Origin of the sequence: Curtobacterium sp. VKM Ac-1395 (assembly GCF_015350975.1) — a bacterium.
Lineage (GTDB): Bacteria > Actinomycetota > Actinomycetes > Actinomycetales > Microbacteriaceae > Curtobacterium.
Map to the genome: position 1 here is coordinate 168,494 of NZ_JADKRX010000003.1, position 113,028 is coordinate 281,521.

The 113,028-nt window shown below is 71.9% G+C and carries 104 protein-coding genes and 1 other RNA gene (2 of these 105 only partly in view); 43 read left to right on the forward strand and 62 right to left on the reverse strand.

Going from position 1 to position 113,028, the window contains the following annotated elements:
* The 3 genes from ITJ68_RS09355 to ITJ68_RS09365 form a co-directional block, all read left to right on the forward strand.
* Positions 1-133 carry the 3' end of an MFS transporter gene (locus tag ITJ68_RS09355; protein WP_194661013.1) on the forward strand. Its footprint begins 1,073 nt before the window's first position, so the window shows 133 of its 1,206 coding nt (coding positions 1,074-1,206); the start codon falls outside the window, past its left edge; it ends in the stop codon at positions 131-133.
* Positions 134-444: 311 nt separating this feature from the next.
* A complete protein-coding gene (locus ITJ68_RS09360; RefSeq protein WP_194661014.1) occupies positions 445-930 on the forward strand; it encodes a GNAT family N-acetyltransferase in 486 nt (161 codons plus the stop codon).
* Positions 931-962: 32 nt separating this feature from the next.
* The gene (locus ITJ68_RS09365; protein ID WP_194661015.1) at positions 963-1,562 is read left to right on the forward strand and encodes a nucleotidyltransferase domain-containing protein; all 600 of its coding nucleotides are present in this window, start codon (positions 963-965) and stop codon (positions 1,560-1,562) included.
* A gap of 114 nt (positions 1,563-1,676) precedes the next feature.
* Here ITJ68_RS09365 and ITJ68_RS09370 read toward each other — a convergent pair whose 3' ends face one another.
* The 17 genes from ITJ68_RS09370 to ITJ68_RS09450 all read right to left on the reverse strand — a co-directional run bounded on the left by ITJ68_RS09370 (position 1,677) and on the right by ITJ68_RS09450 (position 16,163).
* Entirely contained in the window at positions 1,677-2,852 is a 1,176-nt protein-coding gene (locus tag ITJ68_RS09370) for a flagellar hook protein FlgE (RefSeq protein WP_194661016.1), read from the reverse strand.
* 52 nt (positions 2,853-2,904) lie between these two features.
* On the reverse strand, positions 2,905-3,339 hold the full coding sequence (locus ITJ68_RS09375) for a flagellar hook assembly protein FlgD (protein WP_194661017.1): 435 nt from the start codon (positions 3,337-3,339) through the stop codon (positions 2,905-2,907).
* A 25-nt stretch (positions 3,340-3,364) separates the two neighbouring features.
* Positions 3,365-4,969, reverse strand: a complete 1,605-nt coding sequence (locus ITJ68_RS09380; RefSeq protein WP_194661018.1) for a flagellar hook-length control protein FliK — start codon at positions 4,967-4,969, stop codon at positions 3,365-3,367.
* Positions 4,966-5,709: a C40 family peptidase gene (locus ITJ68_RS09385; protein WP_194661019.1), complete on the reverse strand. Its 744-nt coding sequence runs from the start codon at positions 5,707-5,709 to the stop codon at positions 4,966-4,968. The genes ITJ68_RS09380 and ITJ68_RS09385 overlap by 4 nt, the downstream gene beginning before the upstream one ends.
* The gene (locus ITJ68_RS09390) at positions 5,706-6,137 is read right to left on the reverse strand and encodes a flagellar FliJ family protein (protein ID WP_194661020.1); all 432 of its coding nucleotides are present in this window, start codon (positions 6,135-6,137) and stop codon (positions 5,706-5,708) included. Before ITJ68_RS09390 ends, ITJ68_RS09385 begins: the two co-directional genes overlap by 4 nt.
* A complete protein-coding gene (locus ITJ68_RS09395) occupies positions 6,134-7,465 on the reverse strand; it encodes a FliI/YscN family ATPase (protein ID WP_194661021.1) in 1,332 nt (443 codons plus the stop codon). The genes ITJ68_RS09390 and ITJ68_RS09395 overlap by 4 nt, the downstream gene beginning before the upstream one ends.
* Positions 7,462-8,097, reverse strand: a complete 636-nt coding sequence (locus ITJ68_RS09400) for a hypothetical protein (RefSeq protein WP_194661022.1) — start codon at positions 8,095-8,097, stop codon at positions 7,462-7,464. Before ITJ68_RS09400 ends, ITJ68_RS09395 begins: the two co-directional genes overlap by 4 nt.
* On the reverse strand, positions 8,090-9,124 hold the full coding sequence (gene fliG, locus ITJ68_RS09405; protein WP_194661023.1) for a flagellar motor switch protein FliG: 1,035 nt from the start codon (positions 9,122-9,124) through the stop codon (positions 8,090-8,092). The genes ITJ68_RS09400 and fliG overlap by 8 nt, the downstream gene beginning before the upstream one ends.
* Entirely contained in the window at positions 9,121-10,800 is a 1,680-nt protein-coding gene (gene fliF / locus ITJ68_RS09410) for a flagellar basal-body MS-ring/collar protein FliF (protein ID WP_194661024.1), read from the reverse strand. Before fliF ends, fliG begins: the two co-directional genes overlap by 4 nt.
* Positions 10,800-11,141 carry a flagellar hook-basal body complex protein FliE gene (gene fliE / locus ITJ68_RS09415; protein ID WP_111073323.1) on the reverse strand — a complete coding sequence of 114 codons (342 nt, stop codon included), beginning with the start codon at positions 11,139-11,141 and terminating at the stop codon, positions 10,800-10,802. The genes fliF and fliE overlap by 1 nt, the downstream gene beginning before the upstream one ends.
* The gene (locus ITJ68_RS09420; protein WP_194625857.1) at positions 11,141-11,536 is read right to left on the reverse strand and encodes a flagellar basal body rod protein FlgC; all 396 of its coding nucleotides are present in this window, start codon (positions 11,534-11,536) and stop codon (positions 11,141-11,143) included. The genes fliE and ITJ68_RS09420 overlap by 1 nt, the downstream gene beginning before the upstream one ends.
* Positions 11,533-11,877 carry a flagellar basal body protein gene (locus ITJ68_RS09425; RefSeq protein WP_194661025.1) on the reverse strand — a complete coding sequence of 115 codons (345 nt, stop codon included), beginning with the start codon at positions 11,875-11,877 and terminating at the stop codon, positions 11,533-11,535. Before ITJ68_RS09425 ends, ITJ68_RS09420 begins: the two co-directional genes overlap by 4 nt.
* 160 nt (positions 11,878-12,037) lie before the next feature.
* On the reverse strand, positions 12,038-12,388 hold the full coding sequence (locus ITJ68_RS19355; protein ID WP_267238465.1) for a hypothetical protein: 351 nt from the start codon (positions 12,386-12,388) through the stop codon (positions 12,038-12,040).
* Positions 12,378-12,812 (reverse strand): flagellar export chaperone FliS, encoded by a 435-nt coding sequence (gene fliS / locus ITJ68_RS09435; protein WP_194625859.1) that lies wholly within the window; start codon positions 12,810-12,812, stop codon positions 12,378-12,380. Before fliS ends, ITJ68_RS19355 begins: the two co-directional genes overlap by 11 nt.
* Positions 12,813-12,825: 13 nt before the next feature.
* On the reverse strand, positions 12,826-14,229 hold the full coding sequence (gene fliD / locus ITJ68_RS09440) for a flagellar filament capping protein FliD (protein WP_194661026.1): 1,404 nt from the start codon (positions 14,227-14,229) through the stop codon (positions 12,826-12,828).
* A 124-nt stretch (positions 14,230-14,353) separates the two neighbouring features.
* Positions 14,354-15,214 (reverse strand): flagellin, encoded by an 861-nt coding sequence (locus ITJ68_RS09445; RefSeq protein ID WP_194661027.1) that lies wholly within the window; start codon positions 15,212-15,214, stop codon positions 14,354-14,356.
* A 130-nt stretch (positions 15,215-15,344) separates the two neighbouring features.
* Entirely contained in the window at positions 15,345-16,163 is an 819-nt protein-coding gene (locus ITJ68_RS09450; RefSeq protein ID WP_194661028.1) for a sigma-70 family RNA polymerase sigma factor, read from the reverse strand.
* Between the two features lie 395 nt (positions 16,164-16,558).
* Between ITJ68_RS09450 and ITJ68_RS09455 the strand changes: the two genes are divergently transcribed.
* The 5 genes from ITJ68_RS09455 (at position 16,559) to ITJ68_RS09475 (ending at position 21,100) form a co-directional block, all read left to right on the forward strand.
* A complete protein-coding gene (locus ITJ68_RS09455) occupies positions 16,559-17,044 on the forward strand; it encodes a flagellar protein FlgN (RefSeq protein ID WP_194661029.1) in 486 nt (161 codons plus the stop codon).
* A gap of 2 nt (positions 17,045-17,046) precedes the next feature.
* A complete protein-coding gene (flgK, locus tag ITJ68_RS09460) occupies positions 17,047-18,468 on the forward strand; it encodes a flagellar hook-associated protein FlgK (protein ID WP_194661030.1) in 1,422 nt (473 codons plus the stop codon).
* On the forward strand, positions 18,465-19,352 hold the full coding sequence (gene flgL / locus ITJ68_RS09465) for a flagellar hook-associated protein FlgL (protein ID WP_267238466.1): 888 nt from the start codon (positions 18,465-18,467) through the stop codon (positions 19,350-19,352). Before flgK ends, flgL begins: the two co-directional genes overlap by 4 nt.
* Positions 19,349-19,777: a flagellar assembly protein FliW gene (gene fliW, locus ITJ68_RS09470; protein ID WP_194661032.1), complete on the forward strand. Its 429-nt coding sequence runs from the start codon at positions 19,349-19,351 to the stop codon at positions 19,775-19,777. Before flgL ends, fliW begins: the two co-directional genes overlap by 4 nt.
* A 366-nt stretch (positions 19,778-20,143) precedes the next feature.
* Positions 20,144-21,100, forward strand: coding sequence for a hypothetical protein (locus ITJ68_RS09475; RefSeq protein ID WP_194661033.1), 957 nt, complete (start codon positions 20,144-20,146; stop codon positions 21,098-21,100).
* A gap of 31 nt (positions 21,101-21,131) precedes the next feature.
* On the opposite strand, the gene ITJ68_RS09480 is transcribed toward ITJ68_RS09475, so the two are convergent.
* The gene (locus tag ITJ68_RS09480) at positions 21,132-21,764 is read right to left on the reverse strand and encodes a hypothetical protein (RefSeq protein ID WP_194661034.1); all 633 of its coding nucleotides are present in this window, start codon (positions 21,762-21,764) and stop codon (positions 21,132-21,134) included.
* Positions 21,765-21,802: 38 nt separating this feature from the next.
* On the opposite strand from ITJ68_RS09480, the gene ITJ68_RS09485 reads away from it, so the two are divergent.
* On the forward strand, positions 21,803-22,687 hold the full coding sequence (locus tag ITJ68_RS09485) for a hypothetical protein (protein ID WP_194661035.1): 885 nt from the start codon (positions 21,803-21,805) through the stop codon (positions 22,685-22,687).
* A 125-nt stretch (positions 22,688-22,812) separates the two neighbouring features.
* Here ITJ68_RS09485 and ITJ68_RS09490 read toward each other — a convergent pair whose 3' ends face one another.
* Positions 22,813-23,205, reverse strand: coding sequence for a ChaB family protein (locus tag ITJ68_RS09490; RefSeq protein WP_194661036.1), 393 nt, complete (start codon positions 23,203-23,205; stop codon positions 22,813-22,815).
* A gap of 76 nt (positions 23,206-23,281) precedes the next feature.
* On the opposite strand from ITJ68_RS09490, the gene ITJ68_RS09495 reads away from it, so the two are divergent.
* A complete protein-coding gene (locus ITJ68_RS09495; protein ID WP_194661037.1) occupies positions 23,282-24,253 on the forward strand; it encodes an aldo/keto reductase in 972 nt (323 codons plus the stop codon).
* A gap of 289 nt (positions 24,254-24,542) precedes the next feature.
* Here the strand turns inward: ITJ68_RS09495 and ITJ68_RS09500 are convergent, their stop codons facing one another.
* Both ITJ68_RS09500 and zapE read right to left on the reverse strand, forming a co-directional pair.
* On the reverse strand, positions 24,543-25,817 hold the full coding sequence (locus ITJ68_RS09500; protein WP_194661038.1) for an ammonium transporter: 1,275 nt from the start codon (positions 25,815-25,817) through the stop codon (positions 24,543-24,545).
* 309 nt (positions 25,818-26,126) lie between these two features.
* Entirely contained in the window at positions 26,127-27,137 is a 1,011-nt protein-coding gene (gene zapE, locus ITJ68_RS09505; RefSeq protein ID WP_267238467.1) for a cell division protein ZapE, read from the reverse strand.
* A 130-nt stretch (positions 27,138-27,267) separates the two neighbouring features.
* Here zapE and ITJ68_RS09510 point away from each other — a divergent pair, with 130 nt between their 5' ends.
* Together ITJ68_RS09510 and ITJ68_RS09515 are read left to right on the forward strand one after the other, a co-directional pair.
* On the forward strand, positions 27,268-28,182 hold the full coding sequence (locus ITJ68_RS09510) for a sulfurtransferase (RefSeq protein ID WP_194661039.1): 915 nt from the start codon (positions 27,268-27,270) through the stop codon (positions 28,180-28,182).
* The gene (locus ITJ68_RS09515) at positions 28,179-28,628 is read left to right on the forward strand and encodes a SufE family protein (RefSeq protein ID WP_194661040.1); all 450 of its coding nucleotides are present in this window, start codon (positions 28,179-28,181) and stop codon (positions 28,626-28,628) included. Before ITJ68_RS09510 ends, ITJ68_RS09515 begins: the two co-directional genes overlap by 4 nt.
* Positions 28,629-28,706: 78 nt before the next feature.
* On the opposite strand, the gene ITJ68_RS09520 is transcribed toward ITJ68_RS09515, so the two are convergent.
* On the reverse strand, positions 28,707-29,930 hold the full coding sequence (locus ITJ68_RS09520) for an alpha/beta hydrolase family protein (protein ID WP_194661041.1): 1,224 nt from the start codon (positions 29,928-29,930) through the stop codon (positions 28,707-28,709).
* Between the two features lie 23 nt (positions 29,931-29,953).
* Between ITJ68_RS09520 and ITJ68_RS09525 the strand changes: the two genes are divergently transcribed.
* From ITJ68_RS09525 to ITJ68_RS09545, 5 genes are all read left to right on the forward strand, one after another.
* A complete protein-coding gene (locus tag ITJ68_RS09525) occupies positions 29,954-30,550 on the forward strand; it encodes a DUF3000 domain-containing protein (protein ID WP_194661042.1) in 597 nt (198 codons plus the stop codon).
* A 268-nt stretch (positions 30,551-30,818) separates the two neighbouring features.
* A complete protein-coding gene (locus ITJ68_RS09530) occupies positions 30,819-32,000 on the forward strand; it encodes an HRDC domain-containing protein (RefSeq protein WP_194661405.1) in 1,182 nt (393 codons plus the stop codon).
* Between the two features lie 132 nt (positions 32,001-32,132).
* Positions 32,133-33,344, forward strand: coding sequence for a thiolase family protein (locus tag ITJ68_RS09535; protein ID WP_194661043.1), 1,212 nt, complete (start codon positions 32,133-32,135; stop codon positions 33,342-33,344).
* Between the two features lie 2 nt (positions 33,345-33,346).
* On the forward strand, positions 33,347-35,485 hold the full coding sequence (locus ITJ68_RS09540; protein WP_194661044.1) for a 3-hydroxyacyl-CoA dehydrogenase NAD-binding domain-containing protein: 2,139 nt from the start codon (positions 33,347-33,349) through the stop codon (positions 35,483-35,485).
* Between the two features lie 111 nt (positions 35,486-35,596).
* Complete coding sequence (locus tag ITJ68_RS09545; RefSeq protein ID WP_194661045.1) at positions 35,597-35,962, forward strand: hypothetical protein; 366 nt, start codon at positions 35,597-35,599, stop codon at positions 35,960-35,962.
* A gap of 76 nt (positions 35,963-36,038) precedes the next feature.
* Here the strand turns inward: ITJ68_RS09545 and dxs are convergent, their stop codons facing one another.
* The 5 genes from dxs to dut all read right to left on the reverse strand — a co-directional run bounded on the left by dxs (position 36,039) and on the right by dut (position 43,159).
* Positions 36,039-37,973: a 1-deoxy-D-xylulose-5-phosphate synthase gene (gene dxs, locus ITJ68_RS09550; protein ID WP_194661046.1), complete on the reverse strand. Its 1,935-nt coding sequence runs from the start codon at positions 37,971-37,973 to the stop codon at positions 36,039-36,041.
* 132 nt (positions 37,974-38,105) lie between these two features.
* Complete coding sequence (locus ITJ68_RS09555) at positions 38,106-40,943, reverse strand: aconitate hydratase (RefSeq protein WP_194661047.1); 2,838 nt, start codon at positions 40,941-40,943, stop codon at positions 38,106-38,108.
* Positions 40,944-41,063: 120 nt separating this feature from the next.
* Entirely contained in the window at positions 41,064-41,894 is an 831-nt protein-coding gene (locus ITJ68_RS09560; RefSeq protein ID WP_323743269.1) for a DUF3159 domain-containing protein, read from the reverse strand.
* A gap of 15 nt (positions 41,895-41,909) precedes the next feature.
* Positions 41,910-42,632 (reverse strand): DUF3710 domain-containing protein, encoded by a 723-nt coding sequence (locus ITJ68_RS09565; protein ID WP_194661048.1) that lies wholly within the window; start codon positions 42,630-42,632, stop codon positions 41,910-41,912.
* Positions 42,629-43,159, reverse strand: coding sequence for a dUTP diphosphatase (dut, locus tag ITJ68_RS09570; RefSeq protein ID WP_194661049.1), 531 nt, complete (start codon positions 43,157-43,159; stop codon positions 42,629-42,631). Before dut ends, ITJ68_RS09565 begins: the two co-directional genes overlap by 4 nt.
* 65 nt (positions 43,160-43,224) lie before the next feature.
* Here dut and ITJ68_RS09575 point away from each other — a divergent pair, with 65 nt between their 5' ends.
* Positions 43,225-43,656 (forward strand): DUF3093 domain-containing protein, encoded by a 432-nt coding sequence (locus tag ITJ68_RS09575; protein ID WP_194661050.1) that lies wholly within the window; start codon positions 43,225-43,227, stop codon positions 43,654-43,656.
* 107 nt (positions 43,657-43,763) lie between these two features.
* Here ITJ68_RS09575 and ITJ68_RS09580 read toward each other — a convergent pair whose 3' ends face one another.
* Positions 43,764-44,063 carry a DUF4193 domain-containing protein gene (locus ITJ68_RS09580; protein ID WP_031263038.1) on the reverse strand — a complete coding sequence of 100 codons (300 nt, stop codon included), beginning with the start codon at positions 44,061-44,063 and terminating at the stop codon, positions 43,764-43,766.
* A 298-nt stretch (positions 44,064-44,361) separates the two neighbouring features.
* Here ITJ68_RS09580 and sepH point away from each other — a divergent pair, with 298 nt between their 5' ends.
* A complete protein-coding gene (gene sepH / locus ITJ68_RS09585) occupies positions 44,362-45,375 on the forward strand; it encodes a septation protein SepH (protein ID WP_194661051.1) in 1,014 nt (337 codons plus the stop codon).
* Between the two features lie 97 nt (positions 45,376-45,472).
* On the opposite strand, the gene ITJ68_RS09590 is transcribed toward sepH, so the two are convergent.
* Complete coding sequence (locus ITJ68_RS09590; protein ID WP_323743270.1) at positions 45,473-46,624, reverse strand: nucleotide pyrophosphatase/phosphodiesterase family protein; 1,152 nt, start codon at positions 46,622-46,624, stop codon at positions 45,473-45,475.
* A 25-nt stretch (positions 46,625-46,649) separates the two neighbouring features.
* On the opposite strand from ITJ68_RS09590, the gene ITJ68_RS09595 reads away from it, so the two are divergent.
* Complete coding sequence (locus ITJ68_RS09595) at positions 46,650-49,136, forward strand: DNA gyrase/topoisomerase IV subunit A (protein WP_194661053.1); 2,487 nt, start codon at positions 46,650-46,652, stop codon at positions 49,134-49,136.
* 69 nt (positions 49,137-49,205) lie between these two features.
* On the opposite strand, the gene ITJ68_RS09600 is transcribed toward ITJ68_RS09595, so the two are convergent.
* On the reverse strand, positions 49,206-51,332 hold the full coding sequence (locus ITJ68_RS09600) for a DNA gyrase/topoisomerase IV subunit B (protein ID WP_194661054.1): 2,127 nt from the start codon (positions 51,330-51,332) through the stop codon (positions 49,206-49,208).
* 167 nt (positions 51,333-51,499) lie between these two features.
* On the opposite strand from ITJ68_RS09600, the gene ITJ68_RS09605 reads away from it, so the two are divergent.
* Positions 51,500-51,724, forward strand: a complete 225-nt coding sequence (locus ITJ68_RS09605) for a hypothetical protein (protein ID WP_194661055.1) — start codon at positions 51,500-51,502, stop codon at positions 51,722-51,724.
* A gap of 167 nt (positions 51,725-51,891) precedes the next feature.
* On the opposite strand, the gene ITJ68_RS09610 is transcribed toward ITJ68_RS09605, so the two are convergent.
* From ITJ68_RS09610 to ITJ68_RS09630, 5 genes are all read right to left on the reverse strand, one after another.
* Positions 51,892-52,665, reverse strand: a complete 774-nt coding sequence (locus ITJ68_RS09610; protein ID WP_194661056.1) for a type 1 glutamine amidotransferase — start codon at positions 52,663-52,665, stop codon at positions 51,892-51,894.
* Entirely contained in the window at positions 52,662-53,921 is a 1,260-nt protein-coding gene (locus tag ITJ68_RS09615; RefSeq protein WP_194661057.1) for a MurT ligase domain-containing protein, read from the reverse strand. Before ITJ68_RS09615 ends, ITJ68_RS09610 begins: the two co-directional genes overlap by 4 nt.
* Before the next feature lie 8 nt (positions 53,922-53,929).
* Positions 53,930-55,213: an RNA polymerase sigma factor gene (locus ITJ68_RS09620; protein ID WP_194661058.1), complete on the reverse strand. Its 1,284-nt coding sequence runs from the start codon at positions 55,211-55,213 to the stop codon at positions 53,930-53,932.
* 258 nt (positions 55,214-55,471) lie between these two features.
* A complete protein-coding gene (locus ITJ68_RS09625) occupies positions 55,472-56,791 on the reverse strand; it encodes an MFS transporter (RefSeq protein WP_194661059.1) in 1,320 nt (439 codons plus the stop codon).
* Positions 56,792-56,882: 91 nt separating this feature from the next.
* Positions 56,883-57,797 (reverse strand): proteasome assembly chaperone family protein, encoded by a 915-nt coding sequence (locus tag ITJ68_RS09630; protein ID WP_374116143.1) that lies wholly within the window; start codon positions 57,795-57,797, stop codon positions 56,883-56,885.
* Positions 57,798-57,881: 84 nt separating this feature from the next.
* On the opposite strand from ITJ68_RS09630, the gene ITJ68_RS09635 reads away from it, so the two are divergent.
* The 3 genes from ITJ68_RS09635 to sucB all read left to right on the forward strand — a co-directional run bounded on the left by ITJ68_RS09635 (position 57,882) and on the right by sucB (position 62,479).
* Positions 57,882-59,360, forward strand: coding sequence for a leucyl aminopeptidase (locus ITJ68_RS09635; protein WP_194661060.1), 1,479 nt, complete (start codon positions 57,882-57,884; stop codon positions 59,358-59,360).
* Between the two features lie 154 nt (positions 59,361-59,514).
* Positions 59,515-60,888 carry a dihydrolipoyl dehydrogenase gene (gene lpdA, locus ITJ68_RS09640; protein ID WP_194661061.1) on the forward strand — a complete coding sequence of 458 codons (1,374 nt, stop codon included), beginning with the start codon at positions 59,515-59,517 and terminating at the stop codon, positions 60,886-60,888.
* 61 nt (positions 60,889-60,949) lie between these two features.
* Entirely contained in the window at positions 60,950-62,479 is a 1,530-nt protein-coding gene (sucB, locus tag ITJ68_RS09645; RefSeq protein WP_194661062.1) for a 2-oxoglutarate dehydrogenase, E2 component, dihydrolipoamide succinyltransferase, read from the forward strand.
* A gap of 129 nt (positions 62,480-62,608) precedes the next feature.
* On the opposite strand, the gene ITJ68_RS09650 is transcribed toward sucB, so the two are convergent.
* The gene (locus ITJ68_RS09650; RefSeq protein WP_194661063.1) at positions 62,609-63,388 is read right to left on the reverse strand and encodes a hypothetical protein; all 780 of its coding nucleotides are present in this window, start codon (positions 63,386-63,388) and stop codon (positions 62,609-62,611) included.
* A gap of 127 nt (positions 63,389-63,515) precedes the next feature.
* On the opposite strand from ITJ68_RS09650, the gene ITJ68_RS09655 reads away from it, so the two are divergent.
* Entirely contained in the window at positions 63,516-64,235 is a 720-nt protein-coding gene (locus tag ITJ68_RS09655; protein ID WP_194661064.1) for a DUF4191 family protein, read from the forward strand.
* Positions 64,236-64,487: 252 nt separating this feature from the next.
* On the opposite strand, the gene ITJ68_RS09660 is transcribed toward ITJ68_RS09655, so the two are convergent.
* Positions 64,488-64,925: an RDD family protein gene (locus ITJ68_RS09660; RefSeq protein ID WP_194661065.1), complete on the reverse strand. Its 438-nt coding sequence runs from the start codon at positions 64,923-64,925 to the stop codon at positions 64,488-64,490.
* A gap of 142 nt (positions 64,926-65,067) precedes the next feature.
* Here ITJ68_RS09660 and glnA (ITJ68_RS09665) point away from each other — a divergent pair, with 142 nt between their 5' ends.
* The gene (gene glnA, locus ITJ68_RS09665; RefSeq protein WP_071275783.1) at positions 65,068-66,492 is read left to right on the forward strand and encodes a type I glutamate--ammonia ligase; all 1,425 of its coding nucleotides are present in this window, start codon (positions 65,068-65,070) and stop codon (positions 66,490-66,492) included.
* Between the two features lie 392 nt (positions 66,493-66,884).
* Here glnA (ITJ68_RS09665) and ITJ68_RS09670 read toward each other — a convergent pair whose 3' ends face one another.
* The 5 genes from ITJ68_RS09670 to glnA (ITJ68_RS09690) all read right to left on the reverse strand — a co-directional run bounded on the left by ITJ68_RS09670 (position 66,885) and on the right by glnA (ITJ68_RS09690) (position 76,337).
* Positions 66,885-68,306 (reverse strand): UDP-glucose dehydrogenase family protein, encoded by a 1,422-nt coding sequence (locus ITJ68_RS09670; RefSeq protein WP_194661066.1) that lies wholly within the window; start codon positions 68,304-68,306, stop codon positions 66,885-66,887.
* Complete coding sequence (locus ITJ68_RS09675; protein ID WP_194661067.1) at positions 68,303-69,868, reverse strand: glycoside hydrolase family 26 protein; 1,566 nt, start codon at positions 69,866-69,868, stop codon at positions 68,303-68,305. The genes ITJ68_RS09670 and ITJ68_RS09675 overlap by 4 nt, the downstream gene beginning before the upstream one ends.
* Entirely contained in the window at positions 69,861-71,501 is a 1,641-nt protein-coding gene (locus ITJ68_RS09680; protein ID WP_194661068.1) for a glycosyltransferase family 2 protein, read from the reverse strand. The genes ITJ68_RS09675 and ITJ68_RS09680 overlap by 8 nt, the downstream gene beginning before the upstream one ends.
* A gap of 512 nt (positions 71,502-72,013) precedes the next feature.
* On the reverse strand, positions 72,014-74,983 hold the full coding sequence (locus ITJ68_RS09685) for a bifunctional [glutamine synthetase] adenylyltransferase/[glutamine synthetase]-adenylyl-L-tyrosine phosphorylase (RefSeq protein ID WP_194661069.1): 2,970 nt from the start codon (positions 74,981-74,983) through the stop codon (positions 72,014-72,016).
* 16 nt (positions 74,984-74,999) lie between these two features.
* Positions 75,000-76,337, reverse strand: coding sequence for a type I glutamate--ammonia ligase (gene glnA / locus ITJ68_RS09690; protein WP_194625902.1), 1,338 nt, complete (start codon positions 76,335-76,337; stop codon positions 75,000-75,002).
* Between the two features lie 58 nt (positions 76,338-76,395).
* On the opposite strand from glnA (ITJ68_RS09690), the gene ITJ68_RS09695 reads away from it, so the two are divergent.
* Positions 76,396-78,156, forward strand: a complete 1,761-nt coding sequence (locus ITJ68_RS09695) for an NAD+ synthase (protein ID WP_194661070.1) — start codon at positions 76,396-76,398, stop codon at positions 78,154-78,156.
* An 86-nt stretch (positions 78,157-78,242) separates the two neighbouring features.
* Here the strand turns inward: ITJ68_RS09695 and ITJ68_RS09700 are convergent, their stop codons facing one another.
* Complete coding sequence (locus ITJ68_RS09700; RefSeq protein ID WP_194661071.1) at positions 78,243-78,419, reverse strand: SPOR domain-containing protein; 177 nt, start codon at positions 78,417-78,419, stop codon at positions 78,243-78,245.
* 64 nt (positions 78,420-78,483) lie between these two features.
* On the opposite strand from ITJ68_RS09700, the gene map reads away from it, so the two are divergent.
* The 3 genes from map to rnpB all read left to right on the forward strand — a co-directional run bounded on the left by map (position 78,484) and on the right by rnpB (position 80,700).
* On the forward strand, positions 78,484-79,347 hold the full coding sequence (gene map / locus ITJ68_RS09705) for a type I methionyl aminopeptidase (protein ID WP_194661072.1): 864 nt from the start codon (positions 78,484-78,486) through the stop codon (positions 79,345-79,347).
* A gap of 25 nt (positions 79,348-79,372) precedes the next feature.
* Positions 79,373-80,122 carry a polyphosphate--glucose phosphotransferase gene (gene ppgK, locus ITJ68_RS09710; protein WP_194661073.1) on the forward strand — a complete coding sequence of 250 codons (750 nt, stop codon included), beginning with the start codon at positions 79,373-79,375 and terminating at the stop codon, positions 80,120-80,122.
* Between the two features lie 221 nt (positions 80,123-80,343).
* Positions 80,344-80,700: RNase P RNA component class A (gene rnpB / locus ITJ68_RS09715), an RNA gene on the forward strand.
* 167 nt (positions 80,701-80,867) lie between these two features.
* On the opposite strand, the gene ITJ68_RS09720 is transcribed toward rnpB, so the two are convergent.
* The 10 genes from ITJ68_RS09720 to ITJ68_RS09765 form a co-directional block, all read right to left on the reverse strand.
* A complete protein-coding gene (locus tag ITJ68_RS09720) occupies positions 80,868-81,599 on the reverse strand; it encodes a zinc ribbon domain-containing protein (protein ID WP_194661074.1) in 732 nt (243 codons plus the stop codon).
* A 2-nt stretch (positions 81,600-81,601) separates the two neighbouring features.
* Complete coding sequence (locus ITJ68_RS09725; RefSeq protein WP_194661075.1) at positions 81,602-82,450, reverse strand: Nif3-like dinuclear metal center hexameric protein; 849 nt, start codon at positions 82,448-82,450, stop codon at positions 81,602-81,604.
* Between the two features lie 65 nt (positions 82,451-82,515).
* Positions 82,516-83,610 (reverse strand): hypothetical protein, encoded by a 1,095-nt coding sequence (locus ITJ68_RS09730; RefSeq protein ID WP_194661076.1) that lies wholly within the window; start codon positions 83,608-83,610, stop codon positions 82,516-82,518.
* A gap of 151 nt (positions 83,611-83,761) precedes the next feature.
* A complete protein-coding gene (locus ITJ68_RS09735) occupies positions 83,762-84,307 on the reverse strand; it encodes an RBBP9/YdeN family alpha/beta hydrolase (RefSeq protein WP_194661077.1) in 546 nt (181 codons plus the stop codon).
* A 34-nt stretch (positions 84,308-84,341) separates the two neighbouring features.
* A complete protein-coding gene (locus ITJ68_RS09740) occupies positions 84,342-85,301 on the reverse strand; it encodes a helix-turn-helix transcriptional regulator (protein WP_194661078.1) in 960 nt (319 codons plus the stop codon).
* 79 nt (positions 85,302-85,380) lie between these two features.
* Positions 85,381-85,782 (reverse strand): ATP-binding protein, encoded by a 402-nt coding sequence (locus tag ITJ68_RS09745; RefSeq protein ID WP_194661079.1) that lies wholly within the window; start codon positions 85,780-85,782, stop codon positions 85,381-85,383.
* An 11-nt stretch (positions 85,783-85,793) separates the two neighbouring features.
* Positions 85,794-86,132 (reverse strand): STAS domain-containing protein, encoded by a 339-nt coding sequence (locus ITJ68_RS09750; RefSeq protein ID WP_071275811.1) that lies wholly within the window; start codon positions 86,130-86,132, stop codon positions 85,794-85,796.
* Between the two features lie 66 nt (positions 86,133-86,198).
* Positions 86,199-87,401: a multidrug effflux MFS transporter gene (locus tag ITJ68_RS09755; RefSeq protein WP_194661080.1), complete on the reverse strand. Its 1,203-nt coding sequence runs from the start codon at positions 87,399-87,401 to the stop codon at positions 86,199-86,201.
* 443 nt (positions 87,402-87,844) lie between these two features.
* Positions 87,845-90,502: a phosphoenolpyruvate carboxylase gene (locus ITJ68_RS09760; RefSeq protein ID WP_194661081.1), complete on the reverse strand. Its 2,658-nt coding sequence runs from the start codon at positions 90,500-90,502 to the stop codon at positions 87,845-87,847.
* A 175-nt stretch (positions 90,503-90,677) separates the two neighbouring features.
* Positions 90,678-91,352, reverse strand: coding sequence for a heme oxygenase (biliverdin-producing) (locus ITJ68_RS09765; protein WP_194661082.1), 675 nt, complete (start codon positions 91,350-91,352; stop codon positions 90,678-90,680).
* Positions 91,353-91,437: 85 nt separating this feature from the next.
* Between ITJ68_RS09765 and ITJ68_RS09770 the strand changes: the two genes are divergently transcribed.
* From ITJ68_RS09770 to ITJ68_RS09785, 4 genes are all read left to right on the forward strand, one after another.
* Positions 91,438-92,277, forward strand: coding sequence for a siderophore-interacting protein (locus ITJ68_RS09770; RefSeq protein WP_194661083.1), 840 nt, complete (start codon positions 91,438-91,440; stop codon positions 92,275-92,277).
* Between the two features lie 80 nt (positions 92,278-92,357).
* Complete coding sequence (locus ITJ68_RS09775) at positions 92,358-92,918, forward strand: GIY-YIG nuclease family protein (protein WP_194661084.1); 561 nt, start codon at positions 92,358-92,360, stop codon at positions 92,916-92,918.
* Positions 92,919-93,046: 128 nt separating this feature from the next.
* Complete coding sequence (locus ITJ68_RS09780) at positions 93,047-93,271, forward strand: heavy-metal-associated domain-containing protein (RefSeq protein ID WP_194661085.1); 225 nt, start codon at positions 93,047-93,049, stop codon at positions 93,269-93,271.
* Positions 93,268-95,556 carry a heavy metal translocating P-type ATPase gene (locus ITJ68_RS09785; protein ID WP_323743271.1) on the forward strand — a complete coding sequence of 763 codons (2,289 nt, stop codon included), beginning with the start codon at positions 93,268-93,270 and terminating at the stop codon, positions 95,554-95,556. The genes ITJ68_RS09780 and ITJ68_RS09785 overlap by 4 nt, the downstream gene beginning before the upstream one ends.
* On the opposite strand, the gene ITJ68_RS09790 is transcribed toward ITJ68_RS09785, so the two are convergent.
* The 3 genes from ITJ68_RS09790 to ITJ68_RS09800 all read right to left on the reverse strand — a co-directional run bounded on the left by ITJ68_RS09790 (position 95,544) and on the right by ITJ68_RS09800 (position 97,830).
* Positions 95,544-96,539, reverse strand: coding sequence for a hypothetical protein (locus ITJ68_RS09790; protein ID WP_194661086.1), 996 nt, complete (start codon positions 96,537-96,539; stop codon positions 95,544-95,546). The genes ITJ68_RS09785 and ITJ68_RS09790 overlap by 13 nt on opposite strands.
* A gap of 95 nt (positions 96,540-96,634) precedes the next feature.
* Positions 96,635-97,300, reverse strand: coding sequence for an RES family NAD+ phosphorylase (locus ITJ68_RS09795; RefSeq protein ID WP_194661087.1), 666 nt, complete (start codon positions 97,298-97,300; stop codon positions 96,635-96,637).
* A complete protein-coding gene (locus ITJ68_RS09800; RefSeq protein ID WP_194661088.1) occupies positions 97,297-97,830 on the reverse strand; it encodes a hypothetical protein in 534 nt (177 codons plus the stop codon). The genes ITJ68_RS09795 and ITJ68_RS09800 overlap by 4 nt, the downstream gene beginning before the upstream one ends.
* Positions 97,831-97,943: 113 nt before the next feature.
* Between ITJ68_RS09800 and ITJ68_RS09805 the strand changes: the two genes are divergently transcribed.
* Positions 97,944-98,234: a metal-sensitive transcriptional regulator gene (locus ITJ68_RS09805; RefSeq protein ID WP_071275827.1), complete on the forward strand. Its 291-nt coding sequence runs from the start codon at positions 97,944-97,946 to the stop codon at positions 98,232-98,234.
* A gap of 58 nt (positions 98,235-98,292) precedes the next feature.
* Here ITJ68_RS09805 and ITJ68_RS19540 read toward each other — a convergent pair whose 3' ends face one another.
* Positions 98,293-99,786: a reverse transcriptase family protein gene (locus tag ITJ68_RS19540; protein WP_194661089.1), complete on the reverse strand. Its 1,494-nt coding sequence runs from the start codon at positions 99,784-99,786 to the stop codon at positions 98,293-98,295.
* A gap of 136 nt (positions 99,787-99,922) precedes the next feature.
* On the opposite strand from ITJ68_RS19540, the gene ITJ68_RS09815 reads away from it, so the two are divergent.
* Positions 99,923-100,426: a heme-degrading domain-containing protein gene (locus ITJ68_RS09815; protein ID WP_194661090.1), complete on the forward strand. Its 504-nt coding sequence runs from the start codon at positions 99,923-99,925 to the stop codon at positions 100,424-100,426.
* Positions 100,427-100,459: 33 nt separating this feature from the next.
* Positions 100,460-100,867, forward strand: a complete 408-nt coding sequence (locus ITJ68_RS09820; protein WP_194661091.1) for a RidA family protein — start codon at positions 100,460-100,462, stop codon at positions 100,865-100,867.
* Positions 100,868-100,950: 83 nt separating this feature from the next.
* Here ITJ68_RS09820 and ITJ68_RS09825 read toward each other — a convergent pair whose 3' ends face one another.
* Entirely contained in the window at positions 100,951-101,910 is a 960-nt protein-coding gene (locus ITJ68_RS09825) for an SDR family NAD(P)-dependent oxidoreductase (protein WP_194661092.1), read from the reverse strand.
* Positions 101,911-101,969: 59 nt separating this feature from the next.
* Between ITJ68_RS09825 and ITJ68_RS09830 the strand changes: the two genes are divergently transcribed.
* Positions 101,970-102,257 carry a hypothetical protein gene (locus ITJ68_RS09830; RefSeq protein WP_194661093.1) on the forward strand — a complete coding sequence of 96 codons (288 nt, stop codon included), beginning with the start codon at positions 101,970-101,972 and terminating at the stop codon, positions 102,255-102,257.
* Between the two features lie 62 nt (positions 102,258-102,319).
* On the opposite strand, the gene ITJ68_RS09835 is transcribed toward ITJ68_RS09830, so the two are convergent.
* A complete protein-coding gene (locus tag ITJ68_RS09835) occupies positions 102,320-102,652 on the reverse strand; it encodes a DUF3140 domain-containing protein (protein WP_194661094.1) in 333 nt (110 codons plus the stop codon).
* A gap of 127 nt (positions 102,653-102,779) precedes the next feature.
* On the opposite strand from ITJ68_RS09835, the gene ITJ68_RS09840 reads away from it, so the two are divergent.
* Positions 102,780-104,000, forward strand: coding sequence for an alcohol dehydrogenase catalytic domain-containing protein (locus ITJ68_RS09840; protein ID WP_194661095.1), 1,221 nt, complete (start codon positions 102,780-102,782; stop codon positions 103,998-104,000).
* Between the two features lies 1 nt (position 104,001).
* The gene (locus ITJ68_RS09845; RefSeq protein WP_194661096.1) at positions 104,002-104,901 is read left to right on the forward strand and encodes an SDR family oxidoreductase; all 900 of its coding nucleotides are present in this window, start codon (positions 104,002-104,004) and stop codon (positions 104,899-104,901) included.
* 7 nt (positions 104,902-104,908) lie between these two features.
* Here ITJ68_RS09845 and ITJ68_RS09850 read toward each other — a convergent pair whose 3' ends face one another.
* Both ITJ68_RS09850 and ITJ68_RS19360 read right to left on the reverse strand, forming a co-directional pair.
* Positions 104,909-105,133, reverse strand: coding sequence for a hypothetical protein (locus ITJ68_RS09850; protein ID WP_139200669.1), 225 nt, complete (start codon positions 105,131-105,133; stop codon positions 104,909-104,911).
* A gap of 2 nt (positions 105,134-105,135) precedes the next feature.
* Entirely contained in the window at positions 105,136-106,425 is a 1,290-nt protein-coding gene (locus ITJ68_RS19360; RefSeq protein WP_194661097.1) for an MFS transporter, read from the reverse strand.
* A 23-nt stretch (positions 106,426-106,448) separates the two neighbouring features.
* Here ITJ68_RS19360 and ITJ68_RS09860 point away from each other — a divergent pair, with 23 nt between their 5' ends.
* On the forward strand, positions 106,449-107,018 hold the full coding sequence (locus tag ITJ68_RS09860) for a TetR/AcrR family transcriptional regulator (protein ID WP_194661098.1): 570 nt from the start codon (positions 106,449-106,451) through the stop codon (positions 107,016-107,018).
* A gap of 37 nt (positions 107,019-107,055) precedes the next feature.
* On the opposite strand, the gene ITJ68_RS09865 is transcribed toward ITJ68_RS09860, so the two are convergent.
* Positions 107,056-107,916: an NAD-dependent epimerase/dehydratase family protein gene (locus tag ITJ68_RS09865; protein WP_194661099.1), complete on the reverse strand. Its 861-nt coding sequence runs from the start codon at positions 107,914-107,916 to the stop codon at positions 107,056-107,058.
* A gap of 159 nt (positions 107,917-108,075) precedes the next feature.
* Here ITJ68_RS09865 and ITJ68_RS09870 point away from each other — a divergent pair, with 159 nt between their 5' ends.
* Together ITJ68_RS09870 and ITJ68_RS09875 are read left to right on the forward strand one after the other, a co-directional pair.
* Positions 108,076-111,525 carry an SdrD B-like domain-containing protein gene (locus tag ITJ68_RS09870; protein ID WP_194661100.1) on the forward strand — a complete coding sequence of 1,150 codons (3,450 nt, stop codon included), beginning with the start codon at positions 108,076-108,078 and terminating at the stop codon, positions 111,523-111,525.
* Positions 111,526-111,807: 282 nt separating this feature from the next.
* On the forward strand, positions 111,808-113,028 hold the 5' portion of the coding sequence (locus ITJ68_RS09875) for a long-chain-fatty-acid--CoA ligase (protein ID WP_194661101.1). The gene runs 378 nt beyond the window's last position; 1,221 of the gene's 1,599 nt are visible here — the first part of the coding sequence; it begins with the start codon at positions 111,808-111,810; its stop codon lies off the right edge, out of view.

Below are 113,028 nucleotides of genomic sequence, written 5' to 3' on the forward strand. Positions count from 1 at the left end.
CGGCATCCTCGGCGCCGGTGTCCTGGCTGCCGGCGGAGGCCTCGCGCCCATGGGGGTCATGGTGGTGCTCGGCCTGGCAGCGCTCGCGCTCACCGTCGTCGGTCGCCGCACCGCGTTCCGCCCGGCGTCCTGACCGCGCCGGCCCCGCCCCGCCGTGTTCGGCGAGCACGTCGTGGGATGTCAGCGACGTCCTGGTCACCCTGTCCGACTCGGACTCCGAGACGTGGTGCGTGGACTGCTGGCGTGGGTGGGGGCGAGGGCTGCCGAGCGCGGAGCGGCCTCCGTGCGGCTCGACTGTGCGACGGACAACCCCGACCTGCGGCGCTTCCACGAACAGCAGGGGTTCCGGCACGTCCGTGACGTGACGGTGACCTCGCTCGATGGCGGGCGGCAGCTCGCTTCCAGCCTGTACGAACGCGAGCTGGGCCTGGGACCCTGGGGAGCATGACACTCCTCGGTGACCGCGTCGCGCTCGAGCCGATCTCACCAGCGCTGGCGCACCGCATCATCGCGCGTGACGAGCGTCCCGACGACGCCTGGCATCCCGACTACCCGTTCGCCGACGAACTGGACCCCCTCCGGTCTCTCGCTGCTGAGACCGCTGTGGAGCAGGACTTCACCATGTACCTGGTGCGGCGTCGCTCAGATGGCCTCGCCGTCGGTGGCTTCGGGTTCTTCGGTCCGCCGGACGCCACCGGGACCGTCGAGTTCGGGTACGGCCTGGTCCCCGCAGCCCGAGGAGCGGGACTCGCGAGCGACGCCGTGCACCTGGGTCTCCAGCACGCCACCGAGTGTGGTGCGCGGATCGCACTGGCTGACACGGACCTGGGGAACGTCGCCTCCCAACGTGTCCTGGAGAAGAACGGACTCACCGAGATCCAGCGCAACCAGACCCACGTGTTCTACCGTCGCGCACTCACTGCCGCGTAGGCGATCACCGGGCAGGTCCGTATCGTGACGGCATGCGCCGACGCCATGACCCGTCCGTGGACCGGTGGGCGCCGCTGTCCGTGGCGCACGTGCGAGAGGTCATCGCCGGGAGCCCCGCATGGCTCTCCGGCGGGTTCGGCATCGACGTCGTCCTCGGGTACACGTCACGCGCGCACGGCGACATCGACGTCAGCATCGTCGATGCGGACTTCCCCGCCTTCGCCGCGACGCTCCCCCGGTGGATGCAGCTCTTCGCAGCGCAGTCCGGGCACCTCGCACCGATCGACAACGCCGTCGACACGGAGCCGCTGGACAACATCTGGTGTCGTGACGAGCGATCCGGGCTCTGGTGCCTCCAGGTCAACCGAGAGACCGGCAACAGCGACACCTGGCTCTACCGCCGCGACCCCACGGTCCAACGCACGTGGTCCGCGGCCGTCCTCGACGTCGAGGGGTTGCGGGTCGTGGCACCCGAGGTGCAACTGCTCTGGAAGTCGGCGGACCCGTCCGCGAAGGACGAGTCGGACCGAGCAGCGGTGACGCCGTTGCTGGACGACGAGGCGCGTCAGTGGCTCCACGAAGCGATCGCGCGGGCGCACCCCGCATCAGCATGGGCGGACGTGTTCCGGTGAGGGCGTGGCGGCCAGCCGGCCGCCCCGATCCGGAACCCATGACGGACGGGAGGCCCGGTGCCAGCTGGCACCGGGCCTCCCGTCCGTCATGTCGTCGCGGTCATGACCCGACGACTACCGCTTGAGGTTCGTCAGCTCCTGCAGCACCTCGTCGGAGGTGGTGATGATGCGGGCGTTCGCCTGGAAGCCGCGCTGCGCGACGATCAGGTTCGTGAACTCCTGCGACAGGTCCACGTTCGACATCTCGAGCGTGCCCGACGCGAGCGAGCCGATGCCCGCGGAGCCCGGGGTGCCGACGTTCGCCTGGCCCGAGTTGGCGGTGGTGCGGTAGCCGGACGCACCGGTCTTCTCGAGGCCGGCGGGGTTCGCGAAGGTCGCGAGGGCGATGCGGCCGATGGCGAGCGACGAGCCGTTGGAGAAGCTGCCGACGACGGTGCCGTCCTTCGAGATCGAGTAGCCCTGCAGCGACCCGGCCTCGTGGCCGTTCTGCGACGAGATCGACGCAGTGTTGAGCGTGGCGAAGCCGGAGAGCTGCGTCATGTCGACGGTGATGCCGCCGACCGCGATGGTGCCGCCGGAGGCGATGGTGCCGTCGGCCTTGAAGGTCATGTCGGCGGTCTTCGAGGTGCCCTGGCCGTTGCTGGCCGTGACGGTCCAGCCCGTGGTGGTGCGCTGGTACGCGAGGGACATCGTGTGCTTGGTGCCGTACTGGTCGTACACGGTGGCGTCGCGGTTCAGCGTCTGGCCGACGGCGGTGTCGGACGGCAGGTTGCCCGTGACCGTCGCCGAGCTGGTGGCCGTGGCGGGGGCCGCCGCGTCGATCGGCAGGGTGATGTCGGTGAGCGCGCCGCCGTCGTTGACGACCCCGTTGGTGGCCGGGTAGCCCTGGACGATCTTGCCGTCCGAGCTGACCAGACGGCCGTTGGCGTCGAAGTCGAACGCGCCGGCGCGGCTGTAGACGGTGTCGTTGCCGAGGCGGGTGACGAAGAACCCGTCGCCGGAGATCATCAGGTCGGTCGCCTTGCCGGTGGCCTGCGCCGAGCCCTGCGCGAAGTTGGTGGAGACGCCGGCGACCTGCACGCCGAGGCCGATCTGGGCGGGGTTCGTGCCGCCGATCCCGGTCTGCGGTCCCCCGGCGCCCTGGGTCATCTGCGACAGGGTGTCCTGGAAGACGGTCGACGAGGCCTTGAAGCCGACGGTGTTCACGTTGGCGATGTTGTTGCCCGTGACGTCGAGCATCTCCTGGTGCGAGCGGAGGCCGGAGATCCCGGAGTAGAGCGAGCGGAGCATGGTGTGTGCCTTTCAGGGCGAGGAAGAAGAGTGGAGAGCAGGGGGAGGTGGATCAGGAGGCGGTCTTGATACCGGAGATCACGTCGAGATCGACCTCCTTCCCGTTCACGGTCACGGTCGGGACGCTCTTGGCGTACGAGACCGCTGATGCGGTCCCGGTGATCGAGGCCCCTGACACGGCGTCCGTGTAGCTGACCTGCTTGCCCACGAGGTTCGCCGCGGCGATCCGCATCTGCAACGAGAAGTTCTCGTTCCCCGTGGTGGTCTGGTTGGTGACCTGTTCCATCATCGCGAGCTGCGTCTGCTGGCTGATCATCTGGTTGGTGTCCATCGGCGACGACGGGTCCTGGTTCCGCAGCTGCGTGACGAGCAGCTTCATGAACACCTCGGAGTCCATCGTCTGGGACGTCTTCGAGCCGCTGTTCGCAGCGAGTGCGGCGGCCTGCGCGGCCTGGTCCACACTCCCGGTGATCCCGTCGATCGGCATGGTGTCTGTTCCTTGTCGTCAGGCCTCAGGCGAGGACGTCGAGTCCCGCGGTGCGGACGGTGGTGGGTGTGGGACGCAGGGTGCGTGCGGTGGTGGGGCGAGCCTCCCGGTCGTCGTCGGCTCCGGTCCCACCGGCTGCCGGACGTCCGTCGCGACCGGCGGAGTCGCCGGCCGGTCGGTCCGGGTGGTTCTGCGACGACAGGTCGAGCGTCGTCGCGACCCCGCTGCCGGCGGCGTCGCGGCGCAGGTCCGGCAAGACCTGGCGGACCGCGTCGCGCCCGGCGTCCGAGGCGGCGAACAGCTCGACGTGCATCCCGTGCGCGCCGACGGCTGCCCGGACCGTGACCGGGCCGAGCGAGTCCGGGACCAGGTGGACGGTGACGACGTGCTCACCCGTGCCGGCCTGCGCGAGCGTGAACAGCGGTCGGGCGAGCTGCTGAGCGAGCGGTGCGGGCGCGGGGGCGGTCGTCGCGGCCGGTGCCGTGGCCGTCGCCGGAGCGGCGGGTGCGGTCGTCGGGAGCGCGAAGGCCACCTCCGGCGCGCGGCCGGTCGGTCCAGCCGGGAGGCCCTGGTCGGCCTGCGGGCGCTGGCCCACCTCGGCACGGTGACCGGGCTCGGTCGTCGTGGTCGCGACGATCGCGACGGCGGCGGCTGCGGCGGCTGGCGTGGTGGCGGTGACCGGGGTGGCGGGCACGGCGGGCGGCGTCGGGGCAGCCTGCACGAGCGGCGCGGCAGCAGCAGTCGGTGTGGCGGCGTCCGGGGCCGGGGCGGTCGGCGCGGCTGCGGCGCCCGTGGTGCCGGTCGGCGACGGTGCTGCCGCGCCCGACGGGTCGGTCGGCCCCGCCGCGGAGGTCGCACCGGTCGTCGTGGTGCTCGCAGCCGAGGCGCTCGTCGCCGTCGTGCTCGCAGCCGTCGTGCTCGACGCCGGGTCCGCCGTCGTCGTGCTCGCCGCCGGGTCCGTCGTGGTCGGGCTCGTCGTGGTCGGGCTCGTCGTGCTCGGGCTCGTCGTGCTCGGGCTCGTCGCGGCCGCGCCAGTCGTCGTCGTGCCCGCGGTGGTCGTGCCCGCGGTCGTCGTGCTCGTCGTCGTCGGTGCCGCGAGGGTCGCGGCGGCCACGAGCACGGCCGAGGACACCGGCGCGGAGGTGCCTGCGGCCGAGGTAGTCGTACCAGCCGCATCGGCCGTCGTGCTGCCCGCCGCGCCGGTCACTGCGGCGGACGAGGCCCGTGCCGCGCGGCCGAAGTCGACCCCGGCGACCCGAGCCATCTCGCTCAGCGCGAGTCTCGGGGCCGTTGCGGCCGCGCCCGCCGCGCCGGACGCAGCATCCGCGACCGAGTCTCGCGCTCCCGGACCGGACTCGGCCCCCGCGTCGCGAGGACCGTCCACCTGGGCGAGACTCGGCTCCGTGGCCGGCGCGGTCGCGGCGTCAGCCGTCGCAGCGGCGTCAGCGGGAGCGTCACGGCGCTCGTCGTGCCCGGCGTCGGTCCGGGGGCGGTCGCGGCGTGCGCCGTGGTCGCTGCCGACGGCGCGCATGGCGGCGTCGAAGCCGGTGCTCGTGCCGGCTGCGGCAGGGGTGCTCGATCCGCTCCGGGCGGGGGTCGCCGGCGCGCTCGGTGCGATGGTCATGCTCATGCGGCGGCCTTCCCGGTCTGCAGCAGCGACATCAGCGCGGCGGTCTGCAGGTCGGTGCCACCGGCTGCCGGCGTGGCGGAGACGGCCTGGGCTGCCTTCGTCGCGGCGGCCTCCTGCGCGGACGGCACGATGCGACGGATGGTCGCGATGTCGCTGTCCTTGTACCAGTTGTCGACGATGCGGACGTCCTTGCCGGGGTGCGGTGCGTGCAGCACCTTGCCGTCGCCGACGTAGATGACGACGTGGCCCTTGCCCTTGGGGATGATGAGGTCTCCTGGCTGCGCGTTCGCGAGCGACCCGACCTCGGTGCCCATCTTCGCCTGGTCCGGGACGACCCGGGGCATCGTCACGCCGAGGTCCTTGAAGACGGTCTGCACGAGTCCGGAGCAGTCCATGCCGGCGGTCGTGGTGCCGCCGAACACGTACGGCACACCGAGGTACTTCTTCGCGTCGGCGACGACGTCGTCCCCGGTGGCACCGCTGCCCGTCGCGACGGTCCCGGCGCCGGCGTCCACGGAGGTCGCCGGGGCAGCGGGAGCCACCGCGGCAGCAGCCGCCGCCCCGGTCGTCGTCCCGGTGCCCGTCGAGCCGTTCGCGCCGGCGAGGGCCGAGGCGAACGCGGTCGACGAGTCCGCCGTCGACCCGGGGGCCGCCGACGTCCGGGTGGCGCCCCCGTTCTGCAGGGTGTCGATCTGGGAGCGGATCTCGGAGATCCGGCTCAGCACGGCGTCGAGGCTCATCGAGCACCACCTTCCACGCGGCCACGTGCCGCGATCTCGTCGAGCACGGTCTGTTCCGTGCGGAGTTCCTCGGCCGCCACGCGGGTGCCGTGCTGCTCCTCGAGCTTCTCCAGCCCGAGTGCCGACCGGCGTGCGGTGTTGTAGTCGTCCTGCGCCCGGTCGGCGTCGACGCGGCGGTTCTGCACCACGGCGTCGAGCTCCTGGAGCATCCCGCGGGTCGCGGCCCGGGCAGCGGCCACGGCGCTCAGGGTCGCGGCGTCCTGGATCGGCATCACGACGCCGGTGTCCTCGAGCGTGCGACGGGCGGCGATGCGGGCGTCGGCGGCCTCGCGGACGCGGTCGTTCGCGGCCGCCAGGGACGCTGCGGCACGGTCCTGTTCGGCGTGCCGGAGGCGCAGGAGCCCGGCCAACGGGAAGCGGCGGTTCACCGGACGCCCCCGAGCTGCCGGACCAAGCCGCCGAGGCGCTGCCAGGAGTCGGCGGACGTGACACGCTCGTCCATCCCCTGGCGCAGGAACGCGTCGATCGCGTCCTGGTGGTCCACGGCGGCGTCGACGAGCGGGTTCGACCCGCGCTGGTACGCGCCGACGTCGAGCAGGTCCTGCGCCGCCTTCCGTGCGGCCATCACCTTCCGGAGCGCCGTCGCCGCGGACCGCTCCTCGGGGGACGTGACCTTCGACGCCACGCGGGAGATCGACCCGAGGGCGTCGACGGACGGGAAGTGCCCGGTCACGGCGAGCTTGCGGTCGAGCACGACGTGCCCGTCGAGGATGCTGCGGGCGGAGTCGGCGATCGGCTCGTTGTGGTCGTCGCCGTCCACGAGCACCGTGTACAGGCCCGTGATGCTCCCGACGCGGTCGGTGCCGGCGCGCTCGAGCAGCCCGGCGAGGACGGAGAACGTCGACGGCGGGTAGCCCCGCGTGGCCGGCGGCTCCCCCACGGACAGGCCGATCTCCCGCTGCGCCATCGCGACGCGGGTGAGCGAGTCCATCATCAGCACGACGTCCTGCCCGGCGTCGCGGAACGACTCCGCGATCCGGGTCGCGACGAACGCGGCACGCAGGCGCATCAGCGCCGGCTCGTCCGAGGTGGACACGACGACGATCGAGCGGGCGAGGCCCTCGGCGCCGAGGTCGTCCTCGAGGAACTCGCGCACCTCGCGGCCACGCTCCCCGACCAGGGCGATCACGTTGACGGCGGCGTCGCTCCCCCGCGCGATCATCGACAGCAGCGAGGACTTGCCGACGCCGGACCCGGCGAACAGGCCCATGCGCTGCCCGCGGCCGACGGTCGTCAGGGTGTCGAGCACGCGGACGCCGAGCTGCATCGGGGTGTCGATGCGGGTGCGGGCCATGGCGTTCGGGGTGGCGTGGTCGAGCTCGACCCAGTCGTCGGCGTCGAGCGGCCCGCGGTCGTCGATCGGACGACCGAGCCCGTCGAGCACGCGGCCGAAGAGCCCGCGACCGGTCGGCACCAGCACCGGACGACCCGTGGGCCGTGCCGGGGTGCCGGCGGTGATCCCGGTCAGGCGCCCGAGCGGCATGCAGCGGACCCCGGTCACGTCGGTGGCGACGACCTCGACGGCGGTCTGCGGTCCGTCCTCGTGGCCGACGAGCACGACCTCGCCGATGCGGGCGTCGAGGCCGGCGACCGTCAGGCCGAGGCCGACCGCGCTCGTGACGACGCCGACCCGCTGCGGTGCGGCGAGGGCGACGGCCGCGTCGAGCGCGCGGGGACGGAGGAGCGTCGCGGTCACGCGGACACCCCCAGCGCGTCCTTCGCGCGGTCGAGCGCGACACCGATGCGGGCGTCGAGCACGCCGTCGGGCAGGTCGACGACGGCGTCGCCGTCGGCGAGCATGACGTCGGCGCGCACGGCGACCGGCAGGTCGAGGGCGGCGACCGCGGCAGCGTCGGCCGGGCTGAGCCGGACGGCGATCGCGACGGTGTGGTCGACCAGGGCGAGGGCGCGGCGGACGGTGGCCTCCGCGCCGGAGTCGGCCCGAGCCTCCAGGCCGGCACTGGCCGTGTCCGGAGCCGGACGGGAGGCGCGGATCGCGTACCCGACTGCGGCATCGGCGAGCTCCATGGCCGCGTCGACGACCGACTGCTCGGCGGACTCCAGGACCGGCACGGTGCGCGCGAGGAGCGCGTCGGTGGCGGCGACCAGCGCCGCGACCCGGCGGGCCGTCTCGGCCTCCAGGGCGGCGGACCGGGCGGCGTGCTCGGCGTCGAGCCGGGCACGGAGCGCCTCGGTCTCTGCGTGCGCGACACGGAGCCCGGCGGCGTACCCGGCGGCGTGGCCACGGACCTCGGCGCTGGCGACCCGGTTCGCGAACCCGGCGTCGGCGACGACGGGGAACGCCAGGCGTTCGAAGGTGTCAGTCAACGAGCTCGTCCTCCTCGGCGCGGTGCACCGTGATGACGCCCTGCGCCTCGAGCTCGCGCACGGAGCGGACGACCTCGGCACGCGCTTCCTCGACCTGCGAGACGCGGACCGGCCCCATCGACTGCAGTTCGTCGTCGAGCAGCTGGCGGTTGCGCTCGGACACGTTCGCGCGGATGGTCTCGGTGACCGGGCCCGCCGCGCCCTTCATGGCGGTCGCGAGGATCTTCGAGTCGATGCCGCGCAGGACCTGCTGGATGTCGCGGGACTCGAGCTTGACGATGTCCTCGAACGTGAGCATGCGGGAGCGGATGTCCTCGGCGAGCTCGGGGTCGCGGGCCTCGAGGCCGTCGAGCACGGCCTTCTCGGTCGCGACGTCGGAGCGGTTGATGATGTCGACGAGCGGCTGGATGCCCCCGACGACCTCGACGCTCTCGCGCGGCGACACGACGGCCCCGGCACGCTGGCGGAGCACGCCGGCGACGATCCCGACGGACTCGGGGGTGGCGGAGCCCATGGTGGCGAACGCCTGCGCGACGTCGGTGCGGGCGCGGTCGTCGACCCCGGCGAGCACGGCGCTGGCCTGCGCGGGCTTGAGGTGGGCGAGCACGAGCGCGATCGTCTGCGGCAGCTCGCCCTCGAGCAGGGACACGACCTGCCCGGGCTCGGCGTCGTCGAGGAAGTCGAACGACTGGCCGGCCAGGTTCGACGCGAGCCGGTCCATCACGCCGGCGGCGCGCTCGGAGCCGAACGAGGCCTCGAGCAGGCCCATCGCGGCGTCCTTGCCACCGCGGCGCTGGCGACGACCGCTCTGGGTCATCCGGTGGAACTCGCTGAGGGTCTGGTCGACGACGGTGTCCTCGACGCGGCGCATCCGGACGATCTCGGCGGAGATCTCCTCGGCCTCGAGCTCGGAGAACTGCTTCATCACCTCGGCGGCGCGGTCGGTCTCCATCTGCATGAGGATCAGCGCGACCTTCTGCGCGCCGCTCAGGGAGCGGTCGCCGGCCTTGACGGCGGGGCCGTTCACACCGGGCTCCGGTCGTCCAGCAGCCCGCGGAGCAGGTCGGCGGTGCGCTTCGGGTCACGCTCGGCCAGGGCGGAGATGTCCTGGCGGCGGCGCTCGGCCGTGACCTCGTCGGTCGTGAGGATCTCGGTCGGGGCGTCGTCGTGCGGCAGCGTCGGCAGGGCGACCGTGGCCGGGTCGCTCCCCGCCAGCAGCCCGGCGCGGGCGTCGGCGGCGTCGACGGCCATCGGCAGTTCGAACGCGGTGCCGAAGGCGTCGAGCTCGCCGACGTCGACGGTCTCGCGCTCCTGTCGGCGGCCGCGGCGGACCAGCACGATCATCAGCGTGATGAGGGCGAGGGCGATGCCGACCACGATGCCGGCGGTGCGGATAGCGGACCAGAGGGCCTCCTGCTGGTCCGACTCCTGCTGGGCCTTGAGCGCCTTGGCGGCGTCGTCGGCGGCACTGGTGTCGAAGTCCATCATCGCGACCTTGACCTGGTCACCGCGGGCGGTGTCGGTGCCGGCGGCGGCGGACACCAGGTCGTTGATGCTCTGCAGGTTCGCGCTCTGCACCGACGGGGCCTTGCTGTTCAGGGCGACCGAGACCGTCTGGCGGTCCACGGCACCGGCCGGGATCTGCGTCGTCTCGGTGGTGTGGTCGACGGCGTTGTTCTTCGTCGCCGACTCGTTCTTGTAGCCGTCGTCACCGGTCGAGGACCCGCTGGCGGCCGTGCCGTTGGGCACCGCGATGTTGTCCGGACCGAGGACGCCCGTCGCGCCCTTGCCACCGGCACCGGTGCCGGCGCCGTACTGCTCGGTGGTGGACGACTCGTTCAGCGCGACCGGGCCGGTCGTCGGCGTCGTGTACGACTCCGACGTGCGGGTGCCCGTGTTCTGGTTCATGGTCGCGGAGACGACCACGCTGGCGTTCCCGACGCCGAGGGTGGTGTCGAGCAGGTCCTGGATCTTCTTGCTCGTCGCGGCGTCGTAGTCGGCGGCCTGGTCGCTGCCGGAGCCGGTCGCGCCGGTGCCGACCGCGGAGAGGGTCTGGCCCTTCTGGTCGACGACGGAGACGTCCGTGGTCTGCATGCCCTCGACGGCGGCGCTGGTCAGGTGCACGATCGCCTGGACCTGGTCGGTGGAGAGCTCGGTGCCGTTCTTCGTGGCGATGAACACCGACGCGGTCGGGTCCTTCTCCTCGGACACGAACACCGACTTCTTCGGGATCGCGAGCTGCACGGTGGCGGTCTGCACGCCGTCCATCGCGGAGATCGTCTTGGCGAGCTCGCCCTCGATCGCGCGCTTGTACGTGACGTCCTGCTGGAACTCGGAGCTGGTCACGCCCATCGTGTCGAGCAGCGAGTAGCCGCCCTCGTTCGACGACGGCAGCCCGTTCGACGCGGCCTTGAGCCGCTCCGTGTAGACCTTCGACTGCGGGACGAGGATCGTCGCGCCGCCGTCGGTGAGCTGGAACGGGACGCCGTCGGTGGTGAGCTGGTCGGTGACCGAGCTCGCGTCCGCCGCGGCCAGGCCGGTGAACAGCGGCGCGTAGGACGGCTTGCCGAGCCACGATGCCAGCGCGAAGCCACCGAGCACGAGCGCGGCGACACCGATGATCGCGATGGTGCGCTGGGCGGCGGTGAAGCCCTTGACGTAGCCGCCGAGGCGACCGAACAGGTTCTGCAGTGCAGCGGGCATCAGGCCTGCATCCTCATGATCTCGTTGAAGGCGTCGACGCCCTTGTTGCGGACCGCGGCGACGAGCTCGAGCGTGACCTGTGCGCGGGTGGACGCGATGGTGGCGTCGTGGATGTCGTCGAGGTTGCCGGTGACCGCCTTGAGCGCGAGCGTCTTGGAGTCGCTCTGCAGCTGCTGCAGGCCGTCGACCGCGTTGCCGAGGGACGCGGCGAAGCCGCTGCCGCCGGTGCCCTCGGTGCCGGAGGTGGCCGAGGTGCCGATGTCGCTGCTCGTCCCGGAGACCGAGGTGAGCGCGTTCGTCATGGCGTTCGTGGTGACGCCGTTCACGCCGTCGATGGGCATCAGTTCTTCCCGATCTGCAGTGCCGCCTCGTAGGCGGTCTTGGCACGGTCGACCACGGCGGCGTTCGCCTGGTAGCCGCGCTGAGCCATGATGAGGTCCGCCATCTGCGTGCCGAGGTCGATGTCCGGCATGCGGACGTACCCCTCGGCGTTCGCGAGCGGGTTGTCCGGGTCGTACGTGACACGGCCGGCGGCGCTGCCGAACGCGGCGCCCTTGACGTAGGCGCCGGACACCCCGTTGCCCTCCTGCACCTCGACGTAGCGGGCCTGGAAGGCGGTGTCGTCCATGGACTTGACCGTGTTGACGTTCGCGATGTTGTCGGAGATCGCGTCGAGCCACTTGCGGTGCACGGTGAGGCCGGTGCTCGCGATCCCGATCGCGTCGAACGTGGTCACGAGTTCGTCCGCATCGCCGCACGGACGCTGGTGAGCTCGGAGTTCATCGCCTGCGTGGCGAACTGGTACCGGAGCACGGTGTCGATGTTCGACAGCGTCTCCTCGTCCAGGTTGACGTTGTTGCCGTTCGTGTTCGTCGGCTCGAGGCTCCGCGCGATGGTCGGCGTCGTCGAGCCCTTGCCGTCGACGATGGACTTCGCGAGCGCGTCCTCGAACTGCACCTTCTCGGCGTGGTAGTTCGTGGTGTTGATGTTCGCGATGTTGTTCGCGATCACGCGCTGGCGCATCGACAGACCGTCGAGCGCGCTCTGCAGCGCTGCCGACGTGACGGAATCGAACACAGGGGTCCCCCTCGGACGCGGCGCCGTCACCGGTGGTGACGTCGCCGTGCGGTGGTGGCCGATCCCTGGCCGGTTGTCGAGCGATCCGTGCTCGTGTGGCGCTATCGGAACCCGTCGTGAGGGTCGTTAGCGCTCGCCCCGAACGGGGGCCGGGTGCGGCTCAGGCCGAGGCGTCGAGGTACACCGAGCGCTGCGGCGCACGGGTCGCGTCGACCTGGCGGAGCGCACCGAGGTGCTCCAGCGCCTGCCGGCGGTCCCGGTCGAGGGTCGCCATCCGGTCCCGCTGCGCGGCGAGCAGCCGGGAGGCTCGACCCGCCAGTCCGCGCGGCATCGGACCCAGCCCGGTCGGCTCGCGCCACGGGGCCGGGTCGTCGTCGACCGTCGCCTGTTCCAGGGACGTGAGGACGGCCTCCCAGGCGGTGACGCGGTCGGCGTCGGTGCCGGGCCCGGCGTCGGATCCGGTGGTGGGGTCGGCGTCGGCTCCGGCGATGGGGTCGGCCTCAGGCGACACCGAGTGCTCCGCCTGCGTGCGCGCCGACGACGGTCGGGGCGGCCGGCATCGCGGCGGCCGCGTCGTGCCAGGCCTGACGCAGGGGCTCGAGGATGCGGACGCAGTCGCGCGTGGCCTGCACGTCGCGGTGCACGTTCGCGGTGATGAGCGAGGTCGAGGCGTAGTTGTAGATCGCGAGCAGGCCCTCGCCGCCGTCCCACGCGTCGATGCGCAGGGTCGAGGACAGCTCCCCGACGATGGCCTGGGCGTGCAGGAGCTGGTCGCGGGCGGCGTCCCAGTCGGACCCGACCTGGGCGGCCTCGGCGCGGTGCAGGTCGAGCAGCAGGCGGTCGTAGAGCATCGTGACGAGCTGCGCGGGCGTCGCGGAGAGCACCGACTCGTTCGTGTACTGGGCTCTGCGGCGCTGCGTCTGGTTCGTGTACATGGGGGTCTCCTGCTCAGCTCGACGAGGTCGAGGCGAGGTGGCTGGCGATGAAGCTCGACTGCGACTGGAGCTTGCTGAGGCTGGTCTCGAGCGCCGCGTACTGCGTCTGCAGCGTCGACTTCCGCGCCGCGAGGCGGTCGGTCCAGCGGTCGATCTGGTCGTTGAGGTCCTTGACCACGGCCTGCTGGCCGGTGATCGCGGTGGTGATGGAGCCGGTGTACTTGTCCGACGCCGACGTCGCAGCGGCACCGACGGCGGTGGCCATCCCGGACAGGATCGCCTGGGTGCCCTGCGGGTCCGCGGCGAGGGCCTTCTGGAAGACGTCCGCGTCGAAGGTGAAGTCACCGGACCGGGTGATCGAGATGCCGATCGACGACGGGGACTTGCCGTTCACCGGGGCCGACATCGTGCTCGTCAGGCGCTGCACGGCGTCGCGGCTGCTGGCGTCGCCGAGGAGCACACCCGCCGTCGTCGTCGTCGCACCGGTGGACGGGCTCGTGGTGCTGGTGACCTTGGTGTTCGAGGCGTAGTAGGACGCAACCGCGTTGATGGCGTCGACCAGGCCGGACGCGACCGACTGGGCCTTGGTCGTGTCCTGCGCGACCGAGACGGTGACGGGGTCGGTGGTGGCCTGGGAGACGGTGACGTCCACGCCGGGCACGAGGTCGCGGAAGGTGTTCGACGCGCTCGTGACGGTCTGCGCGGCAGCGGTGCCGGCCCACAGCGTGACCGACGCGTCGCTCGCCTGCTTGACGACCGCGGCACCAGCCTCCGTGAGCACGTTCGTCGCCGTGCCCGCGGCGACCTCGTCGGCCGTTCCGCGGTGGATCGTGAAGGCGCCTGCTGAACCGGAGGCGGTCGAGCTGAGCTGCAGCCGCCAGAGCCGAGTGCCGTCGGCAGCGGTCCCTGCCTGCACCTTGGTGGCGGTCACCCCGGCACCGGACTTGGTGATCGCGGCGGCGACGTCGTCGAGCGAGCCGGACTTCGGCGTGACGGTCGTGGTCGTGCCGTCGGCCTTCGTGATGGTCAGCGGCTGTGCGTCGACGGACCACGTCGACATCGCCGCGGTGACGCCGACCTGGGCGGACGCGGTCGACCCGACCGAGAAGCTGATGGACCCGGGCGCGGCGGTGGCGCTCGTGGCGACCGTGACCCCGGGGGCCGAACTGGTGGCGGAGAAGACGTCGAGGGACGCGGGCTTGGCGGCGTCGGTTGCCTTCGTCGCGAGGGTCTGCACCAGGGAGTTGATGGTCTGCAGGGACGAGACGAACGCGGTGGTCGCGGTGACCTTGTTCTTGAGGAGCGTCTGCGGGACCGTCTCGATGGACATCAGCGAGTTGATGAGGCTCGTGGTGTCCAGGCCGGAGACGAGTCCGTCGATGGCGAAGCTGCCGCTCGACACGGAGGACGTTGACATGGGTGCTCCTGTTCAACGGGGCAGATCGGGGCACGCGCCGACGACGGCACGCAGGGGTGCGCCGCCCCCCGGGAGGCCTGAACTGTCCCGGAGGGCGGCGCGGGTCACGCGTCGCGCGTGGTGGCTAGCGGAGCAGCGACAGGACGCCCTGCGTGCTCTGGTTCGCCTGCGCGAGCATCGACGTGCCGGCCTGGCTGAGGATGTTGTCGCGCGTGTACTTGACCATCTCCTCCGCCATGTCGACGTCGGTGATGCGGGACTTCGCAGCGGTCAGGTTCTCCTTGGCCACGTTCGTCACGTTGATGGCGTGGTCGAAGCGGTTCTGGACGGCACCGATGTTGCTGCGAGCGGTCGAGACCGACTTGATCTGCGCGTCGATCGCGGTGATCGCCAGCTGCGAGTTCGCGTTCGTGTCGAACGCGAGCTTGCCGCCGGTCCCCGTGGTGAGCGCGTCGGCCACCGTCTTCACGTTCGCGCCGGAGAGGTCGACGTCGATCTTGCTGGCGTCGTCGCCGTTCGCCCCGACCTGGAACGTCAGCTTGCCGTCCTTGCCCGCACCGGCAGACCCGTCGAGCAGGTTGATGCCGTTGAAGTTGGTCGAGGCCGAGATGCGGGTGAGCTCCTTCTGGAGCTCGCCGACCTCGGTCGTGATGGCGGTGCGCGAGTCGGCGTTGTTGGAGTCGTTGCCGGCCTGCACGGCGAGGTCACGCATGCGCTGGAGGATGGAGTGGGTCTCGGTGAGGCCACCTTCAGCGGTCTGCACGACGGAGATGCCGTCCTGCGCGTTGCGGGCGGCGACCGTGAGGCCACCGACCTGGGACTTCAGCCCCTCGGAGATCGACAGACCGGCCGCGTCGTCGGCAGCACGGTTGATGCGGAGACCCGTCGAGAGCTTCTCGAGGGACTTCGACAGGTCGTTCTGCGTCGAGTTCAGGTTCCGGTACGTGTTGAGTGCCGAGAGGTTGGTGTTGATGGACATACCCATGGTGATTTCCTCCGTGAAGTGTGGGTCTTCGCCGGCCCGTCCGTGGGCTGGCATCGTTGCCTGTCGGCCGGGCGGCCGGAGGCGTTAGGAGAACCGGAGCGTTTTTTCCGCGCCGACCGTCCTCCTGGTCTCAGCTCGCGGCCACCTGATGCGTCGCGGTCGCGTGCTGGACGGCTCGGGCGACGCCGGCCGTGGCGTTCGCGGCCACGCGGGCCAGGTAGGCGCTGCGGCGCGCGGCGGTGGTGCGCGACGCGGGTTCGGGGGCCGGCTGGCCGTCGCCGTAGTGCGTGGCGAGGCCGTCGCGGAGCAGGCGCATCGCCTCGGAGCGCTGCTGCGAGACCGCCGAGTGGGTGATGCCGAGCTCGGCGGCGACGTCGGTCACCGAGCGGTCGCCGAAGTAGACGGCCTCGACGACGAAGCGCATGCGCTCCGGCAGGGCCTCGACGGCGGCGCGGAGGTAGCGGTCACGCTCGGTGTCGACGAGCTCGTCGCCGGGAAGCGGCAGGTCGGCGGCGACGGTGTCGTGCACGGTCTCGTCGATCGGGCTCGTCGTGCGGCCGGCGTCGCTCATCGCGTCCACGGCGGTCTGACGGTCCACGCCCATCGCGTCGGCGATCTCCTGCACCGAGACGCTGCGGCCGAGACGAGCGGACAGGGCTTCCTGCGTGGCGAGGACCTCGCGGATGCGCTTGCGGGTGCCGCGGCTCGCCCAGTCGGCGGAGCGCATGTCGTCCGCGAGCGCACCGGTGATGCGCGTCCGGGCGTAGGCGCCGAACGGGACGCCGAGGGTGGGGTCGAACGCGTCGGCGGCCGCGACGAGCGCGAGCGAACCGACGGCGGCGAGGTCGTCGCGGTCGAGGTGGGTGGCACGGGCGCGGACGTCCGCGACGATGTAGCCCACCAGCGGCAGGTGTTCGACGATCATCGCGTTGCGTTCGGTGCGGTCCATTGGTCTTCCCCTGGTCGACTCGTGCTGACTGACCCCGTCCGTGGGCACGACGAACACCGGCCGCGTGGTGGCCGGTCGGTACGCCGAGGTCCCGCTCGGTTCCCTCCGAGCGGTGCACCTGCGCCGTTCCCGACGCCGTCCGGGTGTCCCCCGGTGGTGCGCTTCTGAAGGTATCGGCTGGCAATCGCCTGGACACCCCTGTGAACGGCCCCAATGCGGGGGGACGAGGGGTGTCAAAGGGTCCGCATTCGGGGGGACACGGGCAGGAGAACGGTCGTTCCTGTCCCCTGTTCTGAGGGTGGCGGCGGGCCGCGTCGGGTGTCGTGCTTACGCGCTTGCCGGACTGGCCGATAGTCCACCGTGTCCGACTGGACGACCGACAACGGGAGGAGCTGATGAGCGTGAACGACCTGTCTGCCGTGCTCTGGCGCGAACGAGAGCTGCTCGAGATGCTCACCTTCAAGCTCGAGGAGGAGCAGCTGCTGCTCGCCGCCGGCCGCTCCCGCTGGGTCTCGCACGCCAGCCGTGAGGTCGAGCAGGTGCTCGCACGCCTCCGCACCACCGGCCTCGAGCGCAGTGCCCAGAGCGCCGCCGTCGCCGAGGAGTGGGGCGTCGACCCCGACGCTCCCCTGCGCGAGGTCGTCGCCGCTGCCCCGGCCGGACCGTGGGGCGAGATCCTCGCGTCGCACCTGCAGGCGATGCTCGAACTGACGACGCAGATCGGCGCCCTCCGCGACGAGAACGACCGCTTCCTCCGCACCGCCGGACAGTCGACCGAGGAGACCCTCGCCGGGTCCGTCGGCGACACCGCGACCTACGACGCCTCCGGTGTCTCGGGTCGACCGGGCAGCGAAGCACGCCTCTTCGACGGGAGCCTGTAGCCATGGTGAGCACCTTCGGGTCCCTCGCGACCGCGTACTCCGGCCTGAGCGCCGCCCGCGCCGGCATCGACGTCACCGGGCAGAACATCGCCAACGTGAACACCACGGGCTACACGCGGCAGCGCGTCACGCAGACGTCGGTCCCCACGGCGCAGACGGGCTTCATGCGCGGCACCGCTGCCCTCGCCGGCCAGGGCGTGTCCATCGACGGGATCGCGCGGCTCGGCTCGATGACCCTCGACGCGGGCGTGCGTGCGGCGGCGGGTTCATCCGCGTACGCCACCACCCGGGCCACCGCCCTCGACCAGCTCGAGACGGGGCTACACGAGCCCGGCACCGACGGACTGTCCGCGAAGCTCGACGCGTTCTGGTCGTCGTGGAGCGACCTCGCGTCGCACACCGAGGACCCCGGCGCCGGGACCGCACTCCTCGGCGCGGCCGGCACCGTCGTCGCCGCGCTCGCCAGTGGCTCGAAGGCCGTCGACGCCCAGTGGACGAGCGTCCGCGGGACGGTCGTCGGTCAGGTCCAGCAGCTCAACGACGCGGCGAAGCAGATCGCCGACCTGAACGGTCGGATCCGCACCACCCTGGCGGGCGGCGGCAGCGCCAACGAGCTGCTCGACCAGCGCGACCAGCTCACCGAGCAGGTCGCATCGCTCGCGGGCGGCACCACCCGGACCAACGCCGACGGCACGGTCGACGTGCTCATCGGCGGGAACCCGCTCGTGCAGGGCAGCGACGCCCGGTCGATCGCCCTGGGCGGCGGCACCCGACTCGGCGACGGCGCCCCGCTCACCCTGACCTGGACCTCCGGTTCCGGCTCGGCCGTCGGGCTCGGCGGCGGTTCCATCGCCGGCAACCTCTCCCTGCTCGCCCCGGCGAACCAGGGCGGGACGGGCGGCGCACTCGCGCAGGCCTCCGCCGCCTACGACGCCACCGCCACCGCCATCGCCACGCAGGTGAACGCCGTGCACCGCACCGGCACGACCGCAGGCGGCGCCACCGGGACCGACTTCTTCGCCCTCGCTGCCGGTGTCCCCGCTGCGCAGGGCCTGACGGTCCTGCCCACCGACGCGAGTGGACTCGCGACGCGGAACGCCGCCGGCGACCACGACGGCTCCGTCGCGGACGCCGTCGGGCAGCTCGGCGCTGCCCTGGACGCTCCCGACCGCACCTGGTCCGCGTTCGTGGCGGGCGTGGGCACGGCCTCCCGGTCGGCGACGTCCGAGTCCACGCTCTCCGGCCTCGCGCTCACCAGCGCCAGGACCCAGCAGCAGTCCAGCGCGGGCGTCGACCTCGACGAGGAGAACGTGAACCTGCTGAGCTACCAGCACGCGTACCAGGGCGCGGCGCGCGTCCTGACCGCCGTCGACGAGATGCTCGACACCCTCATCAACCGCGTCGGCCTCGTCGGGAGGGGATGACCGTGATCGCCCGTGTGACCACCCAGATGTCCATGGCGGCAGCGACCAACCGGCTGCAGGCCGGAGCCGCGAAGCTCGCGCAGCTGACCGAGCAGGCCACCACGCTGAAGAACATCGGCAAGCCCTCCGACGACCCCGTCGGCACCGCGTCCGCGATGCAGGTGCGCAAGGAGCAGGCCGCGAACGCGCAGTTCACCCGCAACGCGGACGACGCCGCAGGCTGGCTCGCCACGACCGACAGCGCCCTCGGGGACGTGTACTCCGTGCTCGCGAAGGCCCGGGACCTGACGGTCCAAGCCGCCAACACCGGCAGCATGAGCGACACCGACCGGGACGCCGTCGTGACGCAGCTCCGCGCCCTGTCCGCCGACCTCGCCGCGTCCGCCAACACGAAGTACGGCTCGCGTTCCGTGTTCGCCGGTTCGACCACCGCGGCGACCGCGTTCGACCCGGCCACCGGGTGGGCGTCGTCCACCGCGACCGTCGACCGTCGCATCGGGGACGGCGCCTCGGTCCGCGTCGACACCTCGGGGCAGGCCGTGTTCGGCACCGGCAGCACGTCGGTGTTCGCCGCGATCGACTCCATCGTGACCGACCTGCAGAACGGCGTGAACGTGAACCCCCGGCTGAACGAGCTCGACGCACACCTGACGACCGTCCGCGGTGTGCAGGCCGACGTCGGCGTGCGGCACGCGTCCGCGCTCACCGCGCAGTCCTCGTTGAAGTCCTCCTCGGTGGACCTCGAGGCACGCCGGTCGTCGGTCGAGGACAAGGACCTCGCGAAGGCCGTCCTCGACCTCCAGCTCCAGCAGACCAACTACCAGGCAGCACTCGCCGTCACCGCGAAGGTGCTGCAGCCGACCCTGATGGACTACCTCCGATGAACATCGCCCTCACCTTCACCGTCGCGCCGTTCGGCCTCGAGCCGCTCTCCGCCTTCGTGCTCTCCCCCATCGAGCACACCGACGGCCTGTTCGCGCTGGTCGGCTCGGGCACCACGGACACCGGGGTCGAGGACCCGCGGCTGTTCCTGCTCGACGCCGCGGTGCACCTGCCGTCCTACGCGCCGGAGCTGTCGGACGTGCAGGCCGCCTCGATCGGGCTGGACTCGGCCGCGGACGCGATGCTGCTCGTCGTGGCGAACGCCGGGTCCGGTTCCGGCGATTCGGGTTCGGGTTCTGGTTCTGGTTCGGGCATGACCGTGAACCTGCTCGCGCCCGTGGTGGTCAACGCCCGCACCGGTGTCGGCGCCCAGTTCATCCTCGACGGACAGGACCTGCCGCTCCGCGCCGAGCTCGTCCGCGGGTAGCGCGGGGCGGGCGCGCGCTCCTCTCTGCCTGCCGCTCGGCTGCCGCCGCTCGGCCGCCTCCGCCGCCGCCTCGACTCAAAACGACACCATCGCTGTCGTACGACCTCGACGTTGTCGCACGGCGCACGCGCGGCGGGTTCTCGAGTGAGCCAGCGACAAGCTCGCTGTCGTACGACATCGACGGTGTCGCATGCCCCCCCTCGACACACGTTCCCCGGCGAGCCCGCGACAAGATCGCTGTCGTACGACATCGACGTTGTCGCCCGTTCCGCCGCGCGGCTCCACCACAGCCTGGAGGCTCGGCTCGCCATCCACAGATGAGCCACGGCGGCCTCGTGGCTGCTCTGGAAACGCGATTGTGGGGCCATGCACGAACGAGTCCTGGCCGTCCCACTCATCCGGACAGCCGACCACGAGAGCGCCGAGCGGCGGGCCCTGCAACGTCGTGCCCGTCGCGGGGAACTGCACGTCGTGCGGCCTGGCGTGTTCGTCCAGGTCGAGGCGTTGGAGCAACTCCTCCCGGAGGAGCACCACGTCCTCCTGGCCCGAGCGTCCGCGCCGTCAGTACGTCCTCCGCGCAGCTACTCGCACGCGACTGCCGCAGCGATCCACGGGATGCCGTTCGTCGAACCGCCCCCGAGTCGCCTGCACGTCCGGGACCCCCGACGGGCGAGTCCGGACTCGACGACGCTCCTGTTCGTACACCCGGACGTCACGGTGCAGCAGACGAGCCGATGGAGCGGACTGGAACCGACGTCGGCGACCACCTTCTGCGGCGCATCGGTCACCTCGCTCGTGCGGACGCTCGTCGATGTCGCTGCCACAGCGCCAGCCGTCGCCTCGGTGCCGATGATCGACGCAGCACTCGGCCGCAGGTTGGTCCTGCCGGAGATGCTCGTCGACGAGTTGTCCGCGGTCGATCCGAAGGAGCATGCCCGCGCCGGCCGAGCGCTGGCGATGGGGTCGCCGCTGTCCGACTCACCAGCGGAGTCGATCGGACGCGTGCGCTTCCGCCAGCTGGGAGCACCCGACCCGGTCCAGCAGCACGAGTTCGCGCGTCCCGGCGAACGGCGGACCAGGGTCGACTTCTGGTTCCCGGACCAGCGCGTCGTGGTCGAGATCGACGGTCGAGCCAAGTACGAGGACCCGGCGATGCTCGGCGGGTCGACGACCGCCGACGCCCACTGGCAGGAGAAACGGCGCGAGGACTTCCTCCGGTCGTTCCCGGAGGTCAGGGCCGTCGTCCGCTTCAGCTGGTCGGACCTGATGGACCTCGAGACCATCCGGGCCGCGCTCGTCCGCGTTGGCATCCCGTGCCGATGACCGACACGAGCGCCGGGGAGCAGAGAGCCCCTCAGATCGCCCTGTCCACCGGGTGGTGTGCCCGTTGCCGGTCGACCACGTGCTCCGACGTGTCCGGACGTCCGCCCGCGCCGACACCGATGACCTCGCCGACACCAACCCGGGCCCCGTGCACCCGTCCCGTGCCCTTGATCACGCCACCCCGATCGTCCGGGTCCGGCGCTGCGTGGTCGCCACCGCCCTCGAGCACCACGTCCCGGACTGCCACTGCCCCGAGCAGCTGCGCTCCCGCCCCGAACGACGCCGGCCCTTCGACGAACGCACCACCGTGGAGGCGTGCTTCGTCGGCGACCTCGACGGCGGAGCCCCGACGAGCGACGATGGTCACGCCACCCGGCCCGAGGACGACTCCGGCCCCGATCGACACTCGCCCGCCGTCGGCGATCACGCTGACCGGCCCCGGGCCGAGCACCGTCCCGGCTGCGATCGTGATCGCCCCTGCACCACGCGCTGACAAAGTGACACCCGGGTACAGCACGACGCCGTCGCCGAGTTCGACCGCACCGGCCACCAGCGTAGACCCCGGGTCCAACACCGCCACCCGAGGAGCAAGTGCCGCAACCTCGGCGACGGTGCGGTACCCGGCCGCTCGCCGGACGCTGTCGAGCGCGTGTTCTGGAGCCATCCAGCGAGCCTTCCACATGCTCGGCGTAGCGTTGCGGCATGGCCCCGAAGCAGAACAACCGGTCGGACCAGCGGGACCAGGCGATCATCCCCCTGCCCTCCGCGCCGATCGACCAGACCACCCCCAAGCCCGACGTCCCCACCACCACCACGGGCTGGGCCAAGATGCTCGACCGTGTGATCGACGTCCAGCGCCCTGTCGTGATCGCACACGTCAACGCTGTGCGGCGTCGGCACCCGAACGCGTCGCCCGCCGAGATCATCCAGATCCTCGAGCGGCAGTACCTCGCCGCAGTGACGACAGGCGGCGCTGCCGTGGGTGCGAGTGCGGTGGTGCCCGGCATCGGCATGGTGGCGAGCTTCGGCCTCAGCGGCGCCGAGACGATCGGCTTCCTCGAGACCACGGCACTGTTCGCGCAGTCCGTGACCGAGGTGCACGGCATCGCCCTCGACGACCCGGAACGCTCGCGCACCCTGGTCATGGCGATGATCCTCGGCGCGCCGGGCACACAGCTCATCAAGCAGCTCGCGGGCCAGGCGGCCGGCGGTCAGGTCCGGACGGCGTTCTGGGGCGAGATGGTCGCGTCGTCGCTGCCCAAGCAGGCGGTCAGCGGGATCGGCAAGCAGATCCGCGACTCGTTCATCAAGCGCTTCGTGGCCCGTCAGGGCACGTCGATGCTCGGGCGTGCACTGCCCTTCGGCATCGGAGCGGCGGTGGGCGGGATCGGCAACCACGCGCTCGGGCGCAAGGTGATCCAGGCCTCGCGCGAGGGCTTCGGGCTCCCGCCGACGCAGTTCCCGATGATCCTCGACCAGAAGGCCCCGAAGCAGCTCGGCCGCGGACTGCCCTGGCGCCGCAAGGGCAAGCAGGACGACGCCGAGGACACCGGCGACCAGCAGCGGCGGTCCGACACCGCGCTCTGACCGCACGATGGACCGGACGGGAGGCCCGTGGCGACACCGCCACGCGCCTCCCGTCCGAAGTCAGGCCGGCAAGGCCGGCAAGGCCGGCAAGGTCGTCAGACCGCGACGGCACAGCGGGAGCCCCCTCAACGCCGCGCCTTCGCGGTCGCCCGCGCGTTGGCCTTCTTGATCGCCTCGACCAGCTCGTCCTTCTTCATCGAGGACCGTCCGCTGATCTCCAGCCGCTTCGCGACGTCCATCAGGTGCGCCTTCGACGCGTTGGCGTCCACACCATCCTCGGTCGTGCCGGAACCGCGCGTGCCCGCGGCACCGGAGTCCGACGGCCCAGCGGACTCCTTCTCCTCCCAGTGGTCACCGACCTTCTCGTACTCGTGTTTGACGGCGGCGAAGGCGGTGCGATGTGCACGCTCCCCCTCGCCGTACGTCTCGTTCGCCGAGTCGAGCGTCTTCGCGTAGATCTCCTGCGCGTGCTCCGGCGACCGCTGCAGGGTGCTCGGGATCTCGTCCTTCGCTGGCATGTGTCCTCCTCGGGTCTCCATCACCGGTACTCGCAGGGCCTGGCAGCCCTCGGAGAGCAGCGGGTAGACCAGACCCATGGACTACACACACCTCGGACGGACAGGGTTGTCGGTGTCACGAGCAGTGCTCGGCACCATGAACTTCGGACCGGAGACCAGCGAGGACGACTCGCACGCGATCATGGACCGGGCCCACGAGCTCGGCGTGAACTTCTTCGACACCGCCAACGGCTACGGCGGCTCGGTGGGCAAGGGTGCCACCGAGGAGATCATCGGCCGCTGGTTCGCCAAGGGCGGTGGCCGTCGCGAGAAGACCGTGCTGGCCACGAAGGTCTACGGCGAGATGATCGAGTGGCCGAACGGCGGCAAGCTCTCGGCGTACAACATCCGGCAGTCGCTCGACGCCAGCCTCCGTCGTCTGCAGACCGACCACATCGACCTCTTCCAGATGCACCACGTCGACCGGGACACCCCGTGGGACGAGATCTGGCAGGCCATGGAGCTCGCCGTCGCCCAGGGCAAGGTGCTCTACGTCGGTTCCTCGAACTTCGCCGGCTGGCACATCGCCCAGGCACAGGAGGCCGCGAAGCACCGCAACTTCCTGGGCCTCGTCAGCGAGCAGTCGATCTACAACCTCGTCGTCCGCGACGTCGAGCGCGAGGTCCTGCCCGCCGCCCGTCACTACGGTCTCGGCCTGATCCCGTGGTCCCCGCTGCAGGGTGGCCTGCTCGGCGGCATCATCGAGAAGACCGAGCAGGGCTCGCGTCGCCTCAGCGGCCGCAGCGCCGAGTACGTCGAGGGCCACCGCGACCAGCTGACGGCGTACGAGGCCTTCGCGAAGGAGCTCGGCCACACCCCGGGCGAACTCGCGCTGGCCTGGCTCCTGCACCAGCCGGGCGTCACCGCGCCGATCACGGGCCCGCGCACGATGGAGCAGTGGGAGTCGGCCGTCCGCGCGACGGACATCCGCCTCGACGACGCCGCGCTCTCGCGCCTCGACGAGCTGTTCCCCGGCCACAAGACGTCGCCGGAGGACTTCGCCTGGTGACCTGACCAACCAGCCTGGAGGCCCGGTGCGCGTCCGACGCGCACCGGGCCTCCGCCATGTGGCCACCCACGCTCGGTGCGCGCAGCGCCGACCGCGCACCGTGCGCCTCCGCTCAGCCCGTGCCCGATTCCCAACCCCGTGCGACCTCGTGTCCCGGCACGGAGTGGCCAACCTCGCACCACGCGCGAACACCCACGCGCCAGACACCCGCGCCGACCCCGCGCCTGCGCCCCACACACGCCGACGGCCCCCACGCCAGAGCGCAGGGGCCGTCGAACGGGATCCAGACCTACCGGACGTTGACCGGCGTGCGGTCCTCCTCGTCGTAGAGGACGTAGCCCTCTTCGCCGTGGACCGCGGTGTCGATGCCGGCGACCTCGTCCTCGGTCTTCACACGGAAGCCGATCGTCTTCTCGATGACGAAGCCGATGATGAAGGCCAGGACGAACGAGTACGCCCCGACGGCGCCGGCAGCGGCGGCCTGCTTGCCGAGCTGCTCGAACGAGCCGGAGTAGATCAGCCCGGTGTCGTTGGCGAAGAAGCCGAGGAACAGCGTGCCGAAGATGCCGCCGACCAGGTGCACGCCGACCACGTCGAGCGAGTCATCGAAGCCGAGGCGGTACTTCCAGTCGATCGCGAAGCAGCAGACGATGCCGGCGAGGAAGCCGAGGACGATGCCCCAGCCCGGGGTGAGCGCAGCACAGGCCGGGGTGATCGCGACGAGCCCGGTGACGGCACCCGAGGCGGCACCGACGGACGTGGCCTTGCCGTCCTTGAGCTTCTCGATGAGCAGCCAGCCGAGGATCGCGGCGGCGGGGGCGGCGAGCGTGTTCACCCAGGCGATGGAGGCGATGCCGTCAGCAGCGCCCTCGGAGCCGGCGTTGAAGCCGAACCAGCCGAACCACAGGATCGCGGCACCGAGGAGGACGAAGGGCGGGTTGTGCGGCTTGTGCGCACCCTTGGCGAACCCGACACGCTTGCCGAGGACGATCGCCAGGGCGAGACCCGCGGCACCGGCGTTGATGTGCACCGCGGTGCCACCGGCGAAGTCGATGACGCCCCACGTGGCAGCCCACCCGGAGGTCAGGTTGAACACCCACGAGGCGACCGGGAAGTAGACGACCGTGACCCAGACGCCGGCGAAGATCATCCACGCGCCGAACTTGGCACGGTCGGCGATCGCACCGGAGATGAGCGCGACCGTGATGATCGCGAACGTGGCCTGGAAGCCGACGAAGGCCATGGAGGGGTAGGCGGCGTCGATCTTCGAGGCCGTGGCCTCCTCGAACGCCTGGCCGAGGCCGAGCTGGTTCCAGTCGATGCTGAAGAACCCGACCACACCGGAGATCGCCGTGTGGTCCCCGGTGTTGGCGAACGCGATCGCGTAGCCGTAGAGCACCCAGAGGACGCTCACGAGCGCGATCGCTCCGAAGGACATCATCATCATGCTGATGACGGACTTGGCCTTCACCAGTCCGCCGTAGAAGAACGCCAGGCCTGGTGTCATGAACAACACCAGCGCCGCCATCACCAACACGAACGTCGTGTTGCCCTGATCAAGCATGTCTCACCTCTCGGTTGCAGTGCGGTTTCCACGTCGGCGGTGCTTGCTGTGCAACGGGGACCGACCGTGTCCGCCTCGGGTAGGACAGAGTCTGGCGAGGTGGTGTTTCGCAGGGGAACGCAGCGTGTTTCGCGGGTGTAACGCGATGCGCCGCCGTGTAAACGTCGTGTTACCGGCAGGCAGGAAAGCGCACGGGACCGGCAGGGAACGCACCGGGCAGCACGGGCACCGGACGGGCCAGCACGGGCACCGGACCGGCCTGGAGGCTCCCCCGGACCCCGCCCCGTGGCCGCACGGCGCGCAGGTGGCTCAGTCCAGGGCGCGGGTCAGCGCGACGACGCGGCTCGCGGCACGCAGGTACTTCTTGCGGTACCCGCCGTCGAGCATCGACTCGGGGTACACCGCATCGAGCGGCGTCCCCGACGCGACGATCCGCACCTGGGCGTCGTACAGCCGGTCGACGAGCGCCACCCAGCGCAGCGCGTCGGTCTGGTCGCGGAACTCGGCCACGTCGGTCAGCCCGACGGCGTCGAGCCCGTCCACGAGCGCGACGTACTTCGAGGGGTGCACCGATGCCAGGTGGGCCACGACGGACCGGAAGTCGTCCTGTGTGACCTGGGCGGAGCCTCCCGGCAGCTCGGCGGCGACGTCGGACACGACGCGAGCCGACTCGTCCACGGCCCGTCGACGGAAGTCGAGACCGTCGATGCGCATGGTGTCGAACCGGTCGGACATCGCCTGGATCTCGCGGAGGAAGTCCTGCGCGGCGAAGCGGCCCTCGCCGAGGGCTCCTGGGGGCGTGTTCGACGTGGCGGCGAAGCGGGTGCCGGAGTCGCTGAGCTCCCGGATCAGCCGGGTCATCACCATGGTGTCGCCCGGGTCGTCGAGCTCGAACTCGTCGATGCACACGAGCGACGTGCCGCGGAGCAGGTCCACCGTGCCCTGGAAGCCGAGCGCACCGACGAGCGCGGTGTACTCGATGAACGTGCCGAAGGTCTTGCGGCCGGGCTCCGCGTGGTACGCCGCGGCGAGCAGGTGGGTCTTGCCGACACCGAACCCGCCGTCGAGGTAGACCCCGGACGTCGTCGGCGTCTCCGGCGACGACGAGCGCCGGCGCCCGAACAGCCCGCGCTTCGCCGGCTCCGGGCGGGTCGCGACGAACGCGGCGACGGCGTCGCGGACGTCGGCCTGCGACGGGTAGTCCGCGTCCGGACGGTAGGAGTCGAACGACGCGTCCGTGAACTGGGGCGGGGGCACCAGCGCCGCGGCCATCTGCTGCGGCGACACCTGCGGGTCACGGTCGACGAGGTGCTGGGGCAATGGGTGCCTTCCGGGAAGGGTGTCGTGCGCGGTCACGTTGCACCGGGGTGACAGTACGTCCGCGTACCGTTGCTCCCGACGCCGAGCACCGATCCTAGTCCGGCGCCACCACGCTCAAGGAGGCCCCCCGATGACCGCACCGGTCGACCCGTCCGACACGTTCCGCGACTACGCCCACCCCGAGCGGCTGGTCTCGACCGCGTGGCTGCAGGACCAGCTCGACGCCGGAGCCGTCGGCACCGCGGACCTCGTGGTGGTGGAGTCCGACGAGGACGTCCTGCTCTACGAGACCGGCCACGTGCCCGGTGCCGTGAAGATCGACTGGCACACGGACCTCAACGACCCGGTGCAGCGCGACTACATCGACGGCGAGGCCTTCGCCCGGCTCGTCGGCGGCAAGGGGATCGGCCGCGACACCACCGTCGTCATCTACGGCGACAAGAACAACTGGTGGGCCGCCTACGCCCTCTGGGTCTTCACGCTCTTCGGCCACCAGGACGTCCGCCTGCTCGACGGCGGCCGCGCGAAGTGGATCGCCGAGGACCGTCCCGTCACGACCGACCGCTCCACCGTGACCCCGGCCGAGTACCCGGTCGTCGAGCGCGACGACGCCCCGGTTCGCGCCTTCAAGGAGGACGTCCTCGCCCACCTCGGCGAGCCCCTCATCGACGTCCGCAGCGCTCCGGAGTACAGCGGGCAGCGCACCACCGCGCCGGACTACCCGGAAGAAGGGGCGCTGCGCGGCGGCCACATCCCCACCGCCGTGAACATCCCCTGGGCCACCGCGGCGGCGCCGGACGGCACGTTCAGGTCCCGCGCCGAGCTCGACGCCGTGTACCGCGAGGGTGCCGGCATCGGTGACGCCGACCAGGTCATCGCCTACTGCCGCATCGGGGAACGCTCGAGCCACACGTGGTTCGTCCTGCAGCACCTGCTCGGCTACGAGAACGTCCGCAACTACGACGGCTCCTGGACTGAGTGGGGCAGCGCCGTCCGCGTCCCGATCGTGCAGGGCACCGAGCCGGGAGCGCTGCCGACCCGATGAGCGACACCACCGAGCTCCCCGCCGTCCTCGCCGAGACCCGCGACGACTTCCTCGCGCTGACCCAGGCCGACCGGCTGCAGCTGCTCCTCGAGTTCTCGAACGAGCTGCCCGCGCTGCCGGAGCGCCTGCAGGGCCACGAGGACGAACTCGAACGCGTCGAGGAGTGCCAGTCCCCCGTGTTCATCCTCGTCACGGTCGGCGAGGACGGCGACGCCCCCGACGTCGTCCGCATGCACGCCACCGCTCCGCGCGAGTCCCCGACCACGCGCGGCTTCGCGTCCATCCTGGCGCAGGGCCTGTCCGGCCTGACCGTCGAGCAGGTGCTCGCCGTGCCGGCGGACTACCCGCTCACCATCGGGCTGTCCGAAGCGGTCAGCCCCCTGCGCATCCGCGGCATGGTCGGCATGCTCGGGCGCGTCCAGCGGCAGGTGCGCGCGCTGGCCTGAGCGCGCTGGCGACCCGGTGACGGACGGGAGGCCCGTGGCGGCGTCGCCACGGGCCTCCCGTCCGTCGTCCGGTCGTGTCTACCGCGCGCTGGCCGCGCCGTCCCGCTGGACCACCTCGGTCAGCCACGCGAGGATGCGGGCGTCGAACCAGTCGGCGTCGTGGTTCCAGAGTTTGGTGTGCCGGGCCTCGTGCGCGACCTCGAGCCGGACCAGGTCCGGACGGGCCGCGGCCAGCGCGTACGACGCGGAGGACGGCACGAAGCCGTCGTCGTCGCTGTGCAGCAGCAGGATCGGCACCGTCAGCTCGTCGGCGCGGGCGACCATGTCGAGCTCGCGGAGGTCGACGGGCTGCGCGAGCCCGGCCAGGCGGTGCAGCACCGGCGTGCGGAGCACCCGCTGAGCCACCTTCCTGACCACCCGCGGCAGGCGCATCGCCCGGCTCTGGGACTTCAGCACCGCGTGCCAGTCGACCACGGCCGACTCGAGCACGACGCCGTCGACCAGGTGCGCCAGCGGCGACCGCACGAGGGTCTGCAGGACGACCGCGCCGCCCATCGACCAGCCCATCAGCACCACGCTCGTCGCGCCGTGGGCGGCGACCCAGCGGAGGGCGGAGTCGACGTCCTCCCACTCGGTGGAGCCGAGGCCGTAGCGGCCGTCCACGCTCTTCGGGGCGACGCCGTCGTTCCGCCACGAGGCGAGGAGCACCGAGTAGCCGGCGGCGCGGAAGACCGGCACGGCGCGGATGGTCTCGGCGCGGGTGACGCCACGGCCGTGCACCAGGACAGCCCAGGGCGCGGCGGGGTCGTCGGCGCGGACGACCCACGCGGGCGCGGGACCGTTCGGCGTCGGGACGTCGACGTCCTCGACCGGGACGTCGAGCTCGCCCGGGGTGAGGTAGAACCAGCCGCCCCACCGGCCGCGGCGGGCATCGGTGGGGTCGCCGGCGTCGATCGCGATGATGCGGCGCGTGACCGTGCCGGGTGTGGTGGCGAGGACGTCGCCGACGCGCATGTGGCCGGTGCCGCCGCCGAACCACAGGCTGTAGCGGCCCTGCAGCTCGGTGTCGGGCGTGCGCTCGAGGGTGACGGTGCCGTGGATGCGGTCGACCTCGATGATCGGGACCCGTTCGGTGCGCTTGCGGTCCGGCGTGACGACCATCCGGGCGATCGCGGCGACGAAGCCCCCGACGACGGCGGTGCCCACGGCAGCGGCGGCGAGACCGGTCCCGAGGGCGATGAGTCCGGCGGAGCGCGCTGCACCCTGCGCCGGCTCCACGGCGGGTCGCGCGGAACGGGACATGGTCCGGAGCCTAGTCTGCATTCGTGTCCGACACCCATGAGCCCACGGCCGAACCGGAGGCCTTCGCCGGCCTCCGCGCGTTCGTGTCGACGGGTGGGATCCGCAGCGAGACCACGGTGACCGAGATCCCGTCGCCGTCCCGTCTCGCGCCGTTCTCGATCGCCCTGGCCGCGGACGTGTCCGGCGTGGAGCACGGGGTCGACTCCGACCTCGGCACCGGCCGGTTCATCGCGCTGTACGACCCGTCCGAGCCCGCCGGGTGGGCCGGCGCGTTCCGCATCGTGACGTTCGCGCAGGCGCCCCTCGAGCCGGAGATCGGCGTCGACGAGTTCGTCGCCGACGTGACGTGGAGCTGGCTGGTGGACGCCCTCGCGGCCCACGGGGCCGAGTACGACCACGCGTCGGGCACCGCAACCAAGATCATCTCCCGCGGCTACGGCGACCTCGCGGCCCAGGGCGACGGCGCACAGCTGGAGCTCCGGGCGTCGTGGACGCCGCGCGGCACCGACCTCGTCGCGCACGTCGAGGCCTGGGAGGAGATCGTCGCCATGCTCGCAGGACTCCCGCCGTCGTCGGACGGCGTGACGCTCCTCGGCCCCAGGAGGCTCGCCCGTGACTGACCCCGCTGCTCCCCGCCGCGTCCCGATCGACCCGTTCGCCGTGCCGGAGTCGGTGCAGGCGGCGGCCGACGCTGCGGCGGCGCCCGCTGTCGCGCCTGCTGCGGCGCCTGCTGTCGCGCCTGCTGCGGCGCCTGCTCCTTCCTCGGACGACGCACAGACGCCGGTCGACGCGCGGCCTGCCGACGCCCCGGCACCGGCCGCAACGGCCTCCGCTGACGTCCCCGCCGCCGCCCCGTCCTTCGAGGCGACCCACGACGCCGTCAAGGTCATCGAGTCGCGCGAGGACTACCTCGCCGCCGTCGAGCGCATCGCCGCCGGACACGGCCCCGTCGCGGTCGACGCCGAGCGTGCCAGCGGCTACCGCTACTCCCAGCGCGCCTACCTCATCCAGGTGTTCCGCCGCGGAGCCGGTGCGTTCCTGTTCGACCCCATCACCATCAAGGACTTCCGCGAGCTGCAGGACGCGATCGTCGACGAGGAGTGGCTGTTCCACGCCGCGTCGCAGGACCTCCCCTGCCTGCGCGAGGTCGGCCTCGTCCCGACGCGTATCTTCGACACCGAGCTCGGCGCCCGCATCGCCGGGTTCCCCCGCGTCGGCCTCGGTGCCGTCGTCGAGCAGCTCCTCGGGATCACGCTCGCGAAGGCGCACTCGGCCGCCGACTGGTCGACCCGTCCGCTGCCGCAGTCGTGGCTGGTGTACGCGTCGCTCGACGTCGAGCTGCTCCCCGACCTCCGGGACGCCCTCGCCGCCCAGCTCGACGAGGCCGGCAAGACGCAGATCGCGCAGCAGGAGTTCAACGCGGTGCTGAACCGCGCCCCGAAGCCGCCGAAGGCCGAGCCCTGGCGTCGCCTGTCCGGCATGCACGCGCTCCGCGGGCAGCGCGCCCTCGCCATCGCCCGGTCCCTGTGGGAGGCCCGTGACGCCTTCGCCCAGGAGACCGACATCGCCCCGGGCCGGACGATCCCGGACGCGGCCATCGTCGCCGCTGCCGCAGCCGCACCGGAGACCCGCAAGGACCTGTCGGCGGTCAAGGCCTTCACCGGTCGTGCCAGCCGGTCCGAGCTCGACCGCTGGTGGGCCGCCGTCGAGGCCGGCCGCACGACCGAGGACCTGCCGAAGCTCCGCGGCCGTGGCGAACCGACCCTGCCGCCGCCCCGCGCGTGGGCCGACCGCAACCCCGAGGCCGACCGCCGCTACAAGGCGGCACGTGCCGCCGTCGCCGCGCGCGCCGAGGAGCTCGACATCCCGCTGGAGAACCTCCTCACCCCGGACACCCTCCGGACGGTGGCGTGGGAACCGCCGGCGGACGTCTCGACCGCGGGTGTCGGAGCGGCCCTCGTGGCCCTCGACGCGCGCCCCTGGCAGGTCGAGGAGACCGCCGCCCGCATCGCCGAGGCGTTTGTGGCAGCCGGACAGGACGACGGCGGGGCGACTCCCGCCTCGTCGTAGGAACCGACCAACCGACATGCGGCCCCTCAGCCGCGGGGCATAGCGTCGGGTCGTCGCCGGGGTCTGCCCCGGCCAGGGTCAGGGCGCGACCGAGCGCCCTGACTCGATCGATGTGGATCTGTGGAGGCCAGCTTGGCAAAGGCATCAGACGTCGTGTTCGTCGACGGCGTGCGGACACCGTTCGGACGCGCCGGGGAGAAGGGGGTGTTCTGGCGGACCCGCGCCGACGACCTCGCCGTGCACGCGATGCGCGGCCTGCTCGACCGGAACAGCTCCCTCGACGGAGCCGCCGTCGACGACGTCGCCGTCGCCGCGACGACCCAGCAGGGCGACCAGGGCCTGACCCTCGGCCGCACGGTGGGCATGCTCGCCGGCCTGCCGAAGTCCGTCCCCGGCTACGCCATCGACCGCATGTGCGCCGGTGCCATGACGAGCGTCACGACGCTCGCGGGAGCCATCGCGTTCGGTGCCGCGGACATCGCCATCGCCGGCGGGGTCGAGCACATGGGACGCCACCCGATGGGCTTCAACGCCGACCCGAACCCGCGCTTCGTCGCGGAGCGCATGGTCTCGAGCGACGCCCTCGTCATGGGCGCCACCGCCGAGCGGCTGCACGACCGCTTCCCCGCCATCACGAAGGACCGCACCGACGCCTTCGCCGTGCAGTCCCAGCAGCGCTACGCCGCCGCCTGGGGCGCCGGCAAGCTGCAGCCGGACGTCATCCCGGTCGAGGTCAACACCGGTCAGGGCTGGGACATCGTGTCGGCCGACGAGCCGCCGCGTCCCGGCACCACCCTGGAGGCCCTGGCCGCGTTGAAGACGCCGTTCCGGCCCCACGGACGGGTCACCGCCGGCAACGCCGCGGGGCTGAACGACGGCGCGACGATGAGCCTGCTCGCGTCGTCCGCCGGCGCAGCGGAGCACGGCCTGCCGACGAAGATGCGCATGGTCTCGTTCGCCTTCGCCGGCGTCGAGCCCGAGGTGATGGGCGTCGGCCCGGTCCCCGCCACCGACAAGGCCCTGTCGAAGGCCGGCCTGTCGATCGACGACATCGGCCTGTTCGAGATCAACGAGGCCTTCGCCGTGCAGGTGCTCGCGTTCCTCGACAACTACGGCATCGCGCAGGACTCGCCGAACGTGAACGCCTGGGGCGGCGCGATCGCCGTCGGGCACCCGCTCGCCTCCAGCGGCGTCCGCCTGATGAACCAGCTCGCGGCGCAGTTCGCCGAGCGTCCCGACGTCAAGTACGGCATCACCACGATGTGCATCGGGCTCGGCCAGGGCGGCACCGTCATCTGGGAGAACCCCTCGTTCAGCAAGTCCGCGGCACGGAAGGCGGCCTGACCATGACCATCGCCGAGAACGACCAGCTGGCCACCCTGAGTGAGGACGAGGTCGTCACGCACTCCTACGTCAAGCACGTCGCGCTGCCCTCCGGCGGCACACTCGCACTCATCACCCTCGACAACGGCAAGGACTACAAGCGTCCCTCGACGCTCGGCCCGCGCACGCTCCGCGAGCTCTCCGACGTGCTCGACACCCTGCGCGCTGCGGCGGCGGCGGGCGAGGTCCAGGCCGTCGCGGTCACGGGCAAGGAGTACTGCTTCGCCGCCGGGGCCGACCTCTCCCAGGCGTCGTCGGTGCCCTCGCGTGAGGTCGCCCACGACCTGGCCGCCCTCGGCCACGCCACACTCCGCAAGTTCTCCGACCTGGGCGTGCCCTCGTTCGCGTTCGTGAACGGGATCGCGCTCGGCGGTGGCCTCGAGGTCGCACTGCACTGCACGTACCGGGTGTTCTCGTCCGCCGCACAGGGCATCGGCCTGCCCGAGGTCTTCCTCGGCATCATCCCCGGCTGGGGCGGTGCGACGCTGCTCCCCCGCCTGATCGGCCCGGAGAAGGCGCTCCGCGTCATCGTCGAGAACCCGCTCAAGAACAACCGCCTGATGGACGGTGCAGCCGCGGTCGACCTCGGCATCGGCGACGCACTCATCCCCTCCGTGACGTTCCTGCCGTCCGCCGTCGCCTGGGCGGACGGCGTCGTGGCCGGTCGCACCAAGGTCGTCCGGAAGAACGAGCCGGGCATGCTCGAGAAGGCCGCGTGGGGCACGGTCGTCAAGGTCGCGCGCTCGCAGGTCACGTCGAAGATCGGCTCGGTGCCGAAGTCCCCGTTCCGCGCGCTCGACCTCGTCGCCGCTGCGAAGTCCGGATCCCTCGACGAGCGGTTCGCCGGCGAGGACGACGCCCTCGCCGACCTGCTCTCCGGCGACCAGTTCGCCGCGTCGATGTACGCGTTCGACCTCGTGCAGAAGCGTGCGAAGCGACCGGTCGGTGCTCCCGAGGGCGTCGAGGCGAAGAAGATCACGAAGGTCGGCGTCCTCGGTGCCGGGCTCATGGCGTCGCAGTTCGCGCTGCTCTTCGCCCGCCGGCTCGGTGTCCCCGTCGTCATCACCGACGTCTCCCAGGAGCGCGTCGACGCCGGTGTCGCACGGATCCGCCAGGCCGTCGAGGAGATGCTCGGCAAGGGCCGCGTCTCGCAGGACGACGCGAACCGCATCACCGCGCTCGTCAGCGGTTCGGTGTCCTACGACGCCTTCGCCGACGCCGACTGGGTGATCGAGGCCGTCTTCGAGGAGCTCAGCGTCAAGCAGGACGTGTTCCGGAAGATCGAACAGGTCATCGCTCCCGATGCCATCCTCGCGACGAACACCTCGTCGCTGTCCGTCGACGAGATGGCCTCCGTGCTCCAGCACCCCGAGCGTCTGGTCGGCTTCCACTTCTTCAACCCGGTCGCGGTCATGCCGCTGCTCGAGGTCGTGCGGGCGTCCCAGACGTCCGACGAGGCCGTCGCCACCGCGCTCGCGGTCGCGAAGACCCTGAAGAAGACGGCCATCGTCACGGCGGACCAGCCGGGCTTCGTCGTCAACCGGGTCCTCGCGCGGGTGCTCGGTGAGGCGATGCGCGGCGTCGAGGAGGGCACCTCGTTCGAGACCGTGGCAGCGGGTGCCGCTCCCCTCGGCCTGCCGATGTCGCCGTTCGAGCTGCTCGAGCTCGTCGGCCTGCCGGTCGGCGCGCACGTGCTCGACTCGCACCACGCCGCCTGGCCGGAGCGCTTCTACCCGGGCGACGGCCTCAAGCGCATCGCCGAGCACGGCACGATCCTGACGCGCGACAAGAAGGGCTCGGTGACCGGGTACGACCCCGCTGCCGTGAAGCTCGTCGCGCCGTCGAAGAAGGACGCCGCACCGGTGGACGCCGCGACCATGCAGCAGCGCTTCGAGGACGCCCTGGCCGACGAGGTGCACCGCATGCTCGAGGACGGGGTCGTCCAGCACGTCGAGGAGATCGACCTCGGACTGATCCTCGGCGCGGGCTACCCGTTCCAGGCCGGTGGCATCAGCCCCTACCTCGACCGGAGTGGTGCGTCCGAGCGCGTCTTCGGCGGCGCGTTCCACGAGCCGCCGGTCGTGGGACCCGCCTCCCGCTGACCCTCCTGCAAGACACCGGTGTTCGGGCACCGCGCCGCGTCCTTCCGCGGCGCGAAGCCTTGACACCGGTGTCTTGCGCTGCCCCGACTCCGGCGGCGTACCGTCCTGAGCATGCAGGACTGGTGGGCGCCGACGACCAGCGGAGGACCGTCGGTCGTGGTCCCCGTCCCCCTCGACGACGTGCCCGACGCACTTGACCGTGCCGTCCGGGCCGTCCCCGGCGCTGCCGCGATCGAGATCCGTGCCGACGGCGCGGTCATCGGACGACGGACGTCGTTCGCGCTCCGGGCGGAGAACATCGTCCTGACGTTCGAACGCGTCGACGCGGGGGCGTCCCGCGTTCGCATCATCCGCGAGGGCCGCGACGGCCTCGACCTCGGCCGGACGCTGGTGGTCAGCCCGTTGGCTCGCGCGCTGCTCGCCGCGCTGCGCTCTCCCGATGCCGATGCGGCGCCCGAGCGGCCTCCTGCCAGGTGAGACACCGGTGTTCGGGCACCGCGCCGCGTACTTCCGCGGCGCGAAGCCTGGACACCGGTGTCCAGCTGGCCCCCCGCTAGCGGTCTGAGGCTGCGGACTCCCGCGACCGCGCCGGCTTCGCCTGGGGCACCTTCGTGCCGACGACCTGGTCGATGACGTCGCGGGCGATCGCCTGCGCCGTCAGCCCGGCGTCCTGCAGGACCTGGGAGCGCGTGGCGTGGTCGATGAACTCGTCCGGCAGGCCGAGCTCGTTCACGCCGGTGTCGACTCCCGCCGCGCGGAGGTCCTGGCGCAGCCGCGTGCCCACACCGCCCACGCGGACGCCGTCCTCGATCGTGATCACGAGGCGGTGTGCGCGGGACAGCTCGATGAGCGAGGTCGGGATCGGCACGACCCACCGCGGGTCGACGACGGTGACGCCGATGCCCTGGGCCTCGAGCAGCCCGGCGGCTTCGAGCGCGACGGGCACCATCGAGCCGACGGCGACGAACAGGACGTCCTCCGACGTGTCCGACGCGTGCAGCACGTCCACCCCGTCCGAGGTCCGGGACAGCGCGGGGATGTCCGGCCCGACCTGGCCCTTCGACCAGCGCAGCACGGTGGGTGCGTCGTCGATGGCGACGGCCTCGCGGAACTCCTCGCGCAGGGTGGCGGCGTCACGCGGGGCGGCGATGCGGATCCCGGGGACGACCTGCAGCAGCGCGAGGTCCCACATGCCGTGGTGCGACGGGCCGTCGGGACCGGTCACCCCGGCGCGGTCGAGCACGAACGTCACGCCGGCGCGGTGCAGGGCGACGTCCATCAGGACCTGGTCGAACGCCCGGTTGAGGAACGTGGCGTAGAGGGCGACGACGGGGTGCAGTCCCCCGTACGCCAGGCCGGCGGCGGAGGTGACGGCGTGCTGTTCCGCGATGCCGACGTCGTACACGCGCTCGGGGTGCTGCTCCTGGAACAGGTGCAGCCCGGTCGGCCGGAGCATGGCGGCCGTGATCGCGACGACCCGCGGGTCCGCAGCGCCGACCGCGGCGAGCTCGGCCGCGAAGACGGACGTCCACGACGGCCCCGACGCGGTGTCGAGCGACTCGCCCGTCTCCGGGTCGATGTGCCCGACGGCGTGGAACTGGTCGGCCTGGTCGCGCAGGGCGGGCTCGAAGCCGTGGCCCTTCTCGGTGATGGCGTGCACGATCACGGGCGCGCCGTACTCCTTGGCCTGCCGGAGCGCGGCCTCCATCGCCTGCTGGTCGTGCCCGTTGACCGGCCCGATGTACTTGATGTCGAGGTTCGAGTAGAGCGACTCGTTGTTCGTGACGCGCGACAGGAACCCGTGCAGTCCCCCGCGCAGCCCTCGGTACACCGCACGCCCCGGCGCGCCGAAGCGGGCAGCAGCGGCCTGGCTCTTCTCGTAGAGCTCCCGGTACTCGCGGCGGGTGCGGACGGAGTTGAGGAAGCGCGCCATGCCACCGATCGTCGGGGCGTAGGACCGCCCGTTGTCGTTCACGACGATCACGAGCCGGCGGTCGTTGTCGTCGGAGATGTTGTTGAGGGCCTCCCACGTCATGCCGCCCGTCAGCGCGCCGTCCCCGACGACGGCCACCACGGTGCGGTCGGACTGGCCGGTCTGTCGGAAGGCGCGGGAGATCCCGTCCGCCCAGGACAACGACGACGACGCGTGGGAGGACTCAACGATGTCGTGCTCGGACTCGCTCCGCTGCGGGTAGCCGGCGATCCCGCCGCGCTCGCGCAGGTGCGAGAAGTCCTGCCGACCCGTCACGATCTTGTGCACGTAGGACTGGTGCCCGGTGTCGAACACGAACGGGTCGTGCGGCGAGTCGAACACCCGGTGCATCGCGAGCGTCAGTTCGACGACCCCGAGGTTCGGTCCGAGGTGGCCGCCGGTCTTGGCGACCTCGGCCACGAGGAACTTGCGGATCTCGGCCGACAGGTCGGTCATCTGGGCGTCGGAGAGACGCTTCAGGTCGCGCGGCGACGTGATGCTGGCGAGCAGACTCACGGGCGCTCCTTTCGTGGGGCTGTCGGCCCACTCTATTCGCGATGACCGACATCGGACTGGAGGCCCGTGGCGGGTTCGCCACGGGCCTCCAGTCCGTCATCTGGTCGCGTCAGCGACCCGTGTGCGGTTCGCTCAGACGAGCGACCGGAGCACGTACTGCAGGATGCCGCCGTTGCGGTAGTAGTCGGCCTCACCGGGGGTGTCGATGCGGACCACGGCGTCGAACTCCACGGTCTGCTTGCCCTCGGGCGAGTGCGCGCTCGGCGCGGCGGTCACGTGCACCGTCTTCGGCGTGCGGCCCTCGTTCAGCTCGGTCAGCCCGGAGATCGAGACGACCTCGGTGCCGTCGAGCCCGAGGGACTCGATCGTCTCGCCCGCCGGGAACTGCAGCGGGACGACGCCCATGCCGATGAGGTTCGAGCGGTGGATGCGCTCGAAGCTCTCGGTGATGACGGCCTTCACGCCGAGCAGGCTCGTGCCCTTGGCTGCCCAGTCGCGCGACGAGCCGGAGCCGTACTCCTTGCCGCCGAACACGACGAGCGGGATGCCCTGCTCCTGGTAGTGCTGCGAGGCGTCGTAGATGAACGACTGGTCGCCGTCGGCGGTGGTGAAGTCGCGGGTGTAGCCGCCCTCCACGCCGTCGAGGAGCTGGTTGCGCAGGCGGATGTTCGCGAAGGTGCCGCGGATCATCACCTCGTGGTTGCCACGACGCGAGCCGTAGGAGTTGAAGTCCTTGCGGTTGACCGCGTGCTCGGCGAGGTACCGGCCCGCCGGGCTGTCGGCCTTGATCGAACCGGCCGGCGAGATGTGGTCGGTCGTGACCGAGTCGCCGAGCTTCGCCAGCACACGGGCACCGGAGATGTCCGAGACCGCGTCCGGGGTCATCGTCATGCCGTCGAAGTACGGGGGCTTCCGCACGTAGGTCGAGTCGGCGTCCCACTCGAAGGTGTCGCCCGTCGGGGTCGGCAGGTTCTTCCAGCGGTCGTCGCCCTCGAACACGGAGCCGTACTCGTGGGTGAACATCGCGGTGTCGATGGACGTGTCGATGACCTGCTGGACCTCGGCCGCGTCGGGCCAGATGTCCGCCAGGTAGACGTCGTTGCCGTCCTGGTCCTGGCCGAGGGCGTCGGTGTCGAAGTCGAAGTGCATCGACCCGGCGAGGGCGTACGCGATGACCAGCGGCGGGCTCGCCAGGTAGTTCATCTTCACGTCGGGGTTGATGCGGCCCTCGAAGTTGCGGTTGCCCGAGAGCACCGCGGTGACGGCGAGGTCGTTGTCCTGCACGGCCTGCGAGATCTCCTCGGGCAGCGGGCCCGAGTTGCCGATGCAGGTGGTGCAGCCGTAGCCGACCGTGTAGAAGCCGAGCTGCTCGAGGTAGGTCGTGAGACCGGCCTTCTCGTAGTAGTCCGTGACGACCTTGGAACCGGGCGCGAGGGTGGTCTTCACCCACGGCTTGGCGGTGAGGCCCTTGTTGGCGGCGTTCCGGGCGAGGATGCCGGCGGCCATCATGACCGACGGGTTCGACGTGTTGGTGCACGACGTGATCGCGGCGATCGCGACGGCGCCGTGGTCGATCGTGAACGGCGCACCGTCCGCGATGGCGACCGACGTCGGCTTCGAGACCGTGCCGGGGGCGCTGGAGGCGTGCGCCGGGACCTCGGACGGCGGGGCGTCCTGCAGGTCGTCGACGGCGTGCTCGTCACCGGGGGCGGCGGCGACCGGGTCGGACGCCGGGAAGGTGTCCGCGACGGCCTTGTCCTCTTCCGTGTGGTCGATGCTCGCGTAGTTGGCGAGGTCGACCTCGAACTGGTCCTTCGCCTTGGACAGCTCGATGCGGTCCTGCGGGCGCTTCGGGCCGGAGATGGACGGGACGACCGTGGAGAGGTCGAGCTCCATGTACTCCGAGTACGCGGGCTCGACCGAGGCGTCGTGCCACAGGCCCTGCTCCTTGGAGTAGGCCTCGACGAGGGCGATCTGGGCCTCGTCGCGCCCGGTCAGGCGGAGGTAGTCGAGCGTGACGTCGTCGACCGGGAAGATCGCGGCCGTCGAGCCGAATTCGGGGCTCATGTTGCCGATGGTCGCGCGGTTCGCGAGCGGCACGGCGCTGACGCCCTCGCCGTAGAACTCGACGAACTTGCCGACGACGCCGTGCTTGCGGAGCTGCTGCGTGATGGTGAGCACCACGTCGGTCGCGGTCACGCCGGCCGGGATCTCACCGGAGAGCTTGAAGCCGACGACCTTCGGGATGAGCATCGACACGGGCTGGCCGAGCATGGCGGCCTCGGCCTCGATCCCGCCGACACCCCAGCCGAGCACGCCGAGGCCGTTGACCATCGTCGTGTGCGAGTCGGTGCCGACGAGGGTGTCCGGGTAGGCGTAGGTCTCGCCGTCGAAGTCCCGCGTGTAGGTGACCTTCGCCAGGTACTCGATGTTGACCTGGTGCACGATGCCGGTTCCCGGGGGGACGACCTTGAAGTCCTCGAACGCCGTCTGGCCCCAGCGGAGGAACTGGTAGCGCTCACCGTTGCGCTCGTACTCGAGGTCGGTGTTGCGCTGCAGGGCGTCCGTGCTGCCGAACAGGTCGGCGATGACGGAGTGGTCGATGACCATCTCGGCCGGCGACAGCGGGTTGATCTTGTTCGGGTCCCCGCCGATGTCGGCCATCGCCTCGCGCATGGTGGCGAGGTCGACGATGCACGGGACACCGGTGAAGTCCTGCATGACCACGCGGGCCGGGGAGAACTGGATCTCGGTGTCCGGGTCCGCTTCGGGACGCCAGGAGCCGAGCGACCGGATCTGGTCCGCCGTGACGTTCTTGCCGTCCTCGGTGCGGAGGAGGTTCTCGAGCAGCACCTTCAGGCTGTACGGGAGCTTCTCGTGTCCGGGGACGGAGTCGATCCGGTGGATCGCGTAGTCGACACCCCCAACCGAGAGCGTGTCCTTCGAGCCGAAGCTGTTGACTGCAGCCACTGTGCCGCCTCCTGAGTTGATCGATCGTGCCCTCGTCCTCGTGGGCCGTCCCACCAGCACGGTAGACCCCTGCCGCCGGGTGCGATGCCCCCGCGGAGATGTCTTGATGTCGAGAGAACTCTACACCGCAGCCTGGTCCGGCTCGCGCTTGAACACCGTGCGGGTGAGCAGCCACGTGACCCAGAGGAGCGCCGCGTAGAGCGGGACGCCCGTGATGAGCTTGATGCCGGCGAGCAGTTCGACCTGGGCCGTCAGGTAGAGCGGGATCTCGATGACCAGCCGGAGCGCGAACAGCCCCACCCAGAGCCAGGTCGCGACCGTGAGCACGCGGCGCTTGCCCGGGTCGGCACGCCAGTCCGTGCCCGTGCCGTCCTCGTCCTGCGGCAGCAGCAGGCCGACGATGAGCCCGATGAGCGGCCGGCGGATCACGAGCGTCACCAGGAGCCCGACGAGGCACACCAGGTTGATGACGATCCCGGGGATGAAGTTGCTCTCCGCCTTGCCGGTGATGAGCGCGAGGCCGGCCGAGATCGCGACGCCCAGGATGCCCGCGAACGACATCGCCAGGGACTGCCGCTGTACCAGCCGGAGCACGACGAAGACGAGCCCGACGAGCACGGGGATCACGACGCTCGGGACGAGCTCCTTCGTGATCGCGTAGACGATCAGGAACGCGAAGCCCGGCAGCACCGACTCGGCGAGGCCGCGGACGCCACCGACGGCGGTCACCAGGGCGCGGCCGGAGGGAGCCTCTCCCGGTGCCACCTGGCCGATGCCGGCGTTCCGGACGGCGTCGCGCAGCTGCGCGTTCAGCGACAGCGGCTCGGCACGCTCGTCCGCGAAGCGGTCGTCCGCGTGGTGGTCGTCAGCGAGGCGACCGTCCGGGGACGGAGCAGGCGCGTCGGCGGACGCGACCCCCTCGGGGTCAGCAGGGTCGAGACGGTCCGACACCGGGCCTCCTGGTCGTCAGATCGCCGACTGCGTCGACTTCGGCATGTGCAGCGGGATCAGGTCGCGCGGCGGCATCGGCGTGGTGCCCCGCACCACGACGACGCTGCGGAAGAGCTCTTCGATCTCCTCGGCGTCCTCGGGCGAGTCGGCGGCCTTGCCGGCGATCACGCCGCGCAGGAACCACCGGGGTCCGTCGACGCCGATGAAGCGGGCCGGGCGGGCACCGGCGACGCCGCCGTCCCCGTCGACCAGGACCGGGACGCTGGCGCGGAGCTCGGGACCGAACGGGCCGTCGACCTCGGTCACGGTGCCGCCCTGACGCTCGATCTGGTCGGCGATCTGCGCGCGGATCTCGTGCCACAGTCCGGTGGACCGCGGTGCGGCGAACGGCTGGACCTGGAGCGTGGAGTCGTCGTAGTCGAGCCCGACCGCGACGACGCGCTGGGAGCCCTCCTCGACCTCGAGCCGGAGGTGCAGGCCCTCCCGCGGCAGGATCTTCACGCCGCCCAGGTCGACGTAGGGCCGGACCGGGTTGGCCTCGGTCTCGTCGAGCGGGCCCGACTCCTCGCGGTCAGCGGGAGCGGACTTGCCGGTCGGCGCGACGGCGTCGACCTCGTCGAGTCCGGCGTCGGCCTCCACAGCGATGTCGACCTCCGGGGAGGTCTCCGCGACCTCGGCGTCGTCGGCGACGGCAGCGGCCACCTCGACCTCGTCACGCTTGCGTCGGCCGATCCTCATCGCTGCGTTCCTTCCGTCTGGTTCAGGACTGTCTCAGCGCCGGGTGCGGCGCTCGTGCTGGGGTGCGTCTGCGCGCCGGGAACGGCGCTCGTGCCACCGTAGCCCGAGGAACCGAAGCCACCATGGCCGCGGACGCTGTCGGGGAGCTCCTCCACGCGGGTGAACACCACCGGGGGCACCGGCATGACGATCATCTGCGCGATGCGGTCGCCCACGTGGACCGCGTACGGCTCGGCCTGGTCGGTGTTGAGCAGCGCGACCTTGATCTCCCCGCGGTAGCCGGAGTCGACCGTGCCGGGGGCGTTCACGATCGTGATGCCGTGCTTGGCCGCCAGACCGCTGCGTGGGACCACGAAGGCCGCGTGGCCGTCGGGGAGGGCGATCGAGACGCCCGTGCCGACGAGACGACGCTCACCGGGAGCGAGCACGAAGGCCTCGGTCGAGACGAGGTCGGCGCCGGCGTCACCGGGGTGGGCGTGGACGGGAGCGTTCTCCCCGGTCCAGAGCACGTCGACAGGTTCGGTCACGTGACGAGGGTAGTGCAGCCCGTGACCGTTCCGTGACCTCAGGTGACTCGTGGTCGAATGGTCTCGTGACCCTGTACCGCGAACGTCTCTGGGCGCCGCCGAGCCTGTACCTGGCGACGGCGCTCGTCATCCCCGCGAGCCTGCTCGTGTTCCTGCCGATCAGCATCGTGACGGGGATCATCGTCGCCGCGGCGATGGAGGTCGGGGTGCTCGTGCTCCTCTGGGCCGTCGCACCCGTGGTCGAGGTGACCGACACCGAGTTCCGCGCCGGGCGGGCCCACCTGCCGCGTGCGGTCGTCGGCGAGGCCGTGCCGTTCCACGGGGCCGAGGCCACGACCCAGCGCGGGCCGAAGCTCGACGCCCGGGCATGGACGCTCTTCCGCGGGTACGTCCGGCCCGTCGTGCGCGTCGAGGTCCGCGACGACGCCGACCCCACCCCGTACTGGCTCGTCAGTGTGCGCAACCCGGACAAGGTCGTCGCCGCGCTGCGCTCCTGACGCCCGTCGACGCACCGGCCCGGCTCGACGCCACGGGCGGCCCGACACATGACGAACGGCCCGCACCCCAGGAGGGATGCGGGCCGTTCGTCGTTCGCGTGCGTGCCCTAGAGCGCCGCGCACTCCGCGCAGACCGGGCCGAGCTTCGACTCGTGGTCGAGCTGCGACCGGTGCTTCACGAGGAAGCACTCGACGCAGGTGAACTCGTCCACCTGCGGGGGCAGCACGACGACGTCGAGGTCGACGTCGCTGAGGTCCTGTCCGGCGAGTTCGAAGCTGCCGGGGTTGTCGGAGTCGTCGTCGACGACCCCGGACATCTTGTCGGGCACGCGCTCCTTGAGGGCCTCGATCGACTCCGAATCGGAGTTGTCGTCGGTCTTCCGGGGGGCGTCGTAATCGGTGGCCATGCCCATCCATTTCTCGTATCGAGAGGTCGTCGCCGGAGATCGGCGGCGACAGTATCCAACACGTGCCGCCTCGATGCAAACTGAGCGGTCAGCGGCTCGTCTGGGCGTGCAACCGGTCGCGCGGTCCGGCCATTCCCGCGGGCCGGTCCCGATCCCGTCGGACCCCGGTGCAGCCGAGTGCGCGACACCCCGACGGCACGCCCGTGCGCCTCCCCGGAAACCGGCCGGTGTCCCTGCATACTTCCGGGGTACGACGCAGACCGTACGCAACTGCTCGGAAGGCGGAACCATGCAAGACGTGAGAGTCATCGGAGTGGAGTCCGGGGCACTCCTGCTCGCGACCGACGGCGGCAGTGAGTTCCGGTTGCCAGTCACCTCGGCGCTGCCGGGGCAGGTCCGACAGGCGAACCCCGACGGCATGCCGCAGAAGCGCGTGTCCCCGAAGGACGTCCAGGCCCGGATCCGCAGCGGTGCCGACGCGGCCGACGTCGCCTCGGCGCTCGACGTCGACGTCGAGTACGTCCGCCGCTTCGAGGGGCCCGTCCTCGCCGAGCGCGCCTTCATCCTCGACGCCGCCCGCCGCGTGCCGGTGACGCCGTCCGACGACAGCGCACCCGACGTGTTCGGCGACGCGATCACCGCCCGCCTCGAGTCCGGGGAGGCCACCGGCGTCACGTGGTCGAGCTGGAAGCACGTGGAGAACGGCTGGCAGGTGCAGGTCCGCTACACGGCGGGCGAGGTCGAGCACGACGCCCAGTGGACGTTCGACCCGAAGACCTCGACGCTGACGCCGGACACCAGCGACGCGCACCGGCTCTCGCACACCGAGGACGAGGGCCTCGCGCCGCGCCTCCGTGCCGTCGAGTACGACCAGCAGGACACCGACGGCACGCGGTTCGACTCCGGCGCCTTCCGCGTCGACGAGCCCGACGAGGCCGTCACGAACCCCGAGGTCCCGGAGCGCGCGCCCCTCCGCGCGCCGCTCCCCCGCATCGGCACCGCCCAGATCGAGGAGCGTCCGCCGGGCAACGAGACCGCCGACCTGCTCGAGGCCCTCCGCCGCCGCCGCGGTGAGCGCGAGTCCGTCACGTTCGCCGACCAGCAGCAGGAGGAGCAGCGCGGGTCTGTCAGCGTCGTGGACATCCCGCTGCACGGCTTCACCGACACGAACGACACCGCGCCGCAGCCGGACGGCCGTCCCGCCTCCGCCCCGGAGTCCGAGGGCCGCCAGGAACGCAAGAAGCGCAGCCGACGCTCGATGCCGAGCTGGGACGAGATCGTGTTCGGGACCCGTCCCGACGACGAGGTCTGACCCCGCCGCCATCTCGGGAGGGCCGCAGCAGCCCGCCACGCACCTCGCGTGGCGGGCTGCTGGCGTCCAGGGCCCGGTGCGGGTCGTGCGCGCAGGCTCAGCTCGCGAACGCCCCGGCGAGGCGCAGCGGCACGAGCAGCTCGTCGTCGGTCATCGCCCCGTGCTGGCCGATCATCCGCTTCGGCACGGCTCCGGGCTTGAGCGCCCGGTCGTCGTTGAAGGCCCACGTGCTCCTGGCCACCACGACCACGTCGCCGATGCGCGGCAGCACGTCCTCGGAGACGGCGCCGAACCAGCCCGCGGCGACCGCCTCGTCGCGACTGGCGACGTACGCCCGCTTGCCGTAGGTGCTGCGCCAGGCCTCGACCAGCGCGGGCACGTCCGTCCCCGGGGCCACCGTCAGCTGGCGGCAGCGCGGGTCCCCCGCGACCCCGACGACGTCCTCGAGCAGGTCGGGGTCGATCGCGATGTTCGTCTCGTCGGGCACGTCGAGGATGCCGTGGTCCGCCGTGACGAGCACGCCGACGTCCCGGGCCACGCCGGCCGCCAGGCGGGCGAGTTCGCCGTCGAGCGACTCCAGCGCCGCGGTCCAGCGGTCGGACTGCCACCCGTGCTTGTGGGCGATCGAGTCGAGTTCGGGGACGTAGAGGTACACGAGGGCCGTGCCGGTGAGCGTGGCCGCGATCGCCGCGTCGACCCGCTGTGCGACGGTGTCGGCGGGGACGTAGCGCGCGCCGCTGAGCACGTTCGCGGTCATGCCCGACGACTCGTACCGCGCCGGACCGACGACCACGGGGTCGACGCCGATGCCGGGCGCCTCGGTGAACAGGGTGGGCGTGCGGAGCCACCCGGCGGGCACCTCGTCGTCCCACCCGCTGAGCAGGTTCACCACCTGGCCGGTGTCCGGGCTCCAGCCGCTGTAGCCGACCACGCCGTGCGTGCCGGGCGGCCGCCCGGTCGTCAGGGTCGACAGCGCCGCAGCGGTCGTCGTCGGGAACCCGCTGCGCAGGCGCTTCCGGGAGCCCGTCAGGAACCGGGCGTGCCCGGCACGCGCACCGAGTGCGTTCGCGCCGAGGCCGTCGACCAGGACGACGACCGCGGAACGGGCGGGACGGAGCGGGATCCGAGCCTCCAGGCCGTGTGTCCGCAACCACGTGTCGTCCGCAGCGCCGAGCGCCACGAGGCAACTCGGCAGCACGTCGGCGAGGTTCGCGGTGGCGTCGGGGGCCGTCGGTAGGCTCAGTGTCACCCTCCGATCCTCCCAGAAAGGTCCCATGGCACGCACGGACACAGTCGGTCTCCCCGACGGTGAGCGCATCGAGGACGTCGACGTCTCCGAGGAGATGCAGGGCTCGTTCCTCGAGTACGCGTACTCGGTCATCTACTCGCGTGCCCTGCCCGACGCCCGCGACGGCCTGAAGCCCGTGCAGCGCCGGATCCTGTACCAGATGTCGGAGATGGGCCTGCGGCCGGACCGCGGCCACGTGAAGAGCGCCCGCGTCACCGGCGAGGTGATGGGCAAGCTGCACCCGCACGGCGACGGCGCCATCTACGACGCCCTGGTGCGCATGGCGCAGCCGTTCACGATGCGCGTGCCGCTGGTGGACGGCCACGGCAACTTCGGCTCGCTCGACGACGGCCCCGCCGCTGCCCGGTACACCGAGGCCCGGCTCGCCGAACCGTCGATGGCCATGACGGAGAACCTCGGCGAGGACGTCGTCGACTTCGTCCCCAACTACGACAACCAGATCATGCAGCCGGGCGTTCTGCCCGCCGCGTTCCCGAACCTGCTGGTCAACGGCGCGTCCGGCATCGCCGTCGGCATGGCGACGAACATGGCGCCGCACAACCTCGGCGAGGTGGTCGAGGCCGCCAAGCACCTGCTCCTGCACCCGAAGGCCTCGCTCGAGGAACTGATGGAGTACGTGCCGGGGCCGGACCTGCCCTCCGGCGGCACGATCGTCGGACTGTCGGGCGTGCGCGACGCCTACGCCACGGGGCGCGGCACCTTCCGCACCCGGGCCAAGGTCAGCGTCGAGACCCTGTCACCGCGCAAGACCGGCCTCGTCGTCACCGAGCTGCCCTACCTCGTCGGTCCCGAGCGCGTGATCGAGAAGATCAAGGACGGCGTCCAGGCCAAGAAGCTCGTCGGCATCTCCGACGTCAACGACCTGACCGACCGCAACCACGGGCTGCGGCTCGTCATCGGCATCAAGTCCGGCTTCAACCCCGCGGCCGTGCTCGAGCAGCTGTACAAGCACACCCCGCTCGAAGAGGGCTTCGGCATCAACAACGTCGCCCTGGTCGGCGGCTCCCCGCGCACGCTCGGCCTGCGCGAGCTCCTCGACGTCTACGTGCAGCACCGCATCGCCGTCGTCACGCGGCGGACTGAGTACCGGCTCGCACGCCGACGCGAACGCCTGCACCTGGTCGAGGGCCTGCTCATCGCGATCCTCGACATCGACGAGGTCATCCAGGTCATCCGCACGTCCGACGACTCCGAGGCCGCACGCAGCCGTCTGCGCGACGTGTTCGACCTGTCCGAGGTGCAGGCCGAGTACATTCTCGAACTGCGCCTGCGGCGGCTCACGAAGTTCTCCCGGATGGAGCTCGAGGGCGAGCGCGACCAGCTCCTCGCCGACATCGCCGCGCTCGAGGAACTGCTCGCCTCCGACGACCGCCTGCGGGCGCAGGTCGCGCTGGAGCTCACAGAGGTCTCCGACGAGTTCGCCACGCCTCGTCGCACCCTGCTGACCGAGGCCGACGCCCCGGTCCGTGGCGGCAAGAAGGCGGTGGTCGACCCCGAGGACCTCCAGGTCGCCGACGCCCCGTGCCGCGTCCTGCTGTCGACCACCGGGCGGCTCGTGCGGGTCGACGTCCCGACCGCCGAGCTCGGGGTCGTGCGGGTGCCGAAACGCTCCAAGCACGACGCCGTCCGCTCCAGCGTGCTCAGCACCGTCCGCGGGCAGGTGGGCGCGCTGACCTCGACCGGCCGCATCGTGCGGTTCTCCCCCGTCGACGTGCCGTCCGTCCCGCCCGCTGCCGTCCGGCTCGACGCCGGCGTGCGGGTGCACGAGTACCTCGGCATCCCCCGCGGCGAGTCCGTCGTCGCCGTGGTGGACCTCAGCGCGGCGTCCGAGCACTCGCTCGCGATCGGCACCGCGCAGGGCGTCGTCAAGCGCGTCGTCCCCGGAGCCTGGCCGGACAAGCCCGACTTCGTGGCGATCGGGTTGAAGCCCGGCGACCAGGTGGTCGGGGCCACGCAGTCGGCCGAGTCGGACGACCTCGTCTTCATCACCTCGAACGCGCAGCTGCTGCGGTTCGGGGCTGCCGCCGTCCGTGCCCAGGGTCTCCCCGCCGGTGGAGTCGCGGGAGTGGCGGTGGCCTCCGGTGCCTCGGTGATCTGGTTCGGCGCCGTCACGCCGTCCGAGGACGCCGTCGTCGCCACCGTCTCCACGTCCTCGTCCGCCCTGCCCGGCACGGACACCGGGCGCGCGAAGGTCTCGTCGCTGTCCGAGTTCCCCGCGAAGGGCCGTGCGACCCAGGGGGTGCGGGCGCACGCGTTCCTCAAGGGCGAGGACGGCCTGACCGTCGCGTGGGCCGGCATCGCGCCGCCGCACGCGGTCGGGACGGACGGCGCTGCGCGCACCCTGCCCGACTGGATGTCGAAGCGCGACGGGTCGGGCAGCCCGCTCGACGACGTCGTCGGGTCGATCGGCGGCAGCGCAGCGACGCTCGACGGCACACGCGGCGACGTGTAGCGCGCGACCGGCGCGCCGCGGCGGCCGCGCCGCGGCAGCGCCGCGGCCAAGCGGCCAGGCCGGGCAGCGCTACACGTCGATGCGGTCGCGGTCCAGGCCCTCGCCGGCCAGGATGAACTCCTTGCGCGGCGCGACGTCATTCCCCATGAGCAGCTCGAAGACCTTGGCGGCGGACTCGGCATGAGGCACCTGGACCCGGCGCAGGGTGCGGTGCGCACGGTCCATCGTCGTCTCCGCGAGCTGGTCCGCGTCCATCTCGCCGAGCCCCTTGTACCGCTGGATCGGCTCCTGGTACTTCTTGCCAGACCGCGCCAGCTTCTTCAGCACGGCCTGCAGTTCCTGCTCCGAGTACGTGTACAGCGTGTCGTTCGGCTTGCCGCGGTTGATCACGACAACCCGGTGCAGCGGCGGCACGGCGGCGAAGACCCGCCCCTGCTCGATCATCGGCCGCATGTACCGGAAGAACAGCGTCAGGAGCAGCGTGCGGATGTGCGCGCCGTCGACGTCGGCGTCCGACATGATGATGACCTTGCCGTAGCGGGCCTGGTCGAGCTCGAACGTGCGACCGGAGCCGGCACCGATCACCTGGATGATCGAGGCGCACTCGGCGTTCGAGAGCATGTCCGAGACGGACGCCTTCTGCACGTTGAGGATCTTGCCGCGGATGGGCAGGAGCGCCTGGTATTCGCTGTTGCGCGCCAGCTTGGCGGTGCCGAGCGCGGAGTCACCCTCGACGATGAACAGCTCGGTGCCCTCGACGTCGTTCGACCGGCAGTCCGCGAGCTTCGTCGGCAGGGACGAGTTCTCGAGCGCGTTCTTGCGGCGCTGGGTCTCCTTGTGCGCCCGGGCCGAGATGCGGGTCTTCATCTCCGCGACGACCTTCTCGAGCAGTCCGGCGGCCTGGGCCTTCTCGGTGCGCTGCGTCGACGTGAGGATCTCGGTGATCCGCTTCGCGACGACCGAGTCCACGACACGACGGACCGCCGGCGTCCCGAGGACCTCCTTCGTCTGGCCCTCGAACTGCGGCTCGGGCAGCCGGACGGTCAGCACGGCGGTCAGCCCGGCGAGCACGTCGTCCTTCTCGAGCTTGTCCTGTCCGACCTTGAGCTTGCGGGCGTTGGCCTCGACCTGGGTCCGGACGGCCTTCACCAGCCCGGCCTCGAACCCCGCCTGGTGCGTGCCGCCCTTGGGCGTGGCGATGATGTTGACGAAGCTGCGCAGCACGGTCTCGTAGCCGTCGCCCCAGCGCAGGGCGACGTCGACCTCGCACGTGCGTTCGACCTCGGTCGACACCATGTGGCCCTTGTCGTCGAGCATCGGCACGGTCTCCTTGAACGTCCCGGAGCCCTGGATGCGCCAGACGTCGGTCTTCGCGCCGTCGACGGCGAGGTGCTCGACGAACTCGCCGATGCCGCCCTCGTACCGGAAGCGCTCGACGACCGGACCCTCGGCGACCTCGACCCCGGTCGCTGCTGCGCGCTCGGCGGCAGCGGTGATGGCGGCGGGGCGCTCGTCGGTGATGGTGAGCCCGAGCCCGGGCACCAGGAACGCGGTCTGCCGCGCACGGTTGACCAGGTCGGCCATGCTGAAGGCGGCGTCCCTGGTGAAGATCTGTCGGTCGGCCCAGTAGCGGACGCGCGACCCGGTGACGCCCTTCTTGACCTTGCCGACCACGCGCAGCTCGCTGCCCGAGGTGAACGGGCTGAAGGGCGCATCCGGTCCGATGCCGTCCGAGTCGTCGAAGAGCCCGGGCTCGCCGCGGTGGAACGACATCGCGTAGGTCTTGCCGCCACGGTCGACCTCGACGTCGAGGCGTTCCGACAGCGCGTTGACGACCGAGGCGCCCACCCCGTGGAGCCCACCGGACGCCGCGTACGACCCCGAGCCGAACTTGCCGCCGGCGTGGAGCTTCGTGAACACGACCTCGACCCCGGTCAGGCCGGTCTTCGGTTCGACGTCGACGGGGATGCCACGAGCGGTGTCGGTGACCTGGACGGAGCCGTCCGGGAACAGCCGCACGCCGATCTCGTCCCCGTGTCCGGCGAGGGCTTCGTCGACGGAGTTGTCGATGACCTCCCACAGGCAGTGCATCAGGCCGCGGGAGTCCGTCGATCCGATGTACATGCCGGGACGCTTCCGGACTGCCTCGAGTCCTTCGAGGACGGAGAGATGCCGTGCGGAGTAGTCGGAGCTCACCTCCCGAGCCTACCCAGCACGGCCGGCACCACCCGCCTGACACTCGCACTGGGGACGATCGGTCCGCGCTGAGCGAAATGGGGCCACCCAATGCCGTACATCCAGGCATCACGTGTTGAAATGGTGCAACCAGGAAGCACCACCTGCAATCCGTGAGGAGCACAGCAATGACCCAGACCGTGCAGGACCTCTCCATCGACGACGTCAGCAACCACCAGCTCACCGCTGCCGACCGGTGTGACAGCTGCGGAGCGCAGGCCTACATCCGAGCCACGATGGCCAGCGGCGAACTGTACTTCTGCGCCCACCACGGCGCGGAGTTCAAGGACAAGCTCGCCGCCACCGCCATCGAGTGGCACGACGAGAGCAGCCGACTCCGCGAGTCGAAGTAGCACCACGAACCACCGACGGGCCCGGATCCACATGGATCCGGGCCCGTCGTCGTTCGTCCACCGCCACAGGCGCACCACCGCCGATGCACCGGCCCGACGGCCTGGAGGCCCGGCACCGGTCTCGTGGACCGGTGGCGGGCCTCCAGGCGGTCGCCGTCAGCGCGTCGTCAGGCGATGCGCTTGAACGCCTTGTCGACGAACCGGTCGACGGTGGCGCGGGCTTCGCGCGCGTAGCGGTCGATGCTCGCCGTGCGGTCGAGGTCGGGTGCGTAGGACCGGCCCACGCGCTCTGCGGCCGCGGCCAGGACGGCGTCCGTGAGTGCCGGGTTCAGCGGCAGGAGCGGGCCCTGCGCGTGCGTGCCGAAGGACGTCCCAAGGACGGCGCCCTCCACCGGCGAGCCGGCCTGGTTCCCGCCACCGGACACGACGTCCGCGAACGGGGTGACCCCGGCGCCGAGTTCGATGCGCGTGGCGTGGTCCTCGAACGCGGCGAGGCGCTTCGACGCGCCGTCGAGCAGCGGGTACCGGGTCTCGAGCACGAAGTAGTTGACGCGACGCTCGGCACCGCGGACGGCGCGGGCGTCGAACACGCCGAAGCCCTGCACCGGCGCACCGTCGGTCGGGACGACCTCGTTCGTCGCCAGGTCGAACCCGCCACCGAGCGCGACCACCGGGACCCCCGCAGCGGCGAGGTCACGGAGCGGGGCCGCGATGCGCGCGACGTCCGCTCCGAGGGACCGCATGGCGCTGAGCGGGCCGTTCCCGATGACGACCACGTCCGCCGCGGTGGGCAGGCCGTCGCCCGGGGCGTACTCGACGACCTCAGTCGGGATGCCGGCGGCGTCGGCGCGGCGGGTCAGGGCGACCACGTTGCCGCGGTCCCCCGACACCCCCATCTGCCGCGGGTACACGTGCAGGATGGTCAGGCGATCGGCCGTCATGCGGTCTTCTCCAGGTCCGGGTGGCCGAGGGCCTTCCGGGCGATCATCATGATCTCGTAGTTGACGATGAAGTTCTTCGTGCCGGTGCTCGTCGTGCCGAGGCCCTGCATGTGCTTGATCGCCGTCTCGACGTCGGGTTCGACCCGGCCGATGCGGACTCCGGCGTGCTCGAGGGCGATCGCGATCTGCCAGGCCTTGTCACCGGAGACGACGTCGACGTGGTCGAGCTTGGAGAAGTCGATGTCGTAGATCCACGAGATGTCGGGCGTGCCCTCGTCGATCGCCATGAGCACCTGCTCGGGGTGGTCCGGCAGCGCGTCGAGGTTCAGCTGCAGGCTCGCGGCGTTCTTGAACATCGTGAACTCGGCGGACTCGCCGGCGATGGGAAGACGCTCACCGCGGCCGTACGCCGGCTTCATCGTCGAGAACGCCCGCGTGACGGCGTCCGTCCGGAACTGCGCGCCGAGGGCAGCACTCGCCGTCGCGGTGGCCGCAGCGGCGTCGACCGCGTAGTGCAGGCCCCGAGCGGGCAGGCGCACGGCGATGTCCGAACCGGCGAAGGCGATCGTGGCTGCATCGCCGGTGTGCGCGGAGACCTCGGCGTCGATGACCGTCTGTTCGGCGTCGGCGCGGTCGAAGTCGTCCGCGTTCTGCAGTCCGTTCGGGCTGGCGGCCACGACGTCGGCGCTCGCGCCGAAGCGGAGCACCCGCTGGCCGGGAGCCGCGGTGTAGGCGTCGAGGAACTGGTCGTCGTGGTTGGTGATGACGTTCGCGGTCGACAGCGCCGCGGTGTCGAGCATCATCGTCGCGACGCGCTCGGTCTCGAAGAACCGGTAGAGCTGGTCGACCTGCACGTTGAGCATCGTCACGGTGGACGGCGACAGGATGCCGGCGAGCTCGACGGCGAAGGCCTCGTCGACCTCGAGGATGCCGATGTCCGCCTTGAGCCGGCCGGTCAGCGACACCTCGGACAGCAGCGCCGACGCGATGCCCTGCGGCAGGTTCGCGCCCGACGGGTTGGTGAAGACCCGGAGCCCGTGCGCCCGGACGATGTCCGAGATCATGTGCGTCGTCGTCGACTTGCCGTTCGACCCCAGCACGAAGACGACCCCGTTGGGGAACTGCTTCGTGACGTGCTGCAGGAAGTCCGGCACGAGCTTCAGGACGATGAAGCCCGGGTAGGCGGACCCCCCGCCCCGCGCACGGGCGAGGGCGCGGAGGATCCGCCCGATGAGGATCGGGATGAAGAAACGCAACGCTCGGCCTACTCGAGGTAGTCGCGCAGCGACTGCGACCGCGACGGGTGGCGGAGCTTCGCCATCGTCTTGGACTCGATCTGGCGGATGCGCTCACGCGTCACGCCGAACGTGTCACCGATCTGGTCGAGCGTCTTCGGCTGACCGTCACCCAGGCCGAAGCGCATCCGGATGACACCGGCCTCGCGCTCGGACAGGGAGTCGAGCAGGCTCTCGAGCTGCTTCTGCAGCATCGTGAAGCCCACCGCGTCGGCCGGCACGACCGCCTCGGTGTCCTCGATGAGGTCACCGAACTCGGAGTCACCGTCTTCACCCAGGGGGGTGTGGAGCGAGATCGGCTCGCGGCCGTACTTCTGGACCTCGACGACCTTCTCCGGGGTCATGTCGAGCTCGCGGGCGAGCTCTTCCGGGGTGGGCTCGCGGCCCAGGTCCTGCAGCATCTGCCGCTGGACGCGGGCGAGCTTGTTGATGACCTCGACCATGTGCACCGGGATGCGGATGGTGCGGGCCTGGTCGGCCATGGCGCGCGTGATGGCCTGACGGATCCACCACGTGGCGTAGGTCGAGAACTTGAAGCCCTTCGTGTAGTCGAACTTCTCGACGGCACGGATGAGGCCCAGGTTGCCCTCCTGGATGAGGTCGAGGAACTGCATGCCACGACCGGTGTAGCGCTTGGCGAGCGACACGACGAGGCGGAGGTTCGCACCGAGCAGGTGCGACTTCGCCCGCTGGCCGTCCCGAGCGACCCAGCGGAGCTCGCGCTCCTCGGGCTTCGAGAGGCCGGTGGTGTGCTGCAGCTTGTCCTCGGCGAACAGGCCGGCCTCGATGCGCATCGCGAGCTCGACCTCTTGTTCGGCGTTCAGCAGGGCGACCTTGCCGATCTGCTTGAGGTAGTCCTTGACCGGGTCGGCTGTCGCGCCGGTGATCGTCGTCGAGTAGACCGGCGCCTCGTCGTCGTCGGACTGCGAGATGACGAGTGCCCCCGCGGCGACGGCGTTCGCGGCCTCCACCGCGGCGGTGCGCGGCTTGTCCTCGGTGTCGTCGTCGGTGTCGTCCGTCGCGTCGACGGCCTCCACGGGCTCGACGGCGTCGTCCTCGTCCTCGTCGGACGCGGCCTTCTTCGTCGCGGGCTTCTTGACCGCGGCCTTCTTCGGGGCAGCCGCCTTCTTGGCGGGGGCCTTCGTCGCGCGCTTCTTCGGCGCAGCGGTGCCGTCGGTCTCGGGGCTCTCGGCCTCGGTCACCGTGTCGGCGTTGTCCTTCGTGGGATCGATCGTCGTGCTCCGGGCAGCCATGCGATCACCTCTCTCGTCGTGCCACGTTCATGGGGTCGTGGCCTTCCCTCTGCACCCAGGGCCGGAGCCGCAGTTCCCCCGCGTCACTGGCCCGTCGTTCCTGGAAGTGCTGGACGTCCGGGGCAGCGACACCGCCCGTTCCGGGCGACGACACCGCCCGTTCAGGGCAGCACTAGGACCCATGTCAAGTCCCCCGACGAAACGCGCGCTCCAGCAGGAGCACCTGTACACGGGAGACCCGAACGGGTCCGGGCTTCATTATTGCACGGTCCGCTTCCGCAGGCGTGCAACGAGTGCAACCCAGAGCGGTGCCACCCGTATTCCGTCCTGTTCGTGCATCTGGGCGCGGGTGCGACGACGGGCGTGCAGGAGCATCCCGACGCCGAACCCGACGACGACGTACTGCACGGTGAGCGCGGCCCGGAAGTTCGACCAGGCGAAGACGGTCTGTCCCGTGACGCGGGCGACGGCGTCGAGGAGCACGCCGATGAGGAACATCATCACGAAGGCCGCGAGGAAGCCCCCGACGTTGACGACCCCGTTCGCGGACCCCAGGGAGCCCATCGGGTTGAACGAGCGTGCGAAGTCGAAGCCGATGAGCGAGCCCGGACCGCCGATGCCCATCGCGACGACGAGCAGCACGAGGAGCCAGGTCGGCGGGTGCCCCGGCCAGATGAGCACGAACGTCCAGACGACGCCGAGCAGCACGACCACGCCGAGCACCAGGTTCGAGCGCCGGAGCGGGTACCGGGCGCAGAGCACCCCGAGGAGCGGCCCGGCGACGAACCCGACGGCGACGATCACGGTGAGGAAGCCGGCGGCCTCGGTCGAGGAGTACCCGAGCCCGCGGAGCATCGGCACGCCCCAGAGCAGGCTGAACACCGTGCCCGAGGACTGGGTGACGTAGTGCGACCAGAACCCGAGCTGCGTGCCGGGGCGGCGGAGCGCGTGCCCGAACGTGTGGAACGCCGCCGACCAGGTGTGCGGCAGCGGGATCGTGTCGGTGCGCACCGGGACGGGACCGTTCCGGACGAAGACGAACGCCAGGACGAGCCCGACGGCACTGGCTGCTGCGGCCACCCCGAACGCCACCGTCCAGCCGGCAGTGTGCAGCAGCAGCGCGAAGGGGAACGCCGAGGCGATCTGGCCGACCTGCCCGAGGTTGCCCGTCCACTGCGAGATCTGCGGCAGGATCCGGCCGCTGAACCACATCGGCAGCAGGCGGATCACCGAGATGAAGGTCATGGCGTCCCCGGCGCCGACCAGGACCCGCCCGACCACCGCCGGGCCGATCGTCGGCGACACCGCGACGACGGCCTGCCCGAGCACGAGCAGCAGGGCCCCGAGCAGCACGAGGCGCCGCGGGCCGATCCGGTCGAGGGCGATCCCGACGGGGATCTGCAGCCCCGCGTACACGGCGATCTGCACGACCGCCAGGGTGGACAGGACGGCGGCGGAGACCGCGAAGCGGTCCTGCGCGTCCACGCCGGACACCCCGAGCGACGACCGCTGCACGACCGCCAGGACGTACGCGAGGACCGCGACGCCCCACACGACGAAGGCACGGCGGGAGTTCACCCGACAAGGCTAGCGGCGTGTCACCGCTGCCAGGACGAGCTGTGGAGGACGTGCGCGGCGCGGACGGCTGTGGTGGAGCCTCCGACCCGGATCAGTCGTCGGAGGCGTCCCGGCGGTCCGCGAGGAAGCGCTCGAGCTCGGCCGCGATCGCGTCGGCCGTGGGGACCTCGCCGTCGACGCCGGTGAGGGGCGAGCCGACGGGGTTGCCCTCCATGTAGGTGTCGTGGCGTTCCTCGAGCGCCGCGACCAGGCGCTGGAGTTCGCCGTTGCCGGCGACCTGCTCGTCGACACGGAGGGCGAACTCACGGCCTTCTTCCCGCAGGGCGTCGGTCGGGAAGATCAGGCCGGTGGCGGCAGCGATCCCGGACAGGGCGGCCACCGCGGCGTCGGGGTACTCCGTGTCGGAGAGGTAGTGCGGCACCAGGAGCACCAGGCCCGTGACCTGGCGCTCGAGCTCGGTGAGCCGGTGCTCGACGAGGTGCAGGACGTTCGCCGGTGCCTGGGTCTCCGGCTTCCAGACGCTCATCGACTCGATGAGGTCGGCGCGCGTGCCCGACACGGTGAGGCTGACCGGGCGCGTGTGCGGCACGGGCATCGGGATCGACTGCACCCACGTCGTGTCCACGACCTGGAGCTCGGCAGCGAGGTCGGTCACGGCGCGGACGAACCGGTTCCACTGGAAGTCGGGCTCGTACCCGGAGAGGAAGAGGAACGGCTGCCCGATCTCGTCCCGCACCAGGTGCAGGGCGAGCCGGGGCGGTTCGATGTCGGTGATGTGGTCGTGCTCGAACGTGATCACCGGGCGACGGGCCCGCCAGTCGAGCAGCGCGTCCGGGTCGAACTCGGCGACGAGCCGGGTGTCCAGCCGCTCGAGGATCGAGGTGGTCACCTGGGCCACCGCCGAGCCGGCGTCCGCGAACCCCGTGAGCCCGGCGACCAGGTGCAGGCCGGTCGGGACCGTCGGGGCGGACTCGTCGAACGTGTAGAGGTCCTCGGGGCGGTTCACCGTCCCAATGCTAGGCGGGGGTGCAGACACCACCGGCCACGACGCCCACGCCGACAGCGAACAGCGCCTGGATAGGGTTGGAGCATGGTCCGACCGACGCTCTCCACCGACTCCGCCTCCCCCTCCTCGATCGACGCCGACGTCCTCGTCGTCGGTGTCCGCCCCGGCTCCGACGGCGCTCCCGCGACGATCGTCTCCCCCGCGACGACGCCCTTCTCCGTGCTCGACGACCTCGACCTCGCGGCGATCGGGGTGACCGGAGCGAAGGACCAGCTCGTGCGCCTGCCCGGCACCGGTGTCAGCGCCGGCAGCATCGCGCTGATCGGGCTCGGCTCCGGCACCGACGCCGCCGCGGTCCGCTCGGCCGCCGGCAGCGCCGTCCGCCAGCTCCCCCTCGTGTCCTCGATCGCGCTCGCGCTGCCGACCGACTCCGACGAACTCGTCGACGCCGCCCTCGAAGGCGCCGCCCTCGGCGCCTACTCGTTCACCCGGCACAAGGGCACCGGCAGCACCGGACCGGTGCGCGGCGACCAGCGCGTCGTCGTGCTCGCCCCGTCCGCCGTCGCCGACGCCACGGTGCGCCCGGCGATCGTCGCCGACGCCGCCGCCCTGGTGCGCGACCTCGTCAACACCGCCGCGCTGGACCTCGGCCCGTCGGACGTCGCGGACGTGGCCTCCGGGTACGCCGGCGAGCTGCCCCTGACCGTCGAGGTGCTCGACGAGACCGCGCTCGAGGAGCAGGGCTTCGGCGGCATCCTCGGCGTCGGGGCCGGCTCCGTCCGTCCCCCGCGTCTGGTCGTCGTCCGGTACGCGCCGGAGTCCGCCACGAAGCACCTCGCCCTCGTCGGCAAGGGCATCACGTTCGACTCCGGCGGGCTCTCCCTCAAGCCGGCCGCGTCGATGCTCGGCATGAAGACCGACATGACCGGTGCCGCGACCGTGCTCGCCGCCACCGTCGCGGCCGCCCGCCTCGGCCTCGACGTCAAGGTCACCGCGTGGCTCTGCCTGGCCGAGAACATGCCGTCCGGGTCGGCGATCCGCCCCGGGGACGTCCTGACGCTCAAGAACGGCAAGACCGTCGAGGTCACGAACACCGACGCCGAGGGCCGTCTCGTCCTCGGTGACGGTCTCGCCGCGGCCTCGCTCGAGCAGCCCGACGCGGTCGTCGACGTCGCCACGCTCACCGGCGCCCAGGTCGTCGCGCTCGGCGACCGCACCACCGGCCTGATGGGCACCGACGACCTCGTGGCCCGGGTCCGCGCCCTCGCCGAGTCCGTCGCCGAGCCGATCTGGCCGATGCCCCTCCCCGAGGAGCTCGACGCCCGGCTCGCCAGCGACGTCGCCGACATGGTGAACGCCACGGTCGGCAACCCGGCCGGCGGCATGCTGCTCGCGGGCAAGTTCCTGGAGCGCTTCGTGGGCGAGGGTGTCCCCTGGGCGCACCTCGACATCGCGGGTCCCTCGGAGAACAAGGGCGGCGGCTACGGGTGGCAGGGCAAGGGACCGACCGGTGCGATGGTCCGCACCCTCATCTCGCTCGCAGAAGACCTCCAGTCCAAGTAGTAGGTTTGGTTCCGGTGGGCAGGCGTCACGACGCTACCCACCGGAACGACACGGGACGGGACCGGAACCACGCGGTCCGACCGTCGGACGCCGCCGCGGTGGTGTCCATGTGCGGGCCCGACCGGCCCCGACATGCACGAGGGAGTTGCACCAGGTGACGGAACAGACTTACGACGTCGTGGTCCTCGGTGGCGGGAGCGGCGGGTACGCCGCTGCGCTCCGGGCAGCCGAGCTCGGGATGAGCGTCGCGCTCATCGAGGGCGACAAGCTCGGGGGGACCTGCCTGCACCGCGGCTGCATCCCGACGAAGGCGCTGCTGCACTCGGCCGAGATCGCCGACGGCGCCCGTGACGCCGAGAAGTACGGAGTCCTCGCCGAGTTCGCCGGTGTCGACGTGCCGAAGGTCATCGAGTACCAGCAGGGCGTCATCAACTCCAAGTACAAGGGCCTGCAGGGGCTCATCAAGGCCCGCGGCATCACCGTCGTCGAGGGCTGGGGCCGCCTGACCTCGCAGAACACCGTGCAGGTCGGCGACCAGACCGTCACCGGCAAGAACGTCGTGCTGGCCACCGGGTCGTACTCGAAGTCCCTCCCCGGGCTCGAGATCGGCGGCCGGGTCATCACCTCCGAGACCGCCCTCCGCATGGACTACGTCCCGAACAAGGTCGTCATCCTCGGCGGCGGCGTCATCGGCGTCGAGTTCGCCAGCGTCTGGAAGTCGTTCGGCGCCGAGGTCACCATCGTCGAGGGCCTGCCCCACCTGGTCCCCGCCGAGGACGAGTCGATGTCGAAGCAGCTCGAGCGCGCGTTCCGCAAGCGCGGCATCGAGTTCTCGCTCGGCACGCGGTTCCAGGGCGTGGAACAGCACGAGAACGGCGTCGTCGTCACGCTCGAGGACGGCAAGACCTTCGACGGTGACGTGCTGCTCGTCGCCGTCGGCCGTGGCCCCGTCACGCAGAACGTCGGCTACGACGAGGTCGGCATCACGATGGACCGCGGCTTCGTCATCACGAACGAGCGCCTCGCGACGAACGTGCCGAACGTGTACGCCGTCGGCGACATCGTCCCCGGCCTGCAGCTCGCGCACCGCGGCTTCCAGCAGGGCATCTTCGTCGCCGAGGAGATCGCCGGGCTCAACCCGGTGGTCATCGAGGACAAGAACATCCCGAAGGTCACCTACTCCGACCCCGAGGTCGCCTCGGTCGGCCTCTCGCAGTCGAAGGCCGAAGAGGAGTACGGCGCCGACAAGGTCGACTCGTACGAGTACAACCTCGCCGGCAACGGCAAGAGCCACATCATCGGCACGTCCGGTGCGGTCAAGGTCGTGCGCGTCGTCGACGGCCCCGTCGTCGGCATCAGCATGATCGGCGCACGCGTCGGCGAGCTCATCGCCGAGGCCCAGCTCGCCGTGAACTGGGAAGCCCACCCGGAGGACGTCGCGCCGCTCATCCACGCGCACCCGACCCAGAGCGAAGCCCTCGGCGAAGCGCTGATGCACCTCGCGGGCAAGCCGCTGCACGCCCTGTGAGCCGGCGCACGATGACACAGACACCCACCACGAACCACCCCTGCGAAGAGGAGTCCACCCGATGAGCGAATCCGTCAACCTCCCGGCGCTCGGCGAGAGCGTCACCGAGGGCACGGTGACCCGATGGCTGAAGAACGTCGGTGACCGGGTCGAGGTCGACGAGCCGCTGCTCGAGGTCTCGACCGACAAGGTCGACACCGAGATCCCGTCGCCGATCGCCGGTGTCGTCGAGGAGATCCTGGTCCAGGAGGACGAGACCGTCGAGGTCGGCACCCCGCTGGTGAAGATCGGCGACGGCTCCGGGTCCTCCGACGGCGACTCCGGTTCGTCGGACTCCTCGGCGTCGGACTCGTCCGAGTCGAACGAGGCCGCTGCCGACCAGGAAGCGCCCGCAGCCGAGCCGAGCACGGAGCAGGACACCGAGGCCAAGGCCCCGGAGCCCACCGAGCCCGAGCCGGCCCCGGCCGGACAGACCCAGCCAGCAGCACCCGCAGCGCCGTCCGCACCGCCGGCCGCCGCACCCGTGCCGCAGGCCGCCCCAGTGCCGCCGCCCGCGGCCGTGCCGGCTCCCCCGGCCGCCGCTGCCCCGGCTCCCGCCGCCGTGCCGGCCCCGGCCGCTGCGGTGTCGAGTGCGCCGACGGCGTCCGCTGAGGTCCCGAACCCGTCGCAGAACGGCGCCGCCTCCGGCTACGTCACGCCGCTGGTGCGCAAGCTCGCCAACGAGCAGGGCGTCGACCTGTCGACCGTCACCGGCACCGGTGTCGGTGGGCGCATCCGCAAGGAGGACGTGCTCGCCGCCGTCAAGCCCGCCGCGGCTCCTGCTGCCTCCGCTGCCCCCGCGGCGACGTCCGGCCCGTTCGTGGCCGAGGTCTCCCCGCTCCGTGGCACCCGCGAGAAGATGACGCGCCTGCGCAAGGTCGTCGCCGAGCGTGCCGTGCAGTCGATGACCTCGACCGCACAGCTGACGAGCGTCGTCGAGGTCGACGTCACGAAGGTGGCGCAGTTCCGCGACGCCCACAAGGCCGAGTTCCTCGAGAAGACCGGCGCGAAGCTCTCCTTCATGCCGTTCTTCGCCCTGGCGGCATCGGAAGCGCTCAAGGCGCACCCGAAGATCAACTCGACCGTCGATGGTGAGGAGATTGTGTACCCGGAGACGGAGAACGTCTCGATCGCGGTCGACACCGAGCGCGGCCTGCTCACCCCGGTGATCAAGGACGCCGCGTCGCTCGACCTCGCGCAGTTCTCGAAGGCGATCGCCGACCTCGCCGAGCGCACCCGCAACAACCAGCTGAAGCCCGACGAGCTCGCCGGCGGCACCTTCACGCTGACCAACACGGGTTCGCGCGGTGCACTGTTCGACACCCCGGTCGTGTTCCTGCCGCAGTCGGCCATCCTCGGGACGGGCATCGTGACCAAGCGTCCGGCCGTCGTGAAGGTGGACGGGCAAGAGGCCATCGCGATCCGCTCGTTCGTGTACCTGGCGCTGTCGTACGACCACCGGATCATCGACGGTGCGGACGCGTCGCGCTACCTCGTCGCGGTGAAGAACCGCCTCGAAGAGGGCAACTTCGCTCCGAACCTGGGGTACTGACCCGCACGTCCAGGTCCGACCGACGGCCCCGGTTCCCCTCGTGGGAGCCGGGGCTGTCGGCGTGTGTCGGCGGCGTGGGCCGTCGGCGCGTGTCGACCATCGGTGTCGGCGGTGGTCCTCGGTCCGGCGTCACGCGGCGCTGAGGCCCAGCACCCCGGCCGCCACGAGGCCGCTGGCGACGACGACCCCGACGAGCAGTGTCCGCGCGGGCACCCGGACGCCGCCCCTGCCGAGCCGCACCCCGCGCTCGACGACGTCCTGCACCACGGCGAGGAGGCCCGTCGGCTCCGGCGGGGCCGGGGCCACGACGGCGTAGACGTCCGCCGGGGGCTCCCAGCGGACGGGCCGCGGCGGGCCCGTCGCGTGCACGACGGCGACGAGACGTCGGAGGTCCTCCACCGCACCCCCGAGCGCCCCGGCGACGGCGGCGTCGACCGCCGCACGGCACGGCTCGCGGTGGTCGACCCGCTCCCACACCGCGCGCGCCGCCTGCACCAGTGCGGTGACGCCCGGCGCCTCCGACGTCCGCAGCGGTGCCGAGCCCGGATCGGCGTCGGGCGGGTGGTCGACGAGGACCGGTGCGCCGGAGTCGTCGACGAGGACGTCGTCGGCACGGGCGTCGCCGAGCACCACGGCTCCCGCTGCGGCGTCGATGGCCAGTTCGAGCAGCGGGAGCGTCAGGGTGACGGCCACCCCGACCGTCGGCACGCCGATGCGGTCGAGGGCGTCGGGGAGCGGCGTGCCGGTGAGCTGCTCGGTCTGCACCACGAGGCGGCCGTCGGGGCTGCGGCCGACGGTGGTGACCCGCACGCAGTGCTGCGGCTCGGACGCGCAGCGGTCGGCCACCCACAGGGCGTAGCGGCCGGTGTCCGAACCGGACCAGCGGTGTTCGACGGTGGTCGTTGCCATGGTGACCAGCGTGGTGGAGGCGGGACGAGCCTCCCGGGCCGGTGCGACCGTCTGTGGAGAACGCCGTTCGCCCACAGCCAGTTCACCCACGGTCCACACGATGGCCGTCAGGCCGTATCCTGGGGGCATGGCACGAAGCAGCTCGACCGACACGAAGGCGAAGGCGAAGGAGCCGGGACGTCTGAAGCAGATGTTCCAGGTCTTCCAGATGACCCGTCGGGCTGACCCGACGTCGATCTGGTGGTTCGCCGCCGCGTTCCTCGTCCCCGTCGTCCTCGGGGTGCTCCTGGCGCTGCGGCTGCCGGGGCAGAACTGGCTCGCGGTCGTCCTCTGGATCCTCGCCGGCGTGCTCCTCGGTGTGCTGCTCTTCCTGATCGTGCTCGGTCGTCTGGCCGAACGGGCGGCGTACTCGCAGATCGAGGGCCAGCCCGGTGCCGTCGGTGCCGTGCTGTCGAACTCCCTCCGTCGCCAGTGGCGCTCCAGCGAGATGCCCGTCGCGGTCCACGGCCGTTCGCAGTCCGCCGTCTACCGCGCCGTGGGCACGCCCGGCGTCGTCCTCATCACCGAGGGCCAGGTCGGCAACATCTCCCGCCAGGTGGACGAGGAGCGCCGCAAGGTCCAGCGCATCGTCCCGAACGTCCCCGTGCACGTCGTGCACGTCGGTGAGGGCTCGGACGCCGTCACGCTGCACAAGCTCCCCCGTGCGATGAACAAGTACAAGAAGTCGCTCAACCGCAACGAGGTCCTCGCGGTCGCGAACCGCCTCGACTCCCTCACGCAGAGCCCGGCGTCGGCGATCCCCAAGGGCATCGACCCGACCCGTGTCCGCGCAGGTCGTCCGCGCTGACCACGCCCTGACGTCGTTGGACGCCCCCGACCACTGCGGTCGGGGGCGTTCTGCGTCGTGGGGCCCGCGGGCTGCGGCCGTTGCGACGCGCCCCACGGCGGCGCGCACCGTGCGTGCTCCACGAGCTGGTGCGAGGTCGCTCACCCCGTGCGGGGCCACGACCGGGCTCGGAGTGGCCGAACTCGCATCAGGGCCGGCGTCGTCGCACCGCGTGCGCGCCGGACGCGCAGAATGCGCGCGCGGCCCGGTGCCTCAGCGCCGGACGAGCACCGTGCCGGCCGCCGCGTCGTGCAGCGGGCGGCCGTCCTTCGCGTGGATGAGCACCGGGACGACGATGCACAGCAGCACGGTGCGGACGATCGGCCGCCACACCCCGACGTAGCCGCCACGGACCGGCACCACGCGGAGCCCGACGCAGACCTGCCCGAACGACCCGGAGAGCAGCGGGATGAAGACGACCTGCATCGCGGCGAAGATCGCCAGCGTGACGAAGTTGCCCGAGTCGCCGTAGGTCCCGAGGCCGAGCGACACGAGGGACGCGAGCGCCCAGTCGATCACGAGCGCGATCAGCCGCCGCCCGAAGCTGCCCATCGACCGGGGCCCGGACTGCGGCAGGCCGAGGACCTTGCCGGGCCACTCCCCCGCACCGGCACCAGCAGCGGAAGGGGACGACGAGGTGGGGCGGGCCATGTCCCCAGGGTAGGCGACACCGGGTGCGTAACACGCCGGAAACAACGCAGTCACGTCCGGGAAACCCCGGGTCTCTAGCCTCGTCGGAGGGTGCCTCTCGGTCCCCTCGAACCACCACCCAACCAGTAGGAGAACGACTCACATGTTCAGTGATTCCTCCGAGGTGCTCGCCTTCATCAAGGACACGGACGTCAAGTTCCTCGACATCCGTTTCACGGACCTCCCCGGGGTCCAGCAGCACTTCAACATCCCCGCGTCCACGGTCGACGAGGACTTCTTCTCGGTCGGGCAGCTCTTCGACGGCTCCTCGATCCGCGGTTTCGCGTCGATCCACGAGTCCGACATGCAGCTCATCCCGGACGTGACGACCGCGTACGTCGACCCGTTCCGCGCGGAGCGCACGCTGATCATGGTGTTCGACATCTACAACCCGCGCAACGGCGAGATCTACAGCCGTGACCCGCGCCAGGTCGCCAAGAAGGCCGAGAAGTACCTCGCCTCGACCGGCATCGCGGACACCGCGTTCTTCGCCCCCGAGGCCGAGTTCTACATCTTCGACGACGTCCGCTACTCGGTCACGCAGAACGAGTCGTTCTACGCGGTCGACTCCGAGGAGGGCGCCTGGAACACGGGTCGCACCGAAGAGGGCGGCAACCTCGCCAACAAGACCCCGTACAAGGGCGGCTACTTCCCCGTGTCGCCGGTCGACAAGACCGCCGACCTGCGCGACGACATCTCGCTCAAGCTGATCGACTCGGGCCTCGAGCTCGAGCGCGCGCACCACGAGGTGGGCACCGGCGGCCAGCAGGAGATCAACTACAAGTTCGACACGATGGTCCACGCCGCGGACGACATCCTGAAGTTCAAGTACATCGTGAAGAACACGGCCGAGCAGTGGGGCAAGGTCGCCACCTTCATGCCGAAGCCGATCTTCGGTGACAACGGCTCGGGCATGCACACGCACCAGTCGCTCTGGTCCGACGGCACCCCGCTCTTCTACGACGAGAACGGCTACGGCGGGCTCTCCGACCTCGCCCGCTGGTACATCGGTGGCCTGCTCAAGCACGCGCCCGCCGTCCTGGCGTTCACGAACCCGACGATCAACTCGTACCACCGTCTGATCCCGGGCTTCGAGGCCCCCGTCAACCTCGTCTACTCGGCGGGCAACCGCTCGGCCTCGATCCGCATCCCGATCACGGGCACGAACCCGAAGGCCAAGCGCATCGAGTTCCGCGCGCCCGACGCCTCCGGCAACCCGTACCTGGCGTTCGCCGTGCAGCTGATGGCGGGCCTCGACGGCATCCAGAACCGCATCGAGCCGCACGAGCCCGTCGACAAGGACCTCTACGAGCTCCCGCCCGAGGAGGCGAAGAACATCCCGCAGGTGCCGGCGTCCCTCGACGCCGCACTCGCAGCGCTCGAGGCGGACCACGAGTTCCTCCTCAAGGGGAACGTCTTCACCGAGGACCTCATCCAGACGTGGATCGACTACAAGCGCGAGAACGAGATCCTGCCGATGGCGCAGCGTCCGCACCCGTTCGAGTACGAGCTGTACTTCGGCGTCTGAGTCCCGCTCGACCCGCACACGAAGGGCCCCGCACCGATGGTGCGGGGCCCTTCCGCGTTGCGGGTGCGCGGGCCGAGACTCGCCGAGGCGGACAGGACTCGCGCGCCGGACGGCGCAGGGTGTCCGCCGGGCCGAGACTCGGCGCGCGGGCTGCGGCCGGCGCACCGGACGGGACCGCCTGGAGGCCCGGTGGTGGTCCGGCGGGCCGGCACCGGGCCTCCAGGCGGTTGCGTCCCGGCGGCGCCGCCGAGACTCGGTGAGGCGGGCAGGATGCGTCTCCGGGACGGCGCGATCTGTCCGGGAGGCCGAGACTCGGCTCCGACACATGCACCCCCGGGCGCGCGAAACGGGGCCCGCACCGCCCCGGCACGGACCCCGTCTGCTGCGGGCGACTAGCGGCTGGTGGCCAGCACGTCGTTGGACCCTGCAGCAACGCTCACGGGTGCACCCGCGACCGGCGTGGGACGTCCCAGGGAACGGACGGACCACCCCGCCTTGACCCAGTCGGTGACCGGGAGGCAGTTGCGCGCGTCGATGACGACGCGACGTCCGACGAGGTCCCCGAGGGCGACCGGGTCGGCGCTGATGATGTCGTCCCACTCGGTGAGCACGAGGACGATGTCGGCACCCTCGAGCGCCTCGGTCATGGACGCGGTGTAGCTCAGCGTCGGGAACGAGCGCTTGGCCGTCTCCATCGCCTCCGGGTCCCAGAGCGTGACCTGGGCGCCGCGGAGGTGCAGCGCCGCGGCGACGTTGAGCGCCGGCGAGTCGCGGACGTCGTCGGTGAGCGGCTTGAAGGCCGCGCCGATGACCGCCACGCGGCGGTTCAGAACCGATCCCCCGGCGGCGTCGATCGCCATGTCGATGACCCGCTGGCGCTGGCCCATGTTGATCTCGTCGACCTGCTGCATGAGCCCGACGACCTGGCCGGCGCCGATCTCGTTCGCGCGGTACATGAGCGCCCGGATGTCCTTCGGCAGGCAGCCGCCGCCGAACCCGAGGCCGGCGTTGAGGAACTTCCGGCCGATGCGGGCGTCGTGGCCGAGGGCGTCGGCGAGCGTCGTCACGTCGGCGCCGGTGATGGCGCACATCTCGGAGATCGCGTTGATGAACGAGATCTTCGTGGCGAGGAACGCGTTCGCGCTGACCTTCACGAGCTCGGCGGTGGCGAGGTCCGTCGTGATGACCGGGGTGCCCTCGCTGATCGGTGCGGCGTAGACCTCGCGGATCACGGCGTCGGCTGCCTCGGACGCGCCGCCCCAGACCAGCCGGTCCGGGTGCAGGGTGTCCTCGACGGCCTTGCCCTCACGCAGGAACTCCGGGTTCCAGATGAGCTCGGCGGTGATGCCGACGGGGGCGAACTCGCGGACGATGCCGCGGAGCCGTGCCGCCGTGCCGACCGGGACCGTCGACTTGCCGACGATGAGTCCGGGGTGGGTGAGGTTCTCGGCCACGCCACGGGTGGCGCTCTCGACGTACGCCAGGTTGGCGGCGTGCGAGCCGGCCTTCTGGGGTGTGCCGACGCAGACGAAGTGCACGTCAGCGGCCGCCACGGCGGAGGCGATGTCCGAGGTGAAGCGGAGCTTGCCGCTGGCCACGTGCTTCGTGATGAGCTCGGGCAGGCCGGGCTCGAAGAACGGGACCTCGCCGGCGGACAGTGCGGCGAGCTTCGCCGGGTCGACGTCCACGCCGATGGTCTCGAAGCCCATCTCGGCCATGGCGGCCGCGTGGGTGGCACCGAGGTAGCCGGTGCCGATGACGCTGATGACGGGCGCGGGACGGCCGTCCTTCTCGGAGTGCTTCTGAGCGGTCATTGCTTGACCTCCTGCAGGTCGTAGTCGATGTCGTTGCGCGAGATGCCGTCCACGAACGCCTGGAGGCTGTCCGCTCGGGAGTTGAGGCGCCAGTCGTTGGTCGACCGGACGCCGTCCACCACGGTGGTGGCGGTCTCGCTGAAGTAGGAGAACCCGATGACGTCGTCGTTCTCCGGCTTCGCGAGCCCGTCGAACAGGGACGTCAGCCACTTGGACTTCTGGCCGCCGGTGACGGTCGTGCCGGACTCCGTGGCGCCGACCTCGCTGAGGAGGATCTTCTTGCCAGGAGCCACGTCCCGGAGCTGGCGGAGGGTGGCGTCGAAGGTGTTCGAGAACGTCGGGTCCTCGGAGGCGGTGCGGTAGTAGCCGCTCATGCCGACCCAGTCGACGTACGACGGTCCCGGGTAGTACGCCTTCATGTAGTCGAGCGTCTGGTACTTGGCGTTGCCGAGCTTGTCGATGCGGCTCGGCGCCCAGTTCCAGATGACGTAGTCGTTGGCGCCCGCCTTCGCGAAGACGTCGTGCACGTGCTGCCACATGGCCACGTAGGACCCTGCTGCGTTCTGCTGCGTGGCACCTTCGGACCAGTTGTACCAGGAGCCGTTCATCTCGTGGTCGAGACGGATGACCACCGGCTGGCCGTTGGCCTTCAGCGCGTCGGCGTACTTCGTCAGGTAGGCGTCGAACTTCCCGCTGACGATGTCCTGGTTCGTGTAGCCCGCGACGTACTTCTGGTCGTTGCCGGTCTTCGACGGCGCGGACTCCCACGTCATGAGCGGGACACGTCCGTTCGCCCAGGAGCGCTGGACCGCGTTGGCGTTGAAGTCCTGGTCGAAGCCCTGGAAGAACCCGACCATGTTCGTCGCCTTGCCGACCTGCTGGGACACGTCGTCGTACTCGGCCCAGTTGAAGGGCGACTGCGCCGTGTAGAGGCCGTACCAGCGGGACGACTGCGCGAGGACCTGGGCCTTCGTGGGTGTGACGACCGGCGTGACGGGATCGGGGTCCTTCGACGGCCCGGTGTTCGGGTTCGTCGCCGGGGCGCCGGAGCCGCCCCCGTGGCCACCGTCGGCCGCCGTGCCGGAGCCGTGCGAGCCTCCCGTGCCGGATGCGCCGGACCCACCGGAGCCGGACCCACCGGAGCCGGACCCCGAGCCGCTCTTCGCACCGACCGCGGACTTGGCGTTCGCGGCCGAGGCCTTCGCCGACCCGAGCTGGGACTGGAGCGACGCGATCTGCGCCTTGAGCTGCGCGACCTGGTCGCCGCGGGAGCCGGACTGGGCGCTCGTGGACTCGAGCTTGCCCTCGAGCGTCCAGATCTGCTGCTGTGCGGCGTCGAGCTTGCCCTGGAGGGCCTCGGCGTCGACCGCCTTCTCCTGCACGGTCTTCACGCCGAGCGCGTGGTGGACCGCGGTGGAGACGGGGCTGGACGGAGAGATCCAGACGTTCCAGGTGATGAGACCCAGCGCCAGCACGATCGCGGTGGTGCCGACGGCCGTGCGCTTGGCGTGCTTGGAGGAGGGTGCCCACCACGTGCTGGTGGAGCGGAAGAGGTCAGACAATGAGGAACGCCTCCAGGGCGAAGATCGCGAACCCGATGAAGTACGGGATCGACGCGTACGGGTTGTACCGACGACGGGCCTTCACCGGTGCGGTGCGCGCAGCGGCCGTGTGGGCAGCGGGCGCGGCAGCGGCTGCGGCCGCTTCCCTCCGCGTGGCCAGGACGGTCGTCGTGGAGTTGGTGGTGACGTCGAGCTCACCGGCACGGCCGTCCGTCGACGTGAACAGCTCGTCGAAGGCGCGGTCCGCTGCCGTCTGGTCGGCGACGTACCCGGCGGAGTACCCCGCGGAGTACCCGGCGGCGTCGTCGGCGGGGACGCGGTCGACCGGGCTGACCGGCGTCTGCATCGCCACGGCCTGCGGCTGGACGGGCTCCTCCTCCACCGGACCGCCGGCGTAGGCACCGGCACGGGTGCCCCACCCGCTGGCGTGGCCGAGTCGGAAGAACCCGACGAGCCGGATCGGCATGAGGAAGAACGTCGACACGATGATGAACATCGGCAGGCGGAAGAAGTCGCTCGGCTTCTCGGCGAGGTGCCGCATCTGCCGGATCGCCATGCTGAGCACGCTCGAGACGACCATGAGCGCGGCGACGTAGACGAAGCCGGTGGAGAAGCCGTACTGGTGCAGGATCCCCTGGTAGAGGTTCTCGCCCTGGCCGGTGAAGGCGCGGTAGACCCAGCCGGCGATCACGCCGAAGAGCATGAACGGCAGGATGATGTCGGTGATGAAGAACAGCGCCAGCACCGGGGCGTGCCCGAGCATCCAGGGCATCATCCGCAGCGTGTTGTACTGCGAGCCGCGAGCCCAGCGGAGCTGCTGCTTGAACAGCTTCTTCACCTGCAGCGGAGCGTCCGTGTAGACCAGCGACGTGTACTGGTAGACGGTCCGGTAGCCCTCCTTGAGCGTCAGGTTCGTCAGCGTGCGGTCGTCGGAGACCTCGAGGAAGACGCCCATGAACTTCTCGTGCATGAACTTGTCCATGACCCGCATGAGGATGTTCCGCCGGAACGCGATCGTGCGCCCTGGCAGGCAGCCGATCTGTCCGAGGACGCTCTGCGCGGGCATCGAGTACAGCGCGCGGGAGTTCTCCAGCCAGTCCGCCCAGCGGGTGATCCAGGAGCGCTCGGGCTCGAGGATGCGCTGACGGGTGGTGACGCCGCCGACGGACTCGTCGGCGAACGGCCGGAGCAGCTCCTCGAGCGCGCCGGGCGTCCAGACGGTGTCGGAGTCGACGAGCACCGTGATGTCGCCGTTGGACATCTCGGTGCCGACCTTGACGGCGTTGCGCTTGCCGGGGATCGGGGTGTGGGTCCAGCGGACGAGTGGGGCGAACTCGTCGCAGACCTCCTCGAGGGCCTCGTTGCGTGCGCCGTTGATGACGACGATGATCTCGCCGGGGCGCTGCTCGACCATGCGGCCGATGACGTCCCGGAAGAGGTCGAGTGGCTCGTCCACCACGGGGACGACGACACTCGTCGTCCCGGTGTACGTGCCGGTGAAGGGGCGGTAGCGGGCGGACAGGACGACCTTGAGCACCCAGAGCAACCAGATCACCGCGGAGTACACGGCGAACAGGTAGAACTCGGGGCGCCCGTCGACCATCTGCCTGATCTGCAGAATGAAAGTGAACATCGATCCCTGCTTCAACGTTCGAGGGGGAGATTCCGCGCCATCGGGAAATCGGGGTCGGTTCGGGTGACTCCATTGACGCATCCCGGAGTGGACCGCTGCAACGCCGCCCCCGACCGAGGGCATCGCCGTTTCGTGACGGGGTACATCGGAGTCCCCCTCGCGCCCCACGACCGTGGTCCCCACGGTTGCCGACAGCACATCGGCGGACCACGGACAGCGCGCACGTCGCGCGACGACGCCGAGCTGTCAGCCTGGAGGCACGGTGTGCGTCCCTGGGAAAGCCCTGGTCACGACGAGGTCACCGGGCGCGTCGCCGGTACTGTCCGCACCGCTGCCTCCGCACCCTCCGGGGGTGGACAGCGGGTGTCCTACGTCGAGGACAGCCTCCGCGGCCGTCACCGTCGGGGTACGGATCGGTCCGCCGCGGGGGACGGATCCGGTAACGCGGATTTGACGTGCGCGAAGCGGAGCGCTGGACACGGAGCGAGGACGCCCGGGCGTGTCGCGGGGCGTCAGGCGCCGTAGAACTCGCGTTCGAAGACCTGCCGAGCGCGTCGGGTGACGCCGAGGTAGTCCTCCTCGAGCTCGGACGCCGACCCCGGCGGGTACTCCATCAACCGCGCGATGCCCTCGAGCTGGATCCGGTCGACCGGCAGCACGTCGGTCGTCTTCCCCGACCAGAGCACGAGGGCGCTGCGGGTCCGTGACGCGAAACGCCAGGCGGCCGCCAACCGGTCGCCGTCCTCGGGTGCGACGAGGCCCTCGGCGACGGCGCCGTCGAGGGCGTCGAGCGTCGACGTGGTCCGGAGCGCCGGCACGTGCAGCGCGTGTTGGAGCTGCAGCAGCTGGACGAACCACTCGACGTCGCTGAGGGAACCGCGGCCGAGCTTGAGGTGCCGTGCGGGGTCGGCGCCGCGGGGCAGGCGCTCGGACTCGACCCGGGCCTTGATCCGCCGGACCTCGCGGACCTCGCGCTCGGCGATGGACGCCGGGTAGCGGGTGCGGTCGGCCAGGTGCTCGAAGTCCCGGAGCAGGGCGTCGTCGCCGACGGCACCGCGGGCTCGGAGCAGCGCCTGGGCCTCCCACGTCAGGGACCAGCGGGCGTAGTAGGCACCGTAGGAGTCGAGGGTGCGGGTGACCGGCCCGTTCTTGCCCTCGGGACGCAGGTCGATGTCGAGGTCGAACGGGTAGAGCGCGTCCTCGGTCAGCCGGTTCAGCTCGCGGACGATCGTCTGCGCCGCGCGCGAGGCGGTCTCCGGCGGCAGGTCGGTGCCACGGTGCACGAAGAGCACGTCGGCGTCCGAGCCGAACCCGAGCTCGCGGCCGCCGTACCGCCCCATCGCGATGACGCCGAACTCCAGCCCGGCGGGGGCGTCACGCCGGGCGAGCTCGAGCGCGCCGGTCAGGGTGGCCTCGGTGATGTCGCTGAGCGCCGGGCCGAGCCGGTCGACGTCGATCCGGCCGAGCGTCGCGGCCATGCCGAGGCGCAGGGTCTCGCGCCGCCGGACGGACCGGATCAGCGAGGCGGCGGCGTCGACGTCGTCCCCGTGGCGCGCGGTCGTCGCCCGGACCTCGGAGAGCAGGGCGGGGACGGGTCGGGCCTGCAGCAGCGTCTCGGGTTCGTCGAGCCACGCGACGGCCTCCGGGAAGCGTTCGAGGAGCCCGGACAGGAACGCGGACTCGGACAGCACGGTCGTCAGGCTGTGCGCGGCACCCGAGGAGTCGCGGAGCATGCGGAGGAACCAGCTGGACTCCCCCAGGCGGTCGCTGAGCCGACGGAAGGCCAGCAGTGCCCGGTCGGGAGCCGGCCCTTCCGCCATCCACCGGAGCAGGACGGGCAGCAGGTTCCGCTGGATCGCGGCACGTCGGCTCGTGCCCTGCGTCAGCGCGCGGATGTGCCCGAGGGCGCCGTCCGGGTCGACGAACCCGATCGCGCCGAGCCGGTCGCTCGCCTGGTCGTTCGTCAGCACGATCTCGCCGTCGGAAGCCGCGACCGCGGACAGCAGCGGGCGGTAGAACAGCCGCTCGTGCAGCCCGCGGACCTCGAGCTTCACCGAGCGCCACCGGGTCTCGAGGGCGGCGGCCGAGTTCGCGAGACCACTCGACCGCGCGAGCACACGGAGCTCGTCCTGGTCGGAGGGCATCAGGTGGGTGCGCTGGAGGTACCGGAGCTGGATGCGGTGCTCGAGCACGCGGAGCAGCGCGTAGTCCGGGCCGAACCGAGCCGCCTCGGGACGGCCGACGTACCCGGCGGCCGCCAGGGCCTCCATCGCGTCGAGGGTCGACCGGGCACGGACGCCGGCGTCGTCGCGCCCGTGCACGAGCTGCAGGAGCTGCACGGTGAACTCGACGTCGCGCAGGCCACCGGGACCGAGCTTGAGCTGACGGTCGACCTCGGCGTCCGGGATGTTGTCCGTGACCCGCTCGCGCATCCGCTGCACCGACTCGACGAAGCCCGGTCGGCCGGAGGAGTTCCACACGAACGGGGCGACCGCTGCGGCGTAGCGCTCCCCCAGGTCGATCGAGCCGGCGATCGGTCGCGCCTTGAGCAGCGCCTGGAACTCCCACCCCTTCGCCCAGCGCTCGTAGTACGCCACGTGGGAGTCCAGCGTCCGGACGAGGGCGCCGTCCTTGCCCTCCGGGCGGAGGTTGGCGTCGACCTCCCAGAGCGCGGGTTCGGCGGCGAGGTCCGTGATGACGTGCGTCGCCGCGATCGCGATCCGGGTGGCGACGAGCACCGCGCGGTCCGTCCCGACGCCGGTGCCCGACTCGGCGTCCGCCGTCGGCTCGGTCACGAAGATGACGTCGACGTCGCTGACGTAGTTGAGCTCCCGCGCGCCCGCCTTGCCCATCGCGATGACGGCGAGCGGGGTGGCGTCCACGTCCGCCCGGGGGAAGGGGACCTCGCGCCGGGCGACGTCCACGGCGACGTCGAGCGCCGCTCCGGCGAGGTCTGCCAGGCCGGCGGCGACCGCGGGGAAGGCCTCGGTCGGGGACGGGTTCAGGACGTCGAAGAGCGCGATCTGTGCGAGGTGCCGGCGGTAGCGCACGCGCAGGCGCAGTCGGGCTGCTTCGTCGACGGCGCCGTCCACGGCCTCGGTGAGGGACGCCGTGTAGGCCTGCTGCGACCACGGGGCCGTGACCGGGTCGAGCAGCAGCGCGAGTTCGGCGGGGCGTCGCTGCAGGAACTCACCGAGCCCGACGGACGCACCGAGGAGCCGCACGAGCCGTTCGGTCGCTGCGTCGTCCTCGAGCACCGCGCGGAGCTCGTCCGGGTGGCCCTCCATGAGCCGCTCGAGCCGGCGGAGGGCACCGTCGGGGTCCGCGGTGACGCCCCAGAGCCCCGGGACGTCGGTCACCGAGACCCGCATGGCCGCACCGAAGCGCTCCTGCAGGTCGGCGAGCCGGTCCAGGCTCTCCGACAGCTCCGCGAAGCCCACACGGGCCAGCTCGGAGCGCGACGTCTTCGTCCTGCCGGTCATGGGATCAGCGGGACGATCAGAGCATGCCGAGGTTGGTGTCCAGCTCGAACGGCGTGACCTGGTCGCGGTAGCGCTTCCACTCCTGCCGCTTGTTCAGCAGCACGAAGTTGAAGACCTGCTCGCCGAGGGTCTCCGCGACGAGCTCGGAGTCCTCCATCAGGGACAGCGCGTGGTCGAGGCTGGCGGGCAGCTGCGCGTACCCGAGGGCCTTGCGCTCGGCGTCCGTCAGGCTCCAGACGTTGTCCTCGGCCTCGGCGGGGAGCTCGTAGCCCTCCTCGATGCCCTTGAGGCCGGCGGCGAGGATGAGCGAGTACGCCAGGTACGGGTTGGCCGCCGAGTCGATGCCGCGGTACTCGATGCGCGACGACTGGCCCTTGTTCGGCTTGTAGAGCGGCACGCGCACCAGGGCGGAGCGGTTGTTGTGGCCCCACGTGACGAACGAGGGGGCCTCGTCGCCGCCCCAGAGCCGCTTGTACGAGTTCACGAACTGGTTCGTGACTGCCGTGATCTCGGGCGCGTGCCGGAGCAGGCCCGCGATGAAGTGCTTGGCCGTCGGGGAGAGCTGGTACTCGCCGCCGGGCTCGAAGAACGCGTTCTGGTCGCCCTCGAACAGCGACACGTGGGTGTGCATGCCCGAGCCGGGCTGGCCGGAGATCGGCTTCGGCATGAACGTCGCGTAGACGCCCTGCTCGATGGCGACCTCCTTCACCACGGTGCGGAAGGTCATGATGTTGTCGGCCATGGTCAGCGCGTCGGCGTACCGCAGGTCGATCTCGTTCTGCCCGGGGCCGGCCTCGTGGTGGCTGAACTCCACCGAGATGCCGAGGTCCTCGAGCATCCGGACGGCACGGCGACGGAAGTCGTGCGCGCTGCCACCGGGGACGTTGTCGAAGTAGCCGGCCTGGTCGACGGGCTTCGGGCCGCCGTCCTTCCAGTCGCGGTCCTTGAGCAGGTAGAACTCGATCTCGGGGTGCGTGTAGAACGTGAACCCGTGGTCGCTCGCCCGCGCGAGGGTGCGCTTGAGCACGTTGCGCGGGTCGGCCACGGCGGGCTGGCCGTCCGGGGTCGCGATGTCGCAGAACATCCGCGCGGTGGGGTCGATCTCGCCGCGCCACGGCAGGATCTGGAACGTCGAGGGGTCCGGGTGTGCCAGGACGTCGGCTTCGTACGAGCGGCTGAGGCCCTCGATCGCGGAGCCGTCGAACCCGATGCCCTCGGCGAAAGCGCCCTCGACCTCGGCCGGGGCGATCGCGACCGACTTCAGCGTGCCGATGACGTCCGTGAACCAGAGTCGGATGAACTTGATGCCCCGCTCCTCGATGGTGCGGAGCACGAAGTCCGTCTGCTTGTCCATGCACGCCCTTTCCGCGTTCCACGGTCGCTCGGCGACCGTGGTCAATAGGCTAGTGCTCATGCCCCGTCTCCGCTTGGCACTCGCCCAGACGAACCCGGTCGTGGGCGACTTCGCCCGGAACGCCGCCGGCATCGTCGACGCCGTCCGCACCGCACGAGCGCGCGGCGCGGACCTGGTCGCCACCGGGGAGATGGCGATCTCCGGCTACCCGATCGAGGACCTCGCCTCGCGCCCGTCGTTCCTCCGCACCGCACGTGCCGCGGTGGAGCGCCTCGCCCGCACCCTCGACGACGAGGGCCTCGGGGACGTCGCGGTGGTCGTCGGGCACCCGGACGGGCCGTTCGCCCCGCGGCCCGTCGACGTCAGCACGGCCCCGACCGCGATCGCGAAGAACTGCGCGAGCGTCCTGCAGCACGGGCGCGTCGTCGCCACGACCGCCAAGCACCACCTGCCCAACTACTCCGTGTTCGACGAGTACCGGGTGTTCATCCCCGGTGACGACCTGCTCGTGGCCAGGATCGCGGACGTCGACGTGGCGGTCGTCATCTGCGAGGACCTCTGGCGCGACGGTGGCCCCGTCGCCCGGGTGCTCGGCGCCGACGCCGGCCTGCTGCTCGTCGTCAACGCCTCGCCGTGGGTGGCCGACAAGGACGAGGTCCGGCTGCCCCTCGTCACACGTCGCGCGACCGAGTCGGACACGGTCGTCGCGTACGTCAACATCGTCGGCGGCCAGGACGACCTGGTCTTCGACGGCGACTCCGTCGTGGTCGACGAGACCGGCCGGGTGGTCGCCCGGGCGCCGCAGTTCCGCGAGCACCTGCTCCTCGTCGACGTCGACCCGGCGCCGGCCACCGGCCCCGTCGTCACCGAGCACGTGCAGCGGGTGTCGCTCGACACCCCGAACACGACGCCGGGCGAGCTCGCGGGCCGCCCGCCGCTCCCCCGCGACGTCGCCGAGCTGCCCGACGACCGACAAGCCATCTGGGACGCCCTCGTCCTCGGCACGCGCGACTACGTGCGGAAGAACGGGTTCCGTTCGGTCGTGCTCGGCCTGTCCGGCGGCATCGACTCCGCGGTCTGCGCCGCGATCGCCGTCGACGCCATCGGCGCCGAGCACGTGTTCGGCGTCTCGATGCCGTCGCGGTGGTCCTCGACGCACTCCCGCTCGGACGCCGACGACGTGGCCGCGCGGCTCGGGCTGCAGTACCGCACGGAGCCGATCGCCGACCTCGTCGCACCCTTCGACGCGCAGCTGGGGCTGACCGGGCTCGCCGCCGAGAACATCCAGGCGCGGGTGCGGGCGCTGATCCTGATGGGCCTGTCGAACCTCGACGGCCACCTCGTCCTGACCACGGGCAACAAGACCGAGCTCGCCGTCGGCTACTCCACCATCTACGGTGACTCGGTGGGCGGCTTCGCGCCGATCAAGGACGTCCCGAAGACGATCGTGTGGGCGCTGGCCCGCTGGCGGAACGCGGCCGCGGCGTCCCGTGGCGAGACCGAGCCCATCCCGGAGAACTCGATCAGCAAGCCGCCGTCCGCGGAGCTCCGCGAAGGGCAGGAGGACCAGGACAGCCTGCCGCCGTACGAGGTCCTCGACGCCATCCTGGAGCAGTACGTCACGCGTGCCCAGGGCGCCGCGGACATCGTCGCGATGGGCTTCGACGCGGCCACCGTCGCCGAGGTCACCCGCCTGGTCGACCGCTCCGAGTGGAAGCGCCGCCAGGGCGCGATCGGGCCGAAGACCTCCGGCATGGCCTTCGGCCGTGACCGCCGACTCCCGATCACGTACCGTCCGTCGCCCACGATCGACGGCTGACGCCACCACGAGACGGACAGGAGGCCCGGTGCCAGCTGGCACCGGGCCTCCCGGCTCTCAGGTCGTCGCGTCGGGGACGCGAGCCGTCAGGACTCCTCGTCCCACTTCTCGTTGTTCGCCTGGATGCGCTCGAGGGCGTGCTCCGCTTCCTCGCGCGTCTCGAAGGGCCCGATGCGGTCGCGCTGCGGCGACTGCGGGCCCTGCTCGACCGTGCGGGTCTTGTCGTTGAACCACCACTGGGACTCGATGCGTTCGTCGCTCATGTCGCCACCGTACCCGCGCGGCACCGGCCACGACCCGCGTCGACGCGCCACTAGAGTGGTGCGCATGCCCCGGGACGAACACGGACACCTGACCGCCGGCCGCATCTCCCCGCAGCGGGCCGTCCCGAAGGACATCGAACGCCCGGAGTACGTCGGTCGGGTCGAGCCGCACGAACACGGTCTCGGCGACACGTACACGCCGGACGAGGTCGAGTTGATCCGCACGGCGGGCCGCATCGCCTCGCAGGCCATCGACGCCGTGGGTGCCGCGATCCGTCCCGGTGTCACGACCGACGAGCTCGACCGCATCGGCCACGAGTACGTCGTGTCGCACGGCGCGTACCCCTCGACCCTCGGCTACCGGGGCTACCCGAAGTCGCTCTGCTCGTCCCTGAACGAGGTGATCTGCCACGGCATCCCCGACGACACCGTGCTGCAGGACGGCGACATCGTGAACATCGACATCACCGCGTACAAGGACGGCATGCACGGCGACACGAACCGCACGTTCGTCGTCGGGACCGCGGCGCCGGAGGTCCAGGACCTCGTCACGCGGACCGAGGAGGCGCTGCGTCGCGGGATCAAGGCCGTCGCGCCGGGCCGTCAGGTGAACGTGATCGGTCGGGCCATCGAGGCCTACGCCAAGCGGTTCGGCTACGGGGTCGTCCGCGACTACACCGGGCACGGGGTCGGTCGGGCCTTCCACTCCGGGCTGATCATCCCCCACCACGACGCGGCCCACTACGACACCGTCATCGAGCCCGGCATGGTGTTCACCATCGAGCCCATGCTCACGCTCGGCGGCATCGCGGCCGACATCTGGGCCGACGACTGGACCGTCAGCACCCGCGACAAGTCCTGGACCGCGCAGTTCGAGCACACGCTCGTCGTCACCGAGCGCGGTGCCGAACTCCTCACCGTCTCCTGACACCCTCCCTACCGAAAGGCTCCACATGACCTCCCTCGCAGTCGGCGTCGACATCGGCGGTACGGGCATCAAGGGCGCGATCGTCGACACGGCGACCGGCGAACTCACCACGGACCGGATCAAGAAGGCCACGCCAGAGGGAGGCAAGCCGCACGACATCGTCGGGGTCGCCAAGTCGATCCTCGACGAGCTCTCCCCGCCGTCCGACGTCGCCGTCGGCGTCTGCTTCCCCGCGATCGTCCGCGACGGCAAGACCATGTCGGCCGCGAACGTGTCGAAGAAGTGGATCGGATTCGAGGCCGAGGCCCTGTTCGAGAAGGAGCTCGGCCGCTCCATCCACTTCGTCAACGACGCCGACGCCGCCGGGTTCGCCGAGCAGCAGTTCGGCGCCGCGAAGGGCCGCGAGGGCCTGGTCATCGTGACGACGCTCGGCACGGGCATCGGCACGGCGCTCATCAACGACGGTGTGCTCATCGTCAACGCGGAGCTCGGGCACCTGGAGATCGAGGGCGTCGACTACGAGACGAAGGCGTCCTTCGCCGCCAAGGAGCGCGACGACCTGTCCTGGAAGCACTGGGCGAAGCGCCTGCAGAAGTACTACTCGCGGCTCGAGGCCCTGCTCTCCCCGGAGCTCTTCGTCGTCGGCGGCGGGGTGTCGAAGCAGTACGAGGAGTTCCTGCCGCTGCTCGACCTGCAGGCCGACATCATCCCCGCGACGCTCCGCAACAACGCGGGCATCATCGGCGCAGCCACCCTGGCGGCCCGCAGCGCCTGAGCGCGCCGCCGCGCCGCCGCGGCGCGTCGCGCGGGCCGTCGGCTGGCGGGCCGTCGGCGCGCGGGCCGTCGGCTGGCGGTGAGATCGCACTTCGTGTCGGGTCCGGCACCGTGGACCCGACACGGAGTGCGATCCCACCGGGGCGGCTCTGGACTGACGGAGCGAACGGGTCGCCGGTGTGGGCGCTGTACGGGCGCGTCCCGGTACACTCGTCCTGCGAACGGGTCGGTGAGACGGTCGCGTCACTCCCCCGGGAGTGCCGAGGAACGTCCGGGCTCCACAGAGCAGGGCGGTGGGTAACACCCACCCGGAGCAATCCGCGAGACAGTGCCACAGAGAACAGACCGCCGGTGGCGACACCGGTAAGGGTGAAACGGTGGTGTAAGAGACCACCAGGGGTCCGGGTGACCGGATCCGCTCGGTAAACCTCGCCCGGAGCAAGGTCAGACAGAGGACGCTGAGGCTGCTCGCCGAGTCCTCGGGTAGACCGCTGGAGGCCGACGGCAACGTCGGTCCGAGAGAGATGGCCGTCACCGCCGCGAGGCGGGACAGAACCCGGCGTACGGCCGGCCCGTTCGCGTCACACGTCCAGTGCCGATCGGCACCGCACAACCAGAACCGGCTCGCACCGCAGAAGTCCGTGGTGCGAGCCGGTTTCGGTTGTGCAGCGCCAGCCCGCGCCAGCGCCGAGCACAGCGCCAGCCCGCGCCGGCGCCGAGCGTCAGCGCCCGCAGGCGCCGAGCCTCTACAGACCGGACTCCTCCGTGCGGACCAGGACCGCTTCGCTGTCCGGGCAGAGCACGACGTCGTCGGGGGCCGCACGGCGCACGGCCTGCAGGTCCGCGCCGGTGAGCGTCACGCCCGACGCCGTCGAGACGCCGCCCTGCAGCAGCGACGCACCGAAGCCGTAGCGGGCACGCTGGCGTTCGTAGAGCGCGAGCAGGTCCTCGGGGACCTTCGCGGCGATGTCCGCGCGGCTCTGGGTGGCGGCGGCGCGGTCGTTCTCGAGGCGCTGGATCTCGGTGTCGCGCTCGGCGACGAGCCCGGCGCGGGAGGCCTCGACGTCGGCCAGACGGGCCTCGACGTCGCCGACGCGGGCGCGGTAGACGTCGAGCCGTTCCATGATCTCGAGCTCGGAGGTCTCGAGGTCCCCGATCCGGCGCTGCAGCGAGTCGAGCTCGTTCTGCAGACCGGCGGCGTCCTTCGCGTTCGCGTGCTGGAGCATCGTGGTGTCCCGCTCGACCCGGGCCTGTGCGGTCGCGGTGTCGGACTCGAGGCGCGCGAGGTCGCGCTCGGAGTCCTCGACGTCACCGGTGGCCGCGGCCAGTTCGCTGCGCAGCGACGAGGCCGTCTTGCCGAGCTCGGTCAGCCGGTCGCCCTTCTGCAGGGAGCTGATGCGGTGGGCGATCCGGGTGATGTCGTTGTCCAGTCGCTGGACGTCGAGGAGGATGACCTGGTCCTCGGGTGCTGCCTTCATGGTCAGGCTCCTTCGTTGTGGTGCTCGGTGGTGGGGGCTGACGGCAGGACCGCGAAGTCCCACGGGTCGGTGCGCAGGTCGCTGACGGTGACGCGGACGCCGGCGGCCTGCCGGAGCTGTTCGGCGGCGACGTCGAGCCAGAGCCACTCGGTGGCCCAGTGCGAGGTGTCGATGAGGGCCGGACCACCGACGAGCATGGCCTGCTCGCGGAACTCCGACGCCGGGTGGTGGCGGAGGTCGCTCGTGACGTACACGTCGGCGTCGAGCACGGCGGCGTTGCCGAGCAGCGAGTCGCCGGCGCCGGCACAGAGCGCGACGGTGCGGACGGGCTGGTCGTAGGCACCCGACACCCGGACGCCCGAGGCCGTGGCGGGGAGGACGTCGACGATCCGCCGGGCGAGGACACCGAGTGACACGGGCTCGGCGAGCACCCCGACGCGACCGATCCCGGTGCCGTCGGCGTCGCCGGGCTCGAGCGGGCGCAGGTCGGTGAGCCCGAGCCGCTCCGCAAGGACCGCCGAGGTGCCGGTCGTCACGACGTCGGCGTTCGTGTGGGCGGCGACGAGCGCGCACCCGCCGCGGATCAGCGTGGCGAGGACGGAGCCCTTGTACGTGGACTCGGCGACCGTCGTCACGCCGCGCAGCAGCAGCGGGTGGTGGGTCAGGAGCAGGTCGGCACCGAGCTCGACGGCTTCCTGCGCGGTGTCGGGGACGGCGTCCACCGCGAGGTGCACGTGCTCGACCACGGCGTCCGGGTCACCGGAGACGAGCCCGACGGAGTCCCACGACTCGGTGCCGGCAGCGGGCCAGAGGGTCTCGATCACGGCCTGGAGATCGCGGAGCGTCGGCATCCCGTCAGTCTACCGAGCGGACCGGAGCGACGGGGCCCCGAGCGTCGACGGGGTCCGGCGTGTGGTCACCGGCGGCCGACGACGCGGAGGACGGCGGCGACGACGCGTGCCCACCAGCCGGGCCGAGCCGACGTGGGGGTCGCCACGGTGTCGTCAGCGGCGATGTCCGCTCCGGGCAGGGCTGCCGCGTGCTCCTCGGGGAACACGACGGGCGTGCCGGCCGTGGGCGCGTCGGACTCGGCGCGGTGCGCCCGCAGCACGGCTGCGAAGGCATCACGGTCGATGACGGTGGGACCGGTGGCGGGCGAGACGAGGGGGGTGGGTCGCGTGTTCGCGGACACCGGGGTGACGGCCAGGAGGCTCGGCACGAGTCGCGCGGGCTCGTCACGGTCGGCGTCGGTGTCGTCGAGGACCGCGCTGGTCGCAGCGACGGGGGCGGCCACGGGCAGCACGAGCGCCGGAGCGGGTCGCGGCGCGGGGGTGGGCGCAGGTGCGACGACGGTCACGGCGCCGGTGGTCGCAGCTCGGCGCGCTGCGGCACGGTCACGACGGTCGGCTTCGTCGGCGGCCTCGGCGAGGAGGTCGTCGAACACGGACCGGGCGTAGGCGCGGGCGGCCTCGACCTCGGGGTCGGACAGGTCGGCGACGGCGGCTTCCCATGCCTGCAGGCGGGCGAGGTCCTCGTCGCGGCGCAGGACCTGTTCCTGCAGGACGACGATGCGCTCCAGCGTGGGCCGACCGCTCTGCGCGGAGACCTCGACGGCGAGCTCCTCGATGCGGAGGGCCAGGCGCTCGGGCGGCTCGGGGAACGACGGGGCGCAGGTCGAGCGGTGCCGGCCGTGGTCGCGAGGACGTCGGAACGCGGTGTCGTCGGCGGGAGCGGACGGCGCGGCGTCGTTCGGCGCTCCGGCCGCAGGCGCTCCGGTCGCAGGCGCTCCGGCCGCAGGCGCTTCAGTCGCAAGCGCGGCTGGCTCGGTCTCGGCGGCCTCGGTCGGCGCATCGACCAGCAGGTCGGGACGCTGGACGGGACCCGTGACGGGCGGCACCACCAGGTCGGCCAGGTACGGGGTGCGGGTGGCCGGGGCGTCCCTGAGCCACTCCTCGACCTCGCGACCGAAGGGGTCCACGAGCGGGGTGCGTGTCCCGGACTGCGTCTCCATGGAGGAAGTATGAAACATCGTGAGCGTCGCTCTGCGACACATCGGCGGTGTGTCGCGGGATCGGCTGGCATGTCAGGCCGCAGGACGCCCTGCGGAGGGCCCGTCGAGGGTGCGGCGCGGGCGCGTTGACGACCGGGTGGCGACCGGGAGGTCAGAGACGGTCGGCGAACGCCTCGAGGAGCGTCCGGCCGGCGGCCCAGTCCCCCACGCCGCTGGCGATGTTGACGTGGCCGTGCGGACCGATCCGTTCGACGTCGGACCCCAGGACGGCGGCCAGCCCCTCGGCGCGGTCGCGGGTGCAGTACGGGTCGTCGTCGCTCACCACGACCAGGGTCGGCGTCGCCACCGCCCGGGTCGGGAACGCGAAGCCCCTGGCCGCGTGCGGGAAGCCCGGCGCGTCGGGGTCGGGCGGCGCGACGAGGAACGCGCCGGCGACCCGACCGTCGTCGTGCTCGGCGAGCCACTCGGCCACCGCGAGGACCCCGAGGCTGTGGGCGACGAGGACGGGCGGCCCGTCGACGGCAGCGACCGCGGCGTCGAGCGCGGCGGACCAGTCGGCCGGGTCGGGCTCGGACCACGAGGTGGGCGCGATGCGGACGGCGTCCTCGCGCCGGTCGGCCTGCCACACCGACTGCCAGTGCTCGGCGTCGGAGTTCCAGATCCCGGGCACGATCACCCACGGTCGCGGTCTGCTCACGCCCCGAGCGTAGGGGACGGGGTGGCCGCGGTGGTCAGGCCTGCAGCGTGTCCCGCGGGTACTCGCCGAAGCGGGTGGCGTACGCGGCGGAGAAGCGGCCGAGGTGGGCGAACCCCCAGCGCACGGCGACGGCGGCGACGGTCAGTTCGCCGGGTGCACCACGACGGAGCTCCTCGCGGATGCGGTCCAGGCGGATCCCGCGCAGCATCGAGTTCGGCGCGGTCCCGACCTGTCGCTGGAAGGCCTGCTGCAGCCCGCGGACACTGAGTCCGACGTGGTCGGCGACGTCGGTCGTGGAGATCGGGGTGTGGGCGAACGCGTGCATGTACTCGACGGCCTCGCGGACACGGCCGGTGGCGCCTTGCGGCAGCGGGACCTCGGGCGCGAGCAACCGGTGCGGGAAGGTCGTCAGCAGCGCGAGCGCCGTGGCCCGCGCGATCTCGGCGAGCCCGATGGCGGACACCGGTGGGGAACCCAGCACGACGCCGGCTGCCCGCTGCACCTGCTGGTTCCACACGCGCAGGTCATCGGGTCGCGGTGCCGCCGTGTGGTCGAACACGAGCGGCCCGGGCTGGACGCCGTGGAGCTCGGCGGCCATCTCCTCGAGGTGCGTCCGCTCGAACTGCACCAGGCTCTGCCGGACGTCGGCGAGCTCGAAGACGAACGGGCGGCCGGACGGGAACATCATCGGCGACCCGGGCCGGAGCTGGGCCTCGTCGCGACCGATGTCGATGCGTCCGCCGCCGTCGGCCGTCCACATGACGGCGTACTCGTCCTGCAGCTCGACCTCACCACGGACGCGCGCGTCGAAGCGGGTCGAGCGGAACGAGATCTGGTCGTTCCCGACGCCGCGGAACCGGTACGCGAACGGACGATCGGTGCGTGCGGCCACGAAGCCGGCACCCTCGTAGGCGTCCTCGTACATCCGCAGGGCGTCCTCGAGGACGGTCCCCGAGGTCTCGAAGCTGCTCCTGGGATCGGACTGGTCGTTCATCGCGGTGATCGTGACACGGCGGGGGCCAGGTGTCTCAATCGTTCACACGAGTTTGCGGGTTCCGGCCGACCCGATGCGTTTACCGGATCAGGCGGCGGACCGTCCAGGTGTTCGTCTCGCCCTCGCGGGCGTACCGCAGCTCGTCGACGACCATGCCGACCAGCGCGAGACCGCGGCCGCTCTCGGCGGACGCGTCGGGGAGCTCGGCGGCCGAGGGGTCGACGGAGGCGGGCCGACCGTCGTCGGTGAGCCGGGCCTCCAGGCCGCCGTCGCGGACCGCGAGGGCGAGCGAGCAGGCGATGCGCGCGTCTCCTGCGGCGTGTTCGACGACGTTGGAGGCGAGCTCGACGAGGGCGAGCTCGAAGGCCATGCGGTCCTCGGGACCGACGGAGGGCTCTGTCCCCCACACCCGGGCGAGGAACTCGTGGACGGCGGTGACGTCGTCCGGTGGCGACGCGAAGTCGAGGCGGTGCTCGGCCACGGCGGTGCCGGTCAGGCCCAGTTGGCGACCGCGGCGTCCCCGTCGGGGTACGTCCGGAGGATCTTGTCGATGTTCGACAGCGTGAGCACCATCGTCACCTGTTCGGACGGGGCGGCGATGCGCAGGTCCCCGCCGGCCTGGCGTGCGGTCTTCAGGCAGCCCACCAGGGCCCCCAGCCCGGAGGAGTCCATGAACTCCACACCGGACAGCTCGACGACCACCCGGTGGTGACCGCCGTCGACGACCGTGGCGACGGTCTCGCGGAACGCCGGTGCCGACACCATGTTGAGTCGGCCCGTGCACTCCAGGACGGCGGTGTCCGTGCCTGTCTCGTGTACGACGATGTCCATGCGGATGCCCCCTCTGATCGGAACGTCTTGCTCCGCGACCCTACCGGTTCTCCGGGTCGCCGCCCGTCAGTCGGCGCGTCGTGTGGCCAGCGCCTGCACGACGACCGCCGCGCCCATCAGCACGACCATGACCGAACCCATCGCGATCGCGGTCCCGCCGAGCAGTCCGGCCAGCGGTGTGCCGAGCCCGCCGAGCCCGAACGACAGGCCGCCCTGCAGCGCTGCCGCGGTCCCCGGGTGCGCCGCGCCCACGTGCTGCGTCCGGGTCATCGCGGCCGGCAGGACGAAGCCCCAGGCGCCGGTGACCACGGCGAGCGAGACCCAGACGGCGACCGGTCCGAGGCCGAGGAGCGCCGACACGAACACCCCGGCGGCACCGATCGTGCCGACGAGCAAGCCGGCGGTGAGCAGCGCGTCCTCGGAGAACCGCCCGACGACCCGTCGGATCACGAGCGTCGTGATGATCATCATCGTGGCGTTCGTGGCGAAGACGATCGTGTACAGCTGCTCGGAGAAGCCGAACTGCGTCTGGAACACGAACGAGCTCGTCGCGATGTAGGCGAAGAAGCCGATCGTCGACAGCACCCCCGTGAGCAGGTACGCCCGGAAGCGCGGGATGGCCACGAGCTGCCGGATGCGCTGCCAGTTCGCACCGAGGCCGATCCCGCCGCGGGCGGCCGGACGCAGGGTCTCGTGGAAGAACGGCACGACGAGGGCGAAGAACACCGCGCCGAGGACCGCGAGCACGACGAACATCACCCGCCACGTGCCGACCAGCAGCACCGCTCCCCCGGCCAGCGGCGCCACGACCGGACCGATCGCGTTGATCGCGGCGAGCGTGCCGAACACCTTCGCCATCCGCGGCCCCTCGGTGACGTCGGACACCATCGCGCGGCCCGCGACGGCCGCAGCTGCCCCGGCCAGGCCCTGCACCACCCGGGCGGCGACGAGCATCCCGACGTCGGGCGCGAGCGCGCAGCCGAGCGAGGCGAGTGCGAACAGCGCCGTCCCGCCGAGCATCAGGGGGCGACGACCGATGCCGTCGCTGACCGGCCCGGCGAGCAGCTGCCCGACCGCGAACGCCACGAGGAACGCGGTGAGCGAGAGCTGGACGGCGCTCGGCGTGCTGCCGAGGTCGCGGGCGATCGCGGGCAGCGCGGGGATGTACATGTCCGTCGCGAAGGGCGAGACCCCGACGATGAGCGCGAGCGGCACGATCGGGGGAAGGGTCGTCCGGAGGGGTCGGTTGCGGGTGCGCGCCGTCGTCACGGCGGCAACGCTACGCCGTGCCGAATCGATTCGACGGGGCTGGGACGGTGCTTCGTCGGCAGCGGACGGGGTCGCGAACGGTCACGACACCCCGCTCAGGTCCGTCGAGCGGTCGGCAACCGTCGCCGGGGCGGCGGCGGAGCGACGATCCGTGACCGGTCGGCGTCACGCCGACGGGGTGCCGCGACCAGTCGGAGAGAGTGACCGTCCGGTGCATGGTCACCACGCAGCGGACGGGAGGCTCCCCACCGGCGGGCACCGAGCCTCCCGTCCGCCCCGTGGTCGCGTCCGCCCCGTGGTCGCGCCCCGTGGTCACGCGCGCCCCGTGGTCGCGCGCGCCCCGCGCCGTGCGCGGTCGCCCGGCCGGTGCGGGTCGCACACGCCGTGCGTCGCCAGCGCGCCGCACCACGTGCACGACCTCGCACCAGGCCGCGCACCGCAGGTCAGCCCGTGTTCTGCAGGCCGGCAGCGATCCCGTTCACGGTCAGCAGGAGCAGCCGGTGGTCGGCGTCCGTCGGGTCGGTGCTCCCCGTCGTACGGATCGCGCGGAGCGCCCGGAGCTGGAGGTGCGACAGGGCGTCGACGTAGGGGCTGCGCAGGCGAACGGCGCGGGCGAGCACCGGACGGTCCTGCAGGACGTCGGACCCGCCGGAGACCCGCAGGACCCAGTCGCGGGTGCGGATCATCTCGTCGAGGACAGCGGCCGCCAGGTCATCGCGGTCGGCGAGGTCGAGGTACCGGCGGGCGATCTGCTCGTCCGTCTTCGCCAGGGACATCTCGACGTTCTTGATCATCGCGCCGAACAGCGGCCACTCGCGGAACGCGGTGCGGAGCAGGTCGACGTCGCCGACGGCCTCGAGCGCGGAGCCGAGGCCGTACCAGCCGGCGAGGTTGATGCGGGCCTGGGTCCAGGAGAACACCCACGGGATGGCGCGGAGGTCCTCGAGCGACTCCACCGACAGGCCGCGACGGGCCGGACGGGAGCCGAGCGGCAGCAGCCCGATCTCCTCCATCGGGGTGACCCGGGCGAACCACGGCGCGAAGCCCTCGGCCTTGACCAGGCCGTGGAAGGCCTCGCGGGAGACGTCGTCGAGACGCTGGGCGAGGTCGCGGAAGCGGTCGGCGGCGGCCTCGGTGCGGGCCTCGTTCGAGGGCGACGACGCGAAGAGCGTCGCAGCGGCCATCTGCTCGAGGTGTCGGGCGGCGATGTCCTGGTCGCCGTACTGGGCGAAGATGACCTCGCCCTGCTCGGTGATCTTCAGGCGGCCGTCGATCGACCCGGGCGGCTGCGCCAGGACGGCCTCGTTCGCGGGTCCGCCGCCCCGGCCGAGCGAGCCACCGCGGCCGTGGAACAGCGTCAGCTCGATGTCGTTCTCCCGGGCCCAGCGAGCGATGCGCGCCTGGGCGTCGTACAGCGCCAGGTTCGCGGAGACCGGGCCGACGTCCTTCGAGGAGTCCGAGTAGCCGAGCATCACCTCGAGCTTCCGACCGGTGACGGCCAGGCGGCGCTGGAAGGCCTCGGTGCGGACGGCCTCGTCGAGGATCTCCACGCTGGCGTGCAGGTCGGCGAAGGTCTCGAACAGCGGGATGACCTCGAGCACCGGTGCGGCCTGGACGGACCCGAGGGCGGCGACCGCCAGTTCGTGCACGTTCGCGAGGTCGGCGGCCGACTGCGTGAAGGAGACGATGTAGCGGTTCGAGGCCCGGACGCCGTAGCGGCGCTGCAGGTCGGCGATCGTCCGGAAGACCGCGAGGACCTCCTCCGTGGTCTCGCTCAGCTCGCCGCCGGCACGGATCTCGGCCAGGGCGGCGCGGTGCACCTGCGAGTGTTGCCGGATCTCGAGCTCGGCGAGGTGGAAGCCGAAGGTCTCGACCTGCCAGATGAGGTTCTGCAGCTCGCCGTAGGCCGGCCGGGCGGCGCCGCCGGCGACCAGGGAGGCCTGGATGACGCGGAGGTCGTCGAGGAAGGCCTCGGGACCGGCGTACGCCAGACCCGGTTCGCCGCGGCGGGTGGCGTCGAGGCGTGCCGCGGTGAACAGCAGCGCCCGGCGGTGGGTCTCGTTGGGCGCGCGGATGCCGATGCGCTCGGCGATCTCGACGTCGAGCGACTCCTGCGCGAACACGAGCGCGGTGAGGCCCGGGTCGGCCGGGGTCTCGTCGTGGTCGAGCGTCAGCGTGCTGCCGATGCGGGTGGCGGCGCGGGCCAGGCCGAGCAGGATGTGCTCGGCGGCGATGTCCGCGGCCTGGCGGGTGACGGCGGCCGTGACGTGCGGGTTGCCGTCACGGTCCCCGCCGATCCACGTGCCGAAGCGGACGAAGGCGGGGGCCCGCACGGGCGCGCTGCCGGCGGCGCCCCCGAGCAGCCGGTCGTCGAGCAGGCGGTAGACCTGCGGCACGATCTCGAACAGCGTCTGGTCGAACACGCTCATCGCCGTGCGGACCTCGTCGAGCGGGGTCGGCCGGGTGGTGCGGAGCGGGGACGTGCGCAGGAGCGTCGTGATCTCCTCGAGCAGCCGGCGCTCGTTCTCGGCGCGCGCCATGGCGTTCTTCGCGGAGTCCCGCTCGTCGATGAGGTCCGTGATGCGCCGCACGGCCGTGGTGACCGCGCGACGACGGGCCTCGGTCGGGTGGGCGGTCAGGACGGGGTGGAACCGGAGGCCGTCGAGTCGCGCGGTGGCCTCGTCGGTCCCGAGCTCGTCGACGAGGCGCGCGAACGTCGCCGGGAAGGAGTCCCCCGCGACGCCGCCGTCGTCCCCGCGGAGCCGGAGCACGCGCACGCGGTGGTGCTCCTCGGCCAGGTTCGTCAGGTGGAAGTAGGTGGTGAAGGCGCGTGCGACCTCTTCGGCACGCTCGGCGGACATGGCGGCCACGACGGCCTCGGCCCGCGCGGCGCCGTCGACGTCCGAGCCCTCGTAGGCCGTGATCACCGCTGCGCGCAGGGACTCCACGTCGCGCAGGAGCTCGTCGCCGCCGCTCTCCCGCAGCACGCGGCCGAGGAGTTCGCCGAGGTAGCGGACGTCAGCGCGCAGGTCGCTGTCGACCGCGCCGCTGACATCGTCGCGGGCACTGCCGAAGCGTGTCGAACCGTCGATCGCCGTCATGGGGTCCTTTCGGGTCAGGCTCGCCCGGGGTACCGGTCCGGGACCCCAGCAGCGTATCGGGAGGCGGGTCTCCGTGACGACGACCGTCCGGACGGGCTGCCGGGGTGGCTCCGGCACGACGCGCGGTGGCGCCGTGCACGACGCGTGCGTGCGTGCTGCGCGGCGCTGTGCGGGGTCAGGCGGTGGCGGTCGCCGGCGGCGCGAGCGGCCCGCGCTGGGCGTCGAGCCCGGCGAGCAGCCCGGTGTTGAGCGCGTACGCGAGCTCCACCTCGGCGATGACCCGTTCGCGCTCGTCGTCGTCCCACGGGGCCGCGTCGAGCTGCGCGCGGTAGGTGTCACCGAAGGCGTTCGGGTCCGCGACCTGGTCGAAGATGTAGAAGAGGACGCCGTTCGTGTCGAACCCGAACTGCTCGGCGAGCAGCGAGCCGAGCAGGTGGCCACCGGACAGGTCGCCGAGGTAGCGCGTGTAGTGGTGCGCGACGAAGCCGCCCGGCCACGTGGCCGCGACCTCGTTGAGCCGGCGGACGTAGGCGGTGGTGGCGGGGAGCGGGCAGACGAGCTCGGCCCAGTCGGGTCCGACGAGGTACTCGAGGTCCGCGCGGATCGCCGGCATCCGGGTGAGCTGCGGCGTGACGAACGGCGCGGCGACGGGGTGCTCCGCCATCCGGTCGGCGGCGCGTTCGAGGGCGTCGTAGACGAAGGCGTACTGCCCGAGCAGGGCGGCGTAGTCGGCCACGTCACACTGGCCGTCGACCAGGTCGTGCATGAACCCGTTGCCCGCGGTCGTCCCGTGCGAGCGGTGCGTGCGTCGGCGCAACAGCTCGGAGAACGGGGTGACCGTGGTGTCCATGGAGGTAAGGCTAGCCTTACCCTTGGCGACGTCAAGGGTCTTCTCCCAGGAACCCGGCCGCCACCCGAGAGGACCCTCCCCCACGATGAGCTCCAAGAACCGCCCGCAGTCCGTCTTCGTCGTCGAGCGCACGGAGCGCCTCTCGCCGCACATGGTCCGCGTGCACCTCGGAGGCCCGGCGTTCGACGACTTCATCGCGGGCGCTGCCCCGGACGCCCTCGCCGCCACCGACACCTACGTGAAGCTCCTGCTCGCCAAGCCCGGGCTCGGCCTGGAGCCGCCGTACGACCTCGAGGCCCTCCGCGAGACGCTCCCGAAGCAGGACCGTCCGGCCCGCCGCACCTACACGGTCCGCGCCGTCGACCACGTCGCCCGCACCATCGCGATCGACTTCGTGGTGCACGGCGACGACGGGCTCGCCGGACCGTGGGCAGCGTCCGCCCAGCCCGGCGACCGGCTCGCCCTCTCCGGCCCCGGCGGCGGCTACGCGCCGAGCGACGACCCTGCCGTCACGCACGTGCTGCTCGGCGACGACAGCGCCCTGCCCGCGATCGGCGCCGCCCTGGAGGCCATGCACGACGCCGCCACGGGCGTCGCCCTGGTCGAGGTGGCCGGTCCCGGCGACGAGCAGGCGATCCGGCACCCGGCCGGGGTCGACCTGCGGTGGCTGCACCGGGACGCCGCCGGCGCCGAGCCGGGCACGCTCCTGCTCGCAGCGGCCCGGGCGCTGCCCCGTGCCTCCAGTCCGGTGCAGGTGTTCGCGCACGGTGAGCGGGCCGCGATGAAGGCGATCCGTCGGCTGCTGCAGGACGAGTGGCAGCTGGAGAAGCGCGACCTGTCGCTCTCCGCGTACTGGGCGCTCGGCCGCGCCGAGGACCGGTTCCAGGAGGAGAAGCGCGAGCCGATCGGCGTCATCTTCGACTGACGCACGTCGGCTGGGCTGGTGTGCCCGGTGCCGGCCGGGAGGCCCGGGTGGCGTCGGACGTGCCGGGTAGCGTGCCGCGCATGGTCCCGTCCTGCTGCGTCCCCGGCTGCGCGAGCCCGCTCGCGCCCGGCGCGCCGGTGCCGCTGTGCGCGCTGCACGTCGCCGTCGTCGCGGACCACGCCGCCGAGACGCTCGGCGTCGAGGACCTGCTCCCCGGGCCCTGTCCCGTCTGCGGCTCCCGGGTCGGCGTCCGCTTCGCCGCGGGTGCGGTGTGCGCCGTGTGCGAGTGGCGGTGGGGCGAGGTGCCCGACGGTGACCTCGCTCCCCCGCGGGTCGACGTCGTCTACTACCTGCGGCAGCGCGACCACGTCGGCGACCGCGTGAAGATCGGCACGACGGCGAACCCCCGGCAGCGGCTCGCGCGGATCAGCCACCAGGACCTGTTGGCGTTCGAGCGCGGGGACCGTCGTCTGGAGCGCCGGCGTCACGAGCAGTTCGCCGCCACCCGGTACCCCGGCACGGAGTGGTTCCGCGTGACGCCGGAGCTGCTCGCGCACGTCGACGTCGTCGCCGCGGGGGTGTCCGACCCGTGGGACGTGCACGCGCGGTGGACCAGCGAGGCGCTCGCGCTCCGCGGGTGAGCGTTGTCCCGCGGTCCTGGCCCGCGGTGCCGCCTCGCGGTCCTGGCGTGCGGTCCTGGCCCGCGGTCCTGGCGTGGTACCCCCCTGGGGTATATGGTGGGGATCACGACGACGAAGGGACGGCCGTGATGGGCGAGCTGACGAACACCTACGGGATCACCGGCATGACGTGTGGGCACTGTGTGACCAGCGTCGACGAGGAACTCAGTGCGCTGCCCGGCGTCACCGCCGTCGCGGTGGAGCTCACCGTCGGCGGCGTCTCGACCGCCCGCGTGACCAGCAGCCAGCCGCTGTCGACCGACGACGTCGCTGCTGCCGTCGAGGAAGCGGGCTACACCCTGGTCGCCTCGTGACCGCGACGGTGACACCGGTCGAGCTGACGATCGAGGGAATGACCTGCGCGTCCTGCGCGAACCGCATCGAGCGGAAGCTCAACAAGCTCCCCGGCGTCTCGGCGAGCGTGAACTACGCCACCGAGCGCGCCACGGTGACGCTGCCGGCCGAGCTCGCGGTCGACGACGCAATCCGCACGGTCGAGGCCGCCGGCTACGGGGCGCACCTGCCCGAACCTGTCGCGGACGACGCCGACTCGACCGCACCGCTGCGTCGGCGGCTCGTCGTCTCCACCGTGCTCGCGGTCCCGGTGGTCGCCCTGTCGATGGTCCCGGCGCTGCAGTTCCCCGGGTGGCAGTGGGTCGCGCTCGTCCTGGCGCTCCCCGTCGCCGTGTGGGGCGCGTGGCCGTTCCACCGCGCCGCCGCCGTGAACGCCCGCCACGGTGCCGCGTCGATGGACACCCTCGTCAGCGTCGGGATCGCCGCCGCGACGCTCTGGTCCGTGTGGGCGCTGGTGTTCGGCGGGGCCGGCGCGATCGGGATGCGGATGACCTTCACCTGGCTGCCGCACCCGGGCACCGCTCCGGAGCCGTACTTCGAGGTCGCCGCCGCCGTGACGGTGTTCCTGCTCGCCGGCCGGTGGTTCGAGGCCCGGGCGAAGGACCGGTCCGGCGCGGCGCTGCAGGCGCTCCTGGCGCTCGGCGCCCCGACCGCCCGGGTGCTCCGCGACGGCGTCGAGACCGACGTGCCGACAGCTGCACTCCGGGTGGGTGACCGCTTCGTGGTGCGCCCCGGTGACCGCATCGCCACGGACGGCGTCGTGGTCGACGGCAGCAGTGCCGTGGACACCAGCGTCATGACGGGCGAGGCCGTCCCCGTGGAGGTCGGGCCCGGCGACGCCGTCACCGGTGCGACCGTCAACGCCGGCGGTCGGCTCGTGGTCGAGGCCTCCCGGGTCGGTCGGGACACCGAGCTCGCCCGCATCGGCCGGCTCGTGGTCTCCGCACAGGCCGGCAAGGCCGACGTGCAGCGCCTGGCCGACCGGGTGTCCGCCGTCTTCGTGCCGATCGTGCTGGGACTGGCCGTGCTGGCCCTCGTCGGCTGGCTCCTGCTCACCGGGGACGTGCAGGCCGCGTTCACCGCCGCCGTCGCGACCCTGGTGATCGCCTGCCCCTGCGCGCTCGGGCTCGCGACGCCGACCGCACTGCTCGTGGGCACCGGACGCGGCTCCCAGCTCGGGATCCTGATCCGCGGCCCCCAGGTGCTCGAGGCCACCCGTCGCGTCGACACCGTCGTGCTCGACAAGACCGGCACCGTCACCACGGGTCGGATGACCGTGCACGGTGTGACCGCCCTCGCCGGCGACGACCGCGCGGACGTCCTCGCCCGCGCCGCCGCCGCCGAGGCCGGGTCCGAGCACCCCGTCGCCCAGGCGATCGTCGCCGCACACCCGCAGCACCCCGTCGCCGAGTCGTTCCGGTCCAGCGCCGGGCTCGGGGTGCAGGCCGTCGTCGACGGGGCCCTCGTCCTGGTCGGCCGACCCGCATGGCTCGCCGAGCAGTGGGCCGTCGTGATCACCGACGAGGTCACCGCCGCGGTCCGGACAGCGGAGCGCGCCGGTGCGACCGCGGTCGTCGTGGCGTGGGACGGAGCCGCCCGCGGCGTCGTCAGCGTCGCCGACACCGTCGCACCGACCAGCCGCGACGCCGTCCGTCGGATGCACGCGATGGGGCTGCGCACCGTCATGCTCACGGGCGACGCCGCCGACGTCGCACGCACCGTCGCAGCCGAGGTCGGCATCGAGGACGTCGTCGCCGAGGTCCGGCCGGAGGACAAGTACGACGCCGTCGTCCGACTGCAGCACCAGGGCCGCTCGGTCGCCATGATCGGCGACGGGGTCAACGACGCCGCCGCACTCGCCGCCGCCGACCTCGGCATCGCGATGGGCAGCGGGACCGACGCCGCGATGGAGGCCGCGGACATCACCCTTGTCCGTGCCGACCTCGGAGCGGCTGCCGACGCGATCGCCCTCGCCCGCCGGACCCTCGGCACGATCAAGGGCAACCTGTTCTGGGCCTTCGCCTACAACGTGGCCGCGGTGCCGCTCGCGATGGCCGGCCTGCTGAACCCGATGATCGCCGGTGCCGCGATGGCGCTGTCGTCCGTCTTCGTCGTCACGAACAGCCTGCGTCTGCGGTCGTTCCGCAGCGGAGCCGACATCGGCACGTCCGGGCGGACAGGGCGGACAGGGCGGACAGGGCGGTCAGCACGGGCCGCGCGCGCCGCGCGCTCTCAGCGCGCGTAGGCGTCGACGAACAGGGCCCCGCGCAGGTCACGGAGGGTGTCGACGAGCCGGTCGACCGTGCGGCCGGAGATGCTCGACACCTGCAGGTCGTGGGGGCCGAGCGCCGGGAGCCGACCGGTGCGGATGCGGACGACCTCCCACCCGACACTCCGCAGCGCGCGGTCCTTCCGGCGGTCGGAGTCCTCGCGCTGACCCACGTGCTCGAGGCCGTGGCGTCCGGTCGAGTCGTACTCGATCGCGACGCGGAGCTCCGGCAGGATGATGTCCGGCCAGGCCTCGACGTGGTCGTGGAACGGGCGGTCGAGGCGGATCGCGTTCTGGTCGAAGGTGAAGTCGAACCGGGACGACAGCGCGGCGCGGAGCTCGGCCTCCACCGCCGAGGCCGTCGCGGGGGCGCAGACGCTGACGAACGCGTCTCCCGAGGGCAGCCTGGGCGTCTTCGGGCAGATCGTGCGCGGTGCCGCGGCCCGGGAGCCCGATGACCGCCCGACGCCGCGACCAGCCCGGGTCGAGGCGACCGCCCCGACGGGCATGCCAGCACCAGCACCAGCACCGCCCCCACCCCCACCGCGGCGCGCGGGGGCTGCCGGCAGCGTCTGTCGGCCCGTCGCCCGCGCGGCGCGCTGCGGTGCGGGGACGGCAGCGGGCCAGTCCTCAGGCAGCGTCGGCCAGCGCTGGGGCTTCGCCATCAGGGAGCACTCGGGGCACCACACGGACCGTCGACGTTCACGCCCCGGGCGAGCGCGCTGCTCGGCCGGGGTCGCGACGAACACGTGCCCGACGTCGCACTCCCACGTCAGCAGGACCTCGGCCGCCGGCGGGATCTGCGTCAGGACGACGCCGGCGTTCCAGTCCGGGTGGTACTGCCGGATGAGCACGGGGTAGGACGCCCAGGCATCGCGGAACTCCCCCACGGCGTACGGCATCGGCACACCGCGCGACCACTGTCGGCGGCGCCACCACGCGTCGACGGGTTCCACCACGGCCGTCACGGTAGGACGAGCCACCGACAGAGCAACCCCGATCGCGCGCGTGACGGATCGGGTCCACGAGGACCGGGAGCAGACGGCCGGATCCGTCAGCGCGGCGGCGGGACGATCGTGAAGCGCTCGGGTCCGGCGGTCGAGCCGTCCTCGAGCACCCGGATGCCGGACTCCACACACGCCGAGACCCCGTCGCGGTGGACACGCTCCGGACGTGGGCGTCGCGGGACACCGGCGTCGCCGAACACCGCCCACGCGTTCGGGGCCGTGGCGCTCGTGAACCGCGTGCTGTACTGGACCCCGGCGAACCCGACGGCGTCGAACGCCCGCGCCCAGGCCTGTGGCACGCGGTAGTCGACCATCGTCTGGAGCTCCGCACCGACCCCGTGCCGGACGGCGTCGGGAGCGGTGACGTCGGCGAATCGACGACCGCGGGACGCCCGAGCCGCGACGACGACCATCTCGCGGGCGCGACCGACGAACACGGTGTTCGTGTGGAGCGTGTGGTGGGCCAGTCGCTCGCGCACCGCGACCTCCACCGAGTCGGCCCAGCAGCAGGTGCCGCGCGGTGTGGCGAGGTCGAAGCGACCACCGTCGACGCCGTCCGCGTCCGCCGGGGTGCTCGCGAACCACCAGGCACCGCGGTCGTGGCGCTTCGCCCGGTAGAACGTCGTGCCGCGTGACTCAGCCGTCGGGAAGCCCGCGAGGTCGACGTCCGCTGTCGGTGCACGCTGCGCGACCTCGGTGCGGCGCTCCGTCACGCGTCGGCCAGCCAGGCGCGCTCGGCACGTCGGGCCGCACGGAGCACCGGGTCGTGCCGTCCGTCACGGAGGGCCTGGGCCGCGGTGGTGCCGCCGAACGCCTCGGCGGCGGTGTTCAGCCAGAGGGCGCTGCCCCAGGGGTCGATGTGCTCCGGGTCGAGCAGCGCCAGGACTTCGCGCAGGTGCGGCAGGGGCGCTCCTGACGGGCCGAACTGGAACGAGGGGAAGATCCGGCTGCCGTCGCCGATCTTCAGGCCGAGCAGGTCGCCCTTCGCGCTGGCCTTGCTGATCGCCTGCCGCGTTACCCCGCGCCACGCCGCGAGCGAGGACGCGTCGTAGAAGGGACCGATGAGCTCGTCGGCCTCGTGCTTGACCGACGGCAGCGCCGCGACCATCCGGTCAGCGAGGGCACCGACGTCGGGCACCGCCGCGAGGGCGTCGTCGTAGCGACCACCGCGGAGTCGGTCGCGGATCGCGGACAGCAGCGCCGCTTCGGTCGTGCTGTTCCCAGCGCGTTGTGTCGTCGGCATCGTGTCCGCCCTCCTGCAACCGTGTCAACCGATCCTACGACCGTCGCGTCAACCACGTCAACCACTCGATCAGGATGGCATACCCTGGAGGGGTACCCATTCCAGGAGGCCTCATGACCGACCACACCCACGGCTACATCTCGTCGAAGGACGCCTACCTGAAGCGCCTCAAGCGGATCGAGGGCCAGGCGCGGGGGCTGCAGCGCATGGTCGAGGACGAGCAGTACTGCATCGACATCCTGACGCAGGTCTCCGCGATGACGAAGGCCCTGCAGTCGGTCGCCCTCGGGCTCGTCGAGGACCACCTGACCCACTGTGTGGCCGATGCGGTGGCCGACGGCGGCGACCCGAGCGCCAAGGTCAAGGAAGCGTCCGAGGCGATCGCCCGTCTCGTCCGATCCTGACCCGCGCGGGAGAAGAGCGAACCCGGTCGGAGTCCAGCCCGGTCAGACCCCGGCCCGGTCAGACAGCAGTCCAGTCGATGCGGTCGAACACTGCACGCAGCTTCTCCCCGCGACCGGGGTGCACCTGACCCACCCAGCCGATCCGCCCGAGCAGGTGCGCGCGGAAGTCGCCGTGGCCGCCGCGGTCCTGCGACGCCGGGCCGTGCACCACGCAGTTGTGCAGCACCGCGTGCAACCGGTCGACCTCCCGTCGTCCGGGTGACGTCCGCTCGTTCACCACGACCCCGGTCACGGACTGGCGCACCCCGGCTCGCCGCACCCGGGTCTTCCGGGGGTTCAGCACGTGCCCCTGGTCGCGCACGATCCGGTCGACCCCGCGGAGGAACGCCTCGGCCCGGGCAGCGAGCCGGTCCGCGCCGCTGAAGGTCAGGTCGTCGGCGTACCGCGTGTAGACCGCGTCCACCGAGGCGGCCCACCCCGCCAACCGAACGTCGAGGTGCCGGAGGGCGAGGTTCGCGAGCGCCGGTGACGTCGGCGCGCCCTGCGGCAGGTGCGCGGTCGTGAGCGCCCGGCGGAGCGCGGTCCGCTCGTCCGGGTCGCCTCCCGGTGGCATCGCGGTGAGCACGTGCGGCGGTACCCGGTGTGTGCAGATGCCGGTCAGCACGTGCGCCAGCGGCTCCGCGAACCCGGCGGTCCGGAAGACGCCGTAGACCGTCGGCGCCTGCACCGACGCGAAGAACGACGTCAGGTCCGCGGCGACGACCACCCGCTGGCCGACGTGGGCGGCGGCCCCGGTGACGACGCTGCGCCCCGGCACGAACCCGTGAGCGGCGTCGTGCACCGGCAGGGCCGTCAGCAGCTCGTCGAGGATCGTCCGCTGCGTGCGACGGAGCATGTCCAGGGGCTTCTCGAGCAGACGGGGCGTCCGGCCGGGGCGGTGCACCCACTCGTGCCGGTGGTGGTGCAGCGGGCTCGACGGTCCCCGGTTCCGGTTCCACCCCTGCGTGTCCGCCAGCCAGAGCAGCCGCCCCACCGTGAGGTCGAGTGCGCGGGCGAGCTCCGGCAGTGTGTCGACGAGCAGCCGACTGTCGGTCTCGGGGCGGGAGCGCACGGCCGTGGCCCGGCGCAGGAGGACCCGCACCGGACGGTGGTCCTCGCGGGACCGGTGCAGCGTCGACAGCCTCGGGTCCCCCGCGAGCACGGCGGCGAACTGCCGGGGGGCGTCGACGGGTGGTCGCGGGTACGCCCGGAGCGCCGCGGCGACGGCCAGTCCGACGTAGGCGCGCTCCGTGCCGACCACGTCGTACCCGGCTGCGACGAGGTCCTCGTGCTGCCAGGACTCCGCCGCGAGGAAGGCGTCCGCGAGTGCCCGCGCGACGACGGCGAGGGGCGTGGTGTTCCCGGGGGACCTGTCGGTGCCTCCGTGAGGGAGCGCGCGCGGAGCGCGCCGAGCCTCTCGGGGCGTGTCGTCCTGCTGGTGCTGCGTGCCCCGGGGTGACCCCGGAGAGGTCGGCGCGTCACGCGCGCCGTCCGCCTCCCCCGGGAACTCCACGACGTCACCCTACGGCGACCCGGTGACCAGGTGCATGACGCCAGGCCCGTGGCGGCGCCGCCACGAGCCTCCAGTGGGTGGGGCTAGCGTCACGAGCGGGGCACCTGCCCCCACCACCGTCTCGATGAGGAGCCCCATGAGCGACACCGACGGAGCGCCGTACCGCGCGCTCGAGCCCGACGAGAAGCTGCGCGTCCTGCTCGACGAGGAGCGCGAGCTCGACCACGACGCGTTCGACCACGACGACGCGTGGGCGGTCGGGTCGTGGTTGCGGGCGACCGCACTCGAGCGCGCACTCGGCATCGGCATCGCGGTGTCGTTCGGCGAGCAGCGGGTGTTCCACGCCGCGACGCCGGGCTCGGGGGCCGTGAACGACGCCTGGCTCGACCGGAAGTTCCGCGTGGTCCGGCACTTCGCGCACTCCACCTTGGCCGTGCGGACGCAGTACGAGGTCGGCGGGAGCACCTTCGACGAGGCCGCCGCCCTCGACCCGCGGCAGTACCAGGCCGCGGGCGGCGGGTTCCCGGTGCTCGTGCGCGGGATGCTCCTCGGTGCGATCGGGGTGAGCGGTCTGGAGATGCACGACGACCACGCGCTCGTGGTCGAGGCCCTCCGCGCACACCGCGCCGGCACCGCCTAGAGGCGCCGGAGCCGGATGGGCCAGGATGGCCGGATGGTCAGTGCCGTCCGACTCATCCGCTCCGCCGCCCTCAGCTCGGTCGCCGAGTACGCCTACGCGGCGACCGCGCCCGCCGAGGCCCGGCTGGTGTTCCTCGCCGGCTCCTGCCCGCTCGACGCCGACGGCCGCACGGTCGCCGTGGGTGACCCCGCCGGGCAGGCGGCCGCGTGCGTGGCGAACCTCCGGCAGGCCCTCGCCGATGCCGGCGCAGAGCTCACCGACGTGGTGTCGACGCGGGTGCTCGTGGCGTCCTCGCGGCAGGTGGACCTGGTCGCCGCGTGGGAGGTCGTCCGCGACGCCTTCGGCGACCACGACGTCCCGAGCACGCTCATGGGCGTGACCGTCCTCGGCTACGACGACCAGCTCGTGGAGATCGAGGCGGTCGCCGCCCTCGTCGACTGAACGCGGCGGGCGCGACCAGAGACGGACGGGAGGCTCGGTGCCGGTCCGGCACCGAGCCTCCCGGCCCTCAGCGTGTCAGCGTGTCAGCGGCGGCGGCCGCCCAGCAGGACCGCGACGGCGGCAGCGGCACCGAGCCAGACGAGCGGGCGCGTGACGCGCCGACGCTTCGCGACCCAGCCGCCGTTCGTCGCGTTGCCCGCGTCGGCGGGCTGGTACAGGTTGCCGTCGGTGGGCGCCTGCTTGCCGCGGAGCGCGAAGATCTCGACCATCGGCTTCGTGATCTTGTGGAACAACCCGGGGAAGACGTACTGCAGCGGCACGAGCGACGCCTGGATGCGGCCGACGAACCGGTACCGCTTGGGGTGCACGGCGGCCTGCACGACCGCCTTGCCCGCACGCTCGACGGAGACCGTCGGCGGCAGCGGGTGCGAGTTCTTGCCGGTGTAGTTGGCGCCGTTCTGGTAGATCGGGGTGTCGATCGTCGACGGCATCAGCGTGGTGAACTCGATGCCGGTGCCGGCGAACTCGTCCCCGAGCACGTCGACCAGGCCGAGCGCCGCGTGCTTGCTCGTGACGTACGCCGATTGGTACGGCGCCGAGAGCAGGGACTGGATGCTGCCGACGAGCACGTAGGTGCCCCGGCCGCGCTGCTTCCAGTGCGGGAGCAGGTACTTCACGGCGTTGAGGTGGCCGTAGAGGTTCGTGTCGACGACGCGCTTGAAGGCCTCGGTCGGGGTCTGCTCGAACAGCCCGTAGACGAACAGCGCGGCGTTGCCGACGAAGACGTCGATCCTGCCGTAGCGGCTGGTGACCGTGGCGATGAGGTCCTTGACCTGGTGCTCGTCGGCGACGTCGGTCGGGATGGCGACCGCCTCGGCGCCGAGCTCCCGGCACTCGGCGGCGGCGGCCTCGAGGCTGTCGTGGCTCCGTGCGGCGAGCACGAGCGTCGCACCGCGACGGGCGAACTCGTGCGCGGCGGCACGGCCGATCCCGCTCGATGCTCCGGTGATGACGACGACCTGTCCGCGGAACCGTTTTCCCATGCGTCCTCGATACGCGCACCCGGCTGACCGTCCTCCCGAGGTCGTGGGACGATGGCGCCATGGCAGGTCGGAACGGCACCAGCGACGGGCTCTCCCTCGAGGAGGCCACTGCGATCGCGGAGCACGCCCGCGAGGGCCGACTCGACCTCGACGACCCGGAGATCCGCCACCTGGTCGGTGAGGCGAACCGGATGCTCGTCCGCACGCAGATGTGGGGCGAGACACCGCCCACGCCGCGCCGCCGGTGGAAGCGCCGGGGGCTCGCGATCGGTGCCGCGGCGATCGTCGCCATCTGGGTGATCGGGCTGCTCGGCCCGCTGCTGCTGCACGTCGCGGCCGGCGACTGACCGCGACGGCCTGACGCGAGGGACTGATCGCCAGGACCACGGGTGCCCTGGCCGCCGTCGACTCACTTCTCCGGGTCGTGGCCCCAGTTCATCAGCGACCAGCGCCACGGGGTGTCGTGCACGTCACCGTGCGGCCGCTGCTTCGCGTGCCGCGCGACGTACCCGACCACCTTCCGCATGTGAGCGTGGTCGGCGTCGGAGTACTCCCCCTGCTTCTTCTCGAGGATGCGCACGATGTGCCGTCCGCTCTCGTGCCCGGTCGACTCCGTGCTGCCGCCGGTCTTCTGCCCGACGCTCTTCGACTCGTCGGTGTCCAGCCAGTGCCGGAGCTCCGACACCGTCATGTTCACCGCGTCGGCGAAGTCGTCCCTGGTCTGCTGCTCGTCGTCGCTCATCGACCCAGGATCGTCCGGGACGCTGGACGCCCTCGGAGTCCGCTTCCCGCACGGACCCGAGCCGACGCCAAGCCCGGTGCGCGTTGGGTGGTCGGCGAACGACGTCCGTCGACGGAAGGAAGAGGACATGCGCGCAGTGGTGTGGCACGGCATCGGGGACATCCGGTTGGACGAGGTGCCCGAGCCGACGATCCAGGACCCGCACGACGCGATCGTGCGGGTGACGAAGAGCGCGATCTGCGGGACCGACCTGCACTTCGTCCGCGGCACGATGGCACCGATGCAGGAGGGCACGATCCTGGGGCACGAGGCCGTCGGCGTCGTGACCGAGGTCGGCGACGCGGTCCGCGGCTTCAGCCCGGGCGACCGGGTCGTCATCAACTCGACGATCTCCTGCGGTGCGTGCCGGTACTGCCGCATGGGCCAGACGGCGCAGTGCGACGTCGCGAACCCGAACGGTCCCCAGGCGGGCACGAGCTTCTTCGGCGGCCCCGAGTCCACCGGACCGGTCAACGGCCTGCAGGCGGAGGTCGTCCGCGTGCCGTGGGCGCAGAACACCATGCACCCGCTGCCCGAGAACGTCAGCGACGAGCAGGCCATCCTGCTCTCCGACATCTTCCCCACCGGCTGGTTCGGTGCCGAGCTCGCCGGGGTCACCCGCGGCGACGTCGTCGTGGTGTTCGGCGCCGGCATCGTCGGGCAGTTCGCCGCCGCGTCCGCGTTCAAGCAGGGCGCCGGTCGCGTGATCGTCGTCGACGGCGAGGAGACCCGCCTGGCCGCGGCCCTCGCCCAGAACTGCGAGGTCGTCGACTACAACCGCGAGGACCCGGTGCAGGCGGTCATGGACCTGACCAACGGCATCGGCGCCGACGCCGTGATCGACGCCGTCGGGGTCGACGCCGAGCGTCCGAAGGGCGGCCCGGCTGCCGTCACCGACGAGCAGGCCGCCGCGTTCGACGCCGAGGTCCGGCAGGTCGCCCCGGACGGCCGCCCCGAGGGCTTCGGCGACGCCCAGCAGTGGAAGCCCGGCGACGGCCCGTCGCAGGTCGCCCAGTGGGCCGTCGAGGTCGTCGCCAAGTACGGCCGCATCGGCATCATCGGCGTGTACGGCCCCACCGCCGAGCGGTACCCGATCGGGCAGGCCATGAACAAGAACCTCACCATCCGGATGGGCAACTGCGACCACCACTCGGTCACGCCGCCGCTCATCGACATGGTCGCCGCCGGACAGTTCGACCCGACGGCGCTCATCACCGAGCACGAGTCCTTCGGCTCGGCCATCGACGCCTACGCGGCCTTCGACCGGCGCGAGCCCGGCTGGGTCAAGGTCGAACTGGAGGCCAACTGACATGCCCACCGACCAGTACGAGTTCGGCGACCCCCGCTCCCGCTACCCGAACGTCTCCCCGGAGCCGCAGACGCAGGCCGAGCCGGGCCTCCAGTCCCGGATGACGCCCGTGCCGGACCTCGGCGAGGACAGCTACCGCGGCTCCGGCCGGCTCGCCGGCCGGAAGGCCCTCATCACCGGTGCCGACTCCGGCATCGGTGCCGCCGTCGCGATCGCCTACGCCCGTGAGGGCGCCGACGTCGCCCTGGCGTACCTGCCCGACGAGCAGGAGGACGCCGACCACGTCATCGAGCAGGTCCGCGCCGCCGGCCGCACCGCCGTCGCGATCCCCGGCGACCTGCGGGACCGGTCCTACGCCGGCCGCCTCGTGGAGGAGGCCGTGGCCGGCCTCGGCGGGCTCGACGCGCTGGTCAGCGTGGCCGGCAAGCAGCGCTGGCAGCCCGACCTGCTCGACATCACGGACGAGCAGTTCGAGGAGACCTTCGACGTCAACGTGTTCGCGCTGTTCCGGCTCGTCAAGGCGGCGGTCCCGCACCTGCAGCCCGGGTCGACGATCATCACGACCGCGTCGATGGAGGCCTACCAGCCCGCCCCGGACCGGCTCGACTACGCGGCGACGAAGGGCGCGATCAACAACTTCTCGAAGGGGTTGTCGCAGTTGCTCGTCGAGCGCGGGATCCGCGTGAACATCGTCGCGCCCGGCCCCACCTGGTCGGTGCTCCAGGTCACCGGCGGCGTCGACCCCGAGTCCCTGCCCGAGTTCGGCAGCAGCGAGTCCCCGATGGGCCGCGCCGGACAGCCGGCCGAGCTCGCCCCGGCGTACGTGTTCCTGGCGTCGCAGGAGTCGAGCTTCGTCGCGGGCGAGACGCTCAACGTCAACGGGGGCATGGTCACCCCCTGACCCGTCCCTAACGGCGGTCGCGCTGCTCGAGCCGCGCGGTGTACACGAGGAACGTCGTGTGCCCGAGCAGCGCGATCCCGAAGAACACGAGCGCGACCGCGTAGACGCGGTCCAGGGTGCCGTCGCCGGTCACCAGCAGCACGATCAGCGTGACGACGGCAGCCGACAGCACGCCGACCTGGACCATCGACCACGTCTTCCGCCACCGGGGCTGCTGCTCCTGAGGGTTCACGGTCACCATCCTGCCCCATGGCGGACAGGAGGCCCGGTGCGGGCCGGCACCGGGCCTCCCGTCCGGCGGATGGCCGCGACCAGGGCGAGCGCGGTCACCACCGCGGCACCGACCAGGGTGGCGCCGTAGCCGACCGCGTCGACGGCTGCGCCGGCCACTGCTGCGCCGACGGCCTGTCCCAGCACGAGCACGACGAAGAGCATCGAGGCGCCCGCGGGGGCTCGCTCGGCGTCGATCGACGCCGTCCAGGTGAGCAGGGCACCCGTCGCGGCCGTGTAGCCCCAGCCGAAGACCGCGCAGGCGACGAGCACGACGCCGATGCGTCCGGGGGCGAGACCGAGGGCGAGCGTGCCGAGGGCCACCGCCGTCACCGTGACCAGCCACGTCCACCGGAGGCCCAGGTCGGCCAGCCGCCGGGCGGTCAGCACGACGGCTGCTCCCCCGACGCCGATCGCGATCCACGCCACGATCGAGGTGGTCCGGTCGGCGCCCGCGGCGACGAGGGCGGCGCGGCCGGCGTTCCAGACGGCGGCGGAGCCGGCCCCGAGCAGTCCCGCGCCGACGAGCGGCGTGGTGTGGCGGCGGAACCACGACCGGGTGGGGCGGTGGGGCGCTTCGGCACTGTCGGTGTCGGAGTCGTGGGTGTTGGTGTCGCTGTCGGTGTCGGTGTTGGTGTCGCTGTCGGAGTGGGTGTGGGAGTCGTCGGTGTCGGTGTCCGAGTCGTGCCTGTCGGAGTCGAGCAGCAGGACGGCGGCGCCGGCGAGGACCGCGCTGCCCGCCGCCACGAGCCACGCCGTGCGCCAGTCCGGCAGCACCACGAGGGCGACGAGCCCTGCGACCACCAGCCCCGGCCCGGTGCCCGAGTTCACGATCGTCTGTGCGCGCGAGACCCCCGCGGGCCGGACGTTCCGCGTCACCACCTGGACGAGCGCCGGCGACGCGAGCCCCGCACCGGCGCTGCCGAGCACCGCGGCGGCGCCGAACACCGCGGCGCCCGGAGCGAGCGCCATCCCGACGGAGCCGACGGCCGCGGTGAGCGCGGCGGCGACGACGAGCACCCGCGGGCGCCGTGCCGCCTGGACGAACCCGACGACCGCGCCGACGCAGTACAGCAGCGACGCGCCGGACGCGATGCCGCCGGCGGCGCTGGCGCTCAGCCCGAGGTCTGCCTGCACGTCGGGCAGCACCAGGCCGTACGCCAGGCGGACGAGGCCGTACGTCACGGCGATCAGCGCGGTCCCGGCGACGACGAGCGCGGTCGGGTGTGTCCCATTCGAAAACGATCGTTTCACTTTGCGGAGTCTAGGGTGCTGGCATGGCGATGCGTGCAGGAACCGAACGGAAGCTGCTCGACGCCGCCGAGGAGCTCTTCTTCGCGCACGGCATCGCGGCGACCTCGGTTGACGCCGTCCTCGAGCGCGCCGGGGTGTCCTCGGCGACGCTCTACCGCGGGTGGCCGAGCAAGGAGGCCCTCGTGGCCGCGACCCTCACCCGGCGGCAGCAGGACTGGGAGGACACCTGGACCCGCGCGGTCGAGGCCTCGACGACGCCGCGTGACCGGGTGCTCGCCGTGTTCGACGCGCTGGACGCCTTCCGGACGCGGTCGGACGCCTCCCGCTGGTGCGCGTTCCTCGGGACGGCGTCGGAGTACGCAGACGCACCCGCGGAGATCCGTGCCGTGCTCGACGTCGAGTCGGACGTGCTGCGGTCACGGCTGACGACGCTGGCGGAGGACGTGGTCGGTGCTGCCGCCGCGTCGACGGTCGGCGAACAACTCGCGCTCGTCGTGTCCGGCTCGCTCGCGATGCGCCTGCGCGACCCCGGGTACGACACGACCGTGGCGCGGGCGGTGGCCGGCACGGTGCTGGACGCAGCGGAGCGCTGAGCGGCCGTCCCCGTGACGGCGGTGCAGCCGTCCGGGGTCAGGGGTGGCGCGTGCCCTCGCCCGCGAGCACCGCCCGGTACCCCTCGCGGTACGTCGGGTACGCGAACGTGAACCCCGTCGAGCGGAGCAGCGCGTTCGACAGCCGCTTCTCGCCGCCGCCAGCACGCCGGTCCGCGTCGCCCTCGGTCCGCACGGGGGGCTCCGGCAGCCCGAGCTCGGTCGCGAGGAACCGCAGCACGGTGTCGAGGCGCACGGGCTCGTCGTCGGTGCCGAGCACCACGGGCGGCACGGTGTCGAGCGCGGCGAGGTGCACGAGCGCCGCGGCGGCGTCGTCCCGGTGGATGCGGTTCGTCAGCATCGACCCGTCGGGCGTCGGCGCCAAGCGGGCAGCGCCGCTCCGGACCTGGTCGACCAGTCGCTCGCGACCGGGGCCGTAGATGCCGGAGAGCCGCACGAGGACGGCCTCGGGTGCACGCTCGCGGAGCAGCGCCTCGGCTTCGAGGAGCACGTCCGCCGTGGGCGTGCCGCCGCGTGCCGGGGTGTCCTCGGTCACGGTCGCGCCGTCCTCGACGTCGTACACGGCCGTCGACGACACCACGAGGACCCGTGGCGTGACGCCGGCCGCGGCGATGCCGTCCAGGACGTTCCGCAGCCCGTCGACGTAGGTCGCGCGGTACTCCTCGACCTGCCGGCTGCCCGCGGCGAGCGCGACGACGACGACCTCGGCGTCCTGGTCGATCGTCGGCACCTCCTGCCGCAGGTCCACGGACCGCCCCTCGACGGGGTCGGGGACCAGGTCGGCGCGGCGTCGGAGTCCGACGACGCGGTGGCCGGCCGCTGCGAACCGGAGTCCTGCCTCGATGCCGAGGTCGCCGCACCCGGCGATGATCACACTCACCCGGACGACACTACGGGCCCGTCTGACATCGCGCCCTGGCCTGTGGCATACCGTCTGCTTGCGTGTCACATACCAGTGTCCCTACGCTGGCCGGGCGCCACGGCGGCGCATGTGGATCAGACCCGGTGATCCACACCCCTGAGAACGTGGGAGAACGACATGCGGCATCGGAAGACCATCCACACGACCGTCTCGGCGCTGGTGCTCCTCGGCGTCGCGGTCGGCGCGAGTCCCCCTGCGGCGGCAGCCCCAGCGGCCGGGCCGCCAGCGGTCTCGACCGACAGCACCATCGGCGTGGCCATCGAGGTCCGCGCCGACGGCAACGGCCCGTTCAGCCCCACCGACGAGCCGGGCGGGGACACCGGAGCGTCGAACGGCATCGTCCGGACGATGGACGCCGTCACGTACCGCGTCACCGTGAGCTCGAACGACGGCAGCAGCAGCAACGAGCGGTTCACCGTGACGGCACCGAGCGGCACCAGCTGGGCGGGCATGCCCGGCGACTGCACCGACGCGGGCTCCAGCATCGTCGGCGCTGACCTGACCTGCAACACGGGCACGGTGGCCGAGGGCAAGGCGCTCTTCGTGCCGGTCGTCCTCAACGTCTCCGGCGACCTCGCGAACGGCGACACGTTCGCCGTCCCGGTCACGGCGACGGCGGACGACGCCGGGAACGGTCCGGTGACCGCGACGTCGGCGAGCACCACCGTCTCGGCCGCCGCGCGCTACAACCTGAGCAAGGACGTGCACGCGAGCCGTCTGGTGCCCGACGCGCCCGGACCCGACGGTTCGAGTGGTCTCCAGCTGATCTACCCGATCGCCGTGGACTGGCAACCCCTCGTCCCCGGGCAGGGGCTGCTCGGGTTCGAGAAGAGCGCCGGCCCGATGACCTTCACCGACGACCTGTCGAGGATCCTCGGTGACCTGCCGTCCGGTGCGGTCCTGTGGAACGGCGGCGACCCGGTCTGCGGGCCGAACGGCGACGACGCCTGGACGATGCCGAACCTGCCGCGTGGTTCCGGCGGCGGAGCGACGGGCGTCGTCGACTCCGGCACGATCGCCTGCACGCAGAGCGGTCCGGGAGCCGACGTCGACGTCACGATCACCGGGACCGTCACCGACCCGGAGCACTTCCCGACCAAGGCGATCCAGCACGGTCCGATCGCCGGCGGCGTCAAGCCCTACGTGGTGTCCGGCTTCATCAGCGTCTGGCTGCCGACGCCGCCGGACGGGACGACCGTCAACTCGGTCAACGTCTTCACCCCGCTCCGGACCACGTCCGTCAGCGGCGCGCAGAACTACCCGGGCAGCTCCGAGCCGCTCGCTGACAACCGTGCCGAGCGCACCATCACCGAGTACGCCGCGGGGACCGTCGCGAAGCAGCTCTTCCGGGTCACGGACGACCGTGGGACCGTCTCCACCGGCTCGGCCAAGGACGGCGACCCCTGGTACACGGCGGGTGACCGTGTCCGGAGCGAGGTGTCCCTGGCGAACCCCGGCCTCTCGAGCCACGACGACGTCGTCATCTGCGACACCTGGGACCGGCGGACACAGCGTCTGACCCGGGTGGGTGGCCGGTACGGCTGGGAGTCGAAGCTGACCGGCGGGGTCGTCCGTCAGTACGCGGCCTTGACGATGAGCAGCCCGGCGGAAGGCCAGCGACAGGCGGACTGCGGCGACGACGCCGGACCGTGGTACGACGACCCCGACGACGTCCCGGGCGGGATCGACGCGATCGGTGCGACCCGCAGCCTCGGCGACGTGCGCGGCGGTGACGTCGCCGTCATGTTCACGTTCCTCGAGCTCCTGTCGGCGGAGAACGGCACTCGCGCGTACGACTTCGGTCACGCCTGGATGGGCGACCGCGACCCGCGATGGGTGCACGACACCTGGTCCGATGCCGAACTCGGCGCCGGACCGCTCTCCGACAGCGCGCTGATCACCGAGAACCGGGTCCGCGTCGAGAAGAAGGTGGTCGACCCGGGGCACGACCCCGGCGACACCCCGGACGACACGAGCTTCGCCGTCGCCGGCAACACCGTGGACTTCGCGCTCTACCCGACCCTCACCAACGGCAACACCACCGGCGGGGAGACCACGGTGACGGTCCGGGACGTGCTCCCCTCGACGATGCACTACGTCCCCGGCTCGGCGTCGCCGGCTCCGGTGGTCGACACGACCGTGGACGGGGACGGCAAGGACGTCCAGCGTCTGACCTGGGACGTCGTCACCCGGCCGAACGCCCTGATCGAGCCGATCCGCTACTCGGCAGTGATCGCACCGACGGCACCGGCAGGCTCGGTCACGAACACCGTCGTCGTCGCATCACCCACGGATGCGTCGCCGGAAGAATTCCGGGCGGCCGAACGCGCCCTCCAGATCGTCGTCAGCGGTGGCGTCGTGGTCGAGAAGGCGGCGGTCGAGCCGGTCGTCGTGGCGGGCGACCACCCGCGGTGGACGCTGTCCTACACGAACACCGACGCGAGCCCGATCGACGAACTCGACGTGATCGACGTGCTCCCCCACCCGGGTGACTCCGGCAACTCGAGCTTCCACGGCACCGTCGGGCTCGCGGAACCGGTGGCTGTGGACCCGGCTGCGGGCGAGCGGGTCCTGTACACGGAAGCCGCTCCCGAGACCATCGCGCTCGATCCCCAGGAGGCCTCCAACCAGCCGGGCGGGTCCACGCGCTGGTGCACGGCGTCGACACTGGCGACGACTGGCTGCCCGGACGACCTCGGCCACGTGACGGCGTTCCGCCTCGAACGGCGGGCTCCGGTGGCGTCGGGCGGGACGGTCACCCACCAGGTGGCCCTCGCCACGGACGGCCAGCAGGACGGTGACGTCTACACGAACCGCTTCGGGCTGCGCGCCTCGAACCTCGCGCTCCCCGTGCAGTCGAACCCGGCGTCCGTCCGGGTGGTCGCGGGATCGATCGGCGACCGTGTCTGGCAGGACACCGACGGCGACGGCCTGCAGGACCACGACGAGCCCGGCGTCGGTGACGTGCCGGTCGCGCTGACCGGGACGGACGACCGCGGGCAGCAGGTCACCCGCACGACGGCGTCCGACGCGGACGGCACCTACACGTTCGGCGGACTGCGGCCCGGCACCTACCGGGTGCGCTGGACCTCGCCCGGCGGGCAGACGTTCACCGTCGAGCACGCCGGCGACGACCGGGCAGTGGACTCCGACGCGGACGCCGACGGTCGGAGCCCCGTGGTCACCGTCGGACGCGTGGAGACCGAGTCCGGTGCGCTGACGGGCGTCGACCACGACGACACCGTGGACGCCGGCCTGCGAGCGGACCCGACCACGCCGGTCCCGCCTCCCGTGGGACCGGATGAGCCCGGCGAGTCCGGTGCGCCAGGTGGCAGCGGCAGCAGTGGTGGCACCGGGGGCTCCGGTGCCACCGGTGGCTCCGGAGCAGGGCCGGACGGTGGTTCGTCCACGCTCGGCGCCGTGGTCCCTCGGCACGAGACCACCGGCGGACGGCACGAGCTCGCGTTCACCGGCGCGACCGGCCTGACCGTGGTCGGTGGCCTCGCGGTGCTGCTGCTCCTGACCGGCGGTGGCATGGTGCTCGTGCGGCGTCGTCAGGGCCGCTGACAGCCCGCCGCTGACAGCGCGTCGCTGCCGCCGCGCCGCTGCCCGGGCCCGTAACGGCTCGTACCCGCAGGGCGCGTTCGTTCCCGCAGCGCCCGCACTGGCAGGTCGGATCGCGCGTGGTGGGTCGGGACGACCGACCTCCCACGCGCGATCCGCCTCGCCACGCGCGATCCGACGCGCCACGCGCGATCCGACCCCGCTGCACCTGACCCCGCCGGGCCGGCGTCGGGGCGTCCCCGTATGATCCTGAGGAACCCCTCGTCAACGGAGACGGAGCCCGGCATGCCCGAGACCACCACCATCCCCAGGACCCGTGCCACGGCGTCGGTCGCCGCGATCCTCGCCGAGTCGGCCGCGCGCTACCCGGACGACGTCGCCGTCGTGGTCGGCGACGAGCGCACCACGTACGCCGAGCTCTGGTCGCAGACCTTGGCCTACGCCGGAGCGCTCCGAGCCCACGGCGTCACCGAAGGCGCCCGTGTCGCGATGCTCGTGCCGAACGTGGCCGACTTCCCCCGCGTGTACTACGCCACCCTCGCGCTCGGGGCGGTCGCCGTCCCCGTCCACGCCCTCCTGAAGCGCCGCGAGATCGAGTACGTGCTCCGCGACAGCGCTGCGACCCTCCTGGTGTGCGCCGCTCCCCTGCTCGGCGAGGGTGCCGCCGGTGCCGCACTGGCCGGGGTCGACGTCCTGACCGTGCTCGCCCCCGCCACATCGGCGGACCACGACGACGCCCCGGACCGCCTGGAGGCCCTGGCCGGCTCGAGCGAGCCCCTCACCACGTACGTCCTCCGGGACCCGTTCGACACCGCGACGATCCTCTACACGAGCGGCACCACCGGTCAGCCGAAGGGCGCGGAGGGGTCGCACTTCGCACTGCTCGAACAGGTGAACACGAACCTGCTCACCACGTTCGACATGCACCACGGCGACGTGCTCCTCGGGGCACTCCCGCTGTTCCACACGTTCGGGCAGACCTGCACGATGAACACCGGCTTCCGTGCCGGCGCGACGATCGTGATGCTGCCGAAGTTCGACGGCGACTCGGCCCTCGCCGCGATGGTCGAGCACCGGTGCGGGATCTTCATGGGCGTGCCGACGATGTACATGGCACTGCTCGACGCCGCGACCCGGACCGAGGCCCGACCGTCGCTCCGCTACGCCATCTCCGGTGGGGCGTCGCTGCCGCTCGCCGTGCTCGAGCGCTTCCAGCAGGTCTACGACGCCCCCGTGCACGAGGGCTACGGGCTGACCGAGACCTCCCCGGTCGCGACGTTCAACCACGTCGGCACGCCCCCACGGCCCGGCACCATCGGCACGCCGGTGTGGGGCGTCGACGTCGAGATCGCGGACCCCGCGACGGCCGAGCACGTCGTGCTGCTGCCCCGAGGTGCCGTCGGCGAACTCGTCATCCGCGGCCACAACCTGATGAACGGCTACCTCGACCGGCCCGAGGACACGGCAGCGGCGATCGTCGACGGCTGGTTCCGCACGGGCGACCTC

Bases quoted from the DNA above. Each gene is read 5' to 3' on its own strand.
- ITJ68_RS09670 (WP_194661066.1), bottom strand. From the start codon at position 68,306: ATGACCGCTCAGAAGCACTCCGAGAAGGACGGCCGTCCCGCGCCCGTC.
- ITJ68_RS09565 (WP_194661048.1), bottom strand. From the start codon at position 42,632: ATGAGGATCGGCCGACGCAAGCGTGACGAGGTCGAGGTGGCCGCTGCC.
- ITJ68_RS09860 (WP_194661098.1), top strand. From the start codon at position 106,449: ATGGCGATGCGTGCAGGAACCGAACGGAAGCTGCTCGACGCCGCCGAG.
- ITJ68_RS09800 (WP_194661088.1), bottom strand. From the start codon at position 97,830: ATGCCGACGACACAACGCGCTGGGAACAGCACGACCGAAGCGGCGCTG.
- ITJ68_RS09375 (WP_194661017.1), bottom strand. From the start codon at position 3,339: ATGCCGATCGACGGGATCACCGGGAGTGTGGACCAGGCCGCGCAGGCC.
- ITJ68_RS09515 (WP_194661040.1), top strand. From the start codon at position 28,179: ATGAGCGACACCACCGAGCTCCCCGCCGTCCTCGCCGAGACCCGCGAC.
- fliW (WP_194661032.1), top strand. From the start codon at position 19,349: ATGAACATCGCCCTCACCTTCACCGTCGCGCCGTTCGGCCTCGAGCCG.
- ITJ68_RS09480 (WP_194661034.1), bottom strand. From the start codon at position 21,764: ATGGCTCCAGAACACGCGCTCGACAGCGTCCGGCGAGCGGCCGGGTAC.
- ppgK (WP_194661073.1), top strand. From the start codon at position 79,373: ATGACCTCCCTCGCAGTCGGCGTCGACATCGGCGGTACGGGCATCAAG.
- ITJ68_RS09445 (WP_194661027.1), bottom strand. From the start codon at position 15,214: ATGGGTATGTCCATCAACACCAACCTCTCGGCACTCAACACGTACCGG.
- ITJ68_RS09455 (WP_194661029.1), top strand. From the start codon at position 16,559: ATGAGCGTGAACGACCTGTCTGCCGTGCTCTGGCGCGAACGAGAGCTG.
- ITJ68_RS09610 (WP_194661056.1), bottom strand. From the start codon at position 52,665: ATGACGGCCGATCGCCTGACCATCCTGCACGTGTACCCGCGGCAGATG.
- ITJ68_RS09685 (WP_194661069.1), bottom strand. From the start codon at position 74,983: ATGACCGGCAGGACGAAGACGTCGCGCTCCGAGCTGGCCCGTGTGGGC.
- fliS (WP_194625859.1), bottom strand. From the start codon at position 12,812: ATGTACACGAACCAGACGCAGCGCCGCAGAGCCCAGTACACGAACGAG.
- ITJ68_RS09635 (WP_194661060.1), top strand. From the start codon at position 57,882: ATGGTCCGACCGACGCTCTCCACCGACTCCGCCTCCCCCTCCTCGATC.
- ITJ68_RS09775 (WP_194661084.1), top strand. From the start codon at position 92,358: ATGGTCCCGTCCTGCTGCGTCCCCGGCTGCGCGAGCCCGCTCGCGCCC.
- ITJ68_RS09730 (WP_194661076.1), bottom strand. From the start codon at position 83,610: ATGGAGACGCAGTCCGGGACACGCACCCCGCTCGTGGACCCCTTCGGT.
- ITJ68_RS09720 (WP_194661074.1), bottom strand. From the start codon at position 81,599: ATGAAGGCAGCACCCGAGGACCAGGTCATCCTCCTCGACGTCCAGCGA.
- sucB (WP_194661062.1), top strand. From the start codon at position 60,950: ATGAGCGAATCCGTCAACCTCCCGGCGCTCGGCGAGAGCGTCACCGAG.
- ITJ68_RS09540 (WP_194661044.1), top strand. From the start codon at position 33,347: ATGACCATCGCCGAGAACGACCAGCTGGCCACCCTGAGTGAGGACGAG.
- ITJ68_RS09450 (WP_194661028.1), bottom strand. From the start codon at position 16,163: ATGGACCGCACCGAACGCAACGCGATGATCGTCGAACACCTGCCGCTG.
- ITJ68_RS09680 (WP_194661068.1), bottom strand. From the start codon at position 71,501: ATGTTCACTTTCATTCTGCAGATCAGGCAGATGGTCGACGGGCGCCCC.
- ITJ68_RS09870 (WP_194661100.1), top strand. From the start codon at position 108,076: ATGCGGCATCGGAAGACCATCCACACGACCGTCTCGGCGCTGGTGCTC.
- ITJ68_RS09495 (WP_194661037.1), top strand. From the start codon at position 23,282: ATGGACTACACACACCTCGGACGGACAGGGTTGTCGGTGTCACGAGCA.
- ITJ68_RS09545 (WP_194661045.1), top strand. From the start codon at position 35,597: ATGCAGGACTGGTGGGCGCCGACGACCAGCGGAGGACCGTCGGTCGTG.
- fliD (WP_194661026.1), bottom strand. From the start codon at position 14,229: ATGTCAACGTCCTCCGTGTCGAGCGGCAGCTTCGCCATCGACGGACTC.
- ITJ68_RS09620 (WP_194661058.1), bottom strand. From the start codon at position 55,213: ATGGCTGCCCGGAGCACGACGATCGATCCCACGAAGGACAACGCCGAC.
- ITJ68_RS09815 (WP_194661090.1), top strand. From the start codon at position 99,923: ATGAGCGACACCGACGGAGCGCCGTACCGCGCGCTCGAGCCCGACGAG.
- ITJ68_RS09475 (WP_194661033.1), top strand. From the start codon at position 20,144: ATGCACGAACGAGTCCTGGCCGTCCCACTCATCCGGACAGCCGACCAC.
- ITJ68_RS09725 (WP_194661075.1), bottom strand. From the start codon at position 82,450: ATGCCGACGCTCCGCGATCTCCAGGCCGTGATCGAGACCCTCTGGCCC.
- ITJ68_RS09770 (WP_194661083.1), top strand. From the start codon at position 91,438: ATGAGCTCCAAGAACCGCCCGCAGTCCGTCTTCGTCGTCGAGCGCACG.
- ITJ68_RS09835 (WP_194661094.1), bottom strand. From the start codon at position 102,652: ATGAGCGACGACGAGCAGCAGACCAGGGACGACTTCGCCGACGCGGTG.
- ITJ68_RS09520 (WP_194661041.1), bottom strand. From the start codon at position 29,930: ATGTCCCGTTCCGCGCGACCCGCCGTGGAGCCGGCGCAGGGTGCAGCG.
- ITJ68_RS09595 (WP_194661053.1), top strand. From the start codon at position 46,650: ATGGCACGCACGGACACAGTCGGTCTCCCCGACGGTGAGCGCATCGAG.
- ITJ68_RS09380 (WP_194661018.1), bottom strand. From the start codon at position 4,969: ATGAGCATGACCATCGCACCGAGCGCGCCGGCGACCCCCGCCCGGAGC.
- ITJ68_RS09700 (WP_194661071.1), bottom strand. From the start codon at position 78,419: ATGAGCGACGAACGCATCGAGTCCCAGTGGTGGTTCAACGACAAGACC.
- fliF (WP_194661024.1), bottom strand. From the start codon at position 10,800: ATGCCCGCTGCACTGCAGAACCTGTTCGGTCGCCTCGGCGGCTACGTC.
- glnA (WP_194625902.1), bottom strand. From the start codon at position 76,337: ATGGACAAGCAGACGGACTTCGTGCTCCGCACCATCGAGGAGCGGGGC.
- ITJ68_RS09845 (WP_194661096.1), top strand. From the start codon at position 104,002: ATGCCCACCGACCAGTACGAGTTCGGCGACCCCCGCTCCCGCTACCCG.
- ITJ68_RS09695 (WP_194661070.1), top strand. From the start codon at position 76,396: ATGCCCCGTCTCCGCTTGGCACTCGCCCAGACGAACCCGGTCGTGGGC.
- ITJ68_RS09830 (WP_194661093.1), top strand. From the start codon at position 101,970: ATGGCAGGTCGGAACGGCACCAGCGACGGGCTCTCCCTCGAGGAGGCC.
- ITJ68_RS09510 (WP_194661039.1), top strand. From the start codon at position 27,268: ATGACCGCACCGGTCGACCCGTCCGACACGTTCCGCGACTACGCCCAC.
- ITJ68_RS09385 (WP_194661019.1), bottom strand. From the start codon at position 5,709: ATGAGCCTCGACGCCGTGCTGAGCCGGATCTCCGAGATCCGCTCCCAG.
- flgK (WP_194661030.1), top strand. From the start codon at position 17,047: ATGGTGAGCACCTTCGGGTCCCTCGCGACCGCGTACTCCGGCCTGAGC.
- ITJ68_RS09840 (WP_194661095.1), top strand. From the start codon at position 102,780: ATGCGCGCAGTGGTGTGGCACGGCATCGGGGACATCCGGTTGGACGAG.
- ITJ68_RS09820 (WP_194661091.1), top strand. From the start codon at position 100,460: ATGGTCAGTGCCGTCCGACTCATCCGCTCCGCCGCCCTCAGCTCGGTC.
- ITJ68_RS09655 (WP_194661064.1), top strand. From the start codon at position 63,516: ATGGCACGAAGCAGCTCGACCGACACGAAGGCGAAGGCGAAGGAGCCG.
- ITJ68_RS09580 (WP_031263038.1), bottom strand. From the start codon at position 44,063: ATGGCCACCGATTACGACGCCCCCCGGAAGACCGACGACAACTCCGAT.
- ITJ68_RS09750 (WP_071275811.1), bottom strand. From the start codon at position 86,132: ATGGACATCGTCGTACACGAGACAGGCACGGACACCGCCGTCCTGGAG.
- ITJ68_RS09485 (WP_194661035.1), top strand. From the start codon at position 21,803: ATGGCCCCGAAGCAGAACAACCGGTCGGACCAGCGGGACCAGGCGATC.
- ITJ68_RS09765 (WP_194661082.1), bottom strand. From the start codon at position 91,352: ATGGACACCACGGTCACCCCGTTCTCCGAGCTGTTGCGCCGACGCACG.
- ITJ68_RS09490 (WP_194661036.1), bottom strand. From the start codon at position 23,205: ATGCCAGCGAAGGACGAGATCCCGAGCACCCTGCAGCGGTCGCCGGAG.
- ITJ68_RS09360 (WP_194661014.1), top strand. From the start codon at position 445: ATGACACTCCTCGGTGACCGCGTCGCGCTCGAGCCGATCTCACCAGCG.
- fliE (WP_111073323.1), bottom strand. From the start codon at position 11,141: ATGCCCATCGACGGCGTGAACGGCGTCACCACGAACGCCATGACGAAC.
- ITJ68_RS09825 (WP_194661092.1), bottom strand. From the start codon at position 101,910: ATGGGAAAACGGTTCCGCGGACAGGTCGTCGTCATCACCGGAGCATCG.
- ITJ68_RS09500 (WP_194661038.1), bottom strand. From the start codon at position 25,817: ATGCTTGATCAGGGCAACACGACGTTCGTGTTGGTGATGGCGGCGCTG.
- ITJ68_RS09780 (WP_194661085.1), top strand. From the start codon at position 93,047: ATGGGCGAGCTGACGAACACCTACGGGATCACCGGCATGACGTGTGGG.
- ITJ68_RS09760 (WP_194661081.1), bottom strand. From the start codon at position 90,502: ATGACGGCGATCGACGGTTCGACACGCTTCGGCAGTGCCCGCGACGAT.
- ITJ68_RS09805 (WP_071275827.1), top strand. From the start codon at position 97,944: ATGACCGACCACACCCACGGCTACATCTCGTCGAAGGACGCCTACCTG.
- glnA (WP_071275783.1), top strand. From the start codon at position 65,068: ATGTTCAGTGATTCCTCCGAGGTGCTCGCCTTCATCAAGGACACGGAC.
- ITJ68_RS09740 (WP_194661078.1), bottom strand. From the start codon at position 85,301: ATGAACGACCAGTCCGATCCCAGGAGCAGCTTCGAGACCTCGGGGACC.
- ITJ68_RS09605 (WP_194661055.1), top strand. From the start codon at position 51,500: ATGACCCAGACCGTGCAGGACCTCTCCATCGACGACGTCAGCAACCAC.
- ITJ68_RS09370 (WP_194661016.1), bottom strand. From the start codon at position 2,852: ATGCTCCGCTCGCTCTACTCCGGGATCTCCGGCCTCCGCTCGCACCAG.
- flgL (WP_267238466.1), top strand. From the start codon at position 18,465: ATGACCGTGATCGCCCGTGTGACCACCCAGATGTCCATGGCGGCAGCG.
- ITJ68_RS09660 (WP_194661065.1), bottom strand. From the start codon at position 64,925: ATGGCCCGCCCCACCTCGTCGTCCCCTTCCGCTGCTGGTGCCGGTGCG.
- ITJ68_RS09365 (WP_194661015.1), top strand. From the start codon at position 963: ATGCGCCGACGCCATGACCCGTCCGTGGACCGGTGGGCGCCGCTGTCC.
- ITJ68_RS09650 (WP_194661063.1), bottom strand. From the start codon at position 63,388: ATGGCAACGACCACCGTCGAACACCGCTGGTCCGGTTCGGACACCGGC.
- map (WP_194661072.1), top strand. From the start codon at position 78,484: ATGCCCCGGGACGAACACGGACACCTGACCGCCGGCCGCATCTCCCCG.